This window comes from Massilia pseudoviolaceinigra (assembly GCF_030846505.1).
Lineage (GTDB): Bacteria > Pseudomonadota > Gammaproteobacteria > Burkholderiales > Burkholderiaceae_D > Telluria_A > Telluria_A violaceinigra.
The window spans coordinates 1-112,207 of the sequence record NZ_JAVCWL010000020.1; the positions used below are offsets into that span (position 1 = coordinate 1).

Below are 112,207 nucleotides of genomic sequence, written 5' to 3' on the forward strand. Positions count from 1 at the left end.
GAATATACATTCTCACAAACCCAAACCGGCGATAGGATACGTTCGGTTCTGGATGGGAAAGAAAAATTGGAAGACATTTTTTCCAGGGATTTTCAGGATCGCACGGAGCAGTCCCCAGTATTGCCGCCCTGTCCTAGGGAAACGCTAATTGATTCTCCCACCCCGGCTCCACCTCCTCACGAAACCTGAAACGGTGACAGCGCGTCATATCCGAACACCAAGTCATCGAGCCGCCCATGCAGCACGTTGTCCAGCCAGAACAGGGCGTCCACGGGCGGCTACGCCGTTCCGCCTCGTAGCGTCGGATCTGGTTGACGTGCAGTAGAGCGGACTCGGACAAGCCTTACCGGGTCAGGCCCAAGGCCTTGCGCAATTGATTAAGTCGTGCAGGGAAGGAACCAACCGGGTAACGATCGAGGCCGGATATTGCCCTTGCCGGGCGAGGCACCGGCCAGCTGGCTGGACGATCCGCTGCGTGCCATCCGATGAAGAGTTTATGCGGATGCGATCCGGCTGGCTACAGCCGGTGAACAGGCCCATAGGGATCGACAGGCTGTCGACCCATGTTCAGCAAGCGCTAGCCGATGAAATTAAACAGCGATAACCCCGACATGATCTTGAACGATTTCTGCGCCGCTTCGAGCGAGGTCTGCTGCTGCGCAAACTGCGACAGGGCCTTGACCATGTCCAGGTCCTGAAGGTTCGACATGGCGGTCTGATACTGGATGTCGCGGTCCGAACCCGCGCTGTCGAGGTAATCGAGTTCCTGCATGCGCGAACCGAACGAGGCGCGCACCGACAGGATGTTGTCGAGCGAGGAACCGAGATTGGCATTGGCCACGCTCAGGCTGTTAGCCAGCTGCGCCTTGCCGCCGGCGCCGATGGTCGGCTGGCGCAGCGCCGCCACCAGGTCGGTGATGGTGGTAAACACCGACTGGTTCACGCTCGGCTGGGTCGTAAAGCTGTCGCCGTTGGCCGGTTCGCCCTTGACGTCGAGCGCCATGCCGTCGAACGCGATCTGCTGCCCGGTCTTGTACGGCTGCGGCGTGGCCACCGCCGGCGGGCGCGGAATCGATTCGTTGGTGGTGGTGTCGGTCACCATGTAGGTCGTCACTGGCGGCGTGGTCGCCGTCACCGCGAAGGTCACGCTGTAATTGTGGCCGGTCAGGGCCGCCTTGTCGGTCACCGTGCCCGGCGAAACCAGGCCCGAACCGGTGTTGCCAGCGGCGGCGCGCGTCTGGAAATCGCCGTTGCCGGTCATGTTGCGCTCAAAGATGACATTGCCGGTTTCGCTCACCGGCATCGTGCGCGACGAGCCGACCTGCAACTGGCGCTGGCCCTGGTCGCCGTTGTACTGGGCGCCGCCGGCGGTCTGCGTGAACGGCTGGGTATTGGCGCGGTGGCCGGCAAACAGGTAGCCGCCCACGCCATCTTCGGTGTTGGCCACGGCCAGCAAATCCTGCATGCGCGATTCGAGGTCGATCGCGATCGCTTCGCGGTCGGGCGGGGTCAGCGAACCATTGCCGGCGTACACCGAAAGGCGCTGGATTTCCTGCATCAGGGTAGTTGCGCTGGTGAGCGCGCCTTCGACCTGCCCCAGCGAACTGTTGGCGTTCATGCGGTTGACCTTGAACTGCTCGTTGACCGAGGCCGACTGGGTCAGTTCGAGCACGCGCGCGGCCGCGACCGGATCGTCGGCGGTGGTCACGAGGCGGCGGTTGGTCGACAGCTGCATTTGGGTCTTGGCCATCTGACTCTGCAAACTGCCGAGCTGACCGATGCCGTTGGCGTAAATGGAGTTGGTGCTGATACGCATGCTGTGTCCCTCGACTGAACTGCTCAATTACATTGACATTGATTAACGGCTGATCGACAGCACCGTATCGAACAAGGTACTGGCCATCTGCATCACCTTGCCGGCCGCCTGGTAGGCTTGCTGGTACTTGAGCAGGTTGGTCGCTTCTTCATCCAGATTCACGCCCGAGACATCCTGCTGGGCTGCCGTGACCTGCTTGAGCAGGGTATCGCCGGCCTGGCCGTTAACCTGCACTTCGCGCGTCTTGTTGCCGACAAAACTGACCAGCTCGGCGTAGGCCGACTGGTAGGTGGCCTTGCCGCCATCCAGGATCGGTTTGGTCTGCAGGTTGCCCAGCAGGCGCGCGTTGCGGTTGTCGGCCGAGCCATTCGTATTGGGGCTGACCGTGAAGGTGTCGCCCGCGACCGGGGTGCCGGCAAACTTCAGGTTGACGCCGCCGAAGTTGTAGTTGGCGCCAGCCGTGAAGGGAATCGAGGGGGTGCCGGCCGGATACGTCGTGGCCACGCCATTCGTGGTGACGGTCACGGCTTGGGTCGCAGGGAAACCCGACAGGCCGGCCGGGGCGCCGCCCACGGTCAGGTTGACCGGCGCCGTCAGTGCATTGCCGGGCGTCAGGTACGACGCGTCGACATTGCCTTCGCTGATGGTGACCGTACCCTTGTTGCTGAGCGGAAGGCTGGTGCTGATCGGGGCCGCCGCGGCAATCGAGTTGCGCTCGTTGACCATCATCGCAAAGTCCGAAGCGCCGTTGATGGTCGGGCGCACCAGGAAGCTGTCGCCCGCCGCCGCGCTGCCGGTGACGGTGAAGGCCACGCCATCGATGGTTTGCGGGCCAGTCTGCGGGAACGGGGTGACCGGGAACGGTTTGTTATCCGACAGGCGGGTCACCATGTAATTGGTGCCGTCGTAGCTGACCTTGTAGTCGCTCTGGGTCAGCGCGGTGGGGTCGACGATGGCCGCCTGCACATCGGTGGTACTGCCGACCGCATTGTTGATATTGCGCCCGACCACGGGCACGCCAACCTTGAAGAAGTCGCCGCCCGGATTGCCGGCGCCATCGATACCGAGGCGGTGCTGCGCGTTAAACGTTTGCGCCAGGCCGATGGCTACGCGGCCGAGCGAATTCTGGGTACGGTCTAGAGTGCCGGAACGAAATTCCATCAGGCCGCCCAGTTCGCCACCCGAGAGCGCACTGTCGGCCAGCACGGTGACTTTGCTGCCGGTCACCAGGCCGACCTGGACCCGGCTCAGATCGGTCGGTGAGGTGGTGGCCGCCAGCTGGAAGGCTTTGTTGCCCACTACCAGCGGCTGGCCGCTGCCGATCGAGACCGTCAGGCTGTTGTTATTGCCGCGCGTGACAGTGGTTTTGACTTCCTTGTTCAGATCGGCGATGAGCTGGTCGCGCGCATCCATCAGGTCGTTCGGCTCGTTGCCGGTACCGGTGCTGAGCTGGGCGATCTTGTCGTTGAGCTGGCCGATTTGCTGCGCATAGGAATTGATGACGCCAACCTTGGCCGTGATTTCACTGTTGACGCCCTGGCGGATCTCGGTCAGGCGGTCATCGATGCCCTGGAAGCGCGACACCAGCGATTCGCCATTCGACAGCACCGCCTGGCGCGACGCGGCCGACGACGGGTTCGAGGCCATGTCCTGCACGCCCTTGAAAAAATCCTGCAGCGCCGGCGAGAGGCCCGACGTGGTGTCGGACAACAAGTTGTCTACCTGGCTGATCTGGGAATAAAAGGCGTCGAGCGAGCTGACCTGGGTCTGGGCGGAACGCACCTGGCCGTTCAAGAAACTGTCGGAATAGCGCTTGATCTGCTCCACTTCGGTGCCGCTGCCCATGAAACCATAGCCATAGCCCTGGGCGATGCCACTGGCCTGGACCACCGTCTGGCGGCTGTAGCCGGCCACATTGGCGTTGGCGATATTGTGTCCGGTCGTGGACAAACCCACTTGCGCTGCGAACAAACCGGTCTTGCCGATGTTGAGGAGATTTCCAGACATGATGTGGTTTCTTTCCTTGAATAACTCTATCTACGGCAGATTCTGGAGAAACTTGAGCCGGGCCGCGCTAGGCCGGGCCGCGCTAGGCCGGGCCGCGCTAGGCCGGGCCGCGCTAGGCCGGGCCGCAACAGGCCGGGCCGCGAATGGCCCCACCGCCTCAGGCCGGGCCCCACCCGGCCGCCCAGGCCGGTCAGGCCAGATTGCGCTGGATAATCTTGGTCAGCTTGGCCGCATACAGCGGATCGGTGGCGTAGCCGGCCTTTTGCAGGCCATGGGCGAAACCGGCCGCATCCTGGGAGTTGGCCAGCACTTTCTCGTAGCGCGGGTTATTCGTGATCAGTTTCGCGTAATCCTTGAAACTGTCGGCATACGAATCGTAGGCGCGGAATTTCTCGACCCGGGTCTGCGGCTTGCCGTTCACGTACTCGGTTGTAACCGCCGTGGCAACCTTGCCAGTCCAGCCAGGGCCGGCCTTGATGCCGAACAGGTTGTGACTGGTGCCGCCGTCGGCATTGCGAATCTCGCGCTTGCCCCAGCCCGATTCGAGCGCGGCCTGGCCCAGCATGAATTTGGCCGGAATGCCGGTGGCGCGCGAGGCTTCGTCGGCATGGGCGCCGAGTTTTTCCTGGAACGCGCGCACGTGCGGCGACTGCGGCCGCCCGCTCGCGCTCACGCCCGGCACGGATGGCGTCGATGGCATCGATGGCATCGATGGCGCCGCCGGCGTGAGCAGCGCGCCAGGCGACTTGACCATTTCGCCGGCATCGCGCCCTGGCGGCATGGCGATGCGCCTGGCGGGCTGGTCGCCGGCAATCGCTATCGGCTGGGCCGGCTGGGCCAGCACATCGCCGTTGATCGCCAGCGCCTGCGCATTGGCGGTCTGGGTGCTCAGCTGGCGGATCAGCACATCGGCCAGGCCGACCCCGCGCTTGGCCAGGTTTTGGCTCATCTGCTGGTCGAGCATGGTGGTGAAGGTCTTGGTTTGCTGGCTGTCGAGCATGCCTTCGCCCTGGGGCGTGGCGTCGCGCATGCTTTTCATCATCATGTTGATGAACATCGCCTCGAACTGGGTCGAGGCCGTTTTCAGCGCCTCCGGGGAGCCGGCCTTGGCCGACTGCTTGAGCCCGCCCAGGGCATTGGTGTCGAGGGCAAGCTTGCTACTCAGGTCGTTCGATGGGCCGATCATGATGGCGTCCTCAGATGATTTCGAGTTCGGCGCGCAGCGATCCGGCCGCTTTGAGCGCCTGCAGGATCGAGAGCAAGTCTTGCGGCGAGGCTCCGATGGCATTCATGGCCTTGACCACTTCGGCCAGCGACGCGCCGCCCTTGACCATGACCACCTTGCCCGGGTCTTTCTTGACTTCGACCTGGGTATTCTGGGTGACCACGGTCTGGCCGCCCGAGAACGGCCCCGGCTGGCTCACTTGCGGATCGGAACTGATCGTCACCGACAGGTTGCCGTGCGAAATCGCGCAAGTGTCCAGGGTCACGGTCTGGTTCATCACCACCGAGCCGGTGCGGGCGTTCATGATGACCTTCGCGGCCAGCTTGGACGGGTTCACTTCCAGCCCTTCCAGGATGCCGATGAAAGCGACCCGCTGGTCGCTCGACGAAGGCGAGCGCACGCGGATCACGCGCCCGTCGAGCGCGGTGGCGATATCCGGGCCGAAATGGTTGTTGATCGCTTCGACCACCCGGGCCACGGTGGAAAAGTCGGTGGTGTTCAGTTCCAGGCGGATCTGGTTGTTCTCGCCCAGGTTCGAGGCGACGGCGCGCTCGACCGTGGCGCCGCCCGAAATCTTGCCCACCGAAAGATGGTTGACCTGGACCTGCGCGCCGCCAGCCTGGGCGCCGACGCCGCCGACCAGCACATTGCCCTGCGCCATGGCGTAGACCTGGTTATCGGCCCCTTGCAGCGGCGTCATGATCAGGGTGCCGCCGCGCAAGCTCTTGGCGTTACCGATGGACGAGACCGTGATATCGATGGTCTGGCCAGGCTGGGCAAACGCCGGCAGCGAAGCGGTCACCATGACCGCGGCCACGTTCTTGAGCTGCAGGCTGGTGCCCGGCGGCATGTTCACGCCCTTGGCTTGCAGCATGGAGACGATCGACTGCACCGTGAACGGGGTCTGGGTGGTCTGGTCGCCGCTGCCATCGAGGCCGACGACGATGCCATAGCCGCTCAGCTGATTCTGGCGCACGCCGGCGATCGTGGTCAGGTCCTTCAGGCGTTCGGCCTGGACGGCCTGCGGCAGCAGGGTCAGCGACAAAGCCAGGGCAGCGGTTTTCAGGAATGCACGCATGAATATTCCGATCAGAATGGCAGCAGGGACTGGAAGAAACGCGACACCATCGCCGTCACTTCGGCGCGGTCGATCTGGCTGTTGGTGCGGTACTCGACGCGCGCATCGGCCACCTGGGTCGACGAGACGGTGTTGCCGCTGCCAATGTTGTCAGGGCTGATCATGCCGGAGAAGCGGATGAACTCGATGCCCTTGTTCATGGCGACCTGCTTCTCGCCGGCCACGATCAGGTTACCGTTCGGCAGCACCTCGGTGACGGTCACGCCGATGGTGCCGGTGAAGGTGTTGCTGGCGCTCTGGTTGTCCGAATCGGAAAACTTGTTGGCGCCCTCGACCCCTACGGAAGCGCCGAACACACCCTTGATCACGCCGGGCGCGGCGAAGCTGGCCGAGCCGGACTTGTTGCCCGAGCTGGCGCCGGCTTTCACGGCCGAGGTTTTCTCGATGATATTAATGGTCAGCATGTCGCCGATGTGGCGCGCGCGGCGGTCTTCGAACAGCGGACGGTACTGGGAACGCTGGTAGATGGCGCCATTGGCGGGCGCGCTCTCCTCGGCCATGAGGGGACGTGCGCTGGTGGGCCGCTGCACGATCGAGCTTGGGGTGGCGGCGCAACCGGCCAGCGCCAGCAGGGAAACGATGAGGAAAGGCTTCATGAATAATCTCCTGAGGGCTTAGAGCTGCGACAGTTTTTGCAGCATCTGGTCGGACGTGGTGATCGCCTTGCTGTTGATCTCGTAGGCGCGCTGGGTCTGGATCATGTTGACCATTTCCTCGACCACATTCACGTTCGAGGTTTCCACGTAGCCTTGCAGCAGCACGCCGGCGCCGTTGGTGCCCGGGGTATTGGTGTTGGCATTGCCCGAGGCACCGGTTTCCACGTACAGGTTTTCGCCTTTCGACTCCAGTCCGGCCGGATTCACGAAGGTGCTCAGTTGCAGGCTGCCGATCTGGGATGGCGCATTGGTGCCCGGCAGGGTCACCGAGACGGTGCCGTCGCGCCCGACGGTGAGCGACTGGGCATTGGCCGGCACCGTAATGGCCGGCTGGACCACGAAGCCGGACGAGGTGACCAGCTGGCCGTTGGAATCGCTCTGAAACGAGCCGTCGCGGGTGTAGGCGGCGGTACCGTCCGGCATGAGCACCGAAAAGAAACCGGCGCCGTTGACCATCACGTCTTTCGAGTTGCCGGTCTGCTGGGGATTGCCCTGGGTATGGATACGTTCGACCGCGACGGCGCGCACGCCGGTACCGATCTGCTGGCCCGACGGCAGCTGGGTTTGTTGCGAGGATTGGGCGCCTGGCTGGCGGACATTCTGGTACAGCAAATCTTCGAACACGGCGCGGCTGCGTTTGAAGCCGTTGGTGCTGACGTTGGCCAGGTTATTGGTGATGACGTCCAGGTTGGTCTGCTGCGCTTCCAGGCCGGTCTTGGCGATAAAAAGGGAACGAATCATGGTCTTCTCCAGTAACGGCGGCCGGCGAACATCGCCACGCACCGATCAATGAAGAGATTATGCGCGCCCTTGTGTTATCCCAAAGCGAGGATCTGGGTGGCTTTCGCCGCGTTGTTCTCGGCATTCTTCATCAGGCTCATTTGCAGTTCGAACGAGCGGGCCAGGGAAATCATGGTCACCATGGCATCGACCGGGCTGACGTTGGAGCCTTCGAGGGCGCCGCCGGCCACCGCCACTTGCGGGTCGGCCGGGGCGGCGCTGCCGTTCTTGAGGCGGAACAGGCCATCGTCGCCGCGCACCAGGTCCTGCTCGGGCGGGTTGACCAGTTTCAGGCGGCCCAGCACGGTGGGCGCACCCGGCTTGGTGGTGGTGGCGATGGTGGAAATGGTGCCGTCGCCGCCGATGGAGACGGACACTTCGGGCGGTACGGTGATGGGGCCGCCGTCGCCCTGGATGGTGAAGCCGGCGGTGTTGGTGAGCAAGCCATTTTCATTCATCTGCAGGGCGCCGTTGCGGGTGTAGGCTTCGGTACCGTCGGGCATTTGCACGGCGAGGAAACCTTTGCCCTTGAGGGCGACGTCGAGGTCGCGCCCGGTCAATTGCAGGGGACCGGAAGAAAAATCGGAGCTGACGGTAGCGTTGACCACGAAGGCGCGCGTGGGCAGGGGCAGGTTTTCACCGACGATCGGCACGGCGCGGAAAGCATCGATCTGGGCCCGGAAACCAGTCGTGGTGACGTTGGCCAGGTTGTGCGAGGTGGTGGCCTGCTGCTCCAGGATGTGCTTGGCGCCGCTGGCGGCTGTGTAGATGAGTCTATCCATGATTTTTCCTTAAAGCGTGCCCTACTGCGTTCCACCACTACTAATCGTTCCCGCACCACCACCGTCGTTCAACCCCTAGCCCGTCGTTCCCGCCTTCGCTGGAACGACGAGCTAGCTATTAACGCAGGTTGACCAGGGTCTGCAACACCGAATCCTGCGTCTTGATGGTCTGCGCATTGGCCTGATAAACCCGCTGCGCCGTGATCATATTGACCAGTTCCGCCGTCAGGTCCACGTTCGAATTCTCCACCGCCGACGCCTGCAAATTGCCGAAACTGCCAGAATTCGGCGTACCGATCAGCGGCGAACCCGAGGTTGGTGTTTGCGCCCACGCATTGTTACCCAGCGGTTGCAGCCCGTTCGGATTGGAAAAATTGGCCAGCACGACCTGTCCCAGCGGACGCGATTCGCCATTACTGTACTGTCCCAGGATGGTGCCGTCGGGACCGGCCGAGAAACGCTGCAGGCTGCCGGCCGTATAGCCGTCCTGGCTCGACAGCTTCTCTTCCGTAGCGTCGCCGTACTGGGTCGAGCCGGCGAAATGCAGGTCGAATTCGATGGTCGGCTTGGCACCGGTCAGTGGGAATACCGGCAACTCGATCTTCAGCGGCAGGGTCTGCGGCGCCATGGCGGCATTGCTCAGCACCCCATTGACGTCGAAATTGAGGTGACCGACGCTCACACCAGGCACCTTGACGGCGGCGGCGATCAGCTTGTCGATCTCGGCCGGCGTGGTGCCGGGGATGCCGCCGGCGCTGGTGGCGGCCGTGGTAATGGCGGTCTGCTGGGCCGGCGTGGCACCGGCGGTGCCGGCGGCAGCGGCCACGGCGGCACCGGCGGCGGTGGCATAGGCGGCGGCAGCGGCGGCCATGTTACCCGGCGGCACGCTGGTGGCGGCGGTCTGGAAGGCGTCGCGCGCGGTACCGGCGGCAGCATCGGTCTGCGCGGCGGCGGCGACGGCCTGGTTGGTCATTTCGACCCCGTCCGAGCCGACGTACACATCCCACGAGCCGGGGCCGGTCTTGACGTAGTAAGTCGACATCACGTGCGAATTGCCCAGGCTGTCGAACACGTCGATCGAGGTCTGCTTGTTGTACGTTTCCGGATCGGTCGCATCGAAGGGCACGGTTTTTGGCAGCGGGCTGCGCGAATCGAGGTTGAGCTTGGTATCGACGCGCGACGTTTCCAGCGGATTCATGTCGCTGTTGTCGATCTTGAGGGGAATCGGCGAACCGGTCAGGATGTTGCCGGCCTCGCTGACGCCATAACCGGTCAGTTTGGCGCCCTGGGCATTGACCACGAAACCGTTCTTGTCGAGCGAGAACTGGCCGTTGCGCGAATACTGGACGTCGCCGTTGACATCGGTGCGGAAAAAGCCGGCACCGTTGATGGCGATGTCGAGCGGGTTGTTCGAGCTTTCGATATTGCCCTGGGTGAACTGCTGGGCGATCTGCGCCACTTTCACGCCGATCCCGGCCTGGTTGCCGCCGGCGCCATTGAGCGAATTGGCGTACACGTCGGCAAACTGCGCCTGCGAGCCCTTGAAACCGACGGTGCTGGCGTTGGCGATGTTGTTGCCGATAACGTCGAGCGATTTGGCTGCGCCATTCAAGCCGCTAAGTCCTTGTTGAAACGACATGGTGTTTCTCCTAAAAAGTATAAGTAGTAGCGGCTTGGTTACAGAATTTGCTTGACGTCGCTCATTGCCACGACGCCCCGCGAAGGCAGATTCAGTTTGACGCCATCCTTGGCGCTGGTGGTGACGCTGGCGACCGTGTCGAACGACAGGGCCTTGGCATCTTTTAAGACTTCACCGCCGCGCTCGGCGACGACACGAATCAGGTAATTGCCATCCTTGAGGGCGATCGGTTTGCCGGCCGCATCGAGTTTGGTCGGGTCGACCACGCCATCCCAGGCAATCGGCACGGTGCCGGCCGGCTGCTGGCCGAGGTCGATGGTCTGGATATCCTTGCCGGTCTTTGGGTCGGTGATGATCATCTGCACCTTGTCGGCCGCGCTGTCCAGGTTGACGCCCATGATGCCCTTGCCGCCGGCCAGGGTCACGCCATTGCCGCCCACCAGCACGCCGTGGCCGATCAGGTTGGCCGCCTGCAAGCCTTCCGACGACTGGTAGCTCGACTTGAGCGATTCCATGGTCGTGTTCAGCTTGTTGACGCCGGTGACCGTCGACAGCTGGGCCAGCTGGCTGGTGATCTGGGCATTGTCGAGCGGATTCATCGGATCCTGGTTCTTGAGCTGGGTGACCAGCAGGGTCATGAACTTGTTGGTGTCCGCCTCGACGCTGCCTTCGACCGCCTTGGGCTTCTTGGGATTGACGGAATTGAGCAAGTCTTGCGACATCACGGGTGCATTGGAATTGACGGTTGCCATGGCGGTTTCTCAGTTTATTACTCAGGTTATTGACCGATGGTCAACGTTTTCATCAACAGCGACTTGGCCGCGTTCATGGTTTCGACATTGGTCTGGTAAGAACGCGAGGCCGACAGCATGTTGACCATCTCGTCGACGACGTTTACGTTCGGCATGGCCACATAACCCTTGTCGTCGGCCATCGGATGCTTGGGGTCGTACACCTGCTTGAGCGGGGAAGGATCTTCGATCACTTCGCGCACTTTCACGCCGGTGCCGCCGCCGTCGGTCGGAACCGCCTCGAACACGACCTGCTTGGCACGGTAAGCCTCGCCGCTGGCGCTGGTGGCGCTGTCGGCGTTGGCCAGGTTGCTGGCGGTGGTGTTCAGACGCTGGGCCTGGGCGCTCATGGCCGAGCCGGATACGTTAAAGATATTAAATAGCGACATGATTACTGGCCTCCCTGGATTGCCGTGCTCATGCCGCGGATTTGCATGTTGATGAAGGTCACCGCCGCTTCGTAGCGCAGGGCGTTGTCGGCGAACTGGTTGCGCTCGACATCCATGTCGACCGTGTTGCCGTCGACCGCGCCCTGGGCCGGGGTGCGGTACAGCAGCGGGGTGCCGTTCGCCAGCACGTCGCCCTTGAGGGCGCCGGTCGGCATATGGGCCGGGGCGGTTTGCTTGAGCACGCCGGCCGGCGGGGTGGTCTTGGCCATTACGCCTTGCAGGGCGCTGGCGAAGTCGATATCGCGCGCCTTGTAGTTAGGCGTATCCGCATTCGCGATGTTTGACGCCAGCAATTCCTGGCGTTGCGAGCGCAGGCTCAGGGCCGTCTCGTTAAAGCGCATGTAATCGTCGAGTTTGCCAATCATGTCGTGCTCCGCATCTGTCGACTGCCTCCGGGTGGGCGGCAATGTACTTGTGATGACAGGAAGAATCATACGGGCCGTGCTGCCGGCCCAATCGAACGATAAGGAACACCAAAACACGGCTATTCGGAAGTTCGGCAACGTCGCGTGAAGTCTATGATGCTCTCATTCCTGAAAGCAATCTATATGAAAATCGCCCTGATTACTGCCTTCTTGCTTGCCTCCCAATGTTGCTTCGTGCCAAAAGCCGCCGCCCAGGCAGCGGCCACCCCGGCGCTGGCGCTGCAGGACCCGGCCGCGTTAAAGCGCGTGGCCGAAGCGTTTCTGCAAGCCCAGAGCGCGGCGCTGGCGGGGGAAGTGACTGTCACGGTCGGCCCCATCAACCAGCGCATGAGCCTGGCTTCTTGCCCTGCGCCCCAGGCATTCCAGCAGCCGGGCGCACGCACTTGGGGAAAAACCACGGTCGGCGTGCGCTGTACTGCGCCGGTCGCGTGGACGGTGTATATTCAGGCCCAAGTGAGCGTGGTAACGGACTATGTGGCCACCGCGGTGCCGCTGGCGCAGGGCCAGACAATTGAGCAATCGCAATTAGTGTTTCTCAGAGGAGACATTTCAGCATTGCCCAACGGGATCGTCACCGACATGGCGCAGGCTGTCGGACGTACCAGCACGGTGTCGCTCGCCTCGGGTGCGCCCTTGCGCCTCGACGCCCTGCGCGGCAAGCCGGTGGTGCAGCAGGGACAGCTGGTCAGGGTGGTATCGACCGGCAACGGGTTCCGGGTCTCGGCCGAAGCGCGCGCGATCGGCAACGCCAGCGATGGCCAGGTGGTTCAGGTCCGGACCCCGGCCGGCGCCATCCTCAGCGGCGTGGCCAAGGCGGGCGGACTGGTCGAAGTAGTGTTTTAGGCAAGGGGTTCAAACTCCCGCCGGAAAGCGCTAAAGTTTACGACGCGAGCGCCGTTACTTACGCAGACCCTGGAGGTTTTACCGCTCCGCCCAGAGAAGGATAATGCTGTGAAAATTAACGATACCCTAAAGAGTAACCCCGGCCTGCCGGCGGCCAGTACGCCCGCGGCCAATGCCAAGAGCACCGAAAAAGCCAGCAGCAGCGCGCCCGCCAGTTCGGACAGCGTCAAGCTGTCCTCGCAGGGCCAGGCCATGGCCAGCGCGGTGGGCAACAACAATGGCGTGTTCGACACCAAGAAAGTCGAGCGCATCAAGCTGGCGATTGCCGACGGCCAGTTCCAGGTCAATTCCGAGAAGGTGGCGGATGGCTTGCTGGACACCGTGCGCGATCTGCTGCATTCCCGAAATCGCTAACGGCGCCGGTTTTCCGGCGATACCACGACCATGTCCACAGCCAGCCCGAGCACAACCCTGCCGCAGGAACTTGCCTTGATCTTTTCCGCGCTGGAATTGATGACGCAGGAACAGCAACTGCTGGTCAACGCCGACACGGCCGGCCTCGACGAGCTGACCCCGCGCAAGGCGCAGGTGGTGGCCGAGATGGCAGCGCTGGCGCGGCAACGGCACCAGAGCCTGGCAGCGGCCGGTTTTGCGGCCGACGACAGCGGCATGCAGGCGTGGGTGGAAGCCAGCGGTGCGGCGGATGCCTTGTCAGGCTGGCAAGCATTGCTGAGCAAGACGCGCGAAGCCAAGGAATTGAACCGTATCAACGGCATGCTGATCAATAAGCAACTGTCTCACACCCAGGGCTTGATCAATGCGATGCGCACCCCGACCAGCGGTGGCGAGGCGGCCGTGTACGGCCCGCGCGGCCAGGCGGCGCCGGGCGGACCATCGAAGCGCTACGTGGTGGGCTGAACGCCCTGCCCTTGTCTGTTGTGCTGACTGAACGGTCGCCGGATGCGGCCGTTTTGCCGTTCTTGCCCGGCTGACGCCAGCGCGCGCTGGCGCTGGCGGGGCACATCAGAGCCGAAGTTCGGCAAGCATCTTCACGATAGGCATCGACTTCACATACTCCGGGTACGTCGACGCAAGGTACTCGCGCATAGCGTGTTCGCGGTCGCTTACCTTCAAGGAGAAACGTCTGTCGAGGACATTCACGCGAATGTCGCCAATATAGGTGATCGCGTTTGGAGCCACCTTGAACTTGTTCGATGCATGCAGCCATGCGAACATTGGATACACCTCGATTTTGCTCCACATATATTCGCCGGCATCGAATGCAATGACAACATACCGTTCTTCGGGTGTCGCGAACACGAAACCTTTCGGTCCGAGCATATTTTCCGCGAATCGATTTCCGAATGTAGATTCGCCGGCGAAATCCAGGAAACCGAGGCGAGCGTTGACGTTCGACCGGATTTTTAAAACAAGCAAACCCTGATTCGGCTTGAGTTCCTGCCCATCAACGGCACGCGGCGTAAAGGCGCATCCAGTCAGGCTCCCCAGAATCCAAACGAAGAAAAGTGCGACGACAAGACGCAACGGGTTGCTGTGAGGTTTCATTGGCGAGCGCAGGGTGGGGAGAGGGGCGCAATTCTACCATCCGCGCCGTGCCTAGCTGCAAATAAAAATGCATTTTATTAAGTTTATATTCATAATAACAACAACGGCTTGCTCTTGAAAACAGCTTTTCCGGTACGCCGGGGCGCGGAAAGCGGCGCTCCACCTCCCCGTCGCCGCCAGGATCACCAGAATTATTAGGATATGGTTGCCGATATCGACATCTATTTTCTTGGAAACGCCGCCTTCACGGTGTAGTGGTATTCCACCGTTGCCTGATACAAAGTGTATTCGTTTTCACCAATGATGAGGCCCTCCGCCACCTGCGACTTGAGCACCTCGCCCACCACCGAGGGCCCGTTGTCGGACTATCTGGCGTGAGCGAGCTGGACAAATCGCCGGTAACAGAACATCGCCCCCAGCCCGGCATCGAAAAGACGACGGTCAACACGACGAACACACCGCGTCTGCTTCTTGGTTCATGGCGATGGGATGGCGATGACGAGCACGGCTACGGAAAGCCCGGACTTTGGTGGACAACCTTGCCACCGACAACTGTCTGCAACACCTTGATGTCGGCGATTTCCTCGTCCGGAATCTGGAAGAAATTACGGTCCAGCACGATCAGATCGGCCAGCTTGCCCACTTCCAGCGAACCCACCTGCCCTTCCTGGCGCAGGGTATAGGCGGCATTCATCGTGGCCGCGCGCAACACGGCGGCGCGCGGCATGCCGGGCGCCGGACCAAGCTTGCCCGCAAACTCGGGGCCGGCTGCCGGCGAGTTGGTGCGGGTGACGCCCACCTTGAGCGCGAACCATTGGTCGAGCGCATCGACCGGCCAGTCGCTGCCGAACACCACACGCGCGCCCGCATCGAGCAGCAGCGACTGCGGCTGCAGGATCGCGTAGCGCTGCGGACCCAGATAATCCTTCAGCCCGGCCACCGTGTCCGGCGCCGGTTTGGCCCACTGGAACGAGAGCACCGCGCTCGCATCGAGCGCGGCAAAGCGGCCGAAGTCGGCCGGGTCGACAATTTCGGCATGCGCCAGCGCCGGGCGGGCATCCTTGCCGGCGGGCGTGGCGCGCAGGGCCTCGATGGCGTCGAGCGTTTCGCGCACCGCGCCGTCACCGTCCACGTGCACGTGGGCATCGATGCCGGCCGTGGCCAGAGCGCCGAGGATGGCTTTCAGCGCGGCGGGCGGGAAATAGGCCGGCGGCCCCTTGCTGTCGCCCGGCACCCAGTGCGGATGCTGCGGCGTGCCACGGTCGACATAGTACGGCGCGACCATGGTGCCGGTCAGGGCCGGCGCGGCGATCACGCCATCCATGTACAGCTTGGCGTGACGCACGCGCATTGACGGGGCGATGCCGTTCTTTTCCTGGTGATAGCGCTTGACCATCTTGAGCACGGAGGCCACCGCGCGCGCCGGATCGGCGCCATCTTCGGTGGCCACTTCGGCGGCGAAATGGGCGCGCGCGCTCAGCTTGCCCTGGCGCTCGATGGCGGCAAAGGCGGTGAAGATTTCCTGGTCGCTGCTGGCGTCGAGAAAACTGGTGACGCCCTGGCGCGCCAGCGCTTGCATGGCAAACGTGGCGGCGGTGATGTTCTCGGCCGGGGTGGTCTTCGGCAGCAGCTTGTCGACCAGGTCCATGGCCGCGTCTTCCAGCAGTCCGGTCGGCTCGCCAAAAGCGTTGCGCGCGATCTTGCCGGTGGCCGGGTTGGGCGTCGAGCGCGTGATGCCGGCCATTTGCAGGCCGCGCGTATTGACCAGATTGGAGTGGCCGAACGAGGAGCGCACCACGATCGGGCGCGCGGTGTTGATGGCGTCGAGCGTGGCGCGGGTGGTTTCCACGCCGGCTGGCAGCATGCTTTGCTGGAACCAGTTGACCACCTGCAGCCATTCCTTGATGCCCTTGGTACGGCTTTCCTTGTCGACGCAAGCCTGGATGCGCGCCTGGAACTGGGGCACGGTCAGCGCTTCGTAGTTCAGATTGCAGCGCAGCAGGCGCTTGCCGCCGGACAGGGGATGGATGTGGGCGTCGATCAGGCCCGGCATGAGCATGCGTCCCTGCAGGTCGATGAGTCGGGTGCCCTTGCCGGCCAGCAGGGCGGCGCCAGTGTTGTCGCCTACGTAGACGATGCGCCCGGCGCGCACCGCCAGGGCTTGCTGCACGCTGTCGCTGGCGTCCACGGTGTAGACGTAGCCGTTGCGGTAGATGGTGTCGGCCATGCCGGACTCTGCGGCCTTGGCCTTGGGCGCGGCCACTGCCGGCGTAGCGCCGCCGAGCAGCAGCGCCAGCACGGCGGCGCAGGCGGCGCCGGCGGCGCGCGCAACAACGGGTTCCAGCACCATCGTGGCGCTGACGGGCAGCGCGCGGGTTTCGGTCATTCTGCATCCCTTTCTGTCGGATTGCGGTAAGTGGCGTTGGCACAGAATACACTTTGCCCGGCGTGTTTCCTATATCTGCCGCTAAACACGGCAGGACGAACGCAACGCAGCCCCTCGCCTATCAGTTGCTTCAAGCTGGGCATGAGCGAGCTCGATGACGAGGACAGGTGCTGCTTGATTTATACCGAGCAGGCTTGCACCGCATAAAATTCCAATAAGAAATCCCTCTTTCCACAAGCTTGATTTCATTGAGGAAATTGTGCGAAAACACATTTTTTTGTGTCCCTGGCGATACGTTCAGAATTTGCTCAAACGACAAAATTTCCGTTGAATATGTATGTCCTGTGAAAGTGCGCCATGTAACGATGGGTTGTTGAGGCAGTTTCTAGCCCGGCACTCAAGAACAAGCACATTCACTCACGGAGAACTGTATGAACTGGAATCACTTGGTTAAAGCAAGCGTCGGTATCGTAGCAGCAGCAGCCTGCCTGGCAGCCCAGGCGGGGTCGAACGGGGTGACTGTCAGCCTGAGTCCCGAAAAATCCTCGCTCGGCAAAGAAGACGATGTCGTCATGCGCGTTACCATCACCAACACCTCGTCCAAGCCGCAATACGTGCTCAAGTGGCACACCCCGTTTGCCGGCGTCGAGGATCATCTGTTCGACGTGACCCGCGACGGCGTGGATGTCCCTTACCAGGGCCGCCATTACAAACGCCCTGCCCCGACCGCCAAGGATTACTACCTGCTCAAGCCGGGCGCCTCGCACACGGCCAAGGTGGAGCTGTCGGCCATGTACGACATGAGCGTGACGGGCGACTACTCGGTGCGCTACCACGCCGCCTCGCTCAACCTGTTCAACTCGACCTCGGACGACGACAACAGCGTGAACGCGCGCCAGGGCGAGCGCGAGATCGGCGAGATCGCCTCGGCGCCGGTATCGCTGTGGATCGATGGCCGCCTCGAGCGCGGCACCGTGGTGGCCGACCCGTTCGAGATCGCTGCCAAGCAACAAGCCGCGGGTCCGGCCGGCGTCTCGTTCGCCAGCTGCAGCTCGTCTCAGCAGACGACGATCAACTCGGCCATGTCGGCCGCCAAGAACATGGCCAACGGCAGCGTCAATTACCTCAACAACGGCCTGCAGGGCACGCGCTACAAGAAATGGTTCGGCGCCTACACCTCGGGACGCTACTCGACGGTCAAATCGCACTTTACCAACATCAAGAACGCGCTCGACAGCAAACCGATCGTGGTCGATTGCAGCTGCAAGGAATCCTACTACGCCTATGTGTACCCGACGCAGCCGTACAAGATCTACGTCTGCAACGCGTTCTGGTCGGCACCAACGACCGGCACGGATTCCAAAGGCGGCACCCTGGTGCACGAGCTGAGCCACTTCAACGTGGTCGCCGCCACCGATGACTGGGCGTACGGCCAGTCGGCCGCCGCCAGCCTGGCGACCAGCAACCCGACGAAAGCCGTCGACAATGCTGATTCGCACGAATATTTCAGCGAAAACACCCCGTCGCTGCCATAAGCAGACGATGGAACAAAAACAGCCTGGCAGCGCAAGCGGCCAGGCTGTTTTTTTATCGTTCCGGAGGTCTGCCGCCTGCTTTTAATTGCTCATTCGAGCTCTGACCCCGATTAACGATTAAGAAATGTTTCGAGTCAGAGCTCCGACCCCGGTTAAGAAAGATTTGGGCGGAGTATTATTCTTCGGCCGGCTGCGCGACATGGGTATGCGTGAACACCGTCGACGCCGGCTTCATCGCCACCGGATTATCCAGCTGCTGTAAGTCAAGCACGTAACTGCCGGTATGGCTGAGCCGGTAGCGGCGCTTGCCTGGGAGGAAGTCATACGCGCCCGTGATGTCGATCGTGTTGCGTAGCACGCCGTTCGGCTCGACCTTGATGTAGTCATCCGGTCCCGGCGGCGCGCGCTTGACCATCGGGCCGATGTAATTGACCGGTGCCGCACTGCCCGCCACGCTGATGTCGAACTCCGGCCCGAACAGTTGCTTGCTCTGGTAGGTGACCTTCCACAGGTAGATCGGCTGCGCCGTCTTGTTGCTCACCGTCAGGGTTACCAGCACCTTGCCGCCGCGCGACGCCACCGCGACTTTTTCGCTCACGCCAACCATCGGGTTATCCTTCGCATAGGCCAGCCCCAGCGCCATGATCATCAACACGCCCGCCAGTGATCGTTTCATCGCCATGCTCCTTGTTCTCGTCAGCCCGGCTGCGGCTCTCGATCGGCGGGGCCGGGTCGCCCGCCTGTGCCGTTCTCAGCCATTGTGCCTCGTTTCGCGCATCAGGCCAGCCCGGTTGAATCAACGGGTCGGAATCTCGGTCGTGGTATCGGGTAGCGCCGACAGGATCGTCACCGCCACGCGCCGGTTGCGCGCGCGGCCTTCGGGCGTGTCGTTCGATGCCACGGCGATGTTGGCGCCGTGCCCCACCACCGTGAGCCGCTCGGCGCCCACGCCGCTGTCGATGAACAGGCGCACCACGCTGCTCGCGCGCACCGCCGACAGTTCCCAGTTCGACGGAAACAGCGCATTCCTGATCGGCGTCGGGTCGGTATGGCCTTCGACATGCACCGCGTGCGGGTCGTCCTTGAGCAGCACCGCCAGCGCGCGCAGGGCCTGGTCCGATTCCGGCGTGAGGGTGGCGTCGCCCGGGTCGAACAGCACGCTGGCATTGATCTCGACGCTCACGCCGCGGCTGTTTTGCGTCACGCGCACCTTGCCTTCCCTGACCAGCGGCGCCAGGGTCGAGGTGAGCTTTTGCGCGAGGCTGGTCAGGCGTTCCTTTTCGCGCCGCATGGCTTCGGCGCGCCGTTTGATGAGCGGGTCGGGCAGCACGATCAGCTGCGGCACATTGCTGCTGGCGACACTGGCCGTGCTCTGGTCCTTGCCGCCGAAAGCGTCGCCCAGCGACACCGAAAACACCTTGTATTTGCCTTCGTTGACGACCGAAATGGCGTACATCACAACGAAAAAGGCGAACAGCAGGGTGATGAAATCGGCGTACGAAATGAGCCAGCGTTCGTGATTTTCGTGCTCGGCTTCGTACTTTTTGCGTGCCATGGTCAGGGCCGCGAGAGCAGGCAGGCGACGCGCTCTTCGATCACGCGCGAGTGGTCGCCGCTGGCGATGTCGTGAAAGACGTCGGTGAGGATTTCGTACTGCGTCACCCGTTCGGCGACGATGGTCTTGAGCTTGTTGGCGATCGGGTAGAAGAACATATTGGCCAGTCCGACGCCATACACGGTCGATACGAAGGCCACCGCGATGCCGCTGCCCAGCTTGGCCGGGTCGCTCAGGTTTTCCATCACGTGGATCAGGCCCAGCACCGCGCCCAGGATGCCGATGGTGGGCGAATAGCCGGCCGCCGACTCCCAGATTTTCACCGCTTGCCGCTCGCCGAATTCGTAGGCCGTCACTTCCATCTCCAGCAGGCTGCGCAGCTTGTCGGGGGCGATGCCGTCGACCACCAGGCGCAAGCCTTTTTGGACGAATTTATCCTTGTTGACGGCCATGTACTTTTCCAGCGAGAGCAGGCCATCGCGCCGCGCATGCAAGCCCCAGACGGCGATTTCGCGCGCCAGCCCGGCACGCTGGCTGGGGGGCGGCGAAAACACCCAGCGCAGCATGCGCACCCCGCGCATGAAGGTCGCCGCTTCGCTTTGCAGCAGCACGGCGCCGGCGGTGCCGATGACGACGATGGCAAACGCCGCCGGCTGCACCAGGGAGGACAGCTTGCCGCCCTCCAGCGCCTGGCCGATCAGCAGGCCTGACAGCGCCAGGAAGATTCCCGCTACGCTGGCCCGGTCCACGCCTGCTCCTTCAAGGACGCCCGCAGGCGCGCGACCGCCTGGGTGTGCAATTGCGACACGCGCGATTCCGATACACCCATGACGGCCCCGATCTCTTTCAGGTTCAGTTCTTCTTCGTAGTACAGGCCCATGAGGATTTTTTCGCGCGGCGGCAAATTGTCGATGGCGTCGATGACGGCATGGCGGAAGTCGCCGTCGAGCAGGCTGCGCAGCGGATCGGCATCGTCCACCGCATAGCGGTCCAGGAAGCTGTCGTTGCCTCCTTCGTTGTCGTGGAAATCTTCGTAGTACACCAGCTGGTGGCCGCCGCCGTCGGTCAGCATGTCCTGGTAGTCGGCCAGGGAGAGCTTGAGGCTCTTGGCGACTTCGGATTCGGTGGGCGGATGGCCGAGCTGTTGCTGCAGGGTGCTCATCGCCGTTTCGATCTTGCGCATGTTCTGGCGCATCGAGCGCGGCAGCCAGTCGCTGCTGCGCAATTCGTCGAGCATGGCGCCGCGGATGCGCAGCACGGCATAGGTCTCGAACTGGGCGCCGTGGGTTTCCTCATAGCGGGTGATGGCGTCGAGCAGGCCGATCATGCCGGCCTGGATCAGGTCGTCCACTTCGACGCTGGGCGGCAGCTTGGCCTTCATGTGGTGGGCGAGGCGCTTCACCAACGGCATGTGCTCCGTCAGTAGATGGTTCTTGTCCGCTTTCCCTTTGACGGTGTACATAGTTATCAGTATGTTTTAAGAACCAAAATGGGAAGTCCCCCCTGTCCTGCCAAGTTGCGGCATGGCCGTCAGGGCAAAGCGCCCCGCCAGCTGGCGAAATGCCACCGACGCGCCGGCCAGCGGGAACGCATCGACCACGGCCCGGCCCAAGCGCGCGGCCCGGTGCAGGTATTCGTCCGCCGGGACCGAGCCCATCGAGGTGAGCTGTACGGCAAGGTAACGACTTGCCGCAGATGACATATTATCGTATACCACCTTCGCTTCCGCTTCGGATGCGCCCGTTACCAGAATTCCGAACGGACGGCGCCCCAACTGTTGCGAAAGTCGCTTGATAAGGGCGTACGCGGCCGTGATCGAGGCGGCGCTGGTGGAGACCTGGACCACGATTTCGGCGCTGTCCATGACCGGCACCGGAAAGGTGTCGTCGTCGCCGAATTCGCCGTCGACGATGACGATGCCGGTCTGCTTGACCAGCACGTCGAAGGTCTTGGCCAGGCGCCGCGCTTCGTCCGGTCCGCCGCGCGCACGCGCCATGCTGACCACGCCGAAGCCCTGCGGCACCTGGTGGATGATCTGGTTCAGCGCGCACTGCTGGCGCGCCACTTGCAGCAGGCTGGCGCGGTCGGCCACGCCTAAGCGCTGGGCCACGCCGTATTCGCGGTCGCAGGCGTCGACGATGAGCACGTCGTTGCCGGCCCGGGCCAGCGAGGCGCCCAGGTTGACCAGCATGGCGCCCTTGTCGTCTTCGGGCGTGGCCGACAGGAAGGTGACGATGCGCGGCTTGGGGCCGGCCAGCATCCGGCGCAGGCCTTCGGCCTGGTCGAAATCGAAGTGATTAGCCAAGGGACACCTCGCGCAGGCTGCGGTCGTTGCGGGCGGTGCTGGTATTGGCCATCACCAGCGGCAGTTCGGCGTCCGAAAACTGGGTGGCGGCGGCATCGCGCTTGAGGCGGAAGGCGCGGTCGACCAGCATGTTGCGGTCGGCCAGGTGCAAGTCTTCCGGCACGCGCTGGCCGTTCGAGACATAGAACAGGTTCAGCTTCTGGCGGATCACGACGTCGAGCACGTTGCCGATCGAGGCCGCTTCGTCGAGTTTGGTCATGATGCAGCCGGCCAGGCCGCTGCCCTGGTAGGCGCGCACCACTTCGTTGAGGGTTTCGTTGGTCGAGGTCGAGTTCAGGCACAGCAGGCGCTTGACGTCGGCGCCGGTCTCGGACAGCATCGCCACCTGTTCGGCCACGTTCTGGTCGCGCTGGGACACGCCCACGGTGTCGATCAGCACGGTGTGCTTGTTGCGCAGTTCTTTCAGGGCGATGCGCAGGTCCGATTCATCCTTGACCGAGTGCACCATCACGCCGAGGATCTTGCCGTAGATGCGCAGCTGTTCGTGGCCGCCGATACGATAGGCGTCGGTGGTGATCAGGGCCAGCTTTTCCGGGCCGTGGCGCATCACGCAGCGCGCGGCCAGCTTGGCGGTGCTGGTGGTCTTGCCCACGCCGGTGGGGCCGACCAGGGCGAACACGCCGCCCTTTTCCAGGATTTCATCTTCGTTCGAGATGGTGCTCAGGTTGCGCGCGAGGACGGTTTTAATCCAGCGCAGGCTGTCGGCGGCATCCTTGCCGGCCGGGAGTTTTTCGATCAGGTAGCGCGACAGGCTGGCCGAGAAACCGGCGGCCAGCATTTCGCGCAGCACGCCGGCTTTTTGCGGCTCGCGCTGCTGGGTGGTGCCCCAGGCGATTTCGGCCAGTTGGCTTTCCATCAAGCCACGCATGGCGCGGATTTCATTCATCATGCCCGACATTTCGGCGCTGGCGCTGTCCTTGGCCTGATTCATGGCTTGCTGCATCATCGACGACATTTGCGAGGCCATCATCGACATGTCGAACGATTCCGGCGCGGCGTAGGCCGGGACTGGCGTGGGCGCGACACGGCGGTTGGCGTAGGTTTCGGGCGGGATCGACAGCGATGGGCGCGGCTGGGCCATCTCGGATTCGTGGGCGGGCGACGAGATCGAGGCGACGTCGTCGCTGGCGAGGGCGAGGATTTCGACCACGCCGTCGACCGGACGGTTGGACAGAATGACGGCGTCGGGCCCGAGCGCTTCGCGTACTTTACGCAGTGCGTCGCGGGATGTTGCAGCCGTAAATTTTTTGACATTCATCGCCAACTCCTGGGGTTCCTGCTGGGTGCGCTCACATGAGGCACTGACAGGATCCATTATTGACGATGCAGTTTGGAAACGATCGAGGGAGAAGGACGGTAAAAGGGGTTCATTTCGGTGGAGCTGCCGCGCACGTTTGATCGGGACAGGATTACCGGCATTCTGCTTGGTCCAGTATGGCGGGATGGATAAGCACAGCTATGTATATATTCTGGCCAGCGCCCGCTATGGCACCTTATATATTGGAGTGACATCGGACCTCGTTCGGCGAGTATGGGAGCACCGCCACGGCGTGGTCGAAGGTTTCACCAAACAGCACAAAATCAGCAGGCTGGTCTGGTACGAAACACACGGCGACATCATGGAGGCCATCAAGCGGGAGAAGCAGCTCAAGAAATGGGAACGTGCCTGGAAGGTGAAGATGATCTCGACGGGCAATGCGACGTGGCGGGATCTGTACGACGATTTCACACCGTGAAAAAGGCCGCAACCCGACTTTGGCCACTGACCGTCAAGCTGTCTCTCCCGCGCAGGCGGGAGCCTATAGCACATCCGCTAAACTGAGGTGCTATGGATTCCCGCCTTCGCGGGAACGACGGGGTATTGTCGGAGCAGGAACGACGAGGGTAATGGTCGGAAGATAGCTCCTTACTGCGCCCCCACCAAACTGGTCACATGAATCGTCTTGGTCTCCGGAATCTCATTGTGCGACAGCACCTTTAGCTGCGGCAATGCCCGGCGCAGGAAACGCGACAGCATCGCCCGCAAGGGACCCGGCACCAGCAGCACCGGCGTCAAGCCCATCTGTTCCTGCTGCGCCGCGGCCGCGCCGGCCTGCTGCGCAATCGTATCGGCCAGGCCAGGCTCGATCCCGGCGCCATCCCCGTTGGTCCCCAGCGCCTGCATCAACAGCCGCTCAAGCCGGTTATCCAGGGTCATCACCGACAATTCATTCGTGCCCGGGAACAACTGCTGCACAATCGCACGTCCCAGCGCAATCCTTACCACGGCGGTCAGGTCGGCCGGATCCTGGGTTTGCGGGGCATATTCGGCCAGGGTTTCGATCACGGTGCGCATATCACGGATGTGCACGCCTTCGACCAGCAAATTCTGCAACACTTTCTGCAAGGTCGACAGCGACACCAGCTTCGGCACCAGGTCTTCCACCAGCTTCGGCGCTTCCTTGGCCAGATGATCGAGCAGCGCCTGCACTTCGGCCCGGCCCAGCAACTCCGACGCGTGCGTCGTGATCAAATGATTCAGGTGCGTTGCCACCACTGTACCGGCATCGACCACGGTATAACCCATGCTCTGCGCTTCATCGCGCAGCCCGGCATCGATCCACACCGCAGGCAAGCCGAACGCCGGATCGGTAGTCACCAGGCCAGGCAGGTTACCGCTGGCCATGCCCGGATTGATCGCCAGAAACTGTCCGTTCATCGACTCGCCGCTACCGACTTCCACACCCTTGAGCGTGATGCGGTAGGCCGACGGTTTCAGCTCCAGGTTGTCGCGGATGTGTACCGGTGGCGCCAGGAAACCGACTTCCTGCGCGAACTTCTTGCGGATACCTTTGATGCGCTTGAGCAGCTCGCCGCCCTGGGTCTTGTCGACCAGCGGAATCAGGCGATACCCGACTTCCAGCCCCAGCGTATCGACCGGCATGATGTCTTGCCAGCTGGCTTCTTCCTGCTCGGGCGCGGCAACCGGCGGCGGCGCTTCGACTTCTTCCGGCGGCGGGGCCTTGGCCTTCTTGTTGACCATATACGCACTGCCCGCCAGCGCGCCGGCCAGCAGCAGGAAGACCAGGTTCGGCATGCCAGGAATCAAGCCCATGCCGCCAATGATCGCGGCGGTGATATACAGCACTTCCGGCTTGGCGAACAACTGATGCACCAGCTGGGTACCGATGTCCTGGTCGCTGGCAACGCGCGACACCACGATACCGGCAGCCGTCGAGATGATCAGCGATGGAATCTGCGCCACCAGACCGTCACCGATGGCCAGCAGGGTGTAGGTCTTGGCCGCTTCGCCGAAGGCCATGTCGTGTTGCAAGATACCAACCAGCAATCCACCGACCACGTTGATGACGGTCACCATGATGCCGGCCACGGCATCGCCGCGCACGTATTTGCTGGCACCGTCCATCGCGCCGTAGAACTCGGCTTCCTGGGCAACTTCGGTACGGCGGCGGCGCGCTTCGTCTTCGGCGATCAGGCCGGCGTTGAGGTCGGCGTCAATCGCCATCTGTTTACCCGGCATCGCGTCCAGGGCGAAACGGGCGCCCACTTCGGCGATACGGCCGGCACCCTTGGTGACGACGGTAAAGTTAATGATGGTCAGAATGATAAACACGACGATACCGACCGTGTAGTTGCCGCCGATCAGGAAGTGACCGAAGGCTTCGATCACCTTGCCGGCCGCGGCGCCGCCGGTGTGGCCTTCGGTCAGCACGATACGGGTCGAGGCCACGTTGAGCGACAGGCGCAGCATGGTCGACACCAGCAGGATGGTCGGGAAGGCCATGAAGTCGAGCGGCTTGACCGTGTACAGGCTGGTCAGCAGCACGATGACCGACAGGGCGATGTTGAAACTGAAGAACACGTCCAGCACGAAGGCCGGCAGCGGCAGGATCATCATCATCAGCAGCATGATGATGATGACCGGCGCCGCGAGGGCGTTGCCGCCGCCTTTCATTGCACTTAACCACGACGGCATGTTCAGGCGATTCATGGTGTGGCTCCGTTCTTCGGTTCAGGTTTGGTTTGCGATGCCGGGTCATGCGGGTCGAGCTCGGGTGGTACGCGCAGCTTGCTCGGACGGTCGGGGTAGGTTCCGCCATCCTTCTTGTAGGCGCGCAGCTGGAACACATATGCCAGCACTTCCGCTACCGCCGAGTACAGCGCTTCCGGAATCTCGTCGCCGATCTCGGTGTGCTTGTGCAGCGCACGGGCCAGGGCCGGTGCTTCCAGCAGGGCCACATTGTTTTCCTTGGCCAGTTCGCGGATGCGGGCCGCCACTTCATCGCTACCCTTGGCCACCACACGCGGGGCGCCGCGCTGCCCATCGGCGTACTTGAGCGCCACCGCGTAGTGGGTCGGGTTGGTGACCACCACGTCGGCGGTCGGTACGTCGGCCATCATGCGGCGTTGCGACATCTCGCGCTGCATCTGGCGAATCTTGCCCTTGATCTGGGGATTGCCGTCCGACTCTTTCGACTCCTGGATCATTTCCTGGCGCGTCATCTTGAGCTTGTTCGCGTAGTGCCAGATCTGGTACGGGCCGTCGATCGCGGCCACGATGCCCAGGCCGCCGACGATGTACAGAAACGCCGAACCGATCAGGTCGACCATGTGGGCGCTGCCGCTTTTCAGTGGCTCGACGGCCAGGCCGATGACGGCGTCTTTCTGGCTCATCACGACCATCCAGGCGATGGTGCCGACCACGATGGTCTTGGCGATCGCCTTGAGCAATTCGACCAGCGCGTTGGTGGACACCATGTTGGTCAGGCCACGCACGGGGTTGAGCTTGCTGAATTTGGGCATGAACGACTTGCTGCTGAACAGCCAGCCGCCGATCAGCAGGGGCGAAGCGAGCGCCACGATCATGACGGCGATGGCCAGCGGCAGGCAGGCCAGCATGACCTGGGCGATATCGCTGGCCACGCGCAGGATCATGGCGTTGGGGTTGAAGATTTGCTCGCGGTCCATGGACAGGCCGGACACCATGGTCGCGTTGAGCTGGCGCACGATGCCGGCGCCGAAGAACCACAGGCTGCAGCCGGCCGTCATCAGGACAGTAAACGTCGCCACTTCACGCGATCGGGGCACGTCGCCTTCTTCGCGCGCCTGCTCCAATCGCTTGGGTGACGCTGCTTCTGTCTTTTCTGCGTCGCTACTGTCTGACATGCCAGGCTCCCGTTAACAGATGCCATTATTCGCGAAATTGCTCTGGAACTATCCAGCGATTAAGGCGGCAAACAGGGCTCAATTCGGACAGTGGCAGGCGAACGGGGGTGTAGCGCGAGCTCTCGTATAATTAAAAATTATCAACTTCTACACGAACATCATGAATTCGCTGGTTCCGCCCGATCCCCAAGAGCCGTTTGTCGCGGCCGACCTCAAGGAGGATGGCGACTTTTCCGACATGCTCAGCGAGCAGCGCATTCTGTTGCCCGGGGCGCAGATGTTGACGGCGTTTCTGATCATCCTGCCATTCAACGGCGGTTTCCGCCAGATCGTGCAGACCGAGAAAATGGTGTTCCTGGCAACCTTCGTGCTGGCGTTGACGAGTTTGGTGTTGTTGAGTGCACCAGCCATTCAGCACCGCCTGATGCGGCCCTTGAACGACCGCGCGCGCTTCAAGCGGGTAGCGACGCGGCAGATCGTGGCGGGGGCATTTACCCTGGGGGTGGCTTTGATACTGGCGACCAATCTGGTGATTTCGGAAGTCTTCGGCAGCGTTGTGGGGATGGTGACGGCGGGCGGGATCGCCACCTTTATCCTATCCATATGGTGGCTGTTGCCGGCTTATCTGAAGCGAATGCACGGCTACTAGACACTGTTCGCCGTCGTTCCCGACCCGCGCCGTCACGGCGCGGGAAGGACAGGCGTCAGCGGCTCTTCTTCGCCTCGGCCTGCTTGACCGTCTGCTCGATCGCGCCAAAAATCGACTTTCCTGCCCCATCGTGCATCTCGATCCTGATCGTGTCGCCAAACAGCATGAAGGGCGTGCTAGCGACGCCATCGGCGATCATCTCCAGCGCGCGTTTTTCGGCGATGCACGAATAGCCGCGCTTGGCATCCTTGTTCGACACCGTGCCGGAACCGACGATCGTGCCCGCCCGCACATTGCGGGTTTTGCACAAATGTGCCAGCAGTTGCGCGAAGTTGAATACCATATCGACACCGGCATGCGGCTGCCCGACCAGCTTGCCATTCCAGGTCGAACGCAGCGGCAGGTGCACCTTCGCATCCTGCCAGTGCTCGCCCAGCTCATCGGGCGTGACTGCCACCGGCGAGAACGAGGACGCTGGCTTGGACTGCAAAAACCCGAAGCCTTTGGCCAGCTCGGCCGGAATCAGGTTGCGCAGCGAGACGTCGTTCACCAGCATGAGCAACCTGATCTGTTGAAACGCCTGGTCCGGCGTGCTGCCCATCGGCACGTCGCCGGTGATCACGGCCACCTCGGCCTCGAAATCGATGCCCCACTCCTCGTGCGCCAGGACGATCTCGTCCGTCGGCCCCAGGAAATCGTCGCTGCCGCCCTGGTACATCAGCGGATCTTCCCAGAACGAGGCCGGCATGTCGGCATTGCGCGCCTTGCGCACCAGCTCGACGTGATTGACGTACGCCGAGCCGTCAGCCCACTGAAACGCGCGCGGCAGCGGCGCCATGCATGTGGCGGGATCGAAATCGACGCTGCGCGATGTCCGGCCGCTGTTGAGCATCTGGTACATATCGCTCAGCTGGGGCGAGATGAATGCCCAGTCGTCCAGCGCCGCCTGCAGGGTGGGCGCGATGCCGTCGGCCAGGTGCGCCGTTTTCAGGTCGCGCGAGACGACTGCCAGCTGGCCGTCGCGACTACCATCCTTGAGTGTGGCTAATTTCATGATCTTATCCGGCGCGCGCGTTCAACCCGGCACCAGCAAGTCCAGCCTGGCCTGATCCAGATAGCACCACTCGCCTTCGGCCAGGCCGAGCGACGCCAGCGTCAGCTGGCCGATGGCGGACCGGTGCAGCGCGCTGCAATGATTTCCGGCCGCGGCCAGCATGCGTTTGACCTGGTGGTACTTGCCTTGTTCCAGCACGATTTCGAGCTGGTGCTCGCCGCGCTGGACGCAGCTCAGGGCCGCCAGCGGCGCCGGCTCGTCGTGCAGTTTGACGCCGGACAGGAGTTGCGCAATCAGTTCAGGCGTGACGGGGTCCTGCGTGGTGGCCTGATATATCTTGGGGATGTGCCGCTTCGGCGACGATTGGGTGTGGATAAACGGGCCATCGTCCGACATCAGCAACATGCCGGTGGTGTCGTGATCGAGCCGGCCCACCGGCTGCACGTCGCGCCAGGTGAATTGTTCGGGCAGCAAGGTCAGCACGCCGGGGTGATGGCTCGGCTTGCGCGAACACTCGACATTGACGGGTTTGTGCAGCGCAATATACACATGTTCGCGGTAAACCCATTCATCGTCGAAGATCGTCATGACCAGCCCATCGGTGTCGATGGCGGTCTTGTAGTCGGTGTAGGGGGCGCCATTGATGACGACTTCGCCGTCTTCAATGAGGGCGCGGCAATATTTGCGTGTGCCGAAGCCCTGCGATTGCAGGATGCGGTCCAGGGATAATTTACTCATGGGCGAGACTTTACCAGATGCGCGTTTGACCGGATAGGAATGCTCCTAGCGCTTTGTAGGATTAAGACCCGATAGATGGCGTGTTAAGGAAGAGCCTTTACGCATCTTTGACACAGATCAAGAATGGCAAGAGCCTGATTGTTAAACTGAAACCTCAGTAGGAATCGGCCTAACGCTACCTGCGAATGCTTACGGTAACACTAGGGCAATTGAACCGGACAAACATGATGAGGACCAGGATGCGCACCATTACTTCCGCCGCCACGCAAATGAACACCGCCGACTTCCTGGAATCGGCCGCCGACAATCTTCCCGACAATCCGCTGGCCCAGTCGGCGCTGGAGACGACGCGTGACGCGATAGCGCGCTGGACCGGCGGCATCCATCTGCCGCGCATGCTGGTGCCGGGCATGGTGCGCGTGTCGCCGCAGGCGCGCTGGTATGCGCAGGCCAACAATGGCTTTCAGGAATGGCTCAGCCAGGGTGGTTTCGCGCAGGGCTACGATGGCGATACGGTGCAAGTCAACAACACCGATTGCGCCGGCCAAGCTGTCCTGGACATCGACTGCGCAGAACACAACGTGGAACGCCTGCGCATGGTCGACGCCGACAGCAGCGATGCCTGCATCGACTGATCGCGTCCCCGGACTGTCGCCGGCGCCCTTGCGCGCGCCGGCAAGGTCCCGCTCCGGCAAGCCTGCGCTCCGGTCCTGATGCGGAGTCGTCATTGTTGCAACTTTGCGACGACGGATCAAGCGCTCCCGGCCTTCCGGCACGGGATGAGCAGGCATCGCAGGCCTCAATATCCCTCGCGCGTCACCAGTACCCGGTCGATCAGGCCGTATTGCGCCCCGTCGGCGGCCGACATGTAATTGTCGCGGTCCGAATCCTTTTCAATTTGCGCCAGCGTTTGTCCGGTGCGTTCGGCATAGATGGTATTGAGGCGGTGACGCAGGTACAGCACTTCGCGCGCCTGGATTTCGATGTCGGCGGCCACGCCCTGCGAGCCGCCATGCGGCTGGTGCATCATGAGGCGGGCATTGGGCAAGGCGTAACGCTTGCCGATGGCACCGGCCGCCAGCAGGAATGAACCCATGCTGGCGGCGAAACCGGTGCACAGGGTCGACACGTCCGGTTTGATGAACTGCATCGTGTCGTAGACCGCCATGCCGGCATACACCGAGCCGCCCGGCGAATTGATGTAGAGCGAAATATCCTTGTCGGGATTGTCCGATTCCAGGAACAGCAATTGGGCGACGATCAGGTTGGCCGATTGCTCGGTCACTTCGCCGACCAGGAAAATCACGCGCTCTTTCAGCAGGCGCGAGTAAATATCGAAGGCGCGCTCGCCGCGTCCTGTCTGTTCGATAACGGTGGGCACCAGGCCCAGCCCCATTGGAAAATTCGAAGTCATAAGCGTTCTTTCGCGGTAGAGTTGAATCGCTGAGTCGATTCTGCCCGCTTGACGCATGCGGCCCGGCGCCATGTGACATCGAAAAAAAATATCGCCGGCGTGTCACATCCGGGCAGTGCCGGGCGTCATGTGGTACCCGCACCCTCACAGGAGATTCCCGATGCCGCGCACCACCGATACCGACGGTGCCTTGTTCGAACAGCTTCGGCCGCGCCTGACAGCGATCAGCCGCCGCATCGTCGGCAGCGAGGCGGAAGCCGAGGACATCGTGCAGGACTGTTTTCTCAAGTGGCAAGGTGCCGAACAGGCGGCGTTGGCCACGCCGGCGGCCTGGCTGACCACCGTCGTGCAGCACCAGTCGATCGACTGCCTGCGCAAGCGCGCCCGCGATATGCTGGCCGCGCGTACCGCCCTGGAACTGGTGCCCGATGTGCCGCCCGCGCCGCCGGAGGATGGCTTGCTGCGGCGCGCCGAACTGGGTGAAGCGCTGGCGCGCCTGCTGTCATGCCTGTCGCCGTCCGAGCGGCTGGCATTGATCCTGCATGAAGTTTTTGAACGCGAACATGCCGACATTGCGGCGGCGCTCGGCACCACTACCGTGAATGCACGCCAATACCTGGCGCGCGCGCGGCGGCGCTTGCGTGACGACGACGACGCGGCGCCGGCCAGCGAAAAACTCTGCCGCGAGCTGGTACGCCGCTTCCAGGCCGCGATCAACGGCATGGACGTGGCGGCGATGGTGACCCTGCTCGGTGAGGAGCAGCCGGTATCGGTGCACCCATCCCCTCGCCTGCGGATCCGTGCCGGCGCATGTGCCAACGATGCGTCGTACGGCGCCGTGCTGGCGGCCTAGGGTCAAGGCGCCGCGCGTCCCCGGAAAATGCATCCGGCATGGCCGGCCATTCTGCGCGACGGTGCGGCGCGCGCAAGTGGCCGAACATTATTCATCGACGGCGATATCCAACCGGTACGGCCAGGCGATCGCCGACCGACAAGATGGCGCAATAAACAATGGTGGAATAAACAATGGCGGGAATAACATCGGCTGGATGGAAAACGGCGGCTTCACGCCGCCGCTTCCACGTCCCGGTGAGAGGACTTCATGCGAGGAATTGTAATTCTCTCTATGCCGCATCATGATGCGGTTAGTAGTTCATTTCAAACAATATGCTGCCAACACAGGGTGTACTTTTTATATCGGCCTCCCTTGGAAAGAACTACAGGTCTAATATAGGACACCTGCCCGAACTTACAAGGAAAATATTCGCCTCGCGATATTAATGCAACGCCGGCCGTGCCGCTGGCCCCAGGGTTTTGACCATTCCCGCCCCCACTGACGCACCGAATTTCTTCAGCACCCGTTCCGGCAAACCTTCGTGCGCCGTGTAGTCGACAATATCCTCGGCCTTGACCACATCGCGCGCCGTCGTCTCGACCGTGCCGAAGCCGTCGGCCAGGCCCATATCGACCGCCTTGGCGCCGCTCCAGAACAGGCCCGAGAAGGTCTCCGGCGTCTCTTTCAGGCGCTTGCCGCGGCCGGTCCTTACCACGGCGATGAATTGCTGGTGGATTTCGTTGAGCATGGCCTGGCCATGCGCCTTGTGCTTGTCCGATTGCGGACTGAAAGGATCGAGGAATCCCTTGTTTTCGCCGGCCGTGAGCAAACGCCGCTCGACCCCGAGTTTTTCCATCGTGCCGGTAAAGCCGAAACCGTCCATCAGCACGCCGACCGATCCGACAATGCTGGCCTTATTCACAAAGATCTTGTCGGCGGCAGCGGCAATATAATAGCCGCCGGAGGCGCAGATTTCATCGACCACCACATATACCGGCTTGGTCGGATAGGCCTGTTTCAGGCGCAGGATCTCATCGACGATATTGCCCGCCTGGACCGGACTGCCGCCCGGGCTGTTAATGCGCAGGACCACCGCCACCGAGCCGGCATCGGCAAATGCCTTGTTCAATGAAGGGATGACCACATCGGCCGAGCCGCTTCCTTCCGACTCGATGCTGCCGTCGATTTCAATGAGCGCGGTATGCCGCCCCAGCGTTTCCATGTCGGAACCGCTGAAATCGAAATCGAAAAACGCCCACAGCGCGAAAAACGCCAGCCCGAGGAAGGTCAGCTTGAAAAAAATTCCCCAGCGGCGCGTGGCGCGCTGTTCGCGCACGGTGGCAAAAACCAGCTTTTCCAGGGTGTCGCGTTCCCAGTTGCCGGTGGTCGGTGCCGCTGCCAGCACTGTTTCCTTGGAATCGCCGAAAGTGTTGTCGCTCATAAATCGCTTTACATAATAGAGTGTCGGTACTGCTTGCTCAAGCCGCGGGCGGCTTGATGAACTCGTCGGGTTGCCAGTAAATCTGCCCATCCTCCTCGCGCACGCCGATTGGGCGCAGGCGGCCGCCCTTGCACGGTCCACCCGCGCAAAAGCCGCTTTCCGGTACATAGATGGCGCCGTGGGTGGAGCACATCAGGTACAGGCCGCTTGACTCGAAGAATTCGCCTTCGGCCCAGTCCAGCTCGATGGGCACATGGGCGCAGCGGTTCAGGTAGGCGTACACCGTGCCTTTGTGACGCACCACGAAACCGGTAGCCTTGTCGCCGAAGGCGCTGACGCCAAAACGCACGCCGCGTCCGCCTTCGAGCACTTGCTCCGAACCGCAGACCAGCACGCCGTCAGTCTGGTCCGCCATCATGCGTTCTCGCTCAGCCAGGTGCGCAGCTGGGCCACGGTTTCGGCTGAGTAGATAGGATTGCAGGCGCTCAGCTGCTCGTGCGGATGGGCACCATACTGCACGGCGATCCCAGCCGCACCGGCGTTATTCGCCATCAGCAGGTCGTGCGTGGTGTCGCCGATCATCACGGTGCGCTTCAGATCCTGCCCCAGTTCGCGGGTCAGTTCCTGCAGCATGGCCGGATGCGGCTTGGAGAATGTCTCATCGGCGCAACGGGTGGCGTCGAACTGCGACAGTAGCCCGACCGCGTTGAGCGACCTGTTCAAGCCAACGCGGCTCTTGCCGGTGGCCACCGCCAAGAAGTAAGCTTCCTGCGACAGTTCGGTCAACATCTCGCGAACGCCGTCGAACAGCACCAGTTCGTGGTCTTTCGACAGAAAATGAAAACGGTAACGCTCGACCATGCGCGGAAAAAAAGCGGGGTCGATATTCGGCATCACGGCCTGCATCGCTTCGTGCAAGCCCAGGCCGATCACGTGCGAAGCGGCATCGTCGCGCGGGATCGGCAAGCCGAGGTCCCTGGCGGCGGCCTGGATGCACTTGACGATGGTGGACGTGCTGTCCATCAAGGTGCCATCCCAGTCGAAAACGATCAGATCAAATTGCTTACGTGCCATGTATTGCGGCCGCTTGTGGCGGCCGGCTCCTTCCAGGATTGTTCAACGCGGACTATTCTCGTGAGACTAGCGCGGTGCTGTGTTCAGCGGTTTCCCCAAGCTTACCAAGAAACGTTCGCACTCTGCTGGCAACGGTGCATTTATCGTCACATCCTTGCCGGTTTCAGGATGGGTAAACGTAATCTGGTGCGCGTGCAGGAACATCCGCTTGAGCGCGCCGCGCGTGGCGTCGGCTTTGAGCAGGACGCGGTTTAACGCAAAATCGCCGTACTTGTCATCGCCAATGATGGGAAAGCCCGACGAAGCCAGATGAACGCGAATCTGGTGGGTACGCCCGGTTTTCAGCTCGGCTTCGAGAAGGGCGAACTTGTCGAACTTGCGCAGCAGGCTGAACACGGTATGCGACTCCATGCCGCCGGCCTGCACGCAGACGCGGCGTTCGCCATCGGCCGTGGTGAACTTGTGCAGCGGCAGCTTGATGTGCTGGCGCGCGTTTTTCCAGTCGCCGTACACCATGGTGAGATAGCGCTTGTCGGTCAGGCCGTCGCGCATCTGCTCGTGCAGATTGGTCAGGGCCGAGCGTTTTTTCGCCAGCAGCAGCAGGCCGGACGTTTCGCGGTCGAGCCGGTGCACCAGTTCCAGGAACTTGGCGTCCGGCCGGGCCGCGCGCAACTGTTCGATCACGCCGTAGGACACGCCCGAGCCGCCGTGCACCGCCACGCCGCAAGGCTTGTCGATGATGAGCAGGTGCGCGTCCTCGAACAGGATCGGGAATTCCGCGCCCGGCACCACGGCGGTCGATTTCTCGGCCACGCGCACCGGCGGAATGCGCACCACATCGCCGCTTTCGAGCCGGTACAACTGGTCGATACGGCCCTTGTTGACCCGTACCTCGCCCGAGCGCAGGATACGGTAAATATGGCTTTTCGGAACGCCCTTACAGACCCGCAACAAGTAGTTGTCGATCCGCTGTCCGGCTTCCTCTTCGGTAATTGTGACAAATTGGGCTTGAACGGGGGCCTGTGATGAAGGGGGAACAACATCGTTTTGCATCTTCATTTGCTCTGTCTTCCCAGAAATTCTCTCTAAGTCCTTCATTTTGAATATATAATCGACAGGCGGCGGTCAAACCTCTGCTGGTGTAAGAATTAAAACGATATTTTACACAGGGGCGTCTCCATCGGCCCCGCCAAATTGCAAATTCGATGGAAAAAATGTGTACGCACATCCCGGCGCGAATCAAGGTTGCACCGTTGTTGTAATCGGATAACGCGCAAGGCTGCGGAATGGATTGTTTGGAATTGTAAGGATAAGTACTGGCAAGCTGTCCCTCGGGGCCAGCTCGCCGGATGATGGCGTCGATAACGCTTGTCGTTTTCGCCCGACCCGATGTAAGCCTCATCCTGAAGGCTTGAGAATAAGGGCTGGTGTTTAAGCCTGGTATCGAAGTCTTAGTATGTTCGCTGGCTACGGTTTGGCTCACTGATTTGCTCACCGCCTGGCTTTGTCTGTGCCCCGATCACACCGGGGCTGCTTCAGCTAAGTTGCAGGTGATGCGTGCACTCGGCATGTCGATCGACCCCACCGCGCCCTGTCGCGGCCGTAACGCTTTGCGTTGCTGCGCCGTGCGAAAAGGCATACCCACCCTCCACTTCCCTTCCCGCGTACATCCCTGTACTTTTCGCCGCCCCGCGCCCAGCGCTGAGCGGCACTAGAACGGCCCCCGGGTCGCGGAGTCAATAAAAATGAAACGCATGTTGTTTAACGCTACGCAGCAGGAAGAACTGCGCGTAGCGATTGTCGACGGTCAGAAACTGATCGACATCGATATCGAAACCGCTGGTCGCGAACAGCGCAAGTCGAATATCTACAAGGGCGTGATTACCCGGATCGAACCGTCGCTCGAAGCCTGCTTCGTCAGCTACGGCGAAGACCGCCACGGTTTCCTGCCATTCAAGGAAGTGGCCCGCACCTATTTCCGCGAAGGCGTCGATGTCCGTACCGCTTCGGTCAAGGAAGCGCTGCGCGAAGGCCAGGAAATCATGGTCCAGGTCGAGAAAGAAGAACGCGGCAACAAGGGCGCCGCCCTGACCTCCTTCGTTTCCCTGGCCGGCCGTTATCTGGTCCTGATGCCGAATAACCCGCGTGGCGGCGGTGTTTCGCGCCGGGTCGAAGGCGAAGAACGCCAGGAACTGCGCGAAACGATGGACAAGCTGGACCTGCCGCAGGGTATGTCGGTCATCGCCCGCACCGCCGGCATCGGCCGCAATGTCGAAGAACTGCAGTGGGACTTGAATTACCTGATGCAACTGTGGCGCGCGATCGAAGGCGCCGGCAAGTCGGCCAGCGGCGCCTTCCTGATCTACCAGGAATCGTCGCTCGTGATCCGCGCGATCCGCGACTACTTCCAGCCTGATATCGGCGAGATCCTGATCGATACCGACGATATCTACGAACAAGCGCACCAGTTCATGCGCCACGTGATGCCCGACATGATCCACCGGGTCAAGCGTTACAGCGACGACGTACCGCTGTTTTCGCGCTTCCAGATCGAACACCAGATTGAAACCGCGTATTCCCGCACGGTACCATTGCCGTCCGGCGGCGCCATCGTCATCGACCACACCGAAGCGCTCGTTTCCGTCGACGTCAACTCGGCCCGCGCCACGCGCGGCTCCGACATCGAAACCACCGCATTCAATACCAACTGCGAAGCCGCCGAAGAAGTAGCACGCCAGCTGCGCCTGCGCGACCTTGGCGGCCTGATCGTCATCGACTTCATCGACATGGAAGTGGCGAAGAACCAGCGCGAAGTCGAAACGCGCCTGAAAGACGCCCTGCACCATGACCGTGCACGCGTTCAGATGGGCAAGATTTCCCGTTTCGGCCTGATGGAACTGTCGCGCCAGCGCCTGCGCCCTTCGCTGTCGGAAGGCTCGCACGTGACCTGCCCGCGCTGCTCCGGCACCGGCCACATCCGCGATACCGAATCGTCCGCCCTGCAGGTGCTGCGCATCATCCAGGAAGAAGCGATGAAGGAAAACTCGGCCACCATCCACGTGCAGGTTCCCGTGGACGTTGCCGCTTTCCTGCTCAATGAAAAGCGTGGCGAAGTGCTCAAGATCGAGAACCGCCACCGCATCAGCGTGATCCTGATTCCGAACAAGCATCTGGACACGCCGCATTACAAGCTCGAACGCATCAAGCACGACGATCCGCGCCTCGAAGACAGCCAGGCCAGCTACAACCTGGCCGAAGAAGCTGAAACCGACATGGCTTACAGCAAGCGCCAGAAGGAAGAAGTCAAGCCGCGCCAGGAAGCCGTCGTCAAGACCATCACCCCGGACCAGCCTGCGCCAATGGTGGACCGCTCCGAAGTGCTCAAGCCGGTCGCCCCGCCAGTCCAGGCACCGGTATTGACCGCGCCCGAGGAAGAAGGCTTCCTGGCCAAGATCATGGGCTTCTTCTTCAAGAAGGAAGCGCCCGTCATCGTCGCTCCCGCACCCGTGGCCCCGATCAAGCCGGCGGCAGCGCCTGCCGGCCGCGAAGACCGCAACGGCCGTGGCCCGCGTGCCCGCACCCGTGGCGGCAAGCCGGACGGCCGTCCTGAGCGCGAGCCGGGCAAGCCAGCCGCACTGGAAGACGCCGGCAAGCCGGGCGACGCCGACAAGGCCGCCCGTCCGCCGCGTCCTCCACGCCCACCGCGCGAGCCGCGTGAAGCGCAGGTCGACGCCGCCGGCGCGCCAGTGGCGCCGCGCGCCGAACGTGCGGAACGCCCGGAGCGTGGCGAGCGTCCGGAACGTGGCGAGCGCACTGAGCGCACCCCGCGTCCACCGCGCGAACGCGCCGACTACCGCACCCCGGTAGCCGAAGCGAAGACCGACGAACTGGCGGTTTCGCCGGTCGTGGCCGCCGCAGCAGTGGTTAATGTCACCGTGCCGCAAGGCGATGACGAAGCCGCCGTGCCGAAAATGATCACCACGATCGGCCCGAACGGTGAAGAAATCGAAGTCGAAGCCGGTGGCGATGAGCCGCGCCGTCGCCGTCGTCGTGGCGGTCGCAACCGCAATCGCCGCGACCGCGACCAGGCCGAGGGCATGGAAGGCGAAGACGGCGACGTTGTCAACGAAGCCAGCTTCACCGTCGAACCAGCGCCAGCGGATGCACCGTCGTCCTTCGAAAAAGCAGCAGTGCCAGTATTCGCCGCAGCCGAGCCGGTTGTCGCCGAGGCAGCACCAGTGGAAGCTGCGCAAGCTGAAGCGGAAGCCGCATCTGAGCCAGTGTCGGAATACATAGTGGCACCGGCACCAGTGGAAGCACCAGCGCCTGCGCCAGTCGAAGCCGCACCAGCCCCGGCCCCGGTAATGGAAGCGGCACCCGCACCTGCCGAGCCAGCTCCAGTGGCCGAGGTCGTTGCCGCAGCACCAGCCGAAGCAGCGCCCGACGTTGCTCCAGCCGTTGCTCCAGCCGTTGCTCCAGCCGTTGCTCCAGTAGTTGCTCCGGTACGCGAAGAAATCGTGCCAGCAACCATGTTCACCCCGGCCGATCCGGTTGCGGAGGAAGCTGCGGAAGCGGTTGCCGAAGCAGCGGCAGCCGAAACGACGGCTGCTGATGCAGCGGCTACCGAAGCAATGGCTGCACCAGTGGCTGCCGAAGCAGCGCCGGCACCAGCACCTGTCGCAGCACCTGCGCCGGCCCCTGTCGCGCCACCAGCGCCAGTTACAGCAGCGCCAGTTACAGCAGCGCCGGTTGCCCCAGCACCAGTTGCAGCGACGCCGGTTGCCGACCTCTCCGAGATCCTCGGTTCGGCCGGCCTGACCCTGGCAGCCACCGATCCTGAAAAGCTGCGTGCAGCCCAGGAAGCGGCCGCCAATGCAGCGCCACCGGTGCGCGTGCCACGCGAGCGCAAGCCGCTGCCGCCGCAAGTCGATGAGCCGCTGGTCCAGGTGGACACCAGCCGCCAGTAATCAAGGCGCAACAAAAAAAGGGGAAGCTGAGGCTTCCCCTTTTTTACGTTAAAAACCAGCGTCTTTTCTTTGAACCTGAGTGAACGATGACCCTTCCAGCCGATATTGCTCCCGCTCCCGTCACCCTGCGCATGGCTTTCTGGTACTGGCTCAAGCTCGGCTTCATCAGCTTTGGCGGGCCGGCCGGGCAGATCGCGCTGATGCACACCGAACTGGTCGAGCGGCGCCGCTGGATTTCCGAACAGCGCTTCCTGCACGCGCTGAACTACTGCATGCTGCTCCCCGGCCCGGAAGCGACCCAACTTGCCATCTATATCGGCTGGCTGTTGCACAAGACCCGCGGCGGCATCCTGGCCGGACTGCTGTTCTTCCTGCCCTCGCTGCTGATCCTGATCGTGCTGTCGTGGATTTACATGGCCTACGGCACCCTGCCCGTGGTCGCCGGTATCCTGTACGGCATCAAGCCCGCGGTGGTGGCCGTGGTGCTGGCCGCCGCCTGGCGCATCGGCTCGCGCACGCTGAAGAACCGCACCTTGCTGGCGATTGCCGTCGCCGCCTTCCTCGCCATCGCGCTGGGCGAGCTGCCGTTTCCGCTGATCGTGCTGGTGGCAGCTACCATCGGTTTCGTCGGCGGCCGGCTGCTGCCGGCGCAGTTCCAGGTGGGCGGCCAGCACCCGGACAGCCGCGCCTCGTACGGCATCGCGCTCATCGACGACAACACCCCCACGCCGGCCCACGCCCGCTTTACCTGGCCGCGCCTGGCGCGCGTGGCCCTCGGCGGCCTGGCCCTGGGCGCCGGCGTGTGGCTGCTGCTGGCGTGGCGCTACGGCGCGGCGGGCGCGCTGGCCCAGATGGGCTGGTTCTTCACCAAGGCCGCCTTGATGACTTTTGGGGGCGCCTACGCCGTGCTGCCCTATGTCTACCAGGGCGGCGTGGAGCACTATCAATGGCTTACCGCGCCCCAGATGATCGATGGCCTGGCGCTGGGCGAAACCACGCCCGGCCCCCTGATCATGATCGTCGCCTTCGTCGGCTTCGTGGGCGCCTGGAGCCACGCCATTTTCGGCCCCGGCAGCGTGCTGCTGGCCGGCGTAGCCGGCGCTTGCGTGGCCACCTTCTTCACCTTCCTGCCCTCGTTCATGTTCATCCTGGCCGGTGGCCCGCTGGTGGAAGCGACGCGCGACAATGTGCGCATGACGGCGCCGCTGACCGCCATTTCGGCGGCGGTGGTGGGCGTGATCGTCAGCCTGGCGGTGTTCTTCGGCCAGCACGTGTTCGTGCACAACGGCCAGATCGACATCGCGGCGATCGCCATCAGCGCGGCCGCCTGCGTGGCCCTGTTCCGCTTCAAGGTGGGGACCATCAAACTGCTCGCCGCCTGTGCCGTCGCGGGCCTCGTGCTATCGTATCGGCATGGCTGAAAAAATTATCATGCTCAGCGACGGCCGCGCGCCGTCGCCGGCAATCCCCGCGCGGCTCGAGGCGCCCACCGGCCTGCTGGCCGACGCACTCGGACGGCCCCTGCACGACTTGCGCATTTCCGTCACCGACCGCTGCAATTTCCGCTGCGTCTACTGCATGCCCAAGGAAGTGTTCGACAAGGACTACGCTTACCTGCCGCACGCTTCGCTGCTCTCGTTCGAGGAAATCACCCGCATCGCCAGCCTGTTCGTCGCCCACGGCGTGGAAAAACTGCGCCTGACCGGCGGCGAACCGCTGCTGCGCAAGAACCTGGAACACCTGGTTGGCATGCTCAGCGCCCTGCGCACCCCGAGCGGCCGCCCGCTCGACATCACCCTCACCACCAACGGCTCGCTGCTGGCGAAAAAAGCGCAGTCGCTGAAGGATGCGGGCCTGAACCGGGTCACGGTGTCGCTCGACTCGCTCGACGACGCCACCTTCAAGCGCATGAACGATGTCGACTTCGCGGTGGCCGACGTGCTGGCCGGGATCGACACCGCCCATGCCGTGGGCCTGGGGCCCATCAAGATCAACATGGTGGTCAAGGCCGGCATGAACGACCAGGAAATCGTGCCCATGGCGCGCCACTTCAAGGGCAGCCCGTACATCCTGCGCTTCATCGAATACATGGACGTGGGCGCATCGAACGGCTGGAACCTGGCCGAAGTGATCCCGTCGGCGGAAGTGGCGCGCCGCATCTCGGCCGACATGCCTTTGGTGCCGCAGCAGGCCAACTACAGCGGCGAAACCGCCGCGCGCTGGCGCTACGCCGACGGCAGCGGCGAAATCGGCCTGATCTCCAGCGTGACCCAGGCCTTCTGCAAGGATTGCTCGCGCGCGCGCCTGTCAACCGAGGGCAAGCTGTACACCTGCCTGTTCGCCACCCGTGGCCACGATCTGCGCGCCCTGCTGCGCGAAGGGCGCAGCGATGCCGAAATCTCGACCGCCGTCGGCGCGCTGTGGAACGTACGCGCCGACCGCTATTCCGAAACCCGTACCATCAACACCAGCGGCATTGAAAGCGGTGGCCTACGCGAGGGCAAACGCGTCGAAATGTCGTACATCGGCGGCTAAATGACAACACCTAACGACATCACCGGCATGATTCTGGCCGGGGGACGCGGCACCCGCATGGGCCACGTCGACAAGGGCCTCCAGCATTTTCGTGGCGCCAGCATGGCCGAGCATGTGATGCGGCGCCTGGCGCCGCAGGTTGCCACCCTGGCCATCAACGCCAACCAGAACCTGGAGGTCTACGCCGGATTCGGTGTACCCGTATGGCCGGACCAGCTGACCGGTTTCGAGGGTCCGCTGGCCGGGCTGGCCACCGGCATGGCCCGCTGCGCCACGCCGCTGCTGCTCACGGCGCCGTGCGACTCGCCGTTTCTGCCGCACGACCTGGTAGCGCGCCTGCACCGGGCCCTCGATGCCGACGGCGCCGACCTGGCGCTGGCCGAAACCGATGAAGCCGGACCGGATGGCGTGCCACGCATCCAGCCGCAGCCCGTGTTCGCCCTCGTCAGGACCGCTACCCTGCCCCGGCTGGAAGCCTACCTGGCCGGCGGCGGACGGCGCATGGATGGCTGGTACGGCAGCATCAGGGTGGTACGCGTGCGCTTCGACGACGCTGCCGCCTTCCGCAACATCAACACGCTGGACGAACTGCGCCAGTGCGAACCTGAATGACCCCTCACCCAAGCACACCATGACCATGCCGACCCTGAACGACGTCACCAGCTGTTTGTCCGCCTACGACCCCGACGCCCTGCCCGTGCGCGACGCCCAGCGCATCATCCGCGACTTCATCAAGCCGGTCGACGCCATCGAACAGGTAGCGCTGCTGGCGGCGCTGGACCGGGTACTGGGTGCGGACATCGTCTCGCCGATCAGCGTGCCGGCGCACGACAATTCGGCCATGGACGGCTATGCCCTGCGTGGCGCCGACCTGTTGGCGGATGCACCGGTCACCCTGGCGGTGGTGGGCACCGTGTTCGCGGGCCGCCCGTGCGACGTGGTTCCCGGCAGCGGCGAATGCGTGCGCATCATGACCGGCGGCGTCATGCCGGCCGGCTGCGACAGCGTGATCCCGCAAGAACTGGTCGCGGCAATCGGCGCGGACAGCATCACCATCGCCCCGGGCGTGATTCGCACCGGCGACAACCGCCGTTTCGCGGGCGAAGACCTGATGGCCGGCAGCGCCGCCCTGCGCAAGGGTAAAGTCATCCGCCCCGCCGACCTGGGGCTGCTGGCCTCCCTCGGCATCGCCACGGTGCCGGTGACGCGGCGCCTGCGCGTGGCGTTCTTCTCCACCGGCGACGAACTGCGTTCGATCGGCCAGCCGCTCGCCGCCGGCTGTGTCTACGACAGCAACCGCTACACCCTGCACGGCATGCTCACGCGCCTCGGTTGCGAGATCGTCGACATGGGCATCGTGCGCGACGATCCGCAAGCGTTGGAAGACGCATTGCGCCACGCCTGCGAAAACGTGGACGCCATCGTTACCTCGGGCGGCGTATCGGTGGGTGCGGCCGACTACACGCGCCAGATCATGGCCGAACTGGGCGAGGTGAGCTTCTGGAAAATCGGCATGCGCCCGGGCCGGCCGCTCGCGTTCGGACGCATTGCCTCGAACGGCCACAGTGCCTTCCTGTTTGGCTTGCCCGGCAATCCGGTGGCGGTGATGGTGTCGTTCTACTTTTTCGCGCGCGACGCGCTGCTGCGCATGATGGGCGCCGAGGCGCCGCTGCCGATGCTCAAGGTGCGGTCGGCCGGCGCCATCCGCAAAAAACCGGGCCGCACCGAGCACCAGCGCGGCATCCTCGGGTGCGATGACGAGGGCCGGCAGAGTGTGCGCATCACCGGTTCGCAAGGCTCGGGCATCCTGCGTTCGATGAGCGAGGCGAACTGCATGGTGATCTTGCATGATGAGCAAGGCAACGTCGATGCGGGTGATCTGGTCGACATCATGCTGTTCGAAGGCCTGATCTGAACAACGCAATGCGTCAACCTACCCCAATAAATTCTCATTCGCAACATAAAGTGGCGAAAACCCGCAAACAGTTATAAAAATAATATTATGCAATTCGGATAATCGTGATATTTATGATAATTTTGTTGTTTTCCAGTCACTCTAATTTGTCCTAGCTTGCGTATTTATTGCAGAGGTTTCTACGGAGTTTTCATAGGGGAAATGCCTTAAAAGCATCATTGATAGCAAAATACTATCAGTCAGATCGTCAGGTTTTATTGGAGAACGGACTAGCCCGCTTGCTAATATCAATCTCTACCCAAACCAATTTGGTCAGAGATCATGAAGCCCGCAAGCAGCATTGCCGTCGCAAGTTACAAGGTTTCCGGGCCTGTGCGGGCCTGCGTATTCATGCTGGGGGCGGTGCTGATACTGGCGGCGAACCCGGTCCAGGCAGCGTCCAGCACCCGTGTCGAGAAATGCAGCTGGGACCACCCAGGCGTGAACCCGTTCATGGGCGATGTGGTGGCGGCGGTCGACCGTTACCGCGACATACCGCCGCTGGTGCGCACGCGCCTCAAGGAGCGCATGGCCGACCGCAATTTCGATGAATTCGTCACCATCGGACGCGACTCGATCAAGGGCCAGAACTACTACGAACCAAAGATCCGCGACATGCATTTCGGCGCCGGCACGGTGTGCGGCAGCGTCTCGCGCGCCGGATGGAGTTCCAAGACCAAACAGGCGGGGTTGGTGTACTGCGAAGGGGATCACTGCATCCTGGTGCCGACCGTGTGCCGTAATGTGAGCCGCATTCGCCGCCTCGGCACCACCGGGCCGTCAAGGGGCCGCGCCGAGGGAGGCGGGCCGGGTTCGTCGATGTCGCTGTCGCAGGACCCGCCACCACCGGAAAGCGAACTGGCGCTGGCGCTGCGCGGCACCAGCGCCGAACCCAAACTGGCCATTGCGGAGCGTGCAACGACCACGCCACCGGGACTGATTGGCTATCAGGGTGGGGTTCCGGTCCCGCCGATCGGGCCCGGTAGCTTCGGACCGCCGTTCAGGGATGGTCCGACCACCGGCATCGACCTGACGCCAGTGCCGGAGACCAACCTGCCCGCAGTGCCGGTGCCGGAGCCGGAACAGTGGATGATGATGGGATTGGGGCTGGCTGCGGTGCTCGGTGCCGCGCGGCGGCGCAAGGCTTCGTTGCGGCTTTAGCCTTCGTTGCTGCTTCAGCCTTCGTCGCTGCTTTAGCGTCCCTTGCCCGCTAACCCTAAATCCGTCATTCCCGCGCAGGCGGGAAGTCATTTCTGCCAGTGGCAGGAATGACGGTTTTGAAGTTAGCGCTTACGTTTGCGCTTGCGCCTACACCTGCGCTTTACCCCTCGCTATCGATATCAGGCCCCAGCATCAGCTGCGCCGCTTCGCTCGGCAACGCCTCCACCGATTTGAGCTTGCGCGCCATCTGGCGGCTGCGCACTTCAGCGTTTTCGATATTCTTGGCCGCCTTTTCCAGGGTCAGCTTGGTCTGCGTGAGCACATCGCCGAACTTGGTGAACTCCGTCTTCACCGCCCCCAGCACCTGCCACACTTCGGACGAACGCTTTTCCAGCGCCAGCGTACGGAATCCCATCTGCAAACTATTCAGAATCGCCGACAGGGTCGACGGGCCCGCAATCGACACCCGCAAGGTGCGCTGCAGATCGTCGGCCAGGCCCGGCCTGCGCATGACCTCCGCATACAGCCCCTCGGTGGGCAGGAACAGGATCGCAAAATCGGTGGTCAGCGGCGGCGACACGTACTTGTCGCAAATGGTCTTCGCTTCCAGCCGCACCGCCCGTTCGAGCTCGCGCCCGGACAGCGCCACGCCGTCGGCGTCGGCCCGGTCGGCCGCGTCGAGCAGGCGCTCGTACTGCTCCTTGGGAAACTTGGCGTCGATCGGCATCCACACCGGCGCGCCGCCCTCGACATGGCCGGGCAGCTTGATCGCAAACTCGACCCGCGCCCCGCTGCCGGGAATGGTCTCGACATTCTTGGCATACTGGTCCACCGTCAGCACCTGCTCGAGCAGCATTTCGAGCTGCACTTCGCCCCAGGTGCCGCGCGTTTTCACGTTCGTGAGCACGCGTTTCAGATCACCCACGCCGATGGCCAGCTGCTGCATCTCGCCCAGTCCCTGGTGCACCCGCTCCAGCCGCTCCGACACCTGGCGGAACGATTCGGACAAACGCGTTTCCAGCGTGGCGTGCAGCTTCTCGTCAACCGTCTTGCGCATCTCTTCCAGGCGCGCGCCGTTATCGTTCTGCAGGTCGCGGATCTTCGCTTCCAGCGTCGAGCGCACTTCCAGCATGCGCTGGGCGTTCGATTCGGTCAGCGCCGACAGGGTCTGGTGCATGGTGTCGGCAAAGCGCTTGAGCGTGGCCGACTGCTCTTCGCGCCCGCTGACGCTGGCCAGGTGAATCTGCTGGCGCATGCTGTCGAGCTGCTGCACGGTGGCGCCGTGATATTGCGCAAGGCTGGCGCCGATGTCCTGGCGCGTGCCCTGGGCGCCGGCCTGCAGTTCCAGGCGCAGTTCGCGTTCCAGCCGTTCCAGCTCGGCCCTACTGCCGCCGCCAGCGCCGCGCGCGCGCAGCAGAAGCACCGCCTGCAAAATGATGATGACCACCGCCAGCGCGGCGAGGATCAGGAATTCGGTCTGGGTCATGGCATCAACCGGGCTGGTTGCGCATCCAGTCGGCGGTCTGGTAGAACGACTCCATCAGGCGCAGGCGCAGCGCTTCGTCGATGCCGATATCTTCCATTGCCCACGCCATGGCGCGCAGCCACTGATCGCGTTCGCTGCTGCCGATGGCAAACGGCAGGTGGCGCGCGCGCAGGCGCGGATGACCGTACTGTTCGACGAACAGGTCGGGCCCGCCCATCCAGCCGCTCAGGAACATGAACAGCTTCTCGCGCGAGCCTTCCATCGACGGCGGATGCAGCGCGCGGATGCCGGCAAACTCGGGCTCCAGTTCCATCAGGTCGTAGAAGCGGTCGACCATTTCACGCACGCGCGCTTCGCCACCGATGACGTCATACAGGGTTTGTGGTTCACTCATGCCGCCATGATAGCGCAGCAGGCGCGCCGCTGTCAGACCAGTGTGAGGCGGCGCAGGCGCCGCGTGGATGGCCAGCTATCCATGCCGACCTCAAGCCGCATGTCGGCGCAGGCGTCGAGCAGGCGCGCGCACTGCGCGTTCGTGAGGCCGCTGTTGAGCGTGAGGCGCACCAGCGAGCGGTTCTTGGCGGTGGCCGGCGCGCAGAACACGGCGCCATGGATGCCGCGCCGCTCGAGCGCCTTGCGCAGCGCCAGCGTGCGCGGTTCCGGCCCGGCTTCGAGCGCGACGATCTGTTCGCTGCCGTCGTCGACGTTGTAGCCCAGTGCGCGCAAGCCTTCCCTCACCGTGCGCGTGGTGCGCGAGAGCGCCGCGCGGCGGCCGTCGGCGCCGGCGATGAAGTCGAGCGCCGCGTCGAACCACGCCAGTTCGTGCTCCAGCAGGCAGGAGCTGAAAATCGCCGGGCGCGAGGCCGACAGGAAGTAGCCTTTGAAATGGCTGGAACAGGTAATGAAGCCGGCGCGCCCGGCAAAGCTCTTGGCCAGCGAGGCGGTGCGAAAGTGCACCTGCCCGCTCAGTCCCAGCGCCGCCACCAGCCCGGCCCCGCGCGGGCCGTGGGTGCCGAGCGAATGCGATTCGTCAACCACCAGGATGCTGCCGCTGTCGGCGGCGATGCGCGCCACCCGGGCCAACGGCGCCACGCTGCCGTTGGTGCTGTAGAGCGCATCGACGACGATCACGCCGGGACCGTGCTTGCGTACCTGGCGCTCCAGGTGCGCCGCATCGTTATGCAGGAACGGCAGCGCGGTGGCCTGCGCCGACTGCACGCCTTCCCACAGCGAGGCGTGCGCCATCATGTCGAGGTAGACCGGCACGCCCGGCCCGGCGATGGTTTGCAGCAGGCCGACGTTGGCGGCCCAGCCGGACTGGGTCAGCACCCCGTCCTCGGCACCCATGAACGCGGCCAGCTTCGCTTCCAGCCGGTGCTGGGGGCTGCCCTGCTGCAGGAATACCGACGACATCAGCATGCCCGTCCGGTTCTTGACGAGGCAGCGCGCCTGCGCCTCCAGCAAGGCCGCTTCGCCGGAAATGCACAGGTAATCGTTGCTCGCCAACATGATCGCGCCGGGCTGGGGCGGCGTCCAGACATGCAGATGTTCGCCGCCCAGCAACTGCGCGACCCGGGTCACGTAATGCTCATCCATGCGACCGGTAACGAAGGAGGGCATGGCCAGTTCGGCGCGCACGGCAGGCGAAATTTGATCGGCAGCAAAAGACATGAATTCTCCTTGGAAAAATTATCCATTCTGTGCCGACCTTCCTTGACATTCCTGCAACATCGATGGAGCTTGACATATATCAAATTGCAAAATATCAACATAGGTCAAGATTGTCCTTTCCAGCCCACCACTGCGAATCCGGAAACCTTTCCATGATGTTTGCCAGCGCCCCCGCCCCGTTTTTCACCGACCGTCTGCGCGAATTTCTCCTGCATTGGCTGCTGCGATGGCTGGTGCACAACGAGCGTCACCACGCCCACGCGACCGGACGCTTCATCGTGCTGGCGTGGATCGGCTTCCTGGGCATGCCGGCCTATTATTCGATCTGGACTTACTGGTTCCCGCAGGAGTTCGAGAGCCTCACGCTGCGCCTGATCGGCGCGGCCCTGTGCCTGCCCGCACTGGCCCCGGGGCGCCTGTTGTGCGGGCGCTTCGTGAATGCCTATCTGTTCATCGCGGTGACCTATGTGCTGCCGTTCCAGTTCGCGTTCATGTACCTGATGAATCACGGTTCGGCCGTGTGGAGCCAGTCGCTGCTCATCGCGCTGACGGTGCTGTTCCACTTTCGCACGCGCCTGGCGCTGAGCGCCTGCGCCACCGGCAGCGTGCTGGCCTGCGCCCTGTTTGCCCTGGTCGGCGAACCGGCTTTCATGCTTAGCTCCACGGTGCTGGAACAGCTGCCGATCTACGCCTTCACCATCGTCGCGGTATCGGTGGCCAAGGCCGGGCGCGGGGCGCTGGCGCGCGAGAAGCTGGCCGGCATGGCGCACGGCCTGGCCAGCGTGTCGCACGAACTGCGCACGCCGCTGATCAGCGTCGAGGCCAATGTGCGCGGCATCCACCGCCGCATCACGCCGGCGGCCCAGGCCAGCGAGGCGGACTGGCAGGCGATGGGCGACGCGATGGCGCGCATCCAGTACGAGGTGCGCCACATGAACCACATGATCGATCTGTTCCTGCTGTCGGCCAGCGCGGTCGAGCAGCAGCTCGAAGCGACCGAGGAAGTGTCGATGCGCGAGGTGGTCGAGTCGGTGATCCGGCGCTATCCGTTCGCGGCGCAGTCGCAGCGCGATGCGGTCAGCGTCGACATCCGCGGCGACTTCCGCTTCGCCGGCAAGCACGAGCTGTCGGTCGTCATTTTGCTCAACCTGCTGCGCAACGCCCTCAAGGCACTGCACCGGGCCGGCAAGGGACGCATCCGCATCGTCGTCGACGGCCGTCCCGACACGCCGCGCCTGCTGGTGATCGATACCGGCTGCGGCATCGCCGCACGCCACCTGCCGATGATCTTCCAGCGCTTCTATTCGTATCCACCCAGTTCCGGCGCCGGCATCGGCCTGGCCCTGTGCAAGGACATCATCGATGCCTGGCAGGCCAGCATCCGTTGCGTCTCGCGCGAGCTTGGCTACACCATGTTCGTGCTCGAATTCCCGCGCGTGCCCGCGCCGCCGCCCCCGCATTGACCCCATATGAAAGGCTCAGCATGCCCCTGCCGATTTACAGCCATCCCAGCCTGACCGTCCTGATCGACGACAGCGACAGTTTCCTCAAAAGCGTCGCCTTCCAGCTCGATCCGGCGCTGGCCAGCAAATGTTTTGCCGACACCAGCAGCGCGCTGGCCTGGATCGGCGCCCACGGCGAGCCCCAGCCGGGCCGGCTGGCGGCCAGCCACGATACCTATCCCGGATCGAAGGAGGGCTGCAACGTGGCCTTCGACATCGAGCAGATCCACCGCATCAGCTTCGAGCCGGAGCGCTTCATGACGCCGTCGGTGGTGGTGGTCGATTATTCGATGCCGCAGATGGATGGGCTGGAGCTGTGCGAGGCGCTGCGCCACCTGCCCTGCAAGAAGATCCTGTTTACCGGCGTGGCCGACGAAAAGGTGGCGGTCGACGCCTTCAACCGCGGCCTGATCGACCGTTACATCAAAAAGAGCGATGACGGTGCGCTCGACAAGCTCGAAGCCGAAATCGTGGCGCTGCAGCAGGCGTATTTCGCGGCCCGTTCCGACCCGCTGCGCGACCTGCTGGAACTGCACAACCACAGCTTCCTGAGCGACCCGGCGTTTTCCGCGGTGGTGCGCATGGTGGCGGACCAGCACGGGATCGTGGAACACTATCTGTATCCGAATCCGGCCGGCATCCTGCTATACGATGCGCGCGGACGCGCCCAGCTGATGGTGGTCGAAACCGAGGCCGGGATGAACGCGCACTATGAGGTCGGTTGCGATAACGACGCGCCGCCGTCATTCCTGCAGGCGGTGCGCGAGCGCTGCATCGTGCCGTATTTTCGCGAGGGCGACGGCATGTATGCGCGCGATTTCGCCAAGAACTGGCACCGCTGGACCGCGCCCGCGCAGTGCTGCCGCGGGGCGCAGACCAACTATTACTGGGCACTGTTCCCGCTGGCGCCGGGCGAGCTGGAACAGCCAGCCCACCCGTTCGAGGCTTTCCTGCGCGAGCGGGAGCACGAGACGGCGGCGCCTTGAGGCGAGCCTGCTCAGGTGCCGCGCAAGGTCTGCAACGGCGGCTGGCGCAGCACATTGCGCAGCCCGAGCCAGCCGCCGATGATGGCGCACAGCGCGCCCACCACCAGCCCGGCCAGCCACACCATCGGGCTGAAGGTCCACGGGAACTTGAACTGGTAGGTGGCCAGCGCCCAGCCCAGCGCGGCCGCGCCCGACGCGGCCAGCAGACCGGCCAGCCCGCCCACCAGCGAGAACTCGATCCACTGCGCGCGCGAGAGCTGCTTGCGGGTGGCGCCCAGCGCGCGCAGCAGGCCCGATTCGCGGGTGCGCTCATCTTGCGAACCCATCAGGGCCGCGTACAGCACCAGCACCCCGGAGGCCAGGGTGAACATGAACAGGAATTCGACTGCGGTCACCACCTGGTCCAGCACTTCCTGCAACTGGCGGATGATGCCGCTCACGTCAATCACCGTCAGGTTCGGATAATCGCGCGTCAGGGCGTTGGTGAAACCGCTCTGCGCCGGCGGCAGGTGGAACGCCGTCATAAAGGTTTGCGAGGTTTTCTCCATCGCCCCCGGGTTGATGATGACGAAAAAATTGGCCCGCATCGAGCCCCATTCCAGCTTGCGCAGGCTGGTCACCCTGGCGTCGACCACGGTGCCGCCGACATCGAAGCGCATGCTGTCGCCCAGTTTCAGGCCCAGCGTCTTGGCGATGCCCTGCTCGACCGAAGCTTCGGCCACGCCCGGCGCGTCCTTGTACCACTGGCCGGCCACGATCTGGTTCGAGGCCGGCATGTCGACCGTGGTCGAGAGGTTGAATTCGCGCTCGGCCAGGCGGCGCGCATTGTCGTTGTCGTAGCTGGCGGCGGTGATCGGCTTGTCGTTGACGGCGGTCAGGCGCCCGCGGATCATGGGGAACAGCTGCGCTTCGCTGACCTTGGCGGCGGCGATGCGCCGGGCCACTTCGTTTTTCTGGTCGGGCAGGATGTTGATGATGAAACGGTTCGGCGCATCCGGCGGCGTGGCGCTGCGCCAGGCCGTCATCAGGTCGCCGCGCACCACGGTCAGCAGCAGCAAGGCCATGAGCCCGAGCGCGAGCGAGACCACCTGCACGATGGTGGCGCCCGGGCGGCGCTGCAGCGAGGTGACGGCGAAGCGCCAGCTCTGGTTGTCGATCGCGCCGCGCAGCGTCTTCAGAAACGCCAGGCCGCCCCACGCCACCAGCGCGAAAACGGCAAAGCCGCCCAGAAAGCCCGCCGCGGTGGACAGCGCCAGGGTGACGTCGCCCGCCTGCCACAGCATCAGGCCGACGAACACGATCAGGCCCAGGCCGTAAGTGGCCAGCGCCATCGGCTTGGGCGCGGCCTGTTCGCGCCGGATCACGCGGTTGTGCGGCACATTGCGCAATTGCAGAACCGGCGGCAGCGCAAAGCCGACCAGCAGCAGCATGCCGGTGGCGATGCCCTGCAGGGCGGGCAGGAACGAGACCGGCGGCAGGTCGGTGCTGAGCATGGAGCCGATCAGCTGCATCAGCACGTAGTGGCCGCCGAAGCCGACCAGCACCCCGAGCGCGCTGCCAACCAGGCCGACCAGCGCGAATTCGATCAGGTACAGCATGGTGACCTGGTTTTGCGTCAGGCCGAGGCAGCGCAGCATGGCGCAGGCATCCAGGTGGCGCAGCATGAAGCGGCGCGCGGCCATGGCCACGGCGACCGCCGCCAGCATGGCCGAGAGCAGGCCGACCAGCGACAGGAAGCGGTCGGCGCGGTCGAGCGTGGCGCGCATTTCGGGGCGGCCGTTTTCGAGCGATTCGACGCGCACGCCGCGCACCTTGTCGGCGTCGATGCGCGCCGTGATCCATTCTTCGAATGCCTTGACGCTCTTGGTGTCGTTGTTCGATGGAGCGCTCACCTGCAGGCGGTAGGTGACGCGCGAACCGTTGTCGATCAGCTTAGTCGCGGCCAGATCGGCCAGGGACATCATCACGCGCGGCGAAAAATTGGCGAACGAGGGGCCGCGGTCCGGTTCCGAGGCGATCAGCTGGGCGATCGTGAATTCCTTGTCGCCCACGCGAATGCGGCTGCCGACGCCAGTTTTGAGCGCGCTGAGAATATTCGGGTCGACCCACACCGTGCCCGCCGCGGGCGTGGTGTGGGTCTTGTCGCCCAGCGCGGCGCTGGCTTGATCCAGGCTGGTGGTGATGCGCAGCTGGCCGCGCAGCGGATAGCCGGGCGAGACGGCCTTGATCGCCGCCAGCTGCGACACCGACTGATCGCCCTCGCCCGCCTGCGCCATGCTGGGGAAGGTCACCGTATCGGCCAGCACCAGGCCGCGCTTGACGGCTTCGGCGCGCCAGGCGGGATCGAGCGGCTGGTCGGCATTGACCAGCAGGTCGGCGCCGAGCAGCTGGTGCGCATCGCGATTGAGGCCGCTGCGCATGCGGTCGATGAAAAAACCCACCGACGACAGCGCCGAGACGGCGATGATCAGGGCGATCAGCAGGAAGCGCAGTTCACCGGCGCGCCAGTCGCGCGCGGTCATTCGAAGCGATTGAATCAGCATGGCAGCGTGGCGATCGATCTAGATGGTGGCGTTGGCGCCGGCACTGGCGCTGGCAAAAAACTGGTCGACTTCGGCGAGGAAGGCGCGCTTCGCTTCAGGCGCCAGGAACGAGGCAGTAAAGCTGTTGCGGGCCAGCTGGCGCGCGTGGGCGGCGGTGAGCGGCAAGGCGTCGAACACGGCCAGGAAGTTATCGTTCATGTAGCCGCCGAAGTAAGCCGGGTCGTCCGAATTGACGGTGGCCACCAGGCCGGCGTCGAGCAGGGTCACGAGATTATGTGCTTCCATCTCGCCGAATACGCGCAGCTTGATGTTCGACAGCGGGCAGACGGTCAGCGCGATCTGCTCTTTTGCCAGGCGCGCGGTCAGTTCCGGGCTCTCGAGACAGCGCACGCCGTGGTCGATACGCTCGACATTGAGCACGTCGAGCGCGGTTTCGATGTAGGCCGGCGGTCCTTCTTCGCCGGCGTGGGCCACCAGGCGCAGGCCGAGCTGGCGGCAGCGCTCGAACACGCGGGTAAATTTTTCTGGCGGATGGCCACGCTCGGACGAGTCGAGGCCGACGCCGATGATCTTGTCGCGGAAGGGCAAGGCCTCTTCCAGGGTGGCGATGGCGTCGTCTTCGCTCAGGTGGCGCAGGAAACACATGATCAGGGTCGCGCTGATGGGGCCGTCCTGGCAGGCGCGCCAGATGCCGTTGATCACCGTCTCGAACGGCACGCCGCGCGCGGTGTGGGTTTGCGGGTCGAAGAAGATTTCGGCATGGCGCACGTTGTCGGCGTGGGAACGCACGAGGTAAGCCATGGTCATATCGTAGAAGTCTTGCTCCTTGAGCAAGACGCTGGCGCCCGCATAATAGATGTCGAGGAAGGATTGCAGGTCGCTGAAGGCATAGGCGGCGCGCAACTCTTCCACCGAGCTGTAAGCCAGGGAAACACCGTTTCTTTGCGCGAGCGCAAAAATAAGCTCCGGTTCGAGCGAACCTTCGATGTGGATGTGCAATTCGGCCTTGGGCATCTGTAGCACAATATTTCTCATCTGGTCGTTCAGCATCGTATTTCTCCGTCGGTAATAGGTGTGTCGTCAGAGCGCAGTGTAGCGCAAGCGCACGCCGCGAGTGCGCCGCGGGCAAATGTCGAGGCGGAAAATGTGTGACACGAAAGGCGATTTTCGTGCGCCATCGGACGCCGAGTTCGTGCACTATCCAATCACCTTCGATGGGCGCGATGTGCTTCTTACATTAGTGCAGGAAACCTTGATCAAGACGACATGCATAACGAACATCTAAGGCAAAAAAGAGACAGCACCCAAAGGTATAAACCTGCTGTTTTTTCGTTTTAAATCAACCACTTAACATCGTTACATCAGCTTACTCTACATTACTTTGACTTCCGGAACTATTAGGCACATAATAAATTTCACAGGCGTAAGAAGACGTCGTCGGCACGCGCAAAATCACCGGGAAACACCGGTAAAATAATAAATATCGTTATCCGTTTTTTGTTTCAGAATTACTGGAACGGGAATGCCGGCGGCGGCTCAAAGAAAGTACGCCAACGACCAGGGCTGGACAGCACGCCGTCGGTACGACTGCCAGTGACAGTGAAGTAGTGACAGCACATTAAAGGACATTCAAATGACCATTTTTGACAACTACGCAGCTCGCTACGAGCGTACCCGCGAAGAGGAATATTCCCTTTCTGAGTATCTGGCACTGTGCAAAAAGGACAAGCTCACCTATGCCAGCGCGCCGGAACGCATGCTGGCCGCGATCGGCGAGCCGACCCTGGTGGACACGCGCAACGACACGCGCCTGTCGCGCATTTTCGCCAACAAGGTGATCAAGATTTATCCGGCCTTCCGCGACTTCTACGGCACCGAGGAAGTCATCGAGCAGGTGGTATCGTATTTCCGCCATGCCGCGCAGGGCCTGGAAGAACGCAAGCAGATCCTCTACCTGCTCGGCCCCGTGGGCGGCGGCAAGTCGTCGATCGCCGAAAAGCTCAAGGTGCTGATGGAACAGGTGCCCTTCTACGCCCTGAAAGGCTCGCCGGTGAACGAATCGCCGCTCGGCCTGTTCAACGAGGAAGAAGACGGCGTCATCCTGGAAGAGGATTACGGCATTCCGCGCCGCTACCTGCGCACCATTCCGAGCCCGTGGGCAGTCAAGCGCCTGCACGAATTCAATGGCGACATCAACCAGTTCCGCGTGGTCAAGCGCTATCCGTCGGTGCTCAAGCAGATCGCCATTTCCAAGACCGAGCCGGGCGACGAGAACAACCAGGATATTTCTTCGCTGGTCGGCAAGGTCGATATCCGCAAGCTCGAAGATTACGCCCAGGACGATCCGGATGCCTACAGCTACTCGGGCGGTCTGTGCCTGGCCAACCAGGGGCTGATGGAGTTCGTCGAGATGTTCAAGGCGCCGATCAAGGTGCTCCATCCCCTGCTGACGGCCACGCAGGAAGGCAATTACAAGGGCACCGAGGGCTTCGGCGCGATTCCGTTCGACGGCATCATCCTGGCGCACTCGAACGAATCGGAGTGGAAAACCTTCCGCAACAACCGCAATAACGAAGCGTTCCTCGACCGCATTTACATCGTCAAGGTACCGTACTGCCTGCGCGTGTCGGACGAGATCAAGATTTACGATAAGCTGATCCGCAACTCGTCGCTCGAGCAAGCCCCGTGCGCGCCGGGCACCATGAAAATGATGGCGCAGTTCGCGATCCTGTCGCGTCTGAAGGACCCGGAAAATTCGAGCGTTTTCTCCAAAATGCTGGTCTACGATGGCGAGAACCTGAAGGATACCGATCCGAAGGCCAAGTCGATGCACGAGTATGTCGATTATGCCGGGGTGGACGAAGGCATGAACGGCTTGTCGACCCGCTTCGCGTTCAAGATTTTGTCGAAGGTCTTCAACTTCGACAATACCGAAGTGGCGGCCAATCCGGTGCACCTGCTGTATGTACTGGAGCAGCAGATCGAGCGCGAGCAGTTTCCGCCCGAAACCGAGCAGCGCTACTTCTCCTATATTAAGGAGCATCTGGCGCAGCGCTATGTCGAGTTCATCGGCAAGGAAATCCAGACCGCCTACCTGGAAAGCTATTCGGAATACGGCCAGAACATTTTCGACCGCTACGTGACCTTCGCCGACTTCTGGATCCAGGATCAGGAATTCCGCGATCCCGACACGGGCGAGAGTTTCGACCGCGATTCGCTCAACAACGAGCTGGAAAAGATCGAGAAGCCGGCCGGGATCAGCAATCCCAAGGATTTCCGCAACGAGATCGTGAACTTCGGCTTGCGTGCCCGCGCCACCAACGGCGGCAAGAATCCGGCGTGGACCAGCTATGAAAAGTTCCGCACCGTGATCGAGAAGAAGATGTTCTCGAATACCGAGGAACTGCTGCCGGTCATTTCGTTCAACGTCAAGGCCAGTGCCGAGGACGCGAACAAGCACGCCGATTTCGTGGCGCGTATGGTGGAAAAAGGTTATACCGCCAAGCAGGTGCGCCTGCTGTGCGAATGGTATCTGCGCGTGCGCAAGTCGTCGTAAGGCGACCTTCGGCGGGCTGTCATGGTCCGCCTGGCCGCCACGGCGCCCGCCAGGCGCAAACAGGATTTGAAGCAGGAGGCCCGTTTTGACCTATCTCATCGACCGACGCTTGCAAGGCAAGAACAAGTCAGCGATCAACCGAGAGCGCTTCCTACGGCGATACAAAAGCCAGATCAAGGACGCTGTCGGGCGGGCCATCAAGGGCCGCTCGATCACCGATATTGAAAATGGCGAGAAGGTGTCGATTCCCGTCAAGGATGTGAACGAGCCGAATTTCGGCCACGCCCACGGCGGCGTGTGGGAAACCATCAACCCCGGCAACAAGGAATACCAGAAGGGCGACCAGTTCAACCGGCCCAAGGGCGGCGGCGGATCGGGACGCGGCAAGGCGGGCAACAGCGACCAGCAATCGGAAGACGACTTCATCTTCGAGCTCTCGCGCGAAGAATTCATGAATTACTTCTTCGAAGACCTGGAATTGCCTAATATGGTCAAGACGCAATTGACCGCCACCACGGAATTCAAGAACCAGCGCGCCGGCTACAATATGTCAGGCACGCCGTCCAACATCCACGTGCTGCGCTCGCTGCGCGGGGCGCTGGGGCGGCGCATCGCGGTCGGCGGCAGTTCGCGCAAGGCCGTGCTGGAAGCCGAGAACGAACTGATCGCCCTGCTGGAAGAAGGCGTGCCGCTCGACGACGTGCGCGTGGTCGAACTCAAGCGCCTGATTCATCATCTGCACACCAAGCTGCTGGCGATTCCCTTCATCGACCCGTTCGACCTGCGCTACAGCAACCGCATCAAGGTGCCCAAGCCGATGACGCAAGCCGTGATGTTCTGCATCATGGATGTATCGGGCTCGATGGACGAGACGCGCAAGGATACCGCCAAGCGCTTCTTCATCCTGCTGTACCTGTTCCTCAAGCGCGCCTACGACAAGATCGAGGTGGTGTTCATCCGCCACCACACGGCCGCGTCCGAAGTGGACGAGGAAGAATTCTTCCATTCGCGCGAATCGGGCGGCACCGTGGTGTCGTCGGCGCTGCACCTGCTGACCAAGGTCATCGGCGAGCGCTACGGCAGCGGCGAGTGGAACAGCTACGTCGCCCAAGCGTCCGACGGCGACAACTGGGACAACGACTCGGTGCTGTGCAAGCAGCTGCTGATCAACACCATCATGCCGTCGGTCCAGTACTACACGTATGTGGAAATCACCGACGGCCCGCCGCAGAACCTGTGGGAGCAGTACGCCGAAGTGTCGAATCACCATGCGAACTTTGCGATGCAAAAAATTGTCACACCGGCCGACATCTATCCGGTCTTCCGTGAACTATTCAAGAAGCAGCCAAAATAGTTAACTCGTCGGCACCAGGAGAACACAGCCATGCCAAGAGACCCCAAACACCCGCGCGCCCTGCCCGAGCAGTCGGAGTGGACCTTCGACCTGATCGAGCACGCGCACGAAGAAATCCGCCGTGTCGCCAAAAAATTCGGCCTCGACACCTACCCCAACCAGCTCGAAATCATCACCGCCGAGCAGATGATGGATGCCTACACCTCGGTCGGCATGCCGGTATCCTATAACCACTGGTCGTTCGGCAAGCATTTCCTGTCCACGGAAAAAAGCTACAAGCGCGGCCAGATGGGCCTGGCGTACGAGATCGTCATCAACTCGAACCCCTGCATCGCCTACCTGATGGAGGAAAACAGCCTGACCATGCAGGCGCTGGTGATTGCCCATGCTGCTTACGGGCATAATTCCTTCTTCAAAGGCAATTACCTGTTCCGCACCTGGACCGACGCCGACGCCATCGTCGACTATATGGTGTTCGCGAAGAACTACATCGCCGAGTGCGAACAGCGCCACGGCATCGATGCGGTCGAGCTGCTGCTCGATTCCTGCCATGCGCTGCAGAACTACGGCGTGGACCGCTACAAGCGCCCCGCCAAGCTATCGATGGCGCAAGAAAATGCGCGCCAGAAAGAACGCGAAGAATACGCCCAGTCCCAGGTCAACGCCCTGTGGCGCACGGTGCCGCGGCGCGATGAGGAAGCGGCCGATGTCGCGATCCCGCGCTTCCCGCCCGAGCCCGAAGAAAACCTGCTGTACTTCATCGAAAAGTACGCCCCCCTGCTCGAACCGTGGCAGCGTGAAATGGTGCGCATCACGCGCAAGATTTCCCAATACTTCTATCCGCAGCGCCAGACCCAGGTCATGAACGAGGGTTGGGCCACCTTCTGGCACTACACGATTTTGCAGGAACTATATAAAGAGGGCATCGTCGGCGATGGCTTCATGATGGAGTTCCTGCAAAGCCATACCAACGTCGTCTACCAGCCGCCCGCCACCAGCCAGTACTACAGCGGCATCAATCCGTATGCGCTCGGCTTTGCCATGATGAGCGATATCCGCCGCATCTGCGAAGACCCGACCCAGGAAGACCGCGACTGGTTCCCGGCCATTGCCGGCACCGACTGGCGGGTGGCGCTCGACTTTGCGATGCGAAATTTCAAGGATGAAAGTTTTATTGCCCAGTACCTCTCGCCAAAGCTGATCCGCGACTTCCACTTCTTCGCCGTGCTCGACGACGACAAGAACGAGAAGCTGACCATCTCGGCCATCCACGACGAACGCGGCTACCGCTACGTGCGCCAGCAGCTGGCCGAACAGTACAACCTGGGCAACCGCGAACCGAACATCCAGGTCTGGCAGGTCAACACGCGCGACGACCGGGCACTGACCTTGCGCCATACCCAGTTCCAGCGCCGTCCGCTCAACCAGCACGCCCAGGAAGTGCTCAAGCACGTGGCGCGCCTGTGGGGCTTCGATGTCCATCTGGATACCGTGGACCCGTCCGGGAACATCCTCAGCAGCCTCGAGTGCAAGCGCGAGAAGCGCAGCCGCGCCTGATCCGCCAGCCGGTGGAAGTCCGGCTGCCGGGCTCCCCACCCGGCCCTACCAGATGAGCGCAACATAATCGTCCATGTCCGCGCAAAAAAGACTGGTACGCACGCATCAATATGCTATATTGCTGACGTGATGACAGTCATTAGCCAGGCGCATAGCTTGGCGCGCCTGACTGGTCCGGCATCGACGCGATGACGGTCTTGCGGGCGCTGCGCAGCCAGCCTTTCGACAGCAAGTTCCCGGATGCGCAACCGTGGCTTTCAACAGTACGCCCCCCCTCAATAAAACTGGCTATAGTTAGCATAATCGCCACGGCGGGGTCGAATTCTATTTGGCGGAGTGTCAGCAAAGTGTAAGAAACAACGGGTTCAATCCATTGTTCCATGCATTTTGTACGTTTTTGCATGCCCTTCAAATTGACGTAGCATTTTAGTATTGCTTTTTTTACCGGAAGATGCAGGTCATGGCTCTAGCGAGGCCTTTGACAATCGTTTTCACACTCTGAATCGAACCGATTTGGAGCCGTAAAAATGTATGGTAAAAAAAGAATTCGTAGGTATAATTCGCCGACGTCCCGGATGCGGCTCAAGGTCTTGTCGTGTTTTGTGGGTTTAGTAGCAACAAAAAGAGTTGGTATTGGAGAAAGCAGGCATGAATTTTTCGCATGATAAGAACCCCGGGAAGAATTTCACTGGCATTGCGGTCGTTATCGCTATTCACGCATTGGTGGCTTGGGGGATCGTAAGCGGTCTTGGCACCCGCATGGTCACGAAAATGGCTGAAGCAGTGGAAACCAAGATTGTCGAAGAGGTCAAACCTCCTCCTCCGCCGGATGTTCCGCCACCGCCGCCGCCGCCTGAAATGAAGGCGCCTCCGCCTCCATTCATTCCGCCGGTCGAAGTGAACGTACAGCAGCCGCCACCGGTGCAAAACACGATCGCCACGGCGACCAATGTCAAGCCGACCACGACGGAACTGCCACGCCCGACAACCCCAGCGCCTCCTGCACCACCAGCGCCGGCTAATCCAAATCCAGTCCGCGTCGCAGCGGTTGCCGATTTCAACACTTGCGCAAAACCGGAGTTCCCAAAAGCTTCCTTGCGTAACGAAGAAACCGGCACGGTAACCTTGTCTTTCCTGATTGGTGTTGACGGTCGCGTCGCCGATTCGAAGATCGTGAAGTCGAGCGGCTTCCGCGATCTGGACAAAGCGGCGCAGGCCGGTATTAGTAAGTGCAAGTTCAAGCCAACGATGGTTGATGGCAAGCCGGAACAAGCGTGGATGCAAATGCAATACGTCTGGACGCTGGATTAAGAACCGAGGCGGCAGTTTAGTCTCACTACTGTGATTTTCGTTGTCATTATGTTCAGCGAACTGATTATTTTATAAATTTGGAGGAAGCATGTTTAAGAATACCCGTTTGTCCGCTGCAATGGCGGCTGTCCTGTTCTCGGTTACAGCAGCTACAGCGCTGGTCTCCGCACCAGCTTTCGCTGACGCTCCTGCTCCAGCGGCAGCCCCTGCGGCAGATGCAGCGGCTCCAGCTGCGGCACCAGCACCAGAAGCAGCTGCTCCAGCAGCGCCGGCAGCTGAAGCACCAGCAGCTCCAGTAGTCAAAGAAGGCGAAAAAGAAGCGGTTCATAACCCGTACGGTATCGAAGCACTGTGGGCAGAAGGCGACTTCGTCTCCAAAGGCACGCTGATCATCCTGTCGCTGATGTCCATGGGTTCGTGGTACATCCTGATCACCAAGCTGATCGACCAGGCCAAGATCTTCAAGCAATCGAAAGAAGCCCAGGCCAAGTTCTGGAAAGCATCGTCGATCGCAGCTGGTTCGGCTACCCTGAAAGAAGGCAGCCCATTCCGCTTCATCGCTGAAACCGGCACCAAGGCAACCAATCACCACGACGGCGCCCTGCTTGAGCAGATCGACCTGTCGACCTGGGTGACGATGTCGATCCAGCGCGCTGTTGACAAAGTTCAATCGCGTCTGCAAGACGGCCTGTCGTTCCTGGCAACCGTTGGTTCGACCGCACCGTTTATCGGTCTGTTCGGTACGGTGTGGGGTATCTACAATGCACTGACCGCCATCGGTATGTCGGGTAACGCATCGATCGATAAAGTTGCAGGTCCAGTGGGTGAAGCGCTGATCATGACCGCGTTCGGTCTGTTCGTTGCGGTTCCTGCGGTTCTGGGTTACAACTGGCTGGTTCGTCGTAACAAGTCGGCGATGGAAGATGTCCGCTCGTTCAGCGCTGACGTTCACTCGGTCCTGATTTCGGGTGCCATGTCGACGAGCGAAGCTGGCCGTGCCGCCGGCGCGAAAAAGATCGGATAATTCACCATGTCCATGAGCGTCGGCTCCGATAGCGGAGAAGAAGACGTAGTCATGTCAGAAATCAACACGACGCCGCTTGTCGACATCATGTTGGTTCTGCTGATTATCTTCTTGATTACGAGCCCGGTGGTTCTGAAACTGCAAACGATCGCATTACCTTCGGAAACCAACCAGGCATTGAAACCTAAGCCAACCACGGTGAACATCGTCGTCAATAAAGAAGGCGACATGTACTGGAATCAGACCCGTCTGAACGACACGACCGAGCTGTTCGAGTTCCTGAAAAAGGAATCCGTCAAGCTGCCGCAGCCTGAAGTGCACGTACGCGGCGATCAACAGACGCGTTACGAGTTCATCGGCAAGGTGATCTTCACGGCACAGCGTGCTGGGATTCAGAAGGTCGGCTTTATCACGGAACCACCAGATAAAACTGGCGGCACCCGCTAAGAGCCCTCCTTCGGCAGGGCGCGGGACCAGCGGCACCGGTCCCGCGCCTTGCGGGTTCCAACATTAGAAAAGGAAACATCATGAGTATGAATGTCGGTTCCCCCGCCGCCGGTGCGGATCCGGAACCAATGATGGAAATGAACATGACCCCCTTGATCGACGTTATGTTGGTCTTGATTATCATGTTGATCATCACGATTCCGAAACAGAACCACTCGGTCAATCTGAACATGCCTGTCGGTCCAGCCTCGACACCGCCAGTACCACCGGTGGTCATCACGGTGGACGTCGACTTCGATGGCACGATTTTGTGGAACAACGAGGTCGTCGCCGACCGCCCTGCCCTGGAAGCGAAGATGAACGCCATCTCGTCCATGCCAGATGCGGATCAGCCGGAAGTGCATTTGCGTCCGAACAAGCTGGTCGAGTACAAGTATGTTGCCGGCGTCATGGCAACTGCCCAGCGTCTTGGCGTGAAAAAGATCGGCATGGTCGGTAACGAACAGTTCCAATAAGCGCTATTGCTAATTGACGATACGGCAGGGTAAACCTGCCGTTTCGCTTTTGATTGAAAGAGTCCCAATGATCAAGTTTCGTCTCGCACATCTCGGCCTCGCCATGGCCGCTCTTGGCTTTACCGCAGCAACGCCCGTCCTCGGTCTGTCCACTGCTTACGCGGCGGAAGCCGTGCGCCCGGAAATCGGCGGCCCTTTGCAAGCCGCCCAGAAAATGATGCAAGCCGGACGCGCGAAGGATGCGCTGAACGAACTGCGCAAGCTCGACGGTAAAAACCCGACCGGCAATGAGCAATACCTGATCGAACGCGTGCGCGCCGCCGCCGCCTCGACCGCCGGCGACTACGATACCGCCGCCCGCTCCTTCGAAAAACTGATCGACTCGGGCAAACTGTCCGCCAGCGAACGCGCCAATTTCTCCGAAGGCTTGATCGGCATTTACATGCGCGCCAAGGAATTCGGCAAGGCCAACGCCGCCATCCAGCGTTCGCTCAAGGAGCGCGACGATCCGAAGCTGCGCGCCTACCTGATCCAGAATTACATGGCGATGGGTAACGCCGCCGAAGCCACCAGGCTGCTCGAAGCGGACCTGCGTGCCGCCGAAAAAGCCGGCCGCACCCCGCCGGAAGAACCGCTGCAATGGATGGCCAACCTGCAGAACAAGAGCGGCGACAAGGTAGGCTATGTGGCGACGATCGAAAAACTCGCCGCCCACTATCCGAAGGCGAGCTACTGGGCCGACCTGCTCAATCGCATCGTCAGCAAACCTGGCTTCGCCGACCGCCTGCGCGTCGACGTCTCGCGCCTGCAACTGGCCAACAACCTGCTGAAAAAGCCGAGCGAATACATGGAACTGGCCCAGCTGGTCCTGCGCGACGGCGCCGCTGCGGAAGCGGTCAAGATCGTCGACAAGGGCTACAAGGCAGGCATCCTCGGCGTGGGCGCCGATGCGCCGCGTCACCAGCGCCTGAAAGACCTGGCCGACAAAACCCTGGCCGAGTTCAACAAGAACGTCGCCACCACCGAAGCATCGCTGCAAAAGGTCGCCGATAACGATGGACTGGTGAACCTGGGCTACGCCATGGTGCAAGCCGGCCAGGCCGAAAAAGGTCTGGCGCTGATGGAAAAAGCCAGCGCCGCCGGTAACCTCAAGCGTCCAGAAGATGCCAAGCTGCGCCTGGGCCAGGCCTACGCCGCCGCCGGCAAGAAAGCCAAAGCCATCTCCACCCTCAAAACGGTGGGCGGCAAGGACGGCACGGCCGAACTGGCACGCTACTGGATCATGGCCATCAATCATCCAATGACTTGATCGGCACTGCGACAACGTAGTCTCCTGAAAGCGCTGTCTGCATCTTGCAGGCAGCGCTTTTTAGCTTTGAACGTATAATCGCTGTTTCGATTATGTTGGTCTGTTCATGCACAGTCATCCCAAGAGCACCCTATGAAGGTTTTTCGCGGACTTCCCAACGACCGGGCGCGCGCGCCCTGCGCGCTCACGATCGGTAACTTTGACGGTGTCCATCGCGGCCACCAGGCATTGCTGGCGCGCGTGTGCGCCGCCGCCTCCGACCTTGGACTGGAAGCGGCCGTGATGACGTTCGAGCCGCACCCGCGCGAATTTTTCGCGCGCCGCGCCGGCGACCTGTCGAAAGCCCCGAACCGCATCGCCAACCTGCGCGACAAGCTGCAGTCGCTCTCGAACGCCGGCATCGACCGCGTCATCGTCGAACACTTCAACGAACACTTCGCTGCCATTTCGCCCCAGGACTTTGTGGAGCGCGTGCTGGTCGAGGGCCTGCACGTCAAATGGCTGATGGTCGGCGACGATTTCTGCTACGGCGCGCGGCGCGCCGGCAATGTCGCCATGCTGATCGAAGCGGGCAAGCGCCACGGCTTTCATGTCGAAACGCTGCCCACCGTGATGCACGGCGCCCAGCGCATTTCCTCGTCGGCCGTGCGCAGCGCGCTCGCCGCGGGCGACTTCGGCCAGGCCGGCCAGCTGCTCGGCCACCCGTACGCCATGTCGGGCCACGTGATCCACGGCCAGAAGCTGGGCCGCACGCTCGGCTTCCCGACCTTGAATTTGCGCGTGGCGCACCGCCCCGCCCTGTCGGGCATTTTCGTCGTCCAGGTGCATGGCATGGGGCCCGAGCCGCTGCCCGCCGTGGCCAGCCTGGGCGTGCGCCCCACCGTCGACGACAGCGGCCGCGTGCTGCTCGAAGTGCACGTGTTCGACTTCGCCCAGTCCTGCTACGGCAAGATGGTGCGCGTCGAATTCCTGGAAAAGATACGCGACGAAGAAAAATACACCGACCTGGCCACCCTGACCGCCGCGATCGCGCGCGACAGCGACCAGGCGCGCGCCTGGTTCGCGCGGCGCGCCGCCGCCCTGACCGCCACCGACCGAATTTGACGCCGCACCCGCAGCCCGCTGCCACCTGCGTCACCATCGAAGACACCCAGATACACCTCCTTGAAGAAAAATATGTCCGACAATAGCCAAACCAGCAAACCAGAGCAGAACCAGCAAGCCCCACAGGCCGCCAAAAAAGACGGGAAAAAGGACGCCAAGCCGGTCAGCAAATACCCGGTCAACATGACCGACACCCCGTTCCCGATGCGCGGCGACCTGGCCAAGCGCGAACCGGGCTGGGTCAAGCAATGGCAGGACAAAAAAATCTATGAGCGCGTGCGCAAGGCGGCCAAGGGCCGTCCGATGTTCGTGCTGCACGACGGCCCGCCGTACGCCAACGGCGACATCCACCTCGGCCACGCCGTCAACAAGATCTTGAAAGACATGGTCGTCAAATCGCGCGGCATCGCCGGTTTCGACGCGCCCTACGTGCCGGGCTGGGATTGCCACGGCATGCCGATCGAAATCCAGATCGAAAAACTGCACGGCAAAAACCTCCCGACCGCCGACGTGCTGGCAAAGGCGCGCGCCTACGCGCTCGAACAGGTCGACCGCCAGCGCGCCGGCTTCATTCGCCTGGGCGTGCTCGGTGAATGGGACAACCCGTACCTGACCATGGCCTTTCGCAACGAGGCCGATGAACTGCGTTCGCTCGGCACCCTGCTCGACAAAGGCTATGTGTACCGCGGCCTGAAACCGGTGAACTGGTGCTTCGATTGCGGCTCGGCCCTGGCCGAAGCGGAAGTCGAATACCAGGACAAGCGCGATCCGGCCATCGACGTCGGCTTCCCGTTCGCCCAGCACGACAAACTGGCCGCCGCCTTTGGCCTGCCCGCGCTGCCTGCCGGCGATGGCTTCATCGTCATCTGGACCACCACGCCATGGACCATCCCGTCCAACCAGGCGCTCAACGTCAATCCTGAAGTGACTTACGCGCTGGTCGAAACCACGCGTGACGGCAAGCCGCTGCTGCTCATCCTGGCGGCCGACCTGGCCGAGTCCTGCCTGCTGCGCTACAAGCTCGAAGGCAAGGTCATTGCAACGTGCCTGGGCCAGGCGTTCGACGGCCTCTCGTTCAAGCATCCGCTGCATGCGGCCGACGCGTTTTTCGACCGCCTCTCGCCGATGTACATGGCCGATTACGTCACCACCGAAAGCGGCACCGGCGTGGTCCACTCGGCGCCTGCCTACGGCCTGGACGACTTCATTTCGTGCAAGGCGCACGGCATGAAGGATGACGAGATCCTCACCCCGGTGATGGGCGACGGCCGCTTCGCCTCGACCCTGCCGCTGTTCGGCGGCCTGACCATCTGGGAAGCGTCGAAACCCATCTGCGCGGCCCTGACCGCTGCCGGCGCCCTGTTCGAACTGAAGATGTTCGACCACAGCTACATGCACTGCTGGCGCCACAAGACCCCGATCGTCTACCGCGCCACCTCCCAGTGGTTCGCCGGCATGGACGTCACGCCCAAAGACGGCGGAGCGACCCTGCGCGAGACGGCCCTCAAGGGCATCACCGAAACCCGCTTCTTCCCGGACTGGGGCCAGGCGCGCCTGCACGGCATGATCGAAAACCGTCCCGACTGGACACTCTCACGTCAGCGCCAGTGGGGCGTGCCGATGGCCTTCTTCCTGCACAAGGAAACCGGCCAGCTGCACCCGCGCACGCCGGAGCTGCTCGAGCAAATCGCCAAGCTGTTCGAAGAGCGCGGCATCGATGCCTGGCTCGATATCGAACCGAAGGACCTGCTGGGCGAAGACGCCGCAATGTACGTCAAGAACAAGGACACGCTCGACGTCTGGTTCGATTCCGGCTGCACCCACCAGACCGTGCTGCGCGGCTCGCACGCGGCCCAGTCGCACTTCCCGGCCGACCTGTACCTCGAAGGCTCGGATCAGCACCGCGGCTGGTTCCATTCCTCGCTGCTGACGTCCTCCATGCTCAATGGCTGCCCGCCGTACAAAGCGCTGCTCACGCACGGCTTCACGGTCGACGCCGAGGGCAAGAAGATGTCCAAGTCGCTCGGTAACACGATGGCGCCGCAAAAAATCTCCGACACCCTGGGCGCCGACATCCTGCGCCTGTGGGTCGCCTCGACCGACTACACGGGCGAACTGTCGATCTCCGAAGAGATCCTGAAGCGCGTGACCGAATCGTACCGCCGCATCCGCAACACCCTGCGCTTCCTGCTGGCGAACACCTCCGACTTCGACCACGCCAAACACGCGCTGCCGACGGCCGACCTGCTCGAAATCGACCGCTACGCCATCGCCGCCATGGCCGCGCTGCAGAACGACATCGCCAGCCACTACGAGCGCTACGAGTTCCACCCGGTCGTCTCCAAGCTGCAGAACTACTGCTCGGAAGACCTGGGCGGCTTCTACCTCGACATCCTCAAGGACCGCCTGTACACGTCGGCGGTCGATTCCTCGGCCCGCCGCTCGGCACAGACCGCGCTGTGGCACATCACGCAAAGCCTGCTGCGCGTGATGGCGCCGATGCTCAGCTTCACCGCCGAGGAAGCGTGGGCCGTATTTGCCGACGCCGACGCCTTTGCCGCCAGCGACGAAACCATCTTCACGCAAACCTTCTGGACCCTGCCCGAGGTGGCCGACGGCGCCGCCCTGCTGGACAAATACACGACCTTGCGCGCGGTGCGTACCGACGTCACCAAGCAGCTGGAAGAATTGCGCGTCTCGGGCGCCATCGGCTCGTCGCTGCAGGCAGAACTGACCATCAAGGCCAGTGGCGACAAATACCGCCTGCTGGCCAGCCTGGACGACGACCTCAAATTCGTCTTCATCACCTCGCAGGCCCAGGTAGCCGAAGTGGCCGACGATGCCGGCGAGGCGATCGTGGTGGCCGCCTCCGCCGCGCCGAAATGCGAGCGTTGCTGGCATTATCGCGCCGACGTCGGCAGCCACGCCGAGCATGCGGCCCTGTGCGGCCGCTGCTTCAGCAATTTGTTCGGCAGCGGCGAGAAGCGCGCCTTCGCATAAACACCAACACGACACCACCCCATGGCAACCAAAAAGAAACAGCTGTTCTCGTCCGCGCCGCAAGGCGGCTCCGGCATGATGCCCTGGCTGGGCATCGCGGCCATCATCATCCTGATAGACCAGCTGACCAAGATCGCGATCCAGAAGACCTTCGTGTTCCGCGAGGAGAAGGTCATCACGTCCTTCTTCAACCTGACGCTGACGTACAACAAGGGCGCCGCATTCGGCCTGCTCAACGACCAGCCGGGCTGGCAGCGCTACTTCTTTACCATCGTCGGGGTGCTGGCGGTCGGCTTCATCGTCTACCTGTTGAAGCGCCATGCCGGCCAGCGCCTGTTTTGCTGGGCGCTGGCCCTGATCATGGGCGGCGCCATCGGCAACGTGATCGACCGCGTCGCTTACGGTCACGTGGTCGACTTCCTGCTGTTCCACCTGAACGGTGTCGGCAGCTTCCCCGTCTTTAACGTGGCCGACTGCGCCATCTGCCTCGGCGCAGGCCTGTTCATCTACGACGAACTGCGGCGCGTGAACCGGCAATAAGGAGAAAGCGCATGTCGATGGACCTGAAGGGTAAAAAAATCGTGCTCGGCCTCTCGGGCGGGGTGGCCTGCTACAAGGCCGCGGACCTGTGCCGCGCGCTCATCAAGCAGGGCGCCTCGGTCCAGGTGGTCATGACCGACGCCGCCACCCACTTCATCACCGCGGTGACGATGCAGGCCTTGTCCGGCCATCCGGTCCACACCGACCAGTGGGATGCGCGCGTGGCCAACAACATGGCCCACATCGACCTCACGCGCGGGGCCGATGCGATCCTGATCGCGCCCTGCTCGGCTGACTTCATGCGCAAACTCGCGCACGGCGTGTGCGACGACCTGCTCTCGACCCTGTGCCTGGCGCGCCCGCAGCGCGTGCCGCTGCTGGTCGCCCCGGCCATGAACGTCGAGATGTGGGAAAACCCCGCCACGCGCCGCAATGCCGCCCAGCTGCGCGCGGACGGCATTTGCATCTTCGGCCCCGCTGCCGGCGAACAGGCCTGCGGCGAAACGGGCCTGGGCCGCATGCTGGAACCCGCCGACCTGCTCGACGAAGTCATCGCCTCGTTCCAGGCCAAGGTCCTGGCGGGCAAGCGCGTGCTGATCACCGCCGGACCGACCTTCGAAGCGATCGATCCTGTACGCGGCATCACCAATCTGTCGTCCGGCAAAATGGGTTATGCGATCGCCCGCGCCGCGCGCGAAGCGGGGGCCGAGGTCACCCTCATCTCCGGCCCGACCGCCCTGGCCACGCCACACGGCGTGCGCCGCACCGACGTGCAAAGCGCGCGCCAGATGCATGACGCGGTCATGAACGCCGTCGGTGGCCAGCATGTGTTCATCAGCGTGGCGGCGGTGGCCGACTGGCGCGTGGCCAACGCCAGTGCGCAGAAAATGAAAAAGCAGGACGACGGCGCCACGCCCAGCCTTCAGTTCGAACAGAATGCCGACATCCTCGCCTCGGTCGCCGCCACCACGTCCGTATCGGGCTGGCCGTACTGCGTCGGCTTTGCCGCCGAATCGGAGAACCTGGTCGAATACGGCGCCATCAAGCGCGAGAAAAAAGGCATTCCCCTTTTGGTCGGCAATATCGGCCACCAGACCTTCGGCCAGGACGACAACAGCATCATGCTGTTCGACGACCAGGGCCACACCGTACTGCCGCGCGCCGACAAGCTCACGCTGGCGCGCCAGCTCATTTCAGAAATCGCAAAGCGCATCGAACAGCGCTCCCTGCTCAAGTAAAAAGCACCTGTACCATGAAAACCATTGACGTCAAAATCCTCGACCCGCGCATGAAGGACCAGCTGCCGGCCTACGCCACTCCGGGCAGCGCCGGGCTTGACCTGCGCGCCTGCATCGACGAGCCGATCACCATCGAAGCCGGCGCCACCGTGCTCATTCCGACCGGGCTGGCGATCCATGTGAGCGACCCCGGTTACGCCGCCATGATCCTGCCGCGCAGCGGCATGGGCCACAAGAACGGCATCGTGCTGGGGAATCTGGTAGGCTTGATCGACTCCGACTATCAGGGACAACTGATGGTATCGACCTGGAACCGCGGCCAGAACGCCTTCACGCTCAACCCCATGGAGCGTCTGGCTCAATTGATCGTGGTGCCGGTGGTGCAGGTCGGATTTAACATCGTCGACGATTTCGACACGAGCGAACGCGGTGCGGGCGGTTTCGGCAGCACCGGAAAACACTAATTTGGAGAAGTCTATGGCCCGCTTCACTGGTCTGCGTCCGGCTGTGCCGGCACTGTGTATTGCGCTGCTGCTGGCGGCGTGCACCACGCCCGGCCCCGTGACGGAAACACCGCCAACGTCACAGCCGCAACAGCCGGTGGAACCGCCCGCGCGCACGATCACGCCGCGCCTGGCGGCCGCCGCCGAAGCGCTCACCAAGATGGCGGCCATGCAGGAACGCCTGTACCGGATCGCCGCGCCGCTCCTGATCAACAACGCCGACTTGTGCAAGGCATCCACGCGCAACCTGCTCGGCTTCACCGCGCGCAACCGCTACTGGTATCCGGGCGAATACAATGAGGCGGCCGGCATCGCCTTCGACATGGGCGAACGCCTGCAGGTGACGGGCGTACTGGCCGGCAGCGGCGCTGCGCGCGCCGGACTGCGGCGCGGCGACAATCTCATTTCCGCCAGCGGCAAGGCACTGCCGGTCGGCCCCAACGCATCGAGCACGGTCGGCGCGGTATTCGGCCCCCTGGTGGCCAGCCAGGCCAGCCTGGCGCTGCAGATCGAACGTGACGACAAGACCCGCGAACTGACCGTTCCGGTCACGCGCGCCTGCGGTTTCGCCATCGAACTCGGGAACGCCGACAACGTCAACTCCTACGCAGACGGCTCGCGCGTCCTGGTCACGCGCGGCATGCTGCAGTTTGCAAAGAGCGACGAAGAAATCGCGTACCTGCTGGCCAAGGGCATCGCGCACAACATCCTGGGCCATGCCACGTCGCAGCGCAGCGTCGGCACCATCGGCAGCATCATCGACAACCTGACCAACGTGCGGCCGGATACGTCGATGCTGATCGGCAGTGGCGGCATCAAGGCCATGCCGCCCGAACTCGACGCCGCCGCCGCCCAGCTCAGCATGTACGTGCTGGTGCGCGCCGGTGTGGGCATCGATGGCGCCCCGGCGTTCTGGAAGCGCCTGGCGGCGACCTATCCAGCCACGGTATTGAATGGTTATGTCGCCAACTACCCGGGCACCGCCGCGCGCCTGGCCGCGATCGACAAGGCCACCGCCGACATCCGCGCCAAGCAGGCCGCGAAAAAACCGGTCGCGCCATGAAAAAGCTGCTGCTCGCCTTCCTGACGATCCCACTGCTGGCGCACGCCGCGCAGTGGGTGAAGGTCGGATCGGCCGCGGGCAGCCAGTCGTACATCGACAAGAGCAGCATTATCCGCAGCGACAAGAGCTACAAGGTGTGGTCGCTGGTGTCGTACGCTAAAGAGCAGGCCACGCCGGAAGGCACGCCGTACCTGTCGATGAAGGCCCTGCATTTGTATTCATGCGCCGAGCGCACCACCACTTTGCTCAGCCAGGTGTACTACGCCGAGGCGATGGGCAAGGGGCCCGTCTCGCAAAACTTCAAGTACGAAAAATTCGCGCCGGAAGACATCGTGCCCGACAGCGTGTCGGACGGCGCGCTGCAGGTGATCTGCAAGCGCAGGAAGCGCTAGCGCGTTCAGCTCGGGAAATCCGGGAAGTAGGTTCCCATCACCCACGTCAGCACGCCGCAAAAGACCACCACCGCCACCAGCACGATCAGCAAACGCCCGAACTTCGGCGAGCCATCGTCATTTTTTGTATCATTGCTCATCTTCCCACCACCATGTGCTCGATTCAGGAGCGCCAGTATATTCGATTCAATGGACAGCATAGACCTGGAAGTATTAAAGACCGCCTCCGCGTGGATCGCCGCCGGTCGGCGCTGCGAATTGATCACGGTGATCAAGACCTGGGGCTCGAGCCCGCGCCCGATCGGCGCCACGCTCGCCATGTGCGACGATGGCAGCGTGGTCGGTTCGGTCTCCGGCGGCTGCATCGAAGATGACCTGATCGAGCGCGTGCGCCGGCTCGGCATCACGCGCACCATTCCCGAGGTGGTCAGCTACGGCATCAGCGCCGACGAAGCGCACCGTTTCGGCCTGCCCTGCGGCGGCACCATCGAACTGGCGATCGAGCCGCTGTCGAGCGCCAGCGCCATCGACGAACTGCTTGCGCGCCTGGAAGCGCACGAACTGCTGGCGCGCCGGCTCGACCTGGCAACCGGCGCGGTCACGTTGACGGCGGCGCAGGCCGGCGCGGTGCAACTGCTGGCCGATGGCGTGCTGACCACCGTGCACGGTCCGCGCTGGCGCCTGTTCATCATCGGCGCCGGGCAGCTCTCGCGCTTTCTCGCGCAGATCGCCACGGCGATGGACTACCACGTCACCGTGTGCGACCCGCGCGAAGAGTACCGCTCCGGCTGGAATCTGCCGGGCGTGCAACTGGTGCACATGATGCCGGACGACCTGGTGCTCGAGTCGCGCCTGGATCACCGCAGCGCCGTGGTGGCGCTCACGCACGACCCCAAGCTGGACGATCTGGCGCTGATGGAGGCGCTCAAATCCGATGCGTTTTACGTGGGCGCGATCGGCTCGCGCCTGAATAACGCCAAGCGGCGCGAGCGACTCAGGCAGTTCGATCTGTCGAACGAGCAGCTGGCGCGCCTGCACGGGCCGATCGGCCTGTACATCGGCAGCAAGACACCGTCGGAGATCGCCATTTCGATCCTGGCGGAGCTCACCGCCGTCAAGAACGGTGTGCCGGCCGAACTGCAGGTGCGCCACGCGGCCGCGCTGGAGCCGGCCGGCACCGAGGCGTGCGCGGCCGCGCTGACTTAACAACACCAGTAATAGCCAGTGTCATGGCAAGAAACGGGTTGCCCGCACCGCGCCGGCGCTGGACAATGCCGCTTCGTTACACAGCGTGACGACGCACCGGGAATCCACCATGAACACAGCCAATCTGCTTCGCCTGATCGTCCTTGCCGCCATCTGGGGCAGTTCCTTTCTCTTCATGCGCATCGCCGCGCCGGTGCTCGGGCCGGCCGTGCTGATCGAATACCGGGTCGCCTTTGCCGCCGTGTTCCTGGCCATCGTCGGCGTGATCCTCAAGAAGCGCCTCGACCTGGCCGCCAACTGGAAGCACTACCTGATCCTCGGCTTCATCAACTCCGCCCTGCCCTTTCTGCTGTTCGCTTTCGCCGCGCGCACCTTGTCGGCCTCCGTGCTGTCGGTGCTCAACGCCACCGCGCCGATGTGGGGCGCGCTGATCGGCGCGCTCTGGTCGCGCCAGGCCATCGCCGGCAAGCAGGTACTGGGCCTGGTGCTCGGCACCTGCGGCGTGGCCCTGCTGGTCGGCTTCGACGACGTCACCACGCGTCCCGGCGCGCCGCTCGCCATCGCGGCCGCCCTGCTGGCCGCCTTCTGCTACAGCGTGGCCAGCACCTACGCCAGGTCGGCCAAAACCGTCGAACCGTACGCCAACGCGCACGGCAGCATGTGGGCCGCCACCTTGCTGGTGATTCCGGCGCTGCCGTTTTTCCCCGCTCCCGCCACGGCGACGCCGGGCATCATGGGCGCCGCGCTCGCACTGGGCGTGCTTTGCAGCGGCATCGCCTACATCATGTACTTCAAGCTGATACAGCAAGTCGGCCCGACGTCCGCGCTCACGGTCACCTTTCTCAGTCCCCTGTTCGGCATTTTGTGGGGCGTGCTGTTTTTATCCGAACACGTGGGCTGGCACACCGTCGCCGGCGCCGCCGTGGTCATCGCCGGCACGGCGCTGGTGACCGGATTCACGCCGTTCGGCGCACGTGCTATCGTTGCGCCCTCTTCCACCAGCAAATAGGCAGCCGCTTGCAGACGTCGATCCCCCTTCCGGCGCTTTACCGCAGCGCCGATATCCTGGCCTTCCACAGCCGCGATACCGAAGCCGTGGCCGAACAGGTCGAGCCGGGGCGTATCCGCAAGGGCGTGATGATCGGCGGCGTACCGGTTTTGCTCGACATCGCCCTCGGCGCCGACTTGGCACACTGCACGGTGCAGGCCGACGGAGCGCTTGCGCCCGACGATCTGCGCCAGATCGACGACGCCCTGCTTAACATTTTGGCGCTGCGCATCGACCCGGCGCCCTTCCTGGCGGCCGTTGCCGGCGACCCGCTGCTGGGGCCCGTGGTGCAGCGCCAGCCCGGTTTGCGCATCGTGCAGTCGGCCACGATTTTCGAGGCGCTGACCTGGGCCATCATCGGCCAGCAGATCAACCTGACCTTCGCCATTGCGCTGCGCCGCACCTTCATTTTGCAGGCCGGGCGGCAGCACAGCAGCGGCTTGTGGTGCTATCCGGAGGCGCGCGACGTGGCACGCCTCGATACCGGCGATCTCACCACCCGCAAATTCTCGCGCTCCAAGGCCGACACCCTGCTGCGCCTTGCGCACCTGGTCGACAGCGGCGAACTGACGCTTGATCGCAGCGATGACGCGGCCCGGGTGGCGGCCTCGCTGCTGGCCGTCAAGGGCATCGGCCCGTGGACCGTCAACTACGCCCTGCTGCGCGGCTACGGCTACGCCGATTGTTCACTGCATGGCGACGTGGCGATCCGCGCGGCGTTCCAGCATCTGCTGGGCGAAGACGCCAAGCCGGACATGGCGCGCACCGAAGCGCTGCTGGCGCGCTATGCACCGCACCGCACCATGGCCGCGGCCCACCTGTGGACCAGCCTGCATCCGCGCGTCGACGAACAAGCCGCTTGACCCTGACGCCACGTCAGACTCCACACTGCGCTTACGCATGAAGACAAGGAGTGATTCGATGAAGTTAAAAATAGGCGAGCTGGCGAAACGGTCGGGACTGACGGTGCGCGCGCTTCATCATTACGACAGTATCGGCCTGCTCTCCCCTTCGGCGCGTTCCGACGCCGGCTACCGCCTGTACAACCGCGACGACATCGCCCGCCTGCACCAGGTGCAGGCACTGCGCCGTTTCGGCGTGTCGCTGGCCGACATCGGAACCTTCCTGGCCAATCAGGGCTCGAGCCTGTCGACCATCGTGGAGCAGCAGATCGCCGCGCTGACCCGACAGATCGACCAGGCCGGCATCTTGCGCGAGCAGCTGACAACGCTGCACCGTGAACTCGATGCCGGCGTGGAGCCCGACCTGGCCGCGTGGCTCACTACTCTGGAGTTGATGACGATGGTCGATACCTATTTTTCAAAAGAAGAACTGAAACAGCTGCCATTTTTCGCCGGCGACGCCGCCTGCATCGCCGAGTGGGATGCGATGGTGGCGCGCTTCAAGCAGATGATCGCTGCGGGCACGCCGCCGGCGGCCGTCGAAGCGCAAACGCTGTCGCAGGAATGGATGCTCAAGATGGAACGCGACACCAACGGCGACCCGGATGTCATGGTGCGCATTCTCGCCATGCAGGCGCGCGAGCCGGCCCTGCGCCAGCAGAATGGCGTCACGCCCGACGTCGAGGCGTATCTCAAGGAAGCGTTCGCGCAGTCGCGCCTGGCGATGTTCAAAAAATACCTGTCGCCCGAAGAGTTTGCGTACATGGATGCGCACTACCGCATTCGCATGGACGAGTGGCCCGGGCTGATCGCGCGGGTGCGCAAGGCGATTGCCAGCGGCGCCGCGCCTGCCGATCCGCAGGTGGGGCAGTTGATGCGCGAGTGGATCGACTTGTCGCAGTCGTTCGCCGGCGACGATCCCGCCACCCACGCGAAAATCCGCGTCGCTTACGAGAAGGAGCCGCTGCTGATGATCGGCAGCTGGATCACCGATGAAATGAAGGCGTACATCGGGCAGGCCATGGCGGCGTTGCATCAGCATTCCTGAGCTGGCGCGCTCGATCATCTGACAAGGCGATGTTCTTGTCCAGCCTCAACAGGCAAGAACATTGTCCGCAGATCCGTCGATTCGTGGCCCTGGCACGGTTGAACTGCGTGCACGACGCTGATAGATTGAGGGCTTCCGAATTGTTGGCGCCAGTCGCCACGTCAGGAGTCGCTCATGAGTAACACCAGTCATCGGATCGCTGGAGCGCTACTTGCCGTATCAGCTTGACGTGATATCACGCGGAGGTGATACTTGAATACGCGAAGAAAGCCCACGATTGAGCCTCCGGACATGTGGGTGATGTCTCTGCATGAGGAATTTCAACGTGAGTTCATGCAACTGGATGAAGACATCAGGGACGAGTTATTGGCTGCTGCAAGGGCAATCGAAATTGCGGGTCCAAAACACGGCAGGCCATTGGTCGATACGTTAAAACAGTCGAAATACGACAACATGAAGGAAATCCGTTTCACGTCCCAGGACGGAACACAAATCTGGCGTGCCGCATTTGCTTTCGATCCCGAACGTCGAGGCGTAATCCTGGCGGCCGCAAACAAGCAGGGCAAAAACGAAAATTTGTTCTACAAAAAACTGATTGCTGTAGCCGATGCGCGTTTTGGTTTACACCTGAAAGCACTTGACAGGAAAGAGAAGGAGAAGTGACATGGGGAAATCCATCGCGGAATTGATGAGTGCTCTTCCACCAGAACGCAGGAAGACCATCGAGTCTAAAGCGCAGAAGTACGCGGACAATATGATTGCTCAAGCTGACTCACTGGAAGTTTTACGGAAAGCGGTCGGGCAGACCCAGGCGCAAATAGCCAAGACCTTGGGCATTCAGCAAAATGCGGTATCCCAACTGGAAAAACGGACAGATATCTACGTTTCCACGCTTCAACGTTACGTGAATGCTTTAGGAATGGATCTGGAGATCACGCTGCTTAGTAAAGAAGGCAAAAGAATTCCCCTGCCAAATTTTCATCCCTGGACGGATATGGCGCCTGCGGACGCCCCCGCACTTGGCAAGCTTCCGCTGAAAGCACAGAAAAGAAATGCGGCGACGGCCAAGACGGTAGCGGCGACAACCACCAAGAAAAAAACCACCGCCTGAGCTGGCGTTTGCCTGAGGCGCATCCGGACCTGCATGGACGCCAGCGCAAATACCCAACCCGCAAAAGCGAAAGCCGCTGATTCCTGTAAGAGAATCAGCGGCTTGCTGTATTTGGTTGCGGGGACAGGATTTGAACCTGTGACCTTCGGGTTATGAGCCCGACGAGCTGCCAGACTGCTCCACCCCGCGTCTGTATGTAGCTATTATAGGGGGCTTTTCGTAATTAGGCAATATTAATCCAATCAAGGCGTGCGATAGGGCCTAGCCGAACGCGGGTGCAGGGGCGTCAGCCCCCGTTTACCCTCTGCGCGAACCGCATTGGCCCGGCAATCGGTGTAAAGTAAGCGAAAATCATTCTTCCCATTCCCTATGAAATTTTGTTCCGAGTGCGCCCATCCCGTCGACCTGCTCATCCCCGAGGGCGATAACCGTCCGCGCTATGTCTGCAAGCAATGCGCGGCGATTCACTACCAAAACCCCAAACTTGTCGTCGGCTCCATTCCCGTCTGGCAACCGGAAGGCGAAGAGGTCCGCGTGCTGCTCTGCAAGCGCGCCATCGAACCGCGCCACGGTTTCTGGACCTTGCCGGCCGGCTTCATGGAAAACAGCGAAACGACGGCCGAGGCCGCCGTGCGCGAAACCGAAGAGGAAGCCGGCGCCGACATCGACATCGGCAGCCTGTTCAGCCTGTTGAACGTGGCCCAGGTGCATCAGGTCCACCTGTTCTACCTGGCCCGCCTGCGCAGCCTGGACTTCGCTCCCGGCATTGAAAGCCTGGACGTGCGCATGTTCGCCGAGCACGAGATTCCTTGGGAGGAACTGGCCTTCCCCACCATCCGCAAGACGCTGGAACTGTTTTTCGCCGATTGCGCCCGCATGCGCGAAGGCGGCGGCTTCGGCTTTCACACGCACGACATCGTGCGCCCGATGCGCATCTCCAGCGATCCCGACTAAGCCATGATCCCCTGGCTTGAAACCCATTCGCCGTTTCCCGACGTTTCCGAAGCGCTCACATCGGACGCGCCGGGCCTGCTGGCGGCCGGCGCCGACCTCTCGCCCGAACGCCTGCTGAGCGCCTACCGGCACGGCATCTTTCCCTGGTTTTCCGAAGGCCAACCCATCCTGTGGTGGAGTACCGATCCGCGCATGGTGCTGATGACGGCCGATTTTCGCATCAGCGACAGTCTGCGCAAGGCCCTGCGCCGGGTCGGGCGCAGCATGGAAGAAGGCGGGCGCTGGCAGGTACGCTTCGACTGCGCGTTCGAGGACGTGATGCGCGCCTGCGCCGCCCCGCGCAAGGATGGTCCGGGCACCTGGATTTCGGACGAGATCGTCAAAGGCTATACCGGCCTGCATGCGATGGGCTACGCCCACTCGTCCGAGCTCTGGCTCGATGGCGAATTGGTCGGCGGCGCCTATGGCGTGTGCATAGGACGCATGTTTTACGGCGAATCGATGTTCGCGCGCGTGACTGACGGCTCCAAGATCGCACTGGCATGGCTGGTCGCCTTTTTACGCGGACAGGGCGTGACCATGATCGACTGCCAGCAGGAGACCGGCCACCTGGCTTCGCTGGGCGCCGCCCCCATCTCGCGCGCCGCATTTCTGGCGCATTTAAGCGACGCGATCGCCAAACCGGGCATCGCCGAGTGGAAACCGGGATCGCCATTTACACAGACGCGGTAAACAGCGTAAAGTTTCGCTACAATAGATAACAAGGAAGCAACCAGGGCCACCGATCGCAACTACGCCGTATCGAAAGCGACTGCATGACGCACTTAAACGACCTGCCTTTCTCGACGCTGCAGTTCTACACCACAGCGCCCTACCCGTGCAGCTACCTCGACGCCCGGCAGGCGCGCTCGCAAGTGGCCACCCCGTCGCACCTGATCAACGCCGACGTCTACTCCGAACTGGTCAAAAATGGCTTCCGGCGCAGCGGCATTTTCACCTACCGTCCTTACTGCGACGGCTGCAACGCCTGCATCCCGGTGCGCGTGCGCGCCGCCGAATTCGCGCCCAGCCGCGGCCAGCGGCGCGCCTGGACCCGCCATGCGGGACTGGTGGCCACGGTCGCCAACCTGAGTTTTTCGGACGAACACTACGCGCTCTACCTGCGCTACCAGACCACGCGCCATGTCGGCGGCGGCATGGACCAGGACAGCCGCGACCAGTACGCGCAGTTTTTGCTGCAAAGCCGGGTCAACACGCGCCTGGTGGAGTTTCGCGACCCAGATGACGGCGTGCTGCGCATGGTCTCGATCATCGACGTGCTTTCCGACGGCCTGTCGTCGGTGTACACCTTTTTCGATCCCGACGTACCCGGGGCCTCCTTCGGCACCTACAACGTGCTGTGGCAGATCGCCCAGGCCAGCGAACTGAAACTGCCCTTTGTCTATCTGGGCTACTGGATCGAACAAAGTCCCAAGATGGCCTACAAGATCAACTTCCGCCCGCTCGAAGCGCGCATCGACGGCATCTGGAGTCTGCTCAACCGATAGCAGCTTGTGGGCGGTCGGCGCTGGCACACGGTAAAATGCCGGGACCCGCACCAACCCGAGCACTCCATGTCCCAGAAACTGCTGTATGCCTTAGGTCGTCCCCTGCTGTTCGCGCTCAAGCCCGAGACGGCGCATAACGTCACCCTTCCCGCCCTGCGCAGCGCCGCTGCCATCGGCCTGACCGGTCTGATGAAAAAGCCCGCGCCCGACCCGCGCACCGTCATGGGCATCACCTTCCCCAACCCGGTCGGCCTGGCCGCGGGGCTGGACAAGGATGGCGCCTACATCGACGGCCTGTCGGCGCTCGGTTTCGGCTTCATCGAAGTGGGCACCGTCACGCCCAAGCCGCAGCCGGGCAATCCCAAGCCGCGCATGTTTCGCATCCCGGCCAAGCGCGCCGTGATCAACCGCATGGGCTTTAACAATGGCGGCGTCGACGCCTTTGTGGCCAATGTGCAGGCCTCGAAGTTCTATCAGGATAAGCGCGGCGTACTTGGCCTGAACATCGGCAAGAACGCCAGCACGCCGATCGAAAACGCAGTTGACGATTATCTGCACTGCCTCGAAAAAGTATACCCGTACGCCAGCTACGTGACGGTCAATATCTCCTCGCCCAACACCGCCAACCTGCGCCAGCTGCAGGGCGCGTCGGAACTGGACGCGCTGCTCATGCGGCTCAAGGATGCGCAACTGCGCCTGGCCGACCAGCACAAGCGCTACGTGCCGCTGGCGCTCAAGATCGCACCGGACGTCGACGGCGACCAGATCAAGGATATCGCCGCGGCCCTGCTGCGCCACAAGATCGACGGCGTCATCGCCACCAACACCACGCTCAGTCACCGCCTGGTCGACCGCATGCGGCATGGCCAGGAGACCGGCGGCGTGTCGGGCGAACCGGTGTACGACCTGTCGAACATCGTCATCCGCGCGCTGCGCCAGGAACTGGGCGACGCGCTGCCGATCATCGGCGTGGGCGGCATCATGCGCGGCGCCGATGCAAAAGAGAAGATCAATCTCGGCGCCTCGCTGGTGCAGCTGTACACTGGCCTGATCTATCAAGGACCGGGCCTGATCCGCGAATGCGCGCAGGCCCTTCGACCATAAGGAACGCACCATGATCAGGACCAGGCTCGGACGCACCCCGCTCGAGGTTTCCAAAATCTGCCTCGGCACCATGACCTTCGGCGAGCAAAACAGCGAGGCCGATGCGCACAGCCAGCTCGATTACGCGCTCGAGCGCGGCATCAATTTTGTCGACACCGCCGAAATGTATCCGGTCATGCCGCGTCCCCAGACGCAGGGCGACACCGAGCGCTTTATCGGCAGCTGGCTGAAAAAGAGCGGCAGGCGCGGCGACATCGTCTTGGCCACCAAGGCGGCCGGGCCGAATCCGAACCTGCACTGGGTCCGCGAAGGAAAGCAGAACCTCGACGCCGCCAGCCTGCGCACGGCGGTGGAAAACAGCCTGCGGCGCCTGCAGACCGACCATATCGATTTGTACCAGCTGCACTGGCCGAGCCGGAATGTGCCGATTTTTGGCGCAACCGCGTTCGACCCGACCAAGGAGCGCGAAGCCATTCCGGTCGAAGAGACGCTCGCTGCGCTGGGAAGCCTGATCGACGCCGGCAAGGTCAAGCATGTCGGTTTGTCGAACGAGAGCGCGTGGGGCGTGAGCGAATTTGTCAAGCAGGCCGACATGCGCGGCTTGCCGCGCATCGCCAGCGTCCAGAACCTGTACAACCTGACCGCGCGCAGTTTCGAGACCAGTCTGATGGACGAGACCTGCTACCGCGAGGATGTCGGTTTGCTGGCCTACAGTCCACTGGCGTTCGGGCAGTTGAGCGCGAAGTACCTGGATGATCCCAAGGCGAGCGGACGGTTGACGATTTTTCCGGCGTCGTGGAGCCCGCGTTATCTGCGCGCGCCGGTGCTGGCTGCGGTCAAGGAGTACGCGGCGCTGGCGCGCGCGAACGGCATGACGCCGACGCAGATGGCGCTTGCGTGGTGCTACTCGCGCTGGTTCGTGGCCTCGACCATCATCGGCGCGACCAGCCTGGCGCAGCTGAAGGAAAATATCGATGCGATGTCGGTGACATTGACCCCGGAAGTGGTGGCCGAGATCGACGCGATCCACGACCGCATTACCAACCCGGGCGCGTGATCGCCCCGTCGTTCCGTCACGATATGCCGCGGTAAATGACCTGGTTCAGGCGTCGCGGGTGCGCTCGATCAGCGCCGCCTTGTCCCTGACCAGGTTCGCCGGGCGGCCGGATTCAAGAAAGACCTTCAAGTCGCATAAGACGATGCTGAAACCCTCGGTGGCGTTCACTATCTGATCCATTGCGTCGTCACCGTCGAACCCGCGGACCTCAACGCCGACAACGGTCATGCCGCCCTGCTGCTCGACCAGGCTGATGTCGACGAACAGGCCGCTCCCGGTCCACGTGAACGCAATGTGGCGCGGCCGCTCGAATGCAGTCACGTTCACGCATTCGCTGGCGCCCGCAACCATGAACTGCCATTCCACTTGGGCACCGGGACCGAGCGGAGCGCTTGCGGATTTCAACCAGAAGCTTGTGATGCGGTCAGGCTGGACGAAAGCGTCGAAGGCTTGCGTCGCGGTGCATCGAATCGGCATTTTTGCCTTGGCAACTAGCTCAACCATAGGAATCTCCTTGAAGGGATACGCCTTGTGCGCGAGCAGACATTTTACGCCGCTCTCACCTGACCAGTAGCAAAGCCGCTCACGCCAGGGCGGCACCCGGCGGGAACGGCGCTATGCCGCCAATATCGCGATCTGCCGCAGCCCCCTCGAAAAGCTCGTACTGCTGGGATTTTCCACGAACACGCACTGCTTGCCCGTGCGCTTGCAATGCTCCTTCACACGCCAGTACGCGTTGTGGCTGATGCACCCGGTCTGGCAAATCACCAGATCGGCCGCCGCCAGGTTCGCGTCGAGCAAATCTGCCCCATGCTCCTGCCCTCCGTCATGGTGCGCGAACCTTGCCCCCGCCTCCTCCGTCATGCAGCGGTAACTGGCCACGCTGGCGCTCCTGCCACCGACGCACAGGAGGGTTTTGTCGACCAGCTGCGCCGCGGCGATCGCCTCGGCCGCATCTTCCTCGCACACCGGCGCATCCACCGGCCGCGCCGCCTGCAAGGCATCGAGCTGGCGCGTGGACGCCGCCAATTGCTGGCGCAACTGCGCCAGCTGCGCATCGCGCGCGCCCAGGCGCTGCGCCGCTTCATCGAGTTTCTGCTTGAGCCGCGTGCGCGCTTCCAGATCGGGCACCGACGCGCTCAGTTCCGCCATATCCGCCTGCAGGAACGCAAACTTGCTGTCGCGCGCCACCAGCTCGGCGCGCGCATTCATCAACTGCGCCTGCGCCTGTTCCAGCTCGCGCGCCTTGTCCGCCAGCGTGCGCACGTGGCGCTGCTGCGCCTGCGCCAGTTCGGCCGCCAGCGCCGCATTCTCTTCCTGCAGTTCCAGGTAACGCGCATGGTCGATGCGCGTGGTGGCCCCGGCCTGATGCTGGATCATGTGCATCTCGCGCAGCACCGTGTCCTGCACCAGGAAGTCGCTGCGCGGGTGCGTCAGCGCGGCCCAGAAGGCACCGGCCACGTCGCCCTGCGCGATCGCCTGGCGCCACATCAGCATGACGGCGTCGCCGCTGCGGGCATCGCGAAAGCGCAGCAGCACCAGCGCGTAACGCTGGTCGAGCGCATCCTGCAGCAGGTTCGAGATGCGATTGCGGGTGGCGCATTCGGCCACCGCGCCGACGTGGATTTCGTAGTCGTCGGCCAGCGCCTGGCCGCGCACGCCCTTGTTCACCAGCTTGCGCAGCACGCCGAGCGGCAGGCACACGCCGATCACCGGGCAGTGGGTATTGGCCGGCAGCTCCCACAGACGCTGGCGGCGCGACGACGAGGTGCGCGAAGCCGGTTCGCCGTCAGGGGGGAAGAACCGCGCGAGCGGCTTCTTGGCATCGTGGTCGCACATACGCGTCTCCTTAGTGCAGCTTGGGGCCGTGGCGCGCTTCGTCGATGACGGCGGCGGCGGCGGCGGCGGCATTGGACTGGGCAACGTGGTCGAGCCGCGCCTGGGCGTCGCCGACCATGCCGGACAAGGCGCGGAACGCTTCCGGCGTGAAGCGCACCGAGACATGGTTCAACGACAGGTGCAATACGCTGCATTCGGGGCAGATGCTGACGTGGCCGATGGTGCTGTCGGCGATCGTCACATGCTGGCAAGGTTCGCTTGGATTCTGTGGATGTTTGCTCGGCACGATGCTTCCTTGACGGTATGCAGTGGCTGGCAACGGCGGCGGGCTATGCGTGGGGTGGATGGCTTGCTGAAATCAAGTATAAACGAGAATCATTCGCATTTGCAAGCACGTCGTTCCCACGCCACGGCGGCACCCGGCGGGAAGCCGGTTCTGGCAGTGCCAGAACCGGCAGGCTACGCTTCGCGCGGGGCGTCGGCGTCCAGCGCGCGCTCGATGTCGGCGCGCGAGACATCCGGCGCGAACTGCTCGATGAAGTGATAGGCATACGCGCGAAGATAGGCGCCGCGCCGCACCGCCAGGCGGGTCACATTCGGCGCGAACAGGTGCGACGCTTCGACCGCGCGCAAACCCTTGTCGCGGCCATGATCGAACGCCATCGAGGCCACGATCCCCACGCCCATCCCCAGGCTTACATACTGCTTGATGACGTCCGAATCCATCGCGGTCAGCACGATGTCGGTGCGCACCCCGGCCTTGGCGAACGCCGCATCGATATGCCCGCGCCCCGTGAAGCCCACATCGTAGGTAATGAGCGGATAGCCGGCCAGGTCTTCCAGCCGGATCGGCGAACAATTGAGCAGCGGATGACCGTCCGGCACCACGATCAGATGGCTCCAGCGGTAGCACGGGAACGACACCAGGTCGGGGAACTGCGACAGGCCCTCGGTGGCGATGCCGATATCGGCCTTGCCCGACAAGACCCACTCGGCGATATGATCGGGAGCGCTCTGTTGCAGCGCGATGCGCACGTCCGGAAAATCGTTGCGGAACGACTGCACCACCTTCGGCAAGGCATAGCGCGCCTGGGTGTGGGTCGCGGCGATGGTCAGCGTGCCGCTGTTCTGGCCCGCGTATTCCATGCTGGCCTGCTGCAGGTTCTCGGCCTCCACCAGCAGGCGGTCGATGATTTTCAAGATGCCCTTGCCCGGATCGGTCAGCCCGGTCAGGCGCTTGCCGTTGCGTTCGAAAATCACCACGCCAAGTTCGTCTTCGAGCTCGCGGATCTGGCGGCTCACACCCGGCTGCGACGTGAACAGCGCATTGGCGACCTCGGTCAGGTTGTAGCCGCGCCGGGCCGCTTCGCGGATCGAGCGCAGTTGTTGGAAATTCATATCGCCGCTCCCTGGTCGACGAACACCTGCATCCGGCGCGGACGCACCACCAGGGTTTCGCCTTCCTTCAACTGCAACTGGCGATACCGCTCGTTGGGAATGACCGCTTCGATCAATTCGGCATTGTCGGCGCGCTCCAGGTCGAGCTGCGCCAGCGGACCGATGGCGTGCGCGCGGCGCAGCTTGACGACGATGCCTTCGGCGCCCGGCGTATAGCGGTCGATGTCAAGATCGTGCGGACGCACGTAGGCGATCCCCTGCCCGTTGGTGGCCGACGCATTGCCCGGCACCGAAAAACTGGCGTCGCCGCTGGCCATGATGCCGTCGTTCACGCGTCCATGGAACAGATTCACATTGCCGAGGAAGCCGTACACGAACGGCGAAGCCGGATTGTTGTACACCTGCTCGGGGGAGCCGAGCTGCTCGACCCGGCCCTTGTTCATCAACACCACCTGATCCGACACTTCCAGCGCTTCTTCCTGGTCGTGGGTGACGAAGATGCTGGTCACGTGCAGGTCGTCATGCAGGCGGCGCAGCCAGCGCCGCAATTCCTTGCGCACCTTGGCGTCGAGCGCGCCGAACGGCTCGTCGAGCAGCAGCACGCGCGGTTCCACCGCCAGCGCGCGCGCCAGCGCAATGCGCTGGCGCTGCCCGCCCGAGAGCTGCGGCGGATGGCGGTCGGCCAGCCAGTCGAGCTGCACCAGTTCGAGCAGCTGCTGCACCTTGTGGCGGATCTGCTGTTCGTTCGGACGGTCCTTGCGCGGCTTGACGCGCAGCCCGAAGGCGACGTTCTCGAACACGGTCATGTGCTTGAACAGCGCATAGTGCTGGAACACGAAGCCGACCTGGCGCTCGCGCACGTGGCGGTCCGACGCATCCTGGCCGTCGAGCAGCACGCGCCCGCTGTCCGGATGCTCCAGGCCCGCGATGATGCGCAGCAGCGTGGTCTTGCCGCAGCCTGAAGGGCCGAGCAGCGCGGTCAGTTCGCCCGAAGGGAACTGCAGCGACACGTTGTCGAGGGCGACAAAATCGCCGAACCGCTTGTTGATGTTACTGACTTCGATCGTCATGATCCGTGCTCCATGTTGCGTGCTTCGGCGTGAAACGCGATCGTTTCGCGCAAACGCCATTCGACAAAGGTTTTGATCGCCAGGGTCACCAGCGCCAGCATTGCCAGCAGCGAGGCGACGGCAAAGGCGGCCGCGAAGTTGTATTCGTTGTAGAGGATTTCCACATGCAGCGGCATGGTGGTGGTTTCGCCGCGGATGTGGCCCGACACCACCGACACCGCGCCGAACTCGCCCATCGCGCGGGCATTACACAAGATCACGCCGTACAGCAGGCCCCATTTGATGTTCGGCAGCGTCACGCGCCAGAAGGTGTTCCAGCCGGAGGCACCCAGTACCAGCGCGGCCTCTTCTTCCTCGTTGCCCTGCGACTGCATCAGCGGAATCAGTTCGCGCGCCACGAAGGGGAAGGTGATGAAGACGGTGGCCAGCACGATGCCCGGCACCGCGAACAGGATCTTGATGTCATTGGCGGCGAGCCAGCCGCCGAACCAGCCCTGGGCGCCGAACATGAGCACATAGATCAGGCCCGCGATCACCGGCGAGACCGAAAACGGCAGGTCGATCAGCGTGAGCAGAATGGCTTTGCCGCGGAACTCGAACTTGGCGATGCACCAGGCCGCGCACACGCCGAACACCAGGTTGAACGGCACCGAGATGAAGGCGACGATCAGGGTCAGCTTGATGGCGGCGACGGCGTCCGGGTCGGTGATGGCCGCCACGTAGACCTCGATGCCCTTCTTGAACGCTTCCGCAAACACGGCGGCCAGCGGAATGAACAGGAACAGGGTCAGGAACGCAAAGGCGACCAGCTTGAGCAGCAGGCTGACCCAGACCGGTTCGAGCGGGTGCGAGCGGCGCAGGAACCAGTCCCTGAGCGAGCGGCGCTTGGGCGCGGCGCCTTTGGCGGCGGGCGACCCCGCCTGGTTAATCACGGTGCTCATTTTTTCCCCGTCCTGGCGCGGGTCCACGCCTGTAGCAGATTGATGGCCAACAGCAGCGCAAAGGAGGCCAGCAGCATCACCACGGCGATGGCGGTGGCGCCGGCGTAGTTGTACGCTTCGAGCTTGATGTAGATGAGGAGCGGCGTGATCTCGGAAATCATCGGCTGGTTGCCGGCGATGAAAATGACCGAGCCGAATTCGCCGGTGGCGCGCGCGAACGAGAGCGCGAAGCCGGTCAGCAGGGCCGGCATCACGGCCGGGAACACCACGCGCGTGAAGGTTTGCCAGGCATTGGCGCCCAGGCTGGCGGCGGCTTCCTCGAGTTCCTTTTCCAGGTCTTCCAGCACCGGCTGCACCGTGCGCACCACAAAGGGCAAGCCGATGAAGGTGAGCGCGACCACCACGCCGAGCGGCGTGTACGAGACCTTGATGCCAAGTTCGGTGAAGTACTTGCCGATCCAGCCATTGCTCGAGTACAGCGCGGTCAAGGTGATGCCGGCCACCGCGGTGGGCAGCGCGAACGGCAGGTCGACCAGCGCGTCCATGAAGCGCTTGCCCGGAAATTCGTAACGCACCAGCACCCACGCGACGATGCCGCCGAAGACCGTGTTAATCACCGCCGCAACGAAGGACGCGCCGAAGCTCAAGCGATACGAGGCCACCGCCTGCTCCGACGCGACCACCTCCCAGAACGCTTCCCAGGTCATGGCGAAGGTCTTGAGAAAGACCGACGACAGCGGGATCAGGACGATCAGGCAGAGATAAAAAACGGTGAACCCGAGGGTCAGGCCGAAGCCGGGCAAGACCCGGCGCGGCGCTTTTCTCGGAAGGGGATGGACGGCGGACATGGGGCCTCTTATTACAAATTCGTCTAATAGGCGGCAATAATCGCACTTGAACCTCATAACGCAAACGAAGCATTTCTTATTTGCATAGATCGATAGGCTATTAGGATTTGACCGACGGGTTTGCCCGCTCATAGAAAGGCGCGGCTTGAGCGGACGCAAACGCTGTCCGGAACGGCTGAACCCGGTTAGGGCCGGCGCGGTCTGACCAACACAGACCAGGAGGAAGCATGGACCTACATGACCGTTTGCAGGTGAGTTCCGGCAAGCAGGCGACGGCGGGCAATTGCCGGGCGCCGGACGCGTTGCTCAGTGTCCGGGTGCCGCCGGCGCTGCGCGCCATCTTCCACGTCTGGGCGCAGGTGTGCGATCCGGCGCCGATGCTGCCGCGCGGCGGCGACATGCAGGCGCTGGTGGCGGCCTACGTGCGCCTGGGCGCCGCCACGGGGGCGGCACCGGTCGAGCGCGAGCTGCTGGTGCGGGTGTATGTCAACGCGGCGCTGAACTGCGAGTTTGCGCTGTGGACCGAACTGCGCCACGAAGCGGCGGCGGTGCTGCGCTGGCTGGCGCCCATCGTCGCCGCCGACCCGTCCCTGCGCGCGCGCGTGGCGCAGGCGTGGCCGTGCAAGAGCGCTCCGGACGCGGATTAATAGATCAGTTTGGCCGCCACCAGGGTCAGCGTGGTCGCCAGCAAGGCGCGCAGGAAACCTTCCGGCACCGACTTGGCCACCCAGGAACCGAGGGTAATGCCCGGCAGCGAGCCGATCAGGAGCATGGCGAGCAGGCCCCAGTTGATCGAACCCAGCCACCAGTGGCCGAAGGCGGCAATCGCGGTCAGTGGCACGGCATAGGCGATATCGGTACCGGCCACTTCGGCCGCGCTCAAGCGTGGATACAGCATGACGAGCAAGGTGGCGCCAATGGCGCCGGCGCCGATCGACGATACCGTGACCAGCACGCCGAGCACCGCGCCTGCGATGATGGTGGCGGCCGCCAGCGGCCTGCCCTGCAGCTGGCGCCCGGGCTTGGCGTTGACCCACGCCAGCATCTTGCCTTTGAACAGCAGCGCAACCACGGTCAGCATGACCGAGCCGGCGATGGAGTAACGGATGATCTGGCCGATTTCCTTGTCGAGGGCGCCGAACTGCTTGAGCGCCAGGGTCGTGGCCACGGCGGCCGGCAAGGCGCCGAAGCAGAGGTGGCGCACGATATCCCAGCGCACCGTGCCGCGCAGGCGGTGGGTGAAGGTACCGGCCGATTTGGTGATCGAGGCAAAAGCGAGGTCGGTGCCGACGGCGACCGAGGGCGGCACGCCGAACAGCAAGGTCAGCAGCGGAGTCATGAGGGATCCGCCGCCGACGCCGGTCATGCCGACCAGCAGGCCGACCGCGAAACCTGAAATGATGTACGTAAGTTGCATGGATGAGTCCCTAGAATACCCGCAAGGGTATAGGGACTCAGCCGTTATTCAAACAACGGAAAGCTTATTTGCTTATGCGTTTCGCCGCGCAAGGGGCGCGCGGCGGCCTGCTTTACTTGTTCGGCTGGGGCGTGACGCGCAGATAGGCACGCTCGGCCGTGTAGCCTTTCGGATATTTTTGCTTGAGCAGTTCAGGATCCTGCACGCTCAGCGGGATGATGACATCGTCCCCGTCGCGCCAGTTGCCGGGCGTGGCCACGGTGTAGGCATCGGTCAATTGCAGGGCGTCGATGACGCGCAGCACTTCATCGAAGTTGCGCCCGGTACTCATCGGATAGGTGATCGACAGGCGGATCTTTTTGTTAGGATCGATCACGAACAGCGAACGCACCGTCGCCGTGGCCGACTGTTCCGGGTGGATCATGTCGTACAGGGCCGCCACTTTTTTGTCGGCATCGGCGATGATCGGAAAGCCCACCACGGTTTTTTGCGTTTCTTCGATATCCTTGATCCAGGTTCTGTGCAGTTCGGCCGGATCGACCGACAGGGCGATGGCTTTCACGTTGCGCTTGTCGAATTCGGGTTTGAGCTTGGCGGTGAGGCCCAGCTCGGTAGTGCAGACGGGCGTGAAGTCGGCCGGGTGCGAAAACAGCACCACCCAGGAGTCGCCTGCCCATTCGTGAAACTTGATCGTTCCCAGCGAAGAATCCTGCTCGAAATCGGGAGCGGTATCGCCCAAACGTAAACTCATTGTGATCTCCAATCGTTCGTCAAAAGTAGTAGGCGGATGTCAATCATGCCGAAAAAGCCAGCAACCTATTGTGCGCCAATTCGGCCAGCCGCTGCAAATATTGTTGGCCGGCGGCCCAGTCGCCCAGGCCCGAGTCGGCATTGATGTGCCCCAGCCTGCCCTCCTCGACCAGCTCGCTGCCCCAGCGGCGCGCCCACAAGGCCGCATGCGGCGCACTCATCCACGGATCGTTGACGCTACTGATCAAGATGCTAGGGCAATCGAGCGGCAGCGCCGGCAAGCGGTCGGCCACGCCGAACTTGTCGGGATCGGCGGGCGCGACCAGCAGCGCACCGGCCACGCCGTCGCAGTTGCGGGCGATGCTGTGCACGGCGGTCAGGCAGCCGAAGCTGTGCGCCACCAGCAGCGCGGGACGCGGATCGGCGCGGCGCTGCTGGTCCAGCCGCGCGGCCCAGGCGGCCAGGTCGGGCTGGTCGAAGTCATCCTGGCGCACGCGCACGAATTCCGGGTGCAGGTGCTGCCAGCGCGACTGCCAATGGCCCGGTCCGCTGTCATGCAGTCCGCTGACCACGATTACTTGAAAATGGGGAAAGAGTTCCGACATGGCGCCACCTCCTGGACCACCAGAATACGGCGCGACTGCGCGAAAGCGAAGGAATCGTTTCGCGCTTCGATATACCGCCCGCGCATATGGCGGGCCGCTTGAGGGTATACGTTCCGGGTACTAGTAGAAGCGGTTGAACAGCACCACGGTCCAGGAGGCGATGGCGATCAGGACCGCCAGCATGACGGCGGCGCTGCCGAAATCCTTGGCGTTCTTCGACAGCGGATGGCGTTCGAGCGAGACGCGATCGACCACGGCTTCGATGGCCGAGTTGATCAGTTCGACGATCAGCACCAGCACCAGCACGGCAATCAGGAACAGTTTCTGGAAAGACGAGACCGGCAACACCAGCGCGACGATGGCGCCGACAACCACGACCATCAGTTCCTGGCGGAACGCGTGTTCGTGCGCCCAGGCGGATTTGAAACCGTCGATGGAATAGCTTGTCGCGGCCAGAATGCGCTTGAAGCCGCTTTTACTTTTAAAATCACTGACAGGCTGGGTCATGGATACTCTTCAAAATAACAGGTAATGCACATTATGCCCCGCCCCGCCGCCGGTGCGCCATCTTTGCGGCGCGTCACAGGGAAATTGCCAATCCTTTTCACATTGTGGTATAAAGTAAGGACATATACTGCACTGCACCAACCACATCATGAAAATCGACACCGTTGACGCGCCCAAAACCTCGATTCAGGTGATCGAGCGCATGGTGGCCCTGCTCGACGCGCTGGCCAACTATACCGACCCGGTGAGCTTGAAGGAATTGTCCAAGGTATCCGGACTGCATCCCTCGACGGCACACCGGATTCTCAATGACATGGTCATCACGCGCTTCGTGGACCGGGTCGAACCGGGGACCTATCGCCTCGGCATGCGCTTGCTGGAACTGGGCAATGTGGTCAAGAGCCGGCTGTCGGTGCGCGAAGCGGCGCTCGACTTCATGCGCTCGCTGCACAAGAAGACCCAGCAGACGATCAATCTGTCGGTGCGCCAGGGGGATGAGATCGTGTATATCGATCGCGCGTTTTCGGAGCGCTCCGGCATGCAGGTGGTGCGCGCGATCGGCGGCCGCGGTCCGCTGCATCTGACCTCGACCGGGAAGCTGTTTTTGTCGGTGGACGAGCCGAAGGCGATCAGGGCGTATGCCACCCGCACCGGGCTGGCGGGGCATAACAAGAATTCGATTACCGATCTGAGCAAGCTGGAACGCGAGCTGAGTCTGGTCAGGTCGCGCGGCTATGCGCGCGATAACGAAGAGCTGGAACTGGGCGTGCGCTGCATGGCGGCGGGCATCCATGACGATTCGGGCAAGCTGATTGCGGGCTTGTCGATATCGGCGCCGGCTGACCGCTTGCAGGAGGAATGGCTGGAGGATCTGGTGACGACGGCGAGCCAGATTTCGGCGACGCTGGGGTATACGGGGCCGGCGATTTAAGCGTCTTCCTCAAGTCCGTCATTCCCGCCTGCGCGGGAAGTCATTTCTGCCAATGGCAGAAATGACGGTTTAAGATGTTGTAGTACTAAATAAGTCACACTTAAGTCAAACCCGGCGGCCGTAACGCTTCCAGCCAGCGCCGCATCCGCCCGGCATCGGCCGTGCGCGATTGCTTGCCCTTCGAATCGAGGAACACCATGATCACCGCGCGGCCCTGAATCACGGTCTGCATCACCAGGCAGCGCCCCGCTTCATTAATAAACCCGGTCTTCTGCAAACCGATATCCCAATCCGGCATCGCCACCAGATAGTTGGTATTGTTGTAATGCATCAGCCTGCCGCCCGCATCGACCGTCGATTTCGGATCGGTCGAATACTGGCGCAGTAGCGGTTCGTTATAAGCGGACATGGCCAGCTTGGCCAGATCGCGCGCGCTGGCGACATTGCGGCTCGATAGCCCGCTCGAATCGACATAGCGCGTATCGTTCATTCCCAGCTGGTACGCCTTGGCATTCATCGCCGCGACAAATCCCGCCACCCCACCCGGATAATTGCGCGCCAGCGCGGCCGCGGCCCGGTTCTCCGAGCTCATCAGCGCAATATGCAGCAGGTTGGCGCGCGTCATCTGCGAACCGACGCGCAGGCGCGAACTGGTGAATTTTTCGTGGTCGACGTCATCCTCGGTGATGGTCAGGACCTCGTCCAGGTCTTGCCTGGCCTCCACCACGATCAGACCCGTCATCAGCTTGGTGATCGAGGCGATCGGCAAGGCGATATTGGCATTCTTCTCGAACAATACCTCGGCATTATTCTGGTCCAGCACGAAAGCGACGTTGGACTTGAGGTCGAGCGCATCGCGTGTCTGGTTCAGGCCAGCCAGATCGCCCGCGCTCTGGCGCACCCGTTCGGGCAGCGAGGCGGCAACGATCACGCGCTGGTACACCACCTTGCGTTTGCCACGGACCATGACCGTACGGCGCACCATCGTGTTGCGGCTTTCGGCCATCGGACGCAATGCGATCTCGCGGCGCTGCACGCGCGACTTGACCACGACATGCTTCTTGGCCTTGCCCGCGCTGGTGGTGCGCTCGGCCCTGGCCTTGGCCTTGACCTTGGCTTCCACCGGCGGCGTGAAAACTAACAGCAGGGAAGCGATGGCGCTCAACACTAACTTATACATCTGGAAATCCTTTGAAGCGAGCTGACCTAGTATCGCTGCAGTCTAGCAAAGTGCTCAGCAATCGCAAGCGAATTTAACATTCGGGGGAAGTCTTGTGCTGAGCTACAACATTGCGTAGCCAGGCCGCTTCTTGCATGGACACAGTGTACGCGTTTATTCCATAAAGCGAACAAAGCTTGCCACCGGTTCGCGCGCCGTCACCAGGGTGTTCTCGATCTTGTCCGGATCGGCGTAGCCCAGTGCCATGCCGCATACCAGCATCTCAGTGGGGGGCAGCTGAAGATGTTCGGCAATGACCTGGTGATACGGTGTGAAGGCCGCCTGCGGACAGGTGTCGAGGCCGCGGCCACGCGCGGCGACCATGATGTTTTCGAGGAACATGCCGTAATCGAGCCAGGAGCCCTGCTCCAGCACCCGGTCGATGGTGAAAATCAGCCCCACCGGCGCATCGAAGAAGCGGTAATTGCGGCCGAACTGCGCGTGCATGCCGGCCTTGTTGTCGCGCTCCAGGCCGAGCAGCGAATACAGGTCCAGGCCCACCTTGCGGCGCCGCTCGATGTAGGGCGAGGTCCATTCACGCGGATAGTAGGGATATTCTTCCACATGCTGTTTGGCCAGCGCGGGATCGTTATGCACGGCCAGGATCGCTTCGGCCAGCTTGTCCTTGGCCTGCCCGGTCAGCACGGTGACCTTCCATGGCTGGATATTGGTGCCGGACGGTGCGCGAGCGCTCACTTCCAGGATCCGCTCGATATCTTCGCGCGCGACCGGGGTCGGCAGGAAGGCGCGGATCGAACGGCGCGAGCCGATGGCAGCGTCCACGATGTCTTGCTCTTTACTTAACAACATTGCTTCTCCTATTTTTTAACGACACACACCACACCGATGACCGCCACGACCATGCCGGCCACGCCCAGCCAGCTGAAGGCTTCGCCGAACATCAGCCAGGCCATGATGGCGGTGGTCGGCGGCGTCAGGTACAGCAGGCTGGTCACCTGGGTCGCATCGCTGCGGCGAATTAACTGAAACAGCAGGAAGATGGCGCCGATCGACAGCGCAAACACCGACCACATCCACGCACCGATGAAACGCGGTGTCCATTCGATGCTGGCGAGGCCTGGATCGAGTCCCTCGAACAGAATGGCGACCGGCAACAGCACCGCCACCGTGGACGCAAACTGGATCACGGTGCCGGTGCGCAAATCGAAGCGCGGGCAAAAATGTTTCTGGTACATCGTTCCCGCGGTGATCGACAGCAGCGCCATGACGCTGAAACCGATCGCCAGCCCCGACAGACCAACCAGGGTGATCTTGGCATACACGACCAGGGCCACGCCAGTCAGGCCAAAGAGCAGGCCCAGCCACTGGCGCGGACGCACCGTTTCGCCGATCAGGGGAGCGCAAGCGGCGGTGAGGATCGGTTGCATGCCGACGATCAGGGCGGTGACCCCGGCCGGCATGCCGAGCTTGATCGCGCACCAGACGCCGCCAAGGTAGCCGGCCTGAAGCAACAGACCGGCCACGGCGATATGGCCGATGCTGCCCTTGGGCCAGGGCGCTTTCCAGATCAGGACGATGGGCAGCAAGACCACCAGCACGGCAACACAGCGCAGCAGCAGGAAGGTCAGCGGCGGCGCATAGGGCAAGCCGAACTTCGCGACAATGAAGCCTGTACTCCACAATAGGACGAAAAACACCGGCATTGGCGACAGCCAGGGCGCACTGTGGCGCGGCGCAGCATTTTTTAAAGCTTCGTTTGACATATATCAATAGCCGCCATCGACGTCAAAACGTCAAGGCGCCGCATCAAGAGGTTGAACTGCGCGAGCAGCGAGTCTAGCATGCGCGCCATTGCCATGTTACCAAGGCCCATTTTGTCTATGACACGAGGCTGCTTGAGGGCATGCGCGGCAGCGCATTTTCAGCCTCCGGGCAAGCCGTTTCTTCCGAGGGCCGGAGATTTGTGCACTGCACAAGATTCGCTTGACACTGCTCTAAAAATCATTAAAATGGTCTTTGTTGCGCTGCACAATCCTATTGTTCAGCCTTGGCTTGACAGGTTTTTCTGCCTCACCGGTTCAACGCAGCATTTATCAACAATACAATTAATTATTATTTGGAGAATATATATGTTTGCAATCCCTGAGCAGTTTTCGAACGCCACCAAAGCTAACTTCGAATCGCAGTTCGCGCTGTATTCGTCACTGACGTCGAAAGCGTTTGAAAGCATTGAAAAGCTGGTCGAGCTGAACATCACCGCTGCCAAGGCAACGCTGGAAGAGTCGTCGATCGCTACCAAGCAACTGCTGTCGGCCAAGGATCCACAAGAATTTTTCTCGCTGACCGCCGCCCAGGCGCAGCCAACGGCTGAAAAAGCCATGTCGTACAGCCGCCAGCTGGCCGCTATCGCCACCGGCACCCAGGCTGAGTTCAGCAAGGCTGCCGAATTCCAGATCGCCGAAACCAACCGCAAGGTGATTTCGCTGGTTGACGAAGTGAGCAAGAATGCACCGGCCGGTTCGGAAAACGTCGTTGCCGCCATCAAGGCATCGATCGGCAATGCCAACGCTGGCTACGAGCAGCTGACCAAGACCGCCAAGCAAGCTAAAGAAGCCATGGAAACCAATGTGAACGCAGCGGTATCGCAGTTCACCCAGGCTGCACAGAACGTTGCTGCACGTACCACCAAGCGCTAATCCAGCGCAGTGTTGCTGAAGTAAAAAAACCCCGCGTTGCGGGGTTTTTTTATGGCTTGTCGCATGCTGCGTCGGCCCCGCGCGGGCGCGGATTTGGCCGATGCCGGGACGACGGCATCGTTAGTAAGGCGGATCGGTGCACTTGCCCAGCGTTTCCCCTCGATTATTCGCTATCGTCGTCGCAAGAGCACCGGTCCGAGCCAGGACAATGGAGTCGACGCAGGCGGGACCAGTCCCTTTGCGGGTAGGATATGGCACTTCGGGCCGGAACTTATGCACCCACCCCCAGGAATCGATTTCCACCTTTTCATCCCTGAAGAATAATCTGTCGTCGCCGTTTTCCGGATTACGCACAGTCAGCGAACCGTCCTCGCCCAGTACCATGATATACGCGGCAGTCGCCCGTCCGCCCGTCCGGGAAGTCCAATGCCAGGTGTCGTTTGATTTGTAGACAACGAAATTGCCGTCGTACTGCACCACCGCATACGAGCCGCCCGGTTTCGACCTGAACCCGGTCGGAATCATCAATCCCCCGCCCACGGCGTACAGGACCAGGTTGCCGTCGTTGCCTTGCATGACCAGCCGGTAGAGGCCGTTGCGTGACGTGATATATTGGTCACCCGTCAGCCGGACGTCGACCTGCATGATATTGGGACCGGTAGGCGCGGCAGCGCCGGCGCTCGCGCTGGCAGCGACGGCCAGAACGCCTGCAAGAAGTTTCATCATCTCATTCCCCTTAAAACACAGCAAAAAGCATCGCCAGCCAACAGCGCTGGCGCAGCAGGTTTTGATATGATGCACATGACATTTAGTCAAGGTTAATCAATACCCATTCTTACTGTATGCCTGATTCCGTGTTCTCCCTTTGACCATCAGCGCGCCAGCGGCAAATCGCCCGGGTCGCGGCGGGACGACGCGGCGATGCCGCCGTCGATGCCGGTTCGTGATTTATCTAGAGTAATTTTGGACGGAAAGCGAGTTCCCGCCCGGGGTCAGGACGGGCCACGGCAGCGGCCCGGAGTGCCCGCTCACATGCTCCATGGGCAACAGCGCGCCGAGTCCATGGTCCCAGGCTGGGAAATTGCAACGAGATGGGCATGGCATGGCGCCTGCCCTGCAATGAAGAGAAACCGGTCAAACGATGTAACCGTCCTGCGAAAAAACCGCCCCCTATTCCTCGCCCAGATAGGCTGCCTTGACGCGCGGATCGTGCAGCATGTCTTGCGCATTGCCGCCCATGATGATCGCGCCCGAATCCATCACGTAGCCGCGGTTGGCCGCTTCCAGCGCCAGCTTCGCGTTCTGCTCCACCAGCAGGACCGTGATGCCCTGCTTGTGCACGTCGCGGATCACCTCGAAAATCTTTTCCACCATGATCGGCGCCAGGCCCATCGATGGCTCGTCGAGCAGCAACAGCTTCGGGTGGCTCATCAGCGCGCGCGCCATCGCCAGCATCTGCTGCTCGCCGCCCGACAGGGTGCCCGCCATCTGCGCCGCGCGCTCCTTGAGGCGCGGAAACACCGAAAACCACTTCTCCACATCGGCCTCGATGCCAGCCTTGTCGTCGCGCGTGTAGGCGCCCATCAGCAGGTTCTCGTGGATCGACATGCGCGTGAACACGCCCCGCCCTTCCGGCACCATGGCCAGTTTTTTCTGCACCAGCTCGAACGACTTGCTGCCCTTGAGCGACTGGCCCATATAGCTGATCACGCCTTCGACCTTGCAGTCCGGCAAGGTGCCGGTGATGGCTTTCAAGGTGGTGGTCTTGCCGGCGCCATTGGCGCCGATCAGGGTCACCAGCTCACCCTTGTTCACTTCCAGGTCGATGCCCTTGACAGCCTTGATGCCGCCATACGCCACCTTCAAGCCCTGGATTCTCAGAATATTGTCGCTCATGCGTGAGCACCTCCCAGGTAGGCTTCGATCACTGCCGGATTTTTCTGTATGTCGGCCGGTAAGCCTTCCGCGATCGGTTTGCCGTATTCGAGCACGGTGATGCGGTCGCACAAGCCCATCATCAGCTTGACGTCGTGCTCGATCAGCAGCACGGTCTTGCCTTCCTGCTTGATCTTGATGAGCAGTTCGCGCAGCGCCAGCTTTTCGGTCGCGTTCATGCCGGCGGCCGGTTCGTCCAGCGCCAGCAGTTGCGGCTCGGTCGCCAGCGCGCGCGCGATTTCGAGGCGGCGCTGGTCGCCGTAGGACAAAAATTTCGAGGTGCGCTTGGCATACGCGCCGATCCCCACGAAATCGAGCAATTCCTGCGCCCGCGCGCGAATCGCCGCTTCTTCCAGGCGCGCCGCCTTGTGCCGGAACACGGCGCCGAACACGCCCTGATGGGTGCGCACGTGGCAGCCGACCATCACGTTTTCCAGCGCCGTCATCTCGCCGAACAGGCGGATGTTCTGGAAGGTACGGGCGATCCCGGCCTTGGCCACCGCATGCGGGGCCGACGGCGAATAAGGTTTCCCGGCCAGCTCGAAAGTGCCGGTGTCGGGCTGGTACAGCCCGGTAATGACATTGAAAAAGGTGGTCTTGCCGGCGCCGTTCGGCCCGATCAGGCCGTAAATCTGGCCGCGCATGATCTTGATGCCGACGTTGGTCAGCGCTTGCAAACCGCCAAAGCGCTTGTTGACGCCGGAAATATTGAGAATGACTTGTTCGCTCATCTGGATATCCTTACGCCGCCATCAGGCCGGCAACTCGCCGGTTTTGTTGGTTTCGGCGGCCTCGGGCCGGTCTTCGTGCTTGGGAGCGGGCCACAGGCCGGCCGGACGGTTGAGCATGATCAGCACCATCGCCAGGCCGTACAGCAGCTGGCGCAGCACTTCCGCTTCGATCAGCACCTTGCCGAAAAGGGTCATCTGCAGCGGTTCGACCACGTGGCGCAGCACTTCCGGCAAGGCCGCGAGCAGCACGCCGCCCATGATCACGCCGGGAATGTGGCCGATACCGCCCAGCACCACCATCGCCAGCACGGCGATCGATTCGGTCAGCGAGAACGATTCGGGCGACACGAAGCCCTGGAACGAGGCAAACATGGCGCCGGCCACGCCGCCGAACGAGGCGCCCATGGTGAACGCCAGCAGCTTGACGTTGCGGGTGTTGATGCCCATGGCCTTGGCGGCGATTTCATCTTCGCGGATCGCCACCCAGGCGCGGCCCAGGCGCGAGTGCTGCAGGCGCGTGGTGACGAACACGATGGCGATGCACAGGAACAGGAACAGAAAATAGTAAGCGTTCACTGACGGCATGCCGTAACTGCCGATGAAGACGGTCGCTTTCGAGCCCGGTTCGCCAGCCAGCGAGACGCCGAAAATGCGGATCGGATCGATCAGGTTGATGCCCTGCGGACCGTTGGTGAAGTTGATCGGGTCGTTCAGGTTGTTCATGAAAATGCGGATGATCTCGCCGAAACCGAGGGTCACGATGGCCAGGTAGTCGCCACGCAGCTTGAGCGTGGGGGCGCCGAGCAGGGCGCCGAAGAAACCGGCCGTGGCCGCCGCCAGGGGCACGATCAGCCAGACCGACAGGTGAATCCCGGTTTCCCGGATTTCCGCCCCCATGATCGCGACCAGCCATTCCCCGAACACCGGATACTGGTTGACCACCGATTCGAGCAGCGCGGCAAATTGCGGCGAAGCCAACAGGCCCGTCATGTAGGCGCCGACCGCAAAGAACGCGATGTAGCCGAGGTCGAGCAGGCCGGCGAAGCCGACCACGATGTTCAATCCCAGCGCCAGCATGATGTACAGCAGGGCCATGTCGATGATGCGCACCCACGAGTTGCCGAATTGCTGGGCAACGAAGGGGAAGATCAGCAAGGTCAGCAGCAGCGCGACCATGCTGATGCGGGCCTGGCGCGGATGGTTTTCAAGGTCGAATGAGAGCAGAGCCATGATGTTCCTTTTCTGTTCCGGTCAGGCGCGGTCGGCGACGCGTTCGCCCATGATGCCGGAGGGCCGGATCGTGAGTACGATAATCAGGACCACGAAAGCGAAGATATCCTGGTAATGGCTGCCCAAAAAGCCGCCGGTCAGGTCGCCGATATAGCCGGCGCCGAGCGCTTCGATCAGGCCGAGCAGGATGCCGCCGATCATGGCGCCGTAAATATTGCCGATGCCGCCCAGTACCGCGGCCGAGAACGCTTTCAGGCCGGGCAGGAAGCCCATCGCGAACTGGATCGAGGAATAGTTGGCGCCCCACATCACGCCGGCCACGGCGGCCAGCGCCGCGCCGATGGCGAAGGTGGCCACGATGACCTTGTTCGAATCGACGCCCATCAGACCGGCCACGCGGGGATTTTCGGCGGTGGCGCGCATGGCGCGTCCCAGCCTGGTTTTTTCGACCAGCAGCACCAGCGCGCCCATCGACATGGCCGCCAGCGCCAGCAACAGCACCTGGGTCTGGGAAATCACGGCGCCGCCGATATGCAGCGGCTCGCTCGAGAGCAGTTGCGGGAACGATAGCGGGCTGCGGCCCCAGATCATCATCGAGAACGTGGTGAGCAGGGTGGAAATGCCGATGGCGGTAATCAGGGGGGCAAGGCGGGGGGCGTTGCGCAGGCGCCGGTAAGCGACCCGTTCGATGAGGACATTGACGATCATGCACACCGGAATGGCGCCGGCGATGGCAATGGCCAGGTTCGCATAGCCGGGCAAGCCGGGCGCCACGATTTCCAGCCCCTTGAGGATGGACAAGCCGACCATGGCCCCGATCATCAGCACGTCGCCGTGGGCAAAGTTAATGAGGTTGAGCACCCCGTACACCATGGTGTAGCCCAGCGCGACCAGAGCGTACATGCTGCCGAGCACAAGGCCGTTGATAATTTGTTGGATAAAGGTATCCATGATGACCTCATTTTATTTCGTTCTAACAAAAACGGCACCCGGGGAAACCCCCGTAGTGCCGCTCCTGGCCTCACGCCGCCAATTCACAAACTCCGCCTCCCCGGGCCACGGGAATGGCAGTTTTTCATGTCTTTGCTGCAACCGTGCGTCATCAGAACGAACATGACGTCCTGATGACAAAAAATCCGAGCGTCGTCATCATAACGAGGTTTAGAAAAAACTAATATCGGAAAATCATCCGTGTTCCGAATTTAATTTTGACAAAGCACCACGTCCTGGGTTATGCGAGCCCGACCTTGACGCCGTCGAGTCCCTTCGGCAGGGGAAAGGTGACGTTCTCTTCCACGCCATCGAGTGCGCGCACGCTGCGCGCGCCCAGTTCCTTGAGGCGGTCGATGACGGCCTGGACCAGCACTTCCGGGGCCGAGGCGCCGGCCGTGACGCCGATGCGCAGCTTGCCGACCAGCCATTGCGGATCGATCTGGGAAGCGTTGTCGACCATGTACGCCGGCGTGCCCTTCTTTTCCGCCACTTCGCGCAGGCGGTTCGAGTTCGAGCTGTTCGGACTGCCGACCACGATCACTACATCCACCTGAGGCGCCATGAACTTGACCGCTTCCTGGCGGTTGGTGGTGGCGTAGCAGATATCGCCCTTCTTCGGCTCGATAATGTTCGGGAACTTTTGCTTGAGCGCGGCGATGATGTCGGCCGTATCGTCCACCGACAAGGTGGTCTGCGACACGTAGGCGAGGTGGTCCGGGGTTTTGACTTGCAGACTGGCCACGTCGGCCACCGTTTCGACCAGGTGCATGCCCTCTTCCGTCTGGCCCATGGTGCCTTCGACTTCCGGATGGCCGTCGTGGCCGATCATGATGATTTCACAGCCCTGGCGCCGCATCTTGGCGACCTCGACGTGCACCTTGGTGACCAGCGGACAGGTCGCATCGAAAATGGTCAGGCCGCGCGCTTCGGCTTCGGCGCGCACCGCCTTCGACACGCCATGGGCGGAAAACACCAGCGTATTGCCCGGCGGAACATCATCGAGTTCCTCGATGAAAATCGCGCCCTTGCTGCGCAAGTCCTCGACCACGTAGGCGTTATGCACGATTTCGTGGCGCACATAGATCGGCGCACCGAATTGTTGCAGGGCGCGCTCGACGATTTCGATTGCGCGGTCGACGCCGGCGCAAAAACCGCGCGGCTGGGCCAGGAGAATTTCGCTGTCCATGATGAGCCTCTGTATTATTTATGCAACAGTTATATATACAACATTGATTAAAGAACGGAAATCAACCGAACTTCGAATTGCAGCGACTGGCCAGCCAGCGGATGGTTGAAGTCGAATGTCACCACACCGTCGCCGAACTGGCGCAGCACGCCGGCAAAGCGGCCGCCGCCCGGCGCGGCGAAGTCGACCAGGTCGCCGACCTTGTAATCGGCGCCGGGGGCCGAGTTCTCGTCCAGGGTGGCGCGCGAGACGTCGCGCACCAGTTCCGGGTTGCGCTCGCCGAAGCCTTGCGCCGGGGCCAGCTGGAAAGTCTGGTGTGTGCCTTCCGGCAAACCCATCAGGCAGGTTTCGAGGAAGGGCGCGAGCTGGCCGCTGCCCATCATCAGGGTGGCCGGATTGCCGGCAAAGGTGGTGATGAGATCGGTGCCGTCCAGCGTGGCCAGGCGGTAATGCAGGGTCAGGTAGGCCGATTCGGTGACGACGGCGGGGGAAGTAGTGGACATGGTCTTGATCGAAGCGTGCAAAGCGCCATTGTAAGCCACGGGGGTCGAAACGGCCTCGCCTGCCCGCATTTGATTGCCGGCAGGCGGGAAAGCGCAAGCTGTTCAGCAGCCGCAGCCGTAGCTGAAGTTGTCGTTGCCCAGCAACTTCCAGGTACCGTTGATGTTGACCAGCACCAGGCGGTACCAGCGGTCGTCGGTTGTCGTGGGGCCGTCCAGATGGCCCGGGCCGATGCCCTCCCCTTCCCACATGGCCAGGTCGGCAATGCCGTCGGCATCGATGTCGTAGTACAGATGCGTGCCGCGAATGAAGCCCGTCCTGGCACGGTCGAGCGTCATGCTCGCCTCCCTGCGCGTGGCCGGGCCGGGCGGCAGGTCGAGCGTGGTGTAGAAGGCGTACAGGCTGCCGGGCGCATTGCGGCTGGTTTTTCTGTTGGCGGCGGCGGCATTGCCGAAGAAGCGCCAGGGGCCGGCGTCGGCGTCGCCGAACGCGAAGCCGGGCGTCCAGCCCTCGCACTCAGGTCCATCGGCATAGCGCCACAAGGTTTCGGTCTTGCGCAGCACGCTCGGCACGGCGCGCAGCTGGCCGTCGCGGTTGAGCTGGACGCGCCGCACCGAACGCACCAGGGCATCGGTGCGGCTGAGCATATCGTACAGGCCCGGCGCGTTGTCGTCTTCGGCCAGCGGGGCCGGCGTGGGGCGCGGCTTGACCAGTTGCCGGAACACGATGCCGAAACGCCCGCTCGCTTGCTCGGCGGTGGCGTTGGGCGGTGCGATTTGCTCGTCGGTACGGAACAGCGAAGGCTGAACCTCGGCAAACGCCAGCGCCCCGATCAGGGCGACAAGGCGGCGCGCGCCTTCGCTCTCCTCGGCATAGTGCAGGTCGCCCAAGATCCCGAGCGAATGCCTGAGGTTGGCGGCGATGTCCAGGCTTTGCTGCTCGCGCCTTCGCAGCGCTGGCGCATCGATCTTGCCTTGCGCCTGCAAGCGGCTGGTTTCCTTGCTCATGACGGCGTGTTGCAGGGCCATGCGCTGAACGGAGGACCAGCTTGCATAGGGTTCAGGCTTGCGGCCATGCAGGCCCAACGCGAGGTGCGCCTTCATCCGCTCCAGCGTCTCGTTGCGCGGGAAAGGTCCGTGCTGGGGAAGTTTCGGAAAACGTTTTTTGAGGTAATCCGCGTACTGTTCCAGGGCATTCCAGCTCGGTTGCAGCCAGAACACGCGTTCAGGATCGGCCTCGGCGGGCAACGGATCGGTCTCCCCGATTTTGTGGCCCTGCACATTGGCCACAATCACCGGGCCGGGGTGGGCGCGCAGGCGCACATCATCGGCGCTGACCCCGCGCTTGGGGGACGCCTCCGGGGCCGCTTGCGCCGCGCCTGTCAGCAGGACGATTCCCAACATTGCCCATGTTCGCATCGCGCTTTCCTGTCCGATCAATGATTGTTCCGGCGACCCACCCGCCATATGGTTCCCGCCGCTTCTCACGCCGGGATCAGTACCGTGTCTAATGGCACGCCGATAATGGCGTGTCATGCACCGGCGCGACAACGTGCCGGACAAGGTATTGACAGCATCTATTGTAATTCCTGCCACGTTCGCCATGTTGCTCATTTACATTAAGCTGGAGGCGCGATGGGGATCAAGGATTGGCCCGAACAGCAGCGTCCGCGCGAGCGGCTCATCAGCGAGGGGGCGTCGGCGCTGTCCGATCCGGAATTGCTGGCCGTGTTCCTGCGCGTCGGCGTGCGCGGCAAGAGTGCGGTCGAACTCGGACGCGACCTGCTGCTGCGTTTCGGCTCGATCAACGGCTTGTTCGGCGCCAGCCTGGTGCAGTTCTCGACGGTGCACGGACTCGGCCCGGCCAAGTTCGCGCAATTGCAGGCGGTAATGGAACTGGCCCAGCGCGCCATCGGCGAGCGCCTCGAGAGCGGACAGATCCTCAGCTCACCCGAGGCGGTGCGGCAATTTCTGCGCATGCGGCTGGGCCGCCAGGCGCATGAATCCTTCCTCGTGTTGTTTCTGGACGTTAAAAATCGCCTGATTGCCTGCGACGAAATGTTCCGCGGCACCCTGACGCACACCAGCGTGCATCCGCGCGAGGTGGTGAAGGCGGCGCTGGCGCGCAACGCGGCCAGTATTTTGCTGGCGCACAACCACCCATCGGGCACGCCCGACCCGAGCGAGGCCGACCTGCTGCTCACCCGCGCGCTGGTGCAGGCGCTGGCGCTGATCGACGTGCGCGTGCTCGATCATTTCGTTGTCGCTGGCCCGCACGTGCATTCGTTCGCCGAGCACGGTCAGATGTGATCGCCACTGCGCCTTGCAGCTACCCCCACGATTGCCCCGCCACCAGCGCGGACTTGGCCGCAGCAAGGATTGCCGCGTGCCTTGCCTGCGCGGCCAGCCCCAGCCATGTCGATTAAGCGCCGCGCCCGGACCCGCCGCTTTTGCAGTCGCCGGCACTCTCGCTTCAGTCCCGGCGGTGAACTTGGTTGGACGGTGCTTGTCTAATTTGAAAAACTCATTAACAACAGCGCCGGCCCCGGCACAACGCGTAAACGGTACTGCCGCCATGCATGCATTCGGCAGCGCCGCGTGCGCTAACAAGGGCCGCCCATGTTCCAGCGACGGCTCCAACCTTGCAATTCATTTCTTTTAGGAGCAAGTCATGAGACGTCAACATTACCCAGGCAGATCGAAGGAAAAGATCAGTCGGCCATGGTGTCACGCCGGCCTGAAGGCGGCGTGCGCCTGCATCGCAACACTTACCACTTTTTCCCTGCAGGCGGAAACGCTACCGGGCGGCTGGCAATTACGTTCGACCGATATTTTGTGGCAGGCCATACCGCAGTTCACTCCCCCCGACACAGCCTATCTGGTTCGAAATACGGTCAGTCCCACAAGTTGGGGGCTGCTGTCAAAAGGCCCCACGGGAAAACCGCGTGCCTTGTACACAATCCCGAACGGGACCGCCCTGCCGGGTGGCTGGGTCATGGGGGACGACAAGCCTCTCGTGGCCGGAGATTTCAACGGCGACGCACGGGGCGACATTCTGATCAGCTCGCACTGGGGGATCGGCATTCTGACTGAAGGAGCGCCGCACGGATTAAAAACGATTGCCCTTGAACAGTTCGGCAAGCATCTGAACGGCACACAGTTCGGAAACGCCCTGACCTGGAACTTAGGACTTCACGACACTCACCGGGTGGCCGATTTCAACAAGGATGGGAAATCCGACCTGCTGGTTCAAAGCGGATGGGGTATCGGCGTGCTCACGATGGCCCCCGACAAGACGCTGACAGCGACGCAAATGGCCGCCTTTTGACAGTAGCCATGTGGTGGTGGTGGTGGTGGTGGTGGTGTTGGTGGAGGCGGTGGGGGACCGACAGCTCTACCGCCGCGAGTCGTCTCTTTCACCGCGCCGCCACGCTCACAGCACTCCGGGCCGTCGGCACCTACGTCGGCTGGGGCTGTGCATTCGTTTGCGCAGCAGGGGCGTCATGGCTCGCATGAGTAAGCAATGCCCCCCACACGAGCAAGCGCCTGCGAATGTTAAATTTCACACCGCACAAGACACAATTGTTTTTCACAAGTCATTGATTTAGCTTCGCTTTTCACGCTATACTCTTGTTTTTCCAATTTTGGATATATTCAAGGAGTGCGCTATGGCACGTGTTTGCCAAGTAACTGGCAAGGGCCCGATGGTTGGTAACAACGTCTCCCACGCTAACAACAAAACGAAGCGTCGTTTTTTGCCTAACCTGCAAAACCGTCGTATTTTTGTGGAATCGGAAAACCGCTGGGTCTCCCTGCGCCTGTCCAACGCCGGTCTGCGCGTAATCGACAAAGTCGGCATCGATGCCGTGCTGGTCGACATGCGTGCCCGTGGCGAAAAAGTTTAATTAGGGAGCTATCATGGCAAAAACTGGCCGCGACAAAATCAAGCTGGAATCGACCGCAGGTACGGGTCACTTCTACACCACCGATAAAAACAAGCGCACGATGCCTGCTAAAATGGAGATCATGAAGTTCGATCCTAAAGCACGCAAGCACGTGATGTACAAAGAAACCAAGATCAAGTAATCCGCGATCCCGATTTCAGTACCGAAAGAGCCGCCCACGCAAGTGCGCGGCTCTTTTGTATTGCGGGTCCCGGTCAGCCCCTGCCGATGCGCTCGCGCAGGCTGGCAATCAGGCCGTCGGACGCGTCTTCGATATAGTCGAGGACCAGTTCGAAACCATCGACGTCGCCGCCGTACGGATCGGGCACCACGTCCGAGTCCGACCGGGTGGCAAATGCCATCAGCAGGCCGAGTTTGTGGTGCAAGTGCGGCGGGCAGGCGGTTGTGAGCATGGCCAGATTCTGGCGGTCCATGGCATAGATATGATCGAAGTTCTCGAAATCGGCCTGCGTCACCTGGCGTGCGCGCTGGCCGGTCAGGTCGATGCCGCGGCGGGCGGCGTGCTCGCTCGAACGCGGGTCGGGCGCGTGGCCGATACGGTAATTGGAGGTGGCGGCCGAATCGATCAGCAGGAAGGGATCGAGGCCGGCGGCGGCGGCGCGGCTGCGGAATACCCCTTCGGCGGTCGGGGAACGGCAGTAGTTGGCCATGCAAATGAACAGGATGGCGATTTTTTTGGTCATTGAGTTTTCCGACGATGAATGATTGTAGATAGCCAGGGCTTGTCACCGATGGCCGTAAACGTCAAAACCGTCATTCCCGCGCAGGCGGGAATGACGGTTTTGATGCAGACGGCTAAATGAGACGTCGGATGCCAAGGCGGAGTGTACGTCGCCCGCTTATGCGTAGCTGCGCAGACGCATCGAAAATTCCTGCAGCGATTTGATGCCCGACGCTTCGGCGCGGGTGCACCAGTCCTGCAACTGCTGCAGCAACTGGTCGCGCGTGAAGTGCGAACGTTCCCAGATCGCGCCCAGTTCCACGCGCATCTGGTGCATCGTTTCCAGCGCCTTGCTGTGCTGGAACAATTCAACCAGCTGCTGTTTCTGCGGATCTTCCAGCTTGCCCGGCTCGCGCTGCAACAGCTTGCGCGACGACTTCAGGAAGCGCGCTTCCAGCTCGGCCTTGTGCTTGAGGTGCTCGAACTCGTCGCGCCACGCCTGCTTGACCGACGCGGCGTATTTCGCCATCACGTCATAGCGGTTGGCGATCACCGACTGCAAGGTATCGAGGTCGGCGACCGTCTTGCCGTGTTCAAACGCCGGCTTCGGCGCCACTTTCTTCACCTTGGCCAGGCCCAGGGTTTCCAGCACGCGGATATAGAACCAGCCAATATCGAATTCATACCACTTCGACGACAGCTTGGCCGACGTCGCAAAGGTGTGGTGATTGTTATGCAACTCTTCACCGCCGATCAGGATGCCGAACGGGATGATGTTGGTGGCCGCATCGGAGCAATCGTAATTGCGATAGCCCCAGTAGTGGCCAATGCCATTGATGATGCCGGCCGCGGTGATGGGAATCCACGCCATCTGGATCGCCCAGATCGTCACGCCGATCACGCCGAACAGCGCGAAGTTAATCACCAGCAGGGAAGCGACGCCCTGCCAGCTGAAACGGGTGTACAGATTGCGTTCGATCCAGTCGGTCGGCGTACCGTGGCCGTACTTTTCCAGCGTTTCCAGGTTTCTCGATTCGGCGCGATACAGCTCGGCGCCTTCAAACAAGACCTTGCGGATACCGCGCGTGACAGGGCTGTGCGGGTCTTCGACGGTGTCGCACTTGGCGTGGTGCTTGCGGTGGATCGCGGCCCACTCCTTGGTCACCTGGCCGGTGGTCAGCCACAGCCAGAAACGGAAAAAATGGCTTGGAATCGGATGCAGGTCCAGCGCGCGGTGCGCCTGGTGGCGGTGTAAATAGATGGTGACGCTGGCAATCGTGATATGTGTCACGATCAGCGTGTAAATCACGACTTCCCAGCCGGACAGACCAACCAGGCCAGTCGTCATAAATTCGAGCACAGCGTTCAAGGTGGTGCTTAACAAGGTCATTACCGCTCCAAAATGGTGTTCGTTGCCTTCTCGACCATGCCACATGGAAATGATCGAGTGCCCCATTTTACGACGATACCGTACCGCACGGTACGATTGTCACCAATCATTTCAATTACGGACGAGAAATTCCAGCCAGAACCGACACCATCTGGGCATCCAGCAGACGAGTGTCGCGCGAAGGATACGCCAGCTTGATCTGACCCGACTGAATCAGCGCGTAGATCTTCTTGTTGACTTCAGAAAGAACGCCGCCGCGGCCGTTTTCCGGGTCGCTGATCCAGAAGCCCACTTCCAGGTCGTAGCCGTCGGCGCCGAACTTGGTCAGCGACACCCCGGGCGCCGGGTCGTCGAGCACGCGCTCGACCCCATGCGGCTGCTGTTCGAGCAGCGGCATCACCACATTGAGGTCGCTGTCGTAGGCCACGCTGAGCGTGGTCGCCACCCGGATCGAGCGATGCGAGAGCGACTGGTTTTGCACCGGGCCGGAAATGAGCATTTCATTTGGCAACACGGTTTCCACCCCATCGAGCCCCTGCAGGATGGTGTAGCGGGTATTAATATGGGTAACCTTGCCGGTAAATTTGTCGACCGAAATCATGTCGCCAATGGCAAGACTACGTTCGAGCAAGATGACGAAGCCCGACACATAGTTACTGGCAATCTTCTGCATACCAAGGCCGAGGCCGACGCCGAGGGCGCCGCCGAACACGGACAGTACGGTCAGGTCGATGCCGACCAGGGTCAGGCTGCCGAGCACGGCAATAATGATCAGCACGGCACGGCTCATGCGGCCGATCACGGCGCGCGACGAGGTGTGGATGCCCTGCACGCCCATCAGGCGCTCTTCCAGGGAAGCCCCGGCCCACAGCGCCAGCATCAGCAGGATCACCACCGACACAATGGCCTGCAGGATCGCGGCCATCGATACCTTGTTTTTACCGAGCGGCAGCTTGGTATCGTCGAGGAATTCGAATACATCCGGCCAGAGCCCGGCGATGTACAGGGCCACTGCCAGCCAGACCAGCATGGCGAAGATTTTTTCGAAGGTGAGAATGGCGGCGCCGACCGGACCATGGCGCGCAAACACGCGCCGCATCAGGTAGAACGCCAGGCGGATCACCGCCAGCGAGGCAAACAGCGGCAGCGCCAGGCGCAGCAGGTGCACATTGTAGCGTTCCGCCACGAACAGCAGTTTGGCCAGCGCCAGGAAGCCCACCACCGCCAGCGGGCTGAGCACATAGGAAAAACTTTCCACTCCTATCTGCACCACCCCGTTGCCGGAGCCGCCGCGCAGCCAGGCACGCCGGATCGCGTAACCCAGCCCCCATCCTAATACAATACAAACAACGATTGCGCCAGCCTGGTACAGGAAGCTGGGTTTGTCGAAATCCTCAATCAGGTCGGACAGCACGTTCGATAAGGGCATGGGCTGGGTAGGGCTTTATTCGTCGGCGTCGGCGTCGATCTCGTCGGCCGGCTTGTCTTTCGGTGGCTTCGGCGCCATCGGCTTGCGTTCCATCACGGCGGCAAAGAAGCCGTCGGTCTGGTGCTTGTGCGGCAACAGCTTGAGGTAGTCGCCCATCTCCAGGTCGATCTTTTGCTCAGCCAGCACTTTGCTCATCGGCACCAGATCGAATTCCGGATGCGCGGCCAGGAATTGCTCGACGATAAAGTCGTTCTCTTCGTCCAGCAGGCTGCAGGTGGCGTACACCAGGCGCCCGCCACCCTTGAGCAGGCGCGCCGCGCCGTCCAGGATCGAGGCTTGCTTTTCCTGCATTTCAGCGACGGCTTCCACTTTCTGGCGCCATTTCACGTCCGGATTGCGGCGCAGGGTACCCAGGCCCGAGCATGGGGCGTCGACCAGCACGCGGTCGATCTTGCCGGCCAGGCGCTTGATCTTGGCATCGCGTTCGTGCGCGATCTGCACCGGATGCACGTTCGACAGGCCGCTGCGCGCCAGGCGCGGCTTGAGCTTGGCGAGGCGCTTTTCGGAAATGTCGAAGGCGTACAAACGGCCCGTGTTGCGCATCAGCGCACCCAGTGCCAGGGTCTTGCCGCCGGCGCCAGCGCAGAAATCGACCACCATCTCGCCGCGCTTGGCGCCGACGATCTGGCTCAGTACCTGGCTGCCCTCGTCCTGCACCTCGATCGCGCCGCTCTTAAACAGCGGCAGGTTTTGCAGGGTCGGCTTTTTCAGCACGCGCAGGCCGAGCGGCGCGTATGGCATCGGCATCGCTTCGATCGGCGCTTCGGCCAGGCCGGCGACGACTTCATCGCGCGTGGCCTTGATCGAATTGACGCGCAGGTCGAGCGGGGCCGGCTGGTTCAGGGCGTGCGACAGGGCCAGCGTTTCGGCTTCGCCGTACTGGGCCACGAACTTGTCGAACAGCCACTTCGGCAGGTTCGAGCGCATTTGCGGCGGCATCAGGTTACGGTCGATTTCCTGGATGCGGTTCAGGAATTCGGTTTCTTCTTCGGTCAGGCCGCCCAGCGAATCGACGCCCACCGCTTCGGCCAGGCCGAGGATGGTCAGACGGTGCATGGTCGGGCTGGCGCCCGCTTCGGCGAAGTCGGTAAAGAAGGATTTATTGCGCAGGATGGCGTAAATGCCTTCCGCCACGGCGCCGCGCTCGCGCGAGCCCAGGCGTGGGTGATCTTTGAAGTAGCGCGACAAAGTGGAGTCGGCGGGCGCCGAAAAACGCAAGATCTCGCGCAATACTTCTTCCGTATTGGCGAGTATCGCTGGTGGCAATCTCATGGTATTCCTTGGTTAATTATTTGTTTTATCGGCGATGCGAACGTCGCCGTTGTCGATGCTGAGCCGGTCCTCGACGAACAGGCGGATCGCGCGCGGGTACAGCGTGTGTTCCTGCACCAGCACGCGCGCGGCCAGTGTGTCCGGGGTGTCGCCCGGCAGCACGTCGACTTCCGCCTTGAGCACGGCCGGGCCGTGATCGAGTTCGGCGGTGACGAAATGCACTGTGGCGCCGTGCCTGGCCACGCCGGCGTCGAGCGCCTGCTGGTGCGTATGCAGGCCCGGAAACAGCGGCAGCAGCGAGGGATGAATATTGAGCATGCGCCCGTCATAATGGGCGACAAAGCTTGGCGTGAGGATGCGCATGAAGCCGGCCAGCACCACCAGGTCCGGCGCAAAGCGGTCGATGGTTTCCTGCAGGGCAGCATCGAACGCTTCGCGCGTGGCGAATTCCTTGTTGGCGACGACGGCGGTCGGGATGCCGTGCGCCTGGGCAAATTCGAGGCCTTTGGCGTCAGCCTTGTTGCTGATGACAGCCGCGATGCGCGCCGGCCACTGCTCTTCCCGAGCAGCATGGACGACGGCTTCCATGTTGCTGCCGCGCCCGGAAATGAGGATCACAATGTTTTTCATAGCGCGCATTGTACCCTGA

At 62.5% G+C, this 112,207-nt stretch carries 112 protein-coding genes and 1 tRNA gene; 50 read left to right on the plus strand and 63 right to left on the minus strand.

The window, feature by feature from the left end; all coding sequences use genetic code 11:
• A partial coding sequence (locus RBA40_RS19600; RefSeq protein ID WP_306649441.1) for a hypothetical protein occupies positions 1–189 on the plus strand: 189 nt, incomplete at its 5' end.
• Positions 190–577: 388 nt separating this feature from the next.
• Here the strand turns inward: RBA40_RS19600 and flgL are convergent.
• The 11 genes from flgL to flgB form a co-directional block, all read right to left on the minus strand.
• Positions 578–1,816 carry a flagellar hook-associated protein FlgL gene (flgL, locus tag RBA40_RS19605; RefSeq protein ID WP_306649442.1) on the minus strand — a complete coding sequence of 413 codons (1,239 nt, stop codon included), beginning with the start codon at positions 1,814–1,816 and terminating at the stop codon, positions 578–580.
• A 42-nt stretch (positions 1,817–1,858) separates the two neighbouring features.
• Positions 1,859–3,823: a flagellar hook-associated protein FlgK gene (flgK, locus tag RBA40_RS19610; RefSeq protein WP_306649443.1), complete on the minus strand. Its 1,965-nt coding sequence runs from the start codon at positions 3,821–3,823 to the stop codon at positions 1,859–1,861.
• Positions 3,824–4,013: 190 nt separating this feature from the next.
• On the minus strand, positions 4,014–5,009 hold the full coding sequence (flgJ, locus tag RBA40_RS19615) for a flagellar assembly peptidoglycan hydrolase FlgJ (protein ID WP_306649444.1): 996 nt from the start codon (positions 5,007–5,009) through the stop codon (positions 4,014–4,016).
• Positions 5,010–5,019: 10 nt separating this feature from the next.
• Positions 5,020–6,126, minus strand: coding sequence for a flagellar basal body P-ring protein FlgI (locus RBA40_RS19620; protein ID WP_306624267.1), 1,107 nt, complete (start codon positions 6,124–6,126; stop codon positions 5,020–5,022).
• Between the two features lie 11 nt (positions 6,127–6,137).
• The gene (locus RBA40_RS19625) at positions 6,138–6,782 is read right to left on the minus strand and encodes a flagellar basal body L-ring protein FlgH (protein ID WP_306649445.1); all 645 of its coding nucleotides are present in this window, start codon (positions 6,780–6,782) and stop codon (positions 6,138–6,140) included.
• Positions 6,783–6,800: 18 nt separating this feature from the next.
• Positions 6,801–7,583, minus strand: a complete 783-nt coding sequence (flgG, locus tag RBA40_RS19630) for a flagellar basal-body rod protein FlgG (protein ID WP_306649446.1) — start codon at positions 7,581–7,583, stop codon at positions 6,801–6,803.
• A gap of 74 nt (positions 7,584–7,657) precedes the next feature.
• Positions 7,658–8,404 carry a flagellar basal-body rod protein FlgF gene (gene flgF / locus RBA40_RS19635; RefSeq protein WP_306649447.1) on the minus strand — a complete coding sequence of 249 codons (747 nt, stop codon included), beginning with the start codon at positions 8,402–8,404 and terminating at the stop codon, positions 7,658–7,660.
• 118 nt (positions 8,405–8,522) lie between these two features.
• Positions 8,523–10,043 (minus strand): flagellar hook protein FlgE, encoded by a 1,521-nt coding sequence (locus RBA40_RS19640; RefSeq protein ID WP_306649448.1) that lies wholly within the window; start codon positions 10,041–10,043, stop codon positions 8,523–8,525.
• A 38-nt stretch (positions 10,044–10,081) separates the two neighbouring features.
• A complete protein-coding gene (locus tag RBA40_RS19645) occupies positions 10,082–10,795 on the minus strand; it encodes a flagellar hook assembly protein FlgD (protein ID WP_306649449.1) in 714 nt (237 codons plus the stop codon).
• 26 nt (positions 10,796–10,821) lie between these two features.
• Positions 10,822–11,223, minus strand: a complete 402-nt coding sequence (gene flgC / locus RBA40_RS19650) for a flagellar basal body rod protein FlgC (RefSeq protein WP_306649450.1) — start codon at positions 11,221–11,223, stop codon at positions 10,822–10,824.
• Between the two features lie 2 nt (positions 11,224–11,225).
• Positions 11,226–11,648 carry a flagellar basal body rod protein FlgB gene (flgB, locus tag RBA40_RS19655; RefSeq protein WP_099875574.1) on the minus strand — a complete coding sequence of 141 codons (423 nt, stop codon included), beginning with the start codon at positions 11,646–11,648 and terminating at the stop codon, positions 11,226–11,228.
• Positions 11,649–11,831: 183 nt separating this feature from the next.
• Here flgB and flgA point away from each other — a divergent pair, with 183 nt between their 5' ends.
• The 3 genes from flgA (at position 11,832) to RBA40_RS19670 (ending at position 13,469) form a co-directional block, all read left to right on the plus strand.
• Entirely contained in the window at positions 11,832–12,551 is a 720-nt protein-coding gene (gene flgA, locus RBA40_RS19660; RefSeq protein WP_306649451.1) for a flagellar basal body P-ring formation chaperone FlgA, read from the plus strand.
• A 108-nt stretch (positions 12,552–12,659) separates the two neighbouring features.
• Entirely contained in the window at positions 12,660–12,965 is a 306-nt protein-coding gene (gene flgM / locus RBA40_RS19665) for a flagellar biosynthesis anti-sigma factor FlgM (RefSeq protein WP_306649452.1), read from the plus strand.
• A gap of 30 nt (positions 12,966–12,995) precedes the next feature.
• A complete protein-coding gene (locus RBA40_RS19670; RefSeq protein WP_306649453.1) occupies positions 12,996–13,469 on the plus strand; it encodes a flagellar protein FlgN in 474 nt (157 codons plus the stop codon).
• 105 nt (positions 13,470–13,574) lie between these two features.
• On the opposite strand, the gene RBA40_RS19675 is transcribed toward RBA40_RS19670, so the two are convergent.
• Positions 13,575–14,117: a hypothetical protein gene (locus RBA40_RS19675; RefSeq protein WP_306649454.1), complete on the minus strand. Its 543-nt coding sequence runs from the start codon at positions 14,115–14,117 to the stop codon at positions 13,575–13,577.
• A 508-nt stretch (positions 14,118–14,625) separates the two neighbouring features.
• The gene (locus RBA40_RS19680; RefSeq protein ID WP_306649455.1) at positions 14,626–16,503 is read right to left on the minus strand and encodes an amidohydrolase; all 1,878 of its coding nucleotides are present in this window, start codon (positions 16,501–16,503) and stop codon (positions 14,626–14,628) included.
• A 431-nt stretch (positions 16,504–16,934) separates the two neighbouring features.
• Here RBA40_RS19680 and RBA40_RS19685 point away from each other — a divergent pair, with 431 nt between their 5' ends.
• Positions 16,935–18,038: a M35 family metalloendopeptidase gene (locus tag RBA40_RS19685; protein WP_306649456.1), complete on the plus strand. Its 1,104-nt coding sequence runs from the start codon at positions 16,935–16,937 to the stop codon at positions 18,036–18,038.
• 175 nt (positions 18,039–18,213) lie between these two features.
• On the opposite strand, the gene RBA40_RS19690 is transcribed toward RBA40_RS19685, so the two are convergent.
• The 6 genes from RBA40_RS19690 to flhF all read right to left on the minus strand — a co-directional run bounded on the left by RBA40_RS19690 (position 18,214) and on the right by flhF (position 23,216).
• On the minus strand, positions 18,214–18,714 hold the full coding sequence (locus tag RBA40_RS19690) for a hypothetical protein (protein ID WP_306649458.1): 501 nt from the start codon (positions 18,712–18,714) through the stop codon (positions 18,214–18,216).
• A 120-nt stretch (positions 18,715–18,834) separates the two neighbouring features.
• Positions 18,835–19,593 carry a flagellar motor protein MotD gene (gene motD / locus RBA40_RS19695; protein WP_099875569.1) on the minus strand — a complete coding sequence of 253 codons (759 nt, stop codon included), beginning with the start codon at positions 19,591–19,593 and terminating at the stop codon, positions 18,835–18,837.
• Positions 19,594–19,595: 2 nt separating this feature from the next.
• Positions 19,596–20,342: a flagellar motor protein gene (locus tag RBA40_RS19700; protein ID WP_306649459.1), complete on the minus strand. Its 747-nt coding sequence runs from the start codon at positions 20,340–20,342 to the stop codon at positions 19,596–19,598.
• Positions 20,324–21,055: an RNA polymerase sigma factor FliA gene (locus RBA40_RS19705; RefSeq protein WP_099875567.1), complete on the minus strand. Its 732-nt coding sequence runs from the start codon at positions 21,053–21,055 to the stop codon at positions 20,324–20,326. The genes RBA40_RS19700 and RBA40_RS19705 overlap by 19 nt, the downstream gene beginning before the upstream one ends.
• A 15-nt stretch (positions 21,056–21,070) precedes the next feature.
• Positions 21,071–21,853, minus strand: a complete 783-nt coding sequence (locus tag RBA40_RS19710; RefSeq protein ID WP_374710523.1) for a MinD/ParA family ATP-binding protein — start codon at positions 21,851–21,853, stop codon at positions 21,071–21,073.
• A gap of 37 nt (positions 21,854–21,890) precedes the next feature.
• On the minus strand, positions 21,891–23,216 hold the full coding sequence (flhF, locus tag RBA40_RS19715; protein WP_306649461.1) for a flagellar biosynthesis GTPase FlhF: 1,326 nt from the start codon (positions 23,214–23,216) through the stop codon (positions 21,891–21,893).
• A 184-nt stretch (positions 23,217–23,400) separates the two neighbouring features.
• On the opposite strand from flhF, the gene RBA40_RS19720 reads away from it, so the two are divergent.
• A complete protein-coding gene (locus RBA40_RS19720) occupies positions 23,401–23,694 on the plus strand; it encodes a GIY-YIG nuclease family protein (protein ID WP_306649462.1) in 294 nt (97 codons plus the stop codon).
• Positions 23,695–23,864: 170 nt separating this feature from the next.
• Here RBA40_RS19720 and flhA read toward each other — a convergent pair whose 3' ends face one another.
• Entirely contained in the window at positions 23,865–25,949 is a 2,085-nt protein-coding gene (gene flhA, locus RBA40_RS19725) for a flagellar biosynthesis protein FlhA (protein WP_306649463.1), read from the minus strand.
• Positions 25,946–27,124, minus strand: a complete 1,179-nt coding sequence (gene flhB / locus RBA40_RS19730; protein ID WP_099875562.1) for a flagellar biosynthesis protein FlhB — start codon at positions 27,122–27,124, stop codon at positions 25,946–25,948. Before flhB ends, flhA begins: the two co-directional genes overlap by 4 nt.
• Before the next feature lie 160 nt (positions 27,125–27,284).
• Between flhB and RBA40_RS19735 the strand changes: the two genes are divergently transcribed.
• On the plus strand, positions 27,285–27,773 hold the full coding sequence (locus tag RBA40_RS19735) for a DUF6328 family protein (protein ID WP_306649464.1): 489 nt from the start codon (positions 27,285–27,287) through the stop codon (positions 27,771–27,773).
• A gap of 55 nt (positions 27,774–27,828) precedes the next feature.
• Here the strand turns inward: RBA40_RS19735 and RBA40_RS19740 are convergent, their stop codons facing one another.
• Both RBA40_RS19740 and RBA40_RS19745 read right to left on the minus strand, forming a co-directional pair.
• On the minus strand, positions 27,829–28,827 hold the full coding sequence (locus tag RBA40_RS19740; RefSeq protein ID WP_306649465.1) for a fumarylacetoacetate hydrolase family protein: 999 nt from the start codon (positions 28,825–28,827) through the stop codon (positions 27,829–27,831).
• A gap of 21 nt (positions 28,828–28,848) precedes the next feature.
• Complete coding sequence (locus RBA40_RS19745) at positions 28,849–29,565, minus strand: pseudouridine synthase (RefSeq protein ID WP_306649466.1); 717 nt, start codon at positions 29,563–29,565, stop codon at positions 28,849–28,851.
• A gap of 239 nt (positions 29,566–29,804) precedes the next feature.
• On the opposite strand from RBA40_RS19745, the gene RBA40_RS19750 reads away from it, so the two are divergent.
• Complete coding sequence (locus tag RBA40_RS19750; protein WP_306649467.1) at positions 29,805–30,200, plus strand: hypothetical protein; 396 nt, start codon at positions 29,805–29,807, stop codon at positions 30,198–30,200.
• Between the two features lie 164 nt (positions 30,201–30,364).
• On the opposite strand, the gene clpP is transcribed toward RBA40_RS19750, so the two are convergent.
• A complete protein-coding gene (gene clpP / locus RBA40_RS19755; protein WP_306649468.1) occupies positions 30,365–30,979 on the minus strand; it encodes an ATP-dependent Clp endopeptidase proteolytic subunit ClpP in 615 nt (204 codons plus the stop codon).
• Between the two features lie 160 nt (positions 30,980–31,139).
• Here clpP and RBA40_RS19760 point away from each other — a divergent pair, with 160 nt between their 5' ends.
• Positions 31,140–31,832 (plus strand): sigma-70 family RNA polymerase sigma factor, encoded by a 693-nt coding sequence (locus RBA40_RS19760; RefSeq protein ID WP_306649469.1) that lies wholly within the window; start codon positions 31,140–31,142, stop codon positions 31,830–31,832.
• Between the two features lie 424 nt (positions 31,833–32,256).
• Here RBA40_RS19760 and RBA40_RS19765 read toward each other — a convergent pair whose 3' ends face one another.
• The 4 genes from RBA40_RS19765 to RBA40_RS19780 form a co-directional block, all read right to left on the minus strand.
• Positions 32,257–33,255, minus strand: a complete 999-nt coding sequence (locus RBA40_RS19765) for a S49 family peptidase (protein ID WP_306649470.1) — start codon at positions 33,253–33,255, stop codon at positions 32,257–32,259.
• A gap of 37 nt (positions 33,256–33,292) precedes the next feature.
• On the minus strand, positions 33,293–33,673 hold the full coding sequence (locus RBA40_RS19770; protein ID WP_306649471.1) for a Rieske (2Fe-2S) protein: 381 nt from the start codon (positions 33,671–33,673) through the stop codon (positions 33,293–33,295).
• Positions 33,670–34,329 (minus strand): HAD-IIIA family hydrolase, encoded by a 660-nt coding sequence (locus RBA40_RS19775; RefSeq protein WP_306649472.1) that lies wholly within the window; start codon positions 34,327–34,329, stop codon positions 33,670–33,672. Before RBA40_RS19775 ends, RBA40_RS19770 begins: the two co-directional genes overlap by 4 nt.
• A 66-nt stretch (positions 34,330–34,395) precedes the next feature.
• Positions 34,396–35,388 (minus strand): RluA family pseudouridine synthase, encoded by a 993-nt coding sequence (locus RBA40_RS19780; RefSeq protein ID WP_208640126.1) that lies wholly within the window; start codon positions 35,386–35,388, stop codon positions 34,396–34,398.
• A gap of 686 nt (positions 35,389–36,074) precedes the next feature.
• Here RBA40_RS19780 and RBA40_RS19785 point away from each other — a divergent pair.
• From RBA40_RS19785 to RBA40_RS19810, 6 genes are all read left to right on the plus strand, one after another.
• On the plus strand, positions 36,075–39,296 hold the full coding sequence (locus RBA40_RS19785) for an Rne/Rng family ribonuclease (RefSeq protein WP_306649473.1): 3,222 nt from the start codon (positions 36,075–36,077) through the stop codon (positions 39,294–39,296).
• 86 nt (positions 39,297–39,382) lie between these two features.
• Positions 39,383–40,717: a chromate efflux transporter gene (gene chrA / locus RBA40_RS19790; RefSeq protein WP_306649474.1), complete on the plus strand. Its 1,335-nt coding sequence runs from the start codon at positions 39,383–39,385 to the stop codon at positions 40,715–40,717.
• Positions 40,710–41,831, plus strand: coding sequence for a GTP 3',8-cyclase MoaA (moaA, locus tag RBA40_RS19795; RefSeq protein WP_306649475.1), 1,122 nt, complete (start codon positions 40,710–40,712; stop codon positions 41,829–41,831). Before chrA ends, moaA begins: the two co-directional genes overlap by 8 nt.
• The gene (gene mobA / locus RBA40_RS19800) at positions 41,832–42,443 is read left to right on the plus strand and encodes a molybdenum cofactor guanylyltransferase MobA (protein WP_306649476.1); all 612 of its coding nucleotides are present in this window, start codon (positions 41,832–41,834) and stop codon (positions 42,441–42,443) included.
• Between the two features lie 19 nt (positions 42,444–42,462).
• The gene (gene moeA / locus RBA40_RS19805) at positions 42,463–43,746 is read left to right on the plus strand and encodes a molybdopterin molybdotransferase MoeA (RefSeq protein WP_306649477.1); all 1,284 of its coding nucleotides are present in this window, start codon (positions 42,463–42,465) and stop codon (positions 43,744–43,746) included.
• A 321-nt stretch (positions 43,747–44,067) separates the two neighbouring features.
• Positions 44,068–44,946: an MHFG family PEP-CTERM protein gene (locus RBA40_RS19810; protein ID WP_306649478.1), complete on the plus strand. Its 879-nt coding sequence runs from the start codon at positions 44,068–44,070 to the stop codon at positions 44,944–44,946.
• A 160-nt stretch (positions 44,947–45,106) separates the two neighbouring features.
• On the opposite strand, the gene RBA40_RS19815 is transcribed toward RBA40_RS19810, so the two are convergent.
• Genes RBA40_RS19815 through cqsA form a run of 3 tightly spaced genes read right to left on the minus strand, consistent with a single transcriptional unit; the run spans position 45,107 to position 48,103 of the window.
• Complete coding sequence (locus RBA40_RS19815; RefSeq protein ID WP_306649479.1) at positions 45,107–46,432, minus strand: DNA recombination protein RmuC; 1,326 nt, start codon at positions 46,430–46,432, stop codon at positions 45,107–45,109.
• A gap of 4 nt (positions 46,433–46,436) precedes the next feature.
• Complete coding sequence (locus RBA40_RS19820) at positions 46,437–46,826, minus strand: group II truncated hemoglobin (protein ID WP_099875544.1); 390 nt, start codon at positions 46,824–46,826, stop codon at positions 46,437–46,439.
• Positions 46,827–46,858: 32 nt separating this feature from the next.
• Positions 46,859–48,103, minus strand: coding sequence for an alpha-hydroxyketone-type quorum-sensing autoinducer synthase (cqsA, locus tag RBA40_RS19825; RefSeq protein ID WP_306649480.1), 1,245 nt, complete (start codon positions 48,101–48,103; stop codon positions 46,859–46,861).
• Between the two features lie 152 nt (positions 48,104–48,255).
• Here cqsA and RBA40_RS19830 point away from each other — a divergent pair, with 152 nt between their 5' ends.
• On the plus strand, positions 48,256–49,566 hold the full coding sequence (locus RBA40_RS19830; RefSeq protein ID WP_306649481.1) for a sensor histidine kinase: 1,311 nt from the start codon (positions 48,256–48,258) through the stop codon (positions 49,564–49,566).
• A 20-nt stretch (positions 49,567–49,586) separates the two neighbouring features.
• Positions 49,587–50,591: a response regulator gene (locus RBA40_RS19835; protein WP_306649482.1), complete on the plus strand. Its 1,005-nt coding sequence runs from the start codon at positions 49,587–49,589 to the stop codon at positions 50,589–50,591.
• 11 nt (positions 50,592–50,602) lie between these two features.
• On the opposite strand, the gene RBA40_RS19840 is transcribed toward RBA40_RS19835, so the two are convergent.
• On the minus strand, positions 50,603–53,134 hold the full coding sequence (locus tag RBA40_RS19840) for an ABC transporter permease (RefSeq protein ID WP_306649483.1): 2,532 nt from the start codon (positions 53,132–53,134) through the stop codon (positions 50,603–50,605).
• A gap of 18 nt (positions 53,135–53,152) precedes the next feature.
• The gene (locus RBA40_RS19845; protein ID WP_306649484.1) at positions 53,153–54,184 is read right to left on the minus strand and encodes an adenosine deaminase; all 1,032 of its coding nucleotides are present in this window, start codon (positions 54,182–54,184) and stop codon (positions 53,153–53,155) included.
• Positions 54,185–54,767: 583 nt separating this feature from the next.
• Between RBA40_RS19845 and RBA40_RS19850 the strand changes: the two genes are divergently transcribed.
• From RBA40_RS19850 to RBA40_RS19860, 3 genes are all read left to right on the plus strand, one after another.
• Entirely contained in the window at positions 54,768–56,690 is a 1,923-nt protein-coding gene (locus RBA40_RS19850) for a PrkA family serine protein kinase (protein WP_306649485.1), read from the plus strand.
• 85 nt (positions 56,691–56,775) lie between these two features.
• Positions 56,776–58,044, plus strand: coding sequence for a YeaH/YhbH family protein (locus RBA40_RS19855; RefSeq protein WP_306649486.1), 1,269 nt, complete (start codon positions 56,776–56,778; stop codon positions 58,042–58,044).
• A gap of 30 nt (positions 58,045–58,074) precedes the next feature.
• On the plus strand, positions 58,075–59,601 hold the full coding sequence (locus RBA40_RS19860; RefSeq protein WP_306649487.1) for a SpoVR family protein: 1,527 nt from the start codon (positions 58,075–58,077) through the stop codon (positions 59,599–59,601).
• Between the two features lie 139 nt (positions 59,602–59,740).
• Here the strand turns inward: RBA40_RS19860 and RBA40_RS19865 are convergent, their stop codons facing one another.
• Entirely contained in the window at positions 59,741–60,004 is a 264-nt protein-coding gene (locus RBA40_RS19865) for a hypothetical protein (RefSeq protein WP_306649488.1), read from the minus strand.
• 245 nt (positions 60,005–60,249) lie between these two features.
• Here RBA40_RS19865 and RBA40_RS19870 point away from each other — a divergent pair, with 245 nt between their 5' ends.
• The 12 genes from RBA40_RS19870 (at position 60,250) to RBA40_RS19925 (ending at position 72,047) form a co-directional block, all read left to right on the plus strand.
• Positions 60,250–60,912 carry an energy transducer TonB gene (locus tag RBA40_RS19870; protein WP_099875536.1) on the plus strand — a complete coding sequence of 221 codons (663 nt, stop codon included), beginning with the start codon at positions 60,250–60,252 and terminating at the stop codon, positions 60,910–60,912.
• A gap of 88 nt (positions 60,913–61,000) precedes the next feature.
• Positions 61,001–61,936 (plus strand): MotA/TolQ/ExbB proton channel family protein, encoded by a 936-nt coding sequence (locus tag RBA40_RS19875; RefSeq protein WP_306649489.1) that lies wholly within the window; start codon positions 61,001–61,003, stop codon positions 61,934–61,936.
• Between the two features lie 6 nt (positions 61,937–61,942).
• Positions 61,943–62,383, plus strand: a complete 441-nt coding sequence (locus tag RBA40_RS19880) for an ExbD/TolR family protein (protein WP_306649490.1) — start codon at positions 61,943–61,945, stop codon at positions 62,381–62,383.
• A gap of 80 nt (positions 62,384–62,463) precedes the next feature.
• Entirely contained in the window at positions 62,464–62,898 is a 435-nt protein-coding gene (locus RBA40_RS19885) for an ExbD/TolR family protein (protein ID WP_289310579.1), read from the plus strand.
• Between the two features lie 67 nt (positions 62,899–62,965).
• A complete protein-coding gene (locus tag RBA40_RS19890) occupies positions 62,966–64,207 on the plus strand; it encodes a tetratricopeptide repeat protein (protein WP_306649491.1) in 1,242 nt (413 codons plus the stop codon).
• A 132-nt stretch (positions 64,208–64,339) separates the two neighbouring features.
• Positions 64,340–65,311: a bifunctional riboflavin kinase/FAD synthetase gene (locus RBA40_RS19895; protein WP_306649492.1), complete on the plus strand. Its 972-nt coding sequence runs from the start codon at positions 64,340–64,342 to the stop codon at positions 65,309–65,311.
• A 72-nt stretch (positions 65,312–65,383) separates the two neighbouring features.
• On the plus strand, positions 65,384–68,311 hold the full coding sequence (gene ileS / locus RBA40_RS19900) for an isoleucine--tRNA ligase (protein ID WP_306649493.1): 2,928 nt from the start codon (positions 65,384–65,386) through the stop codon (positions 68,309–68,311).
• 21 nt (positions 68,312–68,332) lie between these two features.
• Entirely contained in the window at positions 68,333–68,851 is a 519-nt protein-coding gene (gene lspA, locus RBA40_RS19905; RefSeq protein WP_306649494.1) for a signal peptidase II, read from the plus strand.
• Between the two features lie 17 nt (positions 68,852–68,868).
• Positions 68,869–70,089 (plus strand): bifunctional phosphopantothenoylcysteine decarboxylase/phosphopantothenate--cysteine ligase CoaBC, encoded by a 1,221-nt coding sequence (gene coaBC / locus RBA40_RS19910; RefSeq protein ID WP_099882333.1) that lies wholly within the window; start codon positions 68,869–68,871, stop codon positions 70,087–70,089.
• A 14-nt stretch (positions 70,090–70,103) separates the two neighbouring features.
• Positions 70,104–70,553: a dUTP diphosphatase gene (gene dut / locus RBA40_RS19915; RefSeq protein WP_306649495.1), complete on the plus strand. Its 450-nt coding sequence runs from the start codon at positions 70,104–70,106 to the stop codon at positions 70,551–70,553.
• A 13-nt stretch (positions 70,554–70,566) separates the two neighbouring features.
• The gene (locus RBA40_RS19920) at positions 70,567–71,655 is read left to right on the plus strand and encodes a M48 family metallopeptidase (RefSeq protein ID WP_306649496.1); all 1,089 of its coding nucleotides are present in this window, start codon (positions 70,567–70,569) and stop codon (positions 71,653–71,655) included.
• On the plus strand, positions 71,652–72,047 hold the full coding sequence (locus tag RBA40_RS19925) for a surface-adhesin E family protein (protein ID WP_306649497.1): 396 nt from the start codon (positions 71,652–71,654) through the stop codon (positions 72,045–72,047). The genes RBA40_RS19920 and RBA40_RS19925 overlap by 4 nt, the downstream gene beginning before the upstream one ends.
• 5 nt (positions 72,048–72,052) lie before the next feature.
• Here the strand turns inward: RBA40_RS19925 and RBA40_RS19930 are convergent, their stop codons facing one another.
• Positions 72,053–72,187, minus strand: coding sequence for a hypothetical protein (locus RBA40_RS19930; protein WP_267876238.1), 135 nt, complete (start codon positions 72,185–72,187; stop codon positions 72,053–72,055).
• 49 nt (positions 72,188–72,236) lie between these two features.
• On the opposite strand from RBA40_RS19930, the gene RBA40_RS19935 reads away from it, so the two are divergent.
• The 6 genes from RBA40_RS19935 to RBA40_RS19960 all read left to right on the plus strand — a co-directional run bounded on the left by RBA40_RS19935 (position 72,237) and on the right by RBA40_RS19960 (position 77,362).
• Positions 72,237–73,253 (plus strand): XdhC family protein, encoded by a 1,017-nt coding sequence (locus RBA40_RS19935; RefSeq protein ID WP_306649498.1) that lies wholly within the window; start codon positions 72,237–72,239, stop codon positions 73,251–73,253.
• 109 nt (positions 73,254–73,362) lie between these two features.
• On the plus strand, positions 73,363–74,262 hold the full coding sequence (locus RBA40_RS19940) for a DMT family transporter (RefSeq protein ID WP_306649499.1): 900 nt from the start codon (positions 73,363–73,365) through the stop codon (positions 74,260–74,262).
• A gap of 8 nt (positions 74,263–74,270) precedes the next feature.
• Positions 74,271–75,164, plus strand: coding sequence for a DNA-3-methyladenine glycosylase family protein (locus tag RBA40_RS19945; RefSeq protein WP_306649500.1), 894 nt, complete (start codon positions 74,271–74,273; stop codon positions 75,162–75,164).
• A 58-nt stretch (positions 75,165–75,222) separates the two neighbouring features.
• A complete protein-coding gene (locus RBA40_RS19950; RefSeq protein ID WP_306649501.1) occupies positions 75,223–76,251 on the plus strand; it encodes a MerR family transcriptional regulator in 1,029 nt (342 codons plus the stop codon).
• A gap of 252 nt (positions 76,252–76,503) precedes the next feature.
• Complete coding sequence (locus RBA40_RS19955; protein WP_306649502.1) at positions 76,504–76,914, plus strand: type II toxin-antitoxin system RelE/ParE family toxin; 411 nt, start codon at positions 76,504–76,506, stop codon at positions 76,912–76,914.
• A 1-nt stretch (position 76,915) separates the two neighbouring features.
• Positions 76,916–77,362 (plus strand): helix-turn-helix domain-containing protein, encoded by a 447-nt coding sequence (locus RBA40_RS19960; RefSeq protein ID WP_306649503.1) that lies wholly within the window; start codon positions 76,916–76,918, stop codon positions 77,360–77,362.
• Between the two features lie 112 nt (positions 77,363–77,474).
• Here the strand turns inward: RBA40_RS19960 and RBA40_RS19965 are convergent.
• Positions 77,475–77,551, minus strand: a tRNA-Met gene (locus RBA40_RS19965).
• A 180-nt stretch (positions 77,552–77,731) separates the two neighbouring features.
• Here RBA40_RS19965 and RBA40_RS19970 point away from each other — a divergent pair.
• The 5 genes from RBA40_RS19970 to RBA40_RS19990 all read left to right on the plus strand — a co-directional run bounded on the left by RBA40_RS19970 (position 77,732) and on the right by RBA40_RS19990 (position 82,024).
• Positions 77,732–78,316, plus strand: a complete 585-nt coding sequence (locus RBA40_RS19970) for an NUDIX hydrolase (RefSeq protein ID WP_306649504.1) — start codon at positions 77,732–77,734, stop codon at positions 78,314–78,316.
• Positions 78,317–78,319: 3 nt separating this feature from the next.
• The gene (aat, locus tag RBA40_RS19975; RefSeq protein ID WP_306649505.1) at positions 78,320–79,048 is read left to right on the plus strand and encodes a leucyl/phenylalanyl-tRNA--protein transferase; all 729 of its coding nucleotides are present in this window, start codon (positions 78,320–78,322) and stop codon (positions 79,046–79,048) included.
• An 83-nt stretch (positions 79,049–79,131) separates the two neighbouring features.
• Positions 79,132–79,863 carry an arginyltransferase gene (locus tag RBA40_RS19980; protein WP_306649506.1) on the plus strand — a complete coding sequence of 244 codons (732 nt, stop codon included), beginning with the start codon at positions 79,132–79,134 and terminating at the stop codon, positions 79,861–79,863.
• A gap of 66 nt (positions 79,864–79,929) precedes the next feature.
• Entirely contained in the window at positions 79,930–80,967 is a 1,038-nt protein-coding gene (locus tag RBA40_RS19985; protein ID WP_306649507.1) for a quinone-dependent dihydroorotate dehydrogenase, read from the plus strand.
• A 10-nt stretch (positions 80,968–80,977) separates the two neighbouring features.
• A complete protein-coding gene (locus RBA40_RS19990; RefSeq protein WP_306649508.1) occupies positions 80,978–82,024 on the plus strand; it encodes an aldo/keto reductase in 1,047 nt (348 codons plus the stop codon).
• 45 nt (positions 82,025–82,069) lie between these two features.
• Here the strand turns inward: RBA40_RS19990 and RBA40_RS19995 are convergent, their stop codons facing one another.
• The 7 genes from RBA40_RS19995 to cysT all read right to left on the minus strand — a co-directional run bounded on the left by RBA40_RS19995 (position 82,070) and on the right by cysT (position 88,120).
• On the minus strand, positions 82,070–82,528 hold the full coding sequence (locus RBA40_RS19995) for an SRPBCC domain-containing protein (RefSeq protein WP_306649509.1): 459 nt from the start codon (positions 82,526–82,528) through the stop codon (positions 82,070–82,072).
• Positions 82,529–82,639: 111 nt separating this feature from the next.
• Entirely contained in the window at positions 82,640–83,863 is a 1,224-nt protein-coding gene (locus tag RBA40_RS20000; RefSeq protein WP_306649510.1) for a DUF2325 domain-containing protein, read from the minus strand.
• Positions 83,864–83,873: 10 nt separating this feature from the next.
• Positions 83,874–84,149, minus strand: coding sequence for a hypothetical protein (locus tag RBA40_RS20005; protein ID WP_208640123.1), 276 nt, complete (start codon positions 84,147–84,149; stop codon positions 83,874–83,876).
• Between the two features lie 173 nt (positions 84,150–84,322).
• On the minus strand, positions 84,323–85,261 hold the full coding sequence (locus RBA40_RS20010) for a CysB family HTH-type transcriptional regulator (RefSeq protein ID WP_099875514.1): 939 nt from the start codon (positions 85,259–85,261) through the stop codon (positions 84,323–84,325).
• Positions 85,258–86,331, minus strand: a complete 1,074-nt coding sequence (locus tag RBA40_RS20015; RefSeq protein WP_099875513.1) for a sulfate/molybdate ABC transporter ATP-binding protein — start codon at positions 86,329–86,331, stop codon at positions 85,258–85,260. Before RBA40_RS20015 ends, RBA40_RS20010 begins: the two co-directional genes overlap by 4 nt.
• On the minus strand, positions 86,328–87,272 hold the full coding sequence (cysW, locus tag RBA40_RS20020; RefSeq protein ID WP_099875512.1) for a sulfate ABC transporter permease subunit CysW: 945 nt from the start codon (positions 87,270–87,272) through the stop codon (positions 86,328–86,330). Before cysW ends, RBA40_RS20015 begins: the two co-directional genes overlap by 4 nt.
• The gene (cysT, locus tag RBA40_RS20025; protein ID WP_306649511.1) at positions 87,269–88,120 is read right to left on the minus strand and encodes a sulfate ABC transporter permease subunit CysT; all 852 of its coding nucleotides are present in this window, start codon (positions 88,118–88,120) and stop codon (positions 87,269–87,271) included. Before cysT ends, cysW begins: the two co-directional genes overlap by 4 nt.
• A 227-nt stretch (positions 88,121–88,347) precedes the next feature.
• On the opposite strand from cysT, the gene RBA40_RS20030 reads away from it, so the two are divergent.
• Positions 88,348–88,767, plus strand: coding sequence for a hypothetical protein (locus tag RBA40_RS20030; RefSeq protein WP_306649512.1), 420 nt, complete (start codon positions 88,348–88,350; stop codon positions 88,765–88,767).
• Here RBA40_RS20030 and RBA40_RS20035 read toward each other — a convergent pair.
• The 4 genes from RBA40_RS20035 to RBA40_RS20050 all read right to left on the minus strand — a co-directional run bounded on the left by RBA40_RS20035 (position 88,764) and on the right by RBA40_RS20050 (position 91,399).
• Positions 88,764–89,537, minus strand: a complete 774-nt coding sequence (locus RBA40_RS20035) for a sulfite exporter TauE/SafE family protein (protein ID WP_306649513.1) — start codon at positions 89,535–89,537, stop codon at positions 88,764–88,766. The genes RBA40_RS20030 and RBA40_RS20035 overlap by 4 nt on opposite strands.
• A 112-nt stretch (positions 89,538–89,649) precedes the next feature.
• The gene (locus RBA40_RS20040; protein WP_306649514.1) at positions 89,650–90,288 is read right to left on the minus strand and encodes a peroxiredoxin; all 639 of its coding nucleotides are present in this window, start codon (positions 90,286–90,288) and stop codon (positions 89,650–89,652) included.
• A 43-nt stretch (positions 90,289–90,331) separates the two neighbouring features.
• The gene (locus RBA40_RS20045) at positions 90,332–90,892 is read right to left on the minus strand and encodes an RBBP9/YdeN family alpha/beta hydrolase (protein ID WP_306649515.1); all 561 of its coding nucleotides are present in this window, start codon (positions 90,890–90,892) and stop codon (positions 90,332–90,334) included.
• Between the two features lie 120 nt (positions 90,893–91,012).
• A complete protein-coding gene (locus tag RBA40_RS20050; RefSeq protein WP_306649516.1) occupies positions 91,013–91,399 on the minus strand; it encodes a diacylglycerol kinase in 387 nt (128 codons plus the stop codon).
• A gap of 148 nt (positions 91,400–91,547) precedes the next feature.
• Here RBA40_RS20050 and RBA40_RS20055 point away from each other — a divergent pair, with 148 nt between their 5' ends.
• Positions 91,548–92,330 carry an IclR family transcriptional regulator gene (locus RBA40_RS20055; RefSeq protein ID WP_306649517.1) on the plus strand — a complete coding sequence of 261 codons (783 nt, stop codon included), beginning with the start codon at positions 91,548–91,550 and terminating at the stop codon, positions 92,328–92,330.
• Between the two features lie 100 nt (positions 92,331–92,430).
• On the opposite strand, the gene pbpG is transcribed toward RBA40_RS20055, so the two are convergent.
• From pbpG to RBA40_RS20070, 3 genes are all read right to left on the minus strand, one after another.
• Complete coding sequence (pbpG, locus tag RBA40_RS20060; protein ID WP_306649518.1) at positions 92,431–93,510, minus strand: D-alanyl-D-alanine endopeptidase; 1,080 nt, start codon at positions 93,508–93,510, stop codon at positions 92,431–92,433.
• Positions 93,511–93,663: 153 nt separating this feature from the next.
• Positions 93,664–94,359: a nitroreductase gene (locus tag RBA40_RS20065; protein ID WP_306649519.1), complete on the minus strand. Its 696-nt coding sequence runs from the start codon at positions 94,357–94,359 to the stop codon at positions 93,664–93,666.
• Positions 94,360–94,367: 8 nt separating this feature from the next.
• On the minus strand, positions 94,368–95,273 hold the full coding sequence (locus RBA40_RS20070) for a DMT family transporter (protein ID WP_306649520.1): 906 nt from the start codon (positions 95,271–95,273) through the stop codon (positions 94,368–94,370).
• Between the two features lie 366 nt (positions 95,274–95,639).
• Between RBA40_RS20070 and phaP the strand changes: the two genes are divergently transcribed.
• Positions 95,640–96,206 carry a TIGR01841 family phasin gene (gene phaP, locus RBA40_RS20075; RefSeq protein ID WP_306649565.1) on the plus strand — a complete coding sequence of 189 codons (567 nt, stop codon included), beginning with the start codon at positions 95,640–95,642 and terminating at the stop codon, positions 96,204–96,206.
• A 120-nt stretch (positions 96,207–96,326) separates the two neighbouring features.
• Here phaP and RBA40_RS20080 read toward each other — a convergent pair whose 3' ends face one another.
• The 8 genes from RBA40_RS20080 to RBA40_RS20115 all read right to left on the minus strand — a co-directional run bounded on the left by RBA40_RS20080 (position 96,327) and on the right by RBA40_RS20115 (position 104,185).
• Positions 96,327–96,932, minus strand: coding sequence for a hypothetical protein (locus tag RBA40_RS20080; RefSeq protein ID WP_306649521.1), 606 nt, complete (start codon positions 96,930–96,932; stop codon positions 96,327–96,329).
• A gap of 444 nt (positions 96,933–97,376) precedes the next feature.
• Positions 97,377–98,102 (minus strand): ABC transporter ATP-binding protein, encoded by a 726-nt coding sequence (locus RBA40_RS20085; RefSeq protein ID WP_306649522.1) that lies wholly within the window; start codon positions 98,100–98,102, stop codon positions 97,377–97,379.
• Positions 98,099–98,872, minus strand: a complete 774-nt coding sequence (locus RBA40_RS20090; RefSeq protein WP_099875497.1) for an ABC transporter ATP-binding protein — start codon at positions 98,870–98,872, stop codon at positions 98,099–98,101. Before RBA40_RS20090 ends, RBA40_RS20085 begins: the two co-directional genes overlap by 4 nt.
• 21 nt (positions 98,873–98,893) lie before the next feature.
• Positions 98,894–100,102 carry an ABC transporter permease subunit gene (locus tag RBA40_RS20095; RefSeq protein WP_306649523.1) on the minus strand — a complete coding sequence of 403 codons (1,209 nt, stop codon included), beginning with the start codon at positions 100,100–100,102 and terminating at the stop codon, positions 98,894–98,896.
• Positions 100,103–100,123: 21 nt separating this feature from the next.
• Positions 100,124–101,053 (minus strand): branched-chain amino acid ABC transporter permease, encoded by a 930-nt coding sequence (locus RBA40_RS20100; protein ID WP_306649524.1) that lies wholly within the window; start codon positions 101,051–101,053, stop codon positions 100,124–100,126.
• A 280-nt stretch (positions 101,054–101,333) separates the two neighbouring features.
• Complete coding sequence (gene ispH / locus RBA40_RS20105; RefSeq protein WP_306649525.1) at positions 101,334–102,281, minus strand: 4-hydroxy-3-methylbut-2-enyl diphosphate reductase; 948 nt, start codon at positions 102,279–102,281, stop codon at positions 101,334–101,336.
• 47 nt (positions 102,282–102,328) lie between these two features.
• Entirely contained in the window at positions 102,329–102,784 is a 456-nt protein-coding gene (locus RBA40_RS20110) for an FKBP-type peptidyl-prolyl cis-trans isomerase (protein ID WP_306649526.1), read from the minus strand.
• A 102-nt stretch (positions 102,785–102,886) separates the two neighbouring features.
• Positions 102,887–104,185 (minus strand): hypothetical protein, encoded by a 1,299-nt coding sequence (locus tag RBA40_RS20115; RefSeq protein ID WP_306649528.1) that lies wholly within the window; start codon positions 104,183–104,185, stop codon positions 102,887–102,889.
• A 231-nt stretch (positions 104,186–104,416) separates the two neighbouring features.
• Between RBA40_RS20115 and radC the strand changes: the two genes are divergently transcribed.
• The 4 genes from radC to rpmG all read left to right on the plus strand — a co-directional run bounded on the left by radC (position 104,417) and on the right by rpmG (position 106,867).
• The gene (radC, locus tag RBA40_RS20120; protein WP_306649530.1) at positions 104,417–105,091 is read left to right on the plus strand and encodes a RadC family protein; all 675 of its coding nucleotides are present in this window, start codon (positions 104,417–104,419) and stop codon (positions 105,089–105,091) included.
• A 361-nt stretch (positions 105,092–105,452) separates the two neighbouring features.
• Positions 105,453–106,109, plus strand: coding sequence for an FG-GAP repeat domain-containing protein (locus RBA40_RS20125; RefSeq protein ID WP_306649531.1), 657 nt, complete (start codon positions 105,453–105,455; stop codon positions 106,107–106,109).
• A 340-nt stretch (positions 106,110–106,449) separates the two neighbouring features.
• Positions 106,450–106,686 (plus strand): 50S ribosomal protein L28, encoded by a 237-nt coding sequence (rpmB, locus tag RBA40_RS20130; RefSeq protein ID WP_054264245.1) that lies wholly within the window; start codon positions 106,450–106,452, stop codon positions 106,684–106,686.
• Between the two features lie 10 nt (positions 106,687–106,696).
• Positions 106,697–106,867 carry a 50S ribosomal protein L33 gene (rpmG, locus tag RBA40_RS20135; RefSeq protein ID WP_197422130.1) on the plus strand — a complete coding sequence of 57 codons (171 nt, stop codon included), beginning with the start codon at positions 106,697–106,699 and terminating at the stop codon, positions 106,865–106,867.
• Between the two features lie 73 nt (positions 106,868–106,940).
• On the opposite strand, the gene RBA40_RS20140 is transcribed toward rpmG, so the two are convergent.
• The 5 genes from RBA40_RS20140 to purN all read right to left on the minus strand — a co-directional run bounded on the left by RBA40_RS20140 (position 106,941) and on the right by purN (position 112,188).
• Positions 106,941–107,429, minus strand: a complete 489-nt coding sequence (locus tag RBA40_RS20140; RefSeq protein ID WP_306649532.1) for a low molecular weight protein-tyrosine-phosphatase — start codon at positions 107,427–107,429, stop codon at positions 106,941–106,943.
• A 156-nt stretch (positions 107,430–107,585) separates the two neighbouring features.
• Positions 107,586–108,797, minus strand: a complete 1,212-nt coding sequence (locus RBA40_RS20145) for a DesA family fatty acid desaturase (protein ID WP_306649533.1) — start codon at positions 108,795–108,797, stop codon at positions 107,586–107,588.
• A 115-nt stretch (positions 108,798–108,912) separates the two neighbouring features.
• Entirely contained in the window at positions 108,913–110,226 is a 1,314-nt protein-coding gene (locus tag RBA40_RS20150) for a mechanosensitive ion channel family protein (protein WP_306649534.1), read from the minus strand.
• A gap of 15 nt (positions 110,227–110,241) precedes the next feature.
• On the minus strand, positions 110,242–111,558 hold the full coding sequence (locus RBA40_RS20155) for an RsmB/NOP family class I SAM-dependent RNA methyltransferase (protein WP_306649535.1): 1,317 nt from the start codon (positions 111,556–111,558) through the stop codon (positions 110,242–110,244).
• A 12-nt stretch (positions 111,559–111,570) separates the two neighbouring features.
• Positions 111,571–112,188 carry a phosphoribosylglycinamide formyltransferase gene (gene purN, locus RBA40_RS20160; protein WP_306649536.1) on the minus strand — a complete coding sequence of 206 codons (618 nt, stop codon included), beginning with the start codon at positions 112,186–112,188 and terminating at the stop codon, positions 111,571–111,573.
• Between the last annotated feature and the right edge of the window lie 19 nt (positions 112,189–112,207).

Excerpts from the sequence above, each read along its gene's own strand:
- RBA40_RS20150 (WP_306649534.1), bottom strand. The coding sequence starts at position 110,226 with ATGCCCTTATCGAACGTGCTGTCCGACCTGATTGAGGATTTCGACAAA.
- RBA40_RS19890 (WP_306649491.1), top strand. The coding sequence starts at position 62,966 with ATGATCAAGTTTCGTCTCGCACATCTCGGCCTCGCCATGGCCGCTCTT.
- RBA40_RS20095 (WP_306649523.1), bottom strand. The coding sequence starts at position 100,102 with ATGGCTCTGCTCTCATTCGACCTTGAAAACCATCCGCGCCAGGCCCGC.
- RBA40_RS19940 (WP_306649499.1), top strand. The coding sequence starts at position 73,363 with ATGAACACAGCCAATCTGCTTCGCCTGATCGTCCTTGCCGCCATCTGG.
- RBA40_RS20100 (WP_306649524.1), bottom strand. The coding sequence starts at position 101,053 with ATGGATACCTTTATCCAACAAATTATCAACGGCCTTGTGCTCGGCAGC.
- moeA (WP_306649477.1), top strand. The coding sequence starts at position 42,463 with ATGACCATGCCGACCCTGAACGACGTCACCAGCTGTTTGTCCGCCTAC.
- RBA40_RS19995 (WP_306649509.1), bottom strand. The coding sequence starts at position 82,528 with ATGGTTGAGCTAGTTGCCAAGGCAAAAATGCCGATTCGATGCACCGCG.
- RBA40_RS19735 (WP_306649464.1), top strand. The coding sequence starts at position 27,285 with ATGAATTCGCTGGTTCCGCCCGATCCCCAAGAGCCGTTTGTCGCGGCC.
- flgC (WP_306649450.1), bottom strand. The coding sequence starts at position 11,223 with ATGTCGCTATTTAATATCTTTAACGTATCCGGCTCGGCCATGAGCGCC.
- flgJ (WP_306649444.1), bottom strand. The coding sequence starts at position 5,009 with ATGATCGGCCCATCGAACGACCTGAGTAGCAAGCTTGCCCTCGACACC.
- RBA40_RS20040 (WP_306649514.1), bottom strand. The coding sequence starts at position 90,288 with ATGAGTTTACGTTTGGGCGATACCGCTCCCGATTTCGAGCAGGATTCT.
- RBA40_RS19970 (WP_306649504.1), top strand. The coding sequence starts at position 77,732 with ATGAAATTTTGTTCCGAGTGCGCCCATCCCGTCGACCTGCTCATCCCC.
- mobA (WP_306649476.1), top strand. The coding sequence starts at position 41,832 with ATGACAACACCTAACGACATCACCGGCATGATTCTGGCCGGGGGACGC.
- RBA40_RS19860 (WP_306649487.1), top strand. The coding sequence starts at position 58,075 with ATGCCAAGAGACCCCAAACACCCGCGCGCCCTGCCCGAGCAGTCGGAG.
- RBA40_RS19770 (WP_306649471.1), bottom strand. The coding sequence starts at position 33,673 with ATGATGGCGGACCAGACTGACGGCGTGCTGGTCTGCGGTTCGGAGCAA.
- RBA40_RS19950 (WP_306649501.1), top strand. The coding sequence starts at position 75,223 with ATGAAGTTAAAAATAGGCGAGCTGGCGAAACGGTCGGGACTGACGGTG.
- radC (WP_306649530.1), top strand. The coding sequence starts at position 104,417 with ATGGGGATCAAGGATTGGCCCGAACAGCAGCGTCCGCGCGAGCGGCTC.
- RBA40_RS19835 (WP_306649482.1), top strand. The coding sequence starts at position 49,587 with ATGCCCCTGCCGATTTACAGCCATCCCAGCCTGACCGTCCTGATCGAC.
- RBA40_RS19780 (WP_208640126.1), bottom strand. The coding sequence starts at position 35,388 with ATGAAGATGCAAAACGATGTTGTTCCCCCTTCATCACAGGCCCCCGTT.
- cysT (WP_306649511.1), bottom strand. The coding sequence starts at position 88,120 with ATGTCCGCCGTCCATCCCCTTCCGAGAAAAGCGCCGCGCCGGGTCTTG.
- RBA40_RS20145 (WP_306649533.1), bottom strand. The coding sequence starts at position 108,797 with ATGACCTTGTTAAGCACCACCTTGAACGCTGTGCTCGAATTTATGACG.
- purN (WP_306649536.1), bottom strand. The coding sequence starts at position 112,188 with ATGAAAAACATTGTGATCCTCATTTCCGGGCGCGGCAGCAACATGGAA.
- RBA40_RS20045 (WP_306649515.1), bottom strand. The coding sequence starts at position 90,892 with ATGTCGGAACTCTTTCCCCATTTTCAAGTAATCGTGGTCAGCGGACTG.
- RBA40_RS20125 (WP_306649531.1), top strand. The coding sequence starts at position 105,453 with ATGAGACGTCAACATTACCCAGGCAGATCGAAGGAAAAGATCAGTCGG.
- RBA40_RS19645 (WP_306649449.1), bottom strand. The coding sequence starts at position 10,795 with ATGGCAACCGTCAATTCCAATGCACCCGTGATGTCGCAAGACTTGCTC.
- aat (WP_306649505.1), top strand. The coding sequence starts at position 78,320 with ATGATCCCCTGGCTTGAAACCCATTCGCCGTTTCCCGACGTTTCCGAA.
- RBA40_RS20035 (WP_306649513.1), bottom strand. The coding sequence starts at position 89,537 with ATGCAACTTACGTACATCATTTCAGGTTTCGCGGTCGGCCTGCTGGTC.
- RBA40_RS19930 (WP_267876238.1), bottom strand. The coding sequence starts at position 72,187 with ATGAGCAATGATACAAAAAATGACGATGGCTCGCCGAAGTTCGGGCGT.
- flgL (WP_306649442.1), bottom strand. The coding sequence starts at position 1,816 with ATGCGTATCAGCACCAACTCCATTTACGCCAACGGCATCGGTCAGCTC.
- cqsA (WP_306649480.1), bottom strand. The coding sequence starts at position 48,103 with ATGTCTTTTGCTGCCGATCAAATTTCGCCTGCCGTGCGCGCCGAACTG.
- RBA40_RS19830 (WP_306649481.1), top strand. The coding sequence starts at position 48,256 with ATGATGTTTGCCAGCGCCCCCGCCCCGTTTTTCACCGACCGTCTGCGC.
- RBA40_RS20000 (WP_306649510.1), bottom strand. The coding sequence starts at position 83,863 with ATGTGCGACCACGATGCCAAGAAGCCGCTCGCGCGGTTCTTCCCCCCT.
- RBA40_RS19990 (WP_306649508.1), top strand. The coding sequence starts at position 80,978 with ATGATCAGGACCAGGCTCGGACGCACCCCGCTCGAGGTTTCCAAAATC.
- ileS (WP_306649493.1), top strand. The coding sequence starts at position 65,384 with ATGTCCGACAATAGCCAAACCAGCAAACCAGAGCAGAACCAGCAAGCC.
- RBA40_RS19760 (WP_306649469.1), top strand. The coding sequence starts at position 31,140 with ATGCCGCGCACCACCGATACCGACGGTGCCTTGTTCGAACAGCTTCGG.
- RBA40_RS19840 (WP_306649483.1), bottom strand. The coding sequence starts at position 53,134 with ATGCTGATTCAATCGCTTCGAATGACCGCGCGCGACTGGCGCGCCGGT.
- RBA40_RS19745 (WP_306649466.1), bottom strand. The coding sequence starts at position 29,565 with ATGAGTAAATTATCCCTGGACCGCATCCTGCAATCGCAGGGCTTCGGC.
- RBA40_RS19935 (WP_306649498.1), top strand. The coding sequence starts at position 72,237 with ATGGACAGCATAGACCTGGAAGTATTAAAGACCGCCTCCGCGTGGATC.
- RBA40_RS19980 (WP_306649506.1), top strand. The coding sequence starts at position 79,132 with ATGACGCACTTAAACGACCTGCCTTTCTCGACGCTGCAGTTCTACACC.
- RBA40_RS19750 (WP_306649467.1), top strand. The coding sequence starts at position 29,805 with ATGCGCACCATTACTTCCGCCGCCACGCAAATGAACACCGCCGACTTC.
- RBA40_RS20050 (WP_306649516.1), bottom strand. The coding sequence starts at position 91,399 with ATGACCCAGCCTGTCAGTGATTTTAAAAGTAAAAGCGGCTTCAAGCGC.
- RBA40_RS19820 (WP_099875544.1), bottom strand. The coding sequence starts at position 46,826 with ATGAGTGAACCACAAACCCTGTATGACGTCATCGGTGGCGAAGCGCGC.
- rpmB (WP_054264245.1), top strand. The coding sequence starts at position 106,450 with ATGGCACGTGTTTGCCAAGTAACTGGCAAGGGCCCGATGGTTGGTAAC.
- RBA40_RS20140 (WP_306649532.1), bottom strand. The coding sequence starts at position 107,429 with ATGACCAAAAAAATCGCCATCCTGTTCATTTGCATGGCCAACTACTGC.
- RBA40_RS20055 (WP_306649517.1), top strand. The coding sequence starts at position 91,548 with ATGAAAATCGACACCGTTGACGCGCCCAAAACCTCGATTCAGGTGATC.
- moaA (WP_306649475.1), top strand. The coding sequence starts at position 40,710 with ATGGCTGAAAAAATTATCATGCTCAGCGACGGCCGCGCGCCGTCGCCG.
- RBA40_RS20010 (WP_099875514.1), bottom strand. The coding sequence starts at position 85,261 with ATGAATTTCCAACAACTGCGCTCGATCCGCGAAGCGGCCCGGCGCGGC.
- RBA40_RS19925 (WP_306649497.1), top strand. The coding sequence starts at position 71,652 with ATGAAAAAGCTGCTGCTCGCCTTCCTGACGATCCCACTGCTGGCGCAC.
- RBA40_RS20155 (WP_306649535.1), bottom strand. The coding sequence starts at position 111,558 with ATGAGATTGCCACCAGCGATACTCGCCAATACGGAAGAAGTATTGCGC.
- RBA40_RS20080 (WP_306649521.1), bottom strand. The coding sequence starts at position 96,932 with ATGATGAAACTTCTTGCAGGCGTTCTGGCCGTCGCTGCCAGCGCGAGC.
- RBA40_RS19710 (WP_374710523.1), bottom strand. The coding sequence starts at position 21,853 with ATGCTGGCCGGCCCCAAGCCGCGCATCGTCACCTTCCTGTCGGCCACG.
- RBA40_RS19810 (WP_306649478.1), top strand. The coding sequence starts at position 44,068 with ATGAAGCCCGCAAGCAGCATTGCCGTCGCAAGTTACAAGGTTTCCGGG.
- RBA40_RS20090 (WP_099875497.1), bottom strand. The coding sequence starts at position 98,872 with ATGAGCGAACAAGTCATTCTCAATATTTCCGGCGTCAACAAGCGCTTT.
- RBA40_RS19850 (WP_306649485.1), top strand. The coding sequence starts at position 54,768 with ATGACCATTTTTGACAACTACGCAGCTCGCTACGAGCGTACCCGCGAA.
- coaBC (WP_099882333.1), top strand. The coding sequence starts at position 68,869 with ATGGACCTGAAGGGTAAAAAAATCGTGCTCGGCCTCTCGGGCGGGGTG.
- flgG (WP_306649446.1), bottom strand. The coding sequence starts at position 7,583 with ATGATTCGTTCCCTTTTTATCGCCAAGACCGGCCTGGAAGCGCAGCAG.
- flhB (WP_099875562.1), bottom strand. The coding sequence starts at position 27,124 with ATGTCAGACAGTAGCGACGCAGAAAAGACAGAAGCAGCGTCACCCAAG.
- RBA40_RS20115 (WP_306649528.1), bottom strand. The coding sequence starts at position 104,185 with ATGTTGGGAATCGTCCTGCTGACAGGCGCGGCGCAAGCGGCCCCGGAG.
- RBA40_RS20085 (WP_306649522.1), bottom strand. The coding sequence starts at position 98,102 with ATGAGCGACAATATTCTGAGAATCCAGGGCTTGAAGGTGGCGTATGGC.
- RBA40_RS19815 (WP_306649479.1), bottom strand. The coding sequence starts at position 46,432 with ATGACCCAGACCGAATTCCTGATCCTCGCCGCGCTGGCGGTGGTCATC.
- RBA40_RS19675 (WP_306649454.1), bottom strand. The coding sequence starts at position 14,117 with ATGAAACCTCACAGCAACCCGTTGCGTCTTGTCGTCGCACTTTTCTTC.
- ispH (WP_306649525.1), bottom strand. The coding sequence starts at position 102,281 with ATGGACAGCGAAATTCTCCTGGCCCAGCCGCGCGGTTTTTGCGCCGGC.
- RBA40_RS19875 (WP_306649489.1), top strand. The coding sequence starts at position 61,001 with ATGTTTAAGAATACCCGTTTGTCCGCTGCAATGGCGGCTGTCCTGTTC.
- RBA40_RS19885 (WP_289310579.1), top strand. The coding sequence starts at position 62,464 with ATGAGTATGAATGTCGGTTCCCCCGCCGCCGGTGCGGATCCGGAACCA.
- flhA (WP_306649463.1), bottom strand. The coding sequence starts at position 25,949 with ATGAATCGCCTGAACATGCCGTCGTGGTTAAGTGCAATGAAAGGCGGC.
- dut (WP_306649495.1), top strand. The coding sequence starts at position 70,104 with ATGAAAACCATTGACGTCAAAATCCTCGACCCGCGCATGAAGGACCAG.
- RBA40_RS19680 (WP_306649455.1), bottom strand. The coding sequence starts at position 16,503 with ATGACCGAAACCCGCGCGCTGCCCGTCAGCGCCACGATGGTGCTGGAA.
- flgF (WP_306649447.1), bottom strand. The coding sequence starts at position 8,404 with ATGGATAGACTCATCTACACAGCCGCCAGCGGCGCCAAGCACATCCTG.
- RBA40_RS19920 (WP_306649496.1), top strand. The coding sequence starts at position 70,567 with ATGGCCCGCTTCACTGGTCTGCGTCCGGCTGTGCCGGCACTGTGTATT.
- clpP (WP_306649468.1), bottom strand. The coding sequence starts at position 30,979 with ATGACTTCGAATTTTCCAATGGGGCTGGGCCTGGTGCCCACCGTTATC.
- RBA40_RS19985 (WP_306649507.1), top strand. The coding sequence starts at position 79,930 with ATGTCCCAGAAACTGCTGTATGCCTTAGGTCGTCCCCTGCTGTTCGCG.
- RBA40_RS20015 (WP_099875513.1), bottom strand. The coding sequence starts at position 86,331 with ATGACGATCGAAGTCAGTAACATCAACAAGCGGTTCGGCGATTTTGTC.
- chrA (WP_306649474.1), top strand. The coding sequence starts at position 39,383 with ATGACCCTTCCAGCCGATATTGCTCCCGCTCCCGTCACCCTGCGCATG.
- RBA40_RS19775 (WP_306649472.1), bottom strand. The coding sequence starts at position 34,329 with ATGGCACGTAAGCAATTTGATCTGATCGTTTTCGACTGGGATGGCACC.
- RBA40_RS19765 (WP_306649470.1), bottom strand. The coding sequence starts at position 33,255 with ATGAGCGACAACACTTTCGGCGATTCCAAGGAAACAGTGCTGGCAGCG.
- RBA40_RS20110 (WP_306649526.1), bottom strand. The coding sequence starts at position 102,784 with ATGTCCACTACTTCCCCCGCCGTCGTCACCGAATCGGCCTACCTGACC.
- RBA40_RS19690 (WP_306649458.1), bottom strand. The coding sequence starts at position 18,714 with ATGAAACGATCACTGGCGGGCGTGTTGATGATCATGGCGCTGGGGCTG.
- flhF (WP_306649461.1), bottom strand. The coding sequence starts at position 23,216 with ATGAATGTCAAAAAATTTACGGCTGCAACATCCCGCGACGCACTGCGT.
- pbpG (WP_306649518.1), bottom strand. The coding sequence starts at position 93,510 with ATGTATAAGTTAGTGTTGAGCGCCATCGCTTCCCTGCTGTTAGTTTTC.
- lspA (WP_306649494.1), top strand. The coding sequence starts at position 68,333 with ATGGCAACCAAAAAGAAACAGCTGTTCTCGTCCGCGCCGCAAGGCGGC.
- flgK (WP_306649443.1), bottom strand. The coding sequence starts at position 3,823 with ATGTCTGGAAATCTCCTCAACATCGGCAAGACCGGTTTGTTCGCAGCG.
- RBA40_RS19620 (WP_306624267.1), bottom strand. The coding sequence starts at position 6,126 with ATGCGTGCATTCCTGAAAACCGCTGCCCTGGCTTTGTCGCTGACCCTG.
- RBA40_RS19740 (WP_306649465.1), bottom strand. The coding sequence starts at position 28,827 with ATGAAATTAGCCACACTCAAGGATGGTAGTCGCGACGGCCAGCTGGCA.
- RBA40_RS19895 (WP_306649492.1), top strand. The coding sequence starts at position 64,340 with ATGAAGGTTTTTCGCGGACTTCCCAACGACCGGGCGCGCGCGCCCTGC.
- RBA40_RS19960 (WP_306649503.1), top strand. The coding sequence starts at position 76,916 with ATGGGGAAATCCATCGCGGAATTGATGAGTGCTCTTCCACCAGAACGC.
- motD (WP_099875569.1), bottom strand. The coding sequence starts at position 19,593 with ATGGCACGCAAAAAGTACGAAGCCGAGCACGAAAATCACGAACGCTGG.
- RBA40_RS19870 (WP_099875536.1), top strand. The coding sequence starts at position 60,250 with ATGAATTTTTCGCATGATAAGAACCCCGGGAAGAATTTCACTGGCATT.
- RBA40_RS19670 (WP_306649453.1), top strand. The coding sequence starts at position 12,996 with ATGTCCACAGCCAGCCCGAGCACAACCCTGCCGCAGGAACTTGCCTTG.
- cysW (WP_099875512.1), bottom strand. The coding sequence starts at position 87,272 with ATGAGCACCGTGATTAACCAGGCGGGGTCGCCCGCCGCCAAAGGCGCC.
- flgB (WP_099875574.1), bottom strand. The coding sequence starts at position 11,648 with ATGATTGGCAAACTCGACGATTACATGCGCTTTAACGAGACGGCCCTG.
- RBA40_RS20070 (WP_306649520.1), bottom strand. The coding sequence starts at position 95,273 with ATGTCAAACGAAGCTTTAAAAAATGCTGCGCCGCGCCACAGTGCGCCC.
- RBA40_RS19685 (WP_306649456.1), top strand. The coding sequence starts at position 16,935 with ATGAACTGGAATCACTTGGTTAAAGCAAGCGTCGGTATCGTAGCAGCA.
- RBA40_RS19845 (WP_306649484.1), bottom strand. The coding sequence starts at position 54,184 with ATGCTGAACGACCAGATGAGAAATATTGTGCTACAGATGCCCAAGGCC.
- RBA40_RS19705 (WP_099875567.1), bottom strand. The coding sequence starts at position 21,055 with ATGTACACCGTCAAAGGGAAAGCGGACAAGAACCATCTACTGACGGAG.
- phaP (WP_306649565.1), top strand. The coding sequence starts at position 95,640 with ATGTTTGCAATCCCTGAGCAGTTTTCGAACGCCACCAAAGCTAACTTC.
- RBA40_RS19880 (WP_306649490.1), top strand. The coding sequence starts at position 61,943 with ATGTCCATGAGCGTCGGCTCCGATAGCGGAGAAGAAGACGTAGTCATG.
- RBA40_RS19865 (WP_306649488.1), bottom strand. The coding sequence starts at position 60,004 with ATGCAAAAACGTACAAAATGCATGGAACAATGGATTGAACCCGTTGTT.
- RBA40_RS19720 (WP_306649462.1), top strand. The coding sequence starts at position 23,401 with ATGGATAAGCACAGCTATGTATATATTCTGGCCAGCGCCCGCTATGGC.
- RBA40_RS19785 (WP_306649473.1), top strand. The coding sequence starts at position 36,075 with ATGAAACGCATGTTGTTTAACGCTACGCAGCAGGAAGAACTGCGCGTA.
- flgA (WP_306649451.1), top strand. The coding sequence starts at position 11,832 with ATGAAAATCGCCCTGATTACTGCCTTCTTGCTTGCCTCCCAATGTTGC.
- RBA40_RS20030 (WP_306649512.1), top strand. The coding sequence starts at position 88,348 with ATGGACCTACATGACCGTTTGCAGGTGAGTTCCGGCAAGCAGGCGACG.
- RBA40_RS19640 (WP_306649448.1), bottom strand. The coding sequence starts at position 10,043 with ATGTCGTTTCAACAAGGACTTAGCGGCTTGAATGGCGCAGCCAAATCG.
- RBA40_RS20065 (WP_306649519.1), bottom strand. The coding sequence starts at position 94,359 with ATGTTGTTAAGTAAAGAGCAAGACATCGTGGACGCTGCCATCGGCTCG.
- RBA40_RS19625 (WP_306649445.1), bottom strand. The coding sequence starts at position 6,782 with ATGAAGCCTTTCCTCATCGTTTCCCTGCTGGCGCTGGCCGGTTGCGCC.